Genomic DNA, 115,343 nt, shown 5'->3' with positions numbered 1-115,343 from the left:
TTTTAAAAGATAGATTAATCCTGATTGTAACAGATAACGGCAAAGGATTTAATCCGGCAGAAAAGAGCGATAATTCTTTTGGATTAATAGGAATGAGAGAACGTGTTGAGATGCTTGACGGCGATCTGAAGATCATTACAGGAAAAGGAAAGGGAACAACAGTTACAATAAATGTTCCATATTCTTTAACTTAAGTATATAATAAAAAATAGATATTGTAGAAAAAAGGCGCTTTTTGTATAAAAATAGTAGAGAAATTAAAAAATTACAAAATATAAAAATTCTTTATAACATCATTCTACCTTCATGTATTCTTTTAAACTCATACTTTAAAACGGAAAGCGCCTTGGCATTTTCATAACGATGTTCTCATCTGTAAAAAAACGAAGCTGTTAAAAATAAATAGATTTGAGCTGAAATGAGACAATAGCAATGATATGTACTACAATAGACTTACTTTAAATTTAAAAAAAACTATGCTATCTATCTATTAATGATTAAAAAAACGTTCAATTAGTGTCATTAAGTAGAAAAGGAGATTTATATATGGATGAAGTACAAAAAGAAGTAAGTATTGTATTAATTGACGATCATAAATTATTTCGGGAAGGTGTTAAACGGATTTTAGAGTTTGAATCTGCTTTTAAAGTAGTTGCAGAGGGAGATGACGGCTCTGAGGCAGCTAATCTTGTGAGAGATAATAATCCGGATGTCGTACTGATGGACATTAATATGCCTAAAATCAATGGTGTACAGGCAACTGCCGATTTAATTAGACAATTCCCAAACACAAAAATAATTATTTTATCTATCCATGACGATGAAAACTATGTTACACACGCATTAAAAACAGGGGCGCAAGGTTATTTATTAAAAGAGATGGATGCAGAAGCACTTGTAGAGGCAATTAAAGTCGTGAGCAGCGGAGGTTCTTATTTACATCCGCGTATTACACATAATTTAGTAAAAGAATATCGCCGATTAGCAAGAGAAAATACATCCAGTCTGGCAAACAGGAATGTGGAGCATCGTAAACCGCTTCATTTATTAACAAGAAGAGAATGTCAGGTGCTTCAGCTGTTAGCGGAAGGAAAGAGTAACCGTGCAGTGGCTGAATCACTTTATATCAGTGAAAAAACAGTTAAAAATCATGTAAGTAATATTCTTCAAAAGATGAATGTTAATGATCGTACGCAAGCAGTAGTTTGTGCGATTCGAAAAGGCTGGGTAGAAGTTATTTAATCGTAAAAAAGAAAAGCGTCCTGATTTTTATTGTCAGGACGCTTTTTATATCGGAAATATAAAAACTGCTATCTGGAAATAATAAGCGATTGCTATGTTCCCGTTAAGAAACTGATAAAGCATTCGATTTTTACAGAATTATCGTGTAGAATAATGTCAAGTAAACAGATTTCACATACAGGTATAAAGAAACAGCACATCATGAAAAGTGGAAACATCCTATCATTTTTGTGCTGTTATTTTACTGTAATGACCGAAAAGAAAAGGAGTAAATGTCTATGAAGATTGCTGTCATGTCAGATAGCACAGCGTATATTGCGCCGGAAGACCGTGAAAAATACAGGATTCATATGGTACCGCTGAGTGTAACTTTTCAAGATGGTTCCTATCGTGAAGAATTAGATATTACAGCGGAAGAATTTTATCAAAAGCTTGCAGATTCCAAAGAATTGCCAAGTACATCGCAGCCGTCCATCGGTGAAATTACTAAAAAACTCGAGGAATTAGCAGAAGACTATGATGCGGTCATTTCTATCCATTTATCAAGCGGTATCAGCGGTACATACCAGACAATGGTAAGTGCAGGAGAAATGGTTGAAGGAATTGATGTTTATGCCTATGATTCTGAAATCAGCTGTATGATACAAGGATTCTATGCGTTGGAAGCAGCAGCTATGGCTCAGGCTGGAAAATCTGCAGATGCTATTTTAGCAAGAATGGATGAAATGAAAAAAACGGTCCGTGCCTATTTTATGGTTGATGATTTAACCAACCTCCAAAGAGGAGGAAGGTTATCAAACGCACAAGCGATATTAGGCAGTCTTTTACAAATAAAACCTATCCTTCATTTTGAAAATAAGCTGATTGTCCCGTTTGAAAAAATCCGCACGAAGAAAAAAGCAATATCCCGCATTCTTGGATTACTAGAAGAAGAGGTTGCTGCAGGCAAAAATCTCCGGGTTGTATTTATTCATGGGAATGACCTTCCTTATGCGGAAAAATTAGAAGCAGATTTTAAAGACAAGCATCCAGAGATAGAAACGTCCATCAGTTATTTCGGCCCTGTTATCGGTACCCACCTGGGACAAGGCGCTATTGGTGTTGCCTGGTATGAAAAATAAAATATAACTTCATTCAGCATTGCAAAAGCTCACTGAATGAAGTCCCCCCTATACTTGAGCAATTGTTATACAATAATCCGCATTTATGGAGGTATCAAATTGAATATGGATAAACTGATTTCATGTTCCCCCCGGCTCCTCGCTGAATCTTTATCCGGTAAACGATTATTAGAAGAAGAAATCTCTCTCCCCGAGAAATGTTTTCATGTTCTCCTCTCTACAAAACAGTTAATCCCAATTCCTGCAATAGAAAATCAAAAAGGCTCTGCAAGATGTATCCGGTGCGGTAATACATCAACACACTATTTTTCAGAATATCCCTGCGGCATCTGTCAGCGAAAACATCTGTATTGCCGTAACTGTATTCAAATGGGAAGAATAAGTGAATGTAAGCCGCTCTATATATGGGGTGGGGCAGAGGCATATTGGCCCGCGCATTCCAATCCTTTAACCTGGGAAGGAAAATTAACACCTGCCCAAAGCAATGCAGCAGCACAGCTGGAAAAGGCTGTTAATGAAAAACTGCCAGCCTGCTTGTGCTGGGCAGTATGCGGAGCAGGAAAATCTGAAATGCTGTTCCCTGCAATTACCGCCGCCTTAAAGCAGGGGAAACGAATCGCATTAGCCTCTCCGCGTGTAGATGTTATCCGGGAATTATTTCCCCGGCTGGAACAGGCTTTTCAGGGTGTGACCATCGAAGCACTTTATGGAGGAAGTGAGCATAAAGCCGGTAAGTCACAATTGATTTTGGCAACCACACATCAATTAATGCGCTACTATCAAGCATTTGATGTATTGATTATTGATGAAGTCGATGCTTTTCCATTTTATCTGGATAAAAGCTTAATGTATGCTGCAAAACAGGCAGCTAAGAAACAATCTACGACTTTATACCTCACCGCCACCCCGCGTAAAAATTTCAGACTCCAGATGAAACTGGGAAAGCTCCCGCATGTTTTTGTGCCTTTGCGTTATCACGGACATCTTCTCCCTGTTCCTAAATTGAAGTTATCCTTTTATCTCTCCAGCCAGCTTGCAAATAAAAAACTTCCTGATTCTTTTCGGAAATGGCTTATAAACAGACAGAATCCTCAGCGACAGTTACTGATTTTTGTGCCGAAAATTTCTATGATAAAGGAACTGAAAGAAGTAATTACATTATTATTACTTAAAACAGGTGCTATTTCTGCTTCAGAGGACTTACAAGCTGTTTATGCGGCCGATAAGGATAGAGAAACGAAAATAAAACAATTTCGAAACCGGGAATTACATGCTTTAATCACGACAACTATATTGGAAAGAGGGGTTACCTTTCCTTCTGTAGATGTTGCTGTACTGGATGCAGGTCATGAAGTGTTTAATGAAGCTGCACTGGTTCAGATTGCCGGGCGTGCAGGAAGAAGTGCAGATGACCCTGATGGTGAGGTGATTTTCTTTCATGACGGAAAAACAGATGCGATGGAAAAGGCGAGACAGATGATTTTAGATATGAATGAGAGGGGGAAAAAGCTTTGAATTCTTGTGTGTATTGTCATGAACAAATTGAACAGCCATTGACATGGTCTACCTGGCTGACAGTGAAAAAGAATAGTGTTCTGTGCGCATTTTGTACCGGTAAACTGGAGATAATTTCTGGGAAACGATGTAAGGTATGCAGCCGGGCCTGGGGCTCGTCGATTTGTTTAGATTGTCAGCAGTGGAGAGAGCTGGGCGATAATATTGAAAGGAATTATTCTATTTTTCATTATAATGACACGATCCGTGAAATGATTACACAATGGAAATTCCGGGGAGATTATTTACTGAGAGAAATTTTTCGAAATGAACTGAAAAGTGCTTTTGAAAAGCAGTTTGCAGATAATAATGCTCCCCTGGCGATTGTTCCAATACCATTAAGTGAAAGCAGAATGCAGGAGAGGGGATTTAATCAGTCCCTGGCTCTGGCAGAGATGCTGGATGCTCCTGTAAAGCAAGTATTGCGCAGGAAGAGCGGCGAAAAACAGGCAAAGAAGAACCGGAAAGCCCGTTTGAAAAGAGATAATCCTTTCTTTATAGCAGAACCATTGAAACAAGCTGCCTTGATCGTTGACGATATTTACACAACAGGTACAACAGTCCGGCAGGCAGCACAGCAATTAAAGCTTCATGGCTGTCCCGCAGTGTATTCATTAACGATAGCGAGAAGTTAAAAAGGATAAAAAACAGAAGTATCCCCCAAATAGATAAGCATTTTGTTATAATAAAGATAAATAATTAACGATTAATTTCCCATTGCCTATTAACAATTACAGTAATGCTGACGATGATATAAATAAGCAAAAAACATTTCGTGAAAATAAATCATTATAAATATAAAAATTAATAAATGAAAAAGTTCCTTCCCGGCAGGAAAGTACAGCAGAGAGGAGAAACAAGAATGGGAGAATTGGCAAACTGCGAACGATGCGATCGTGTGTTTGTGAAGCAACTTAGAGATATATGTAATGACTGTTATAAAAAAGAAGAAGAAGATTTTAGAAGCGTGTATAACTTTTTAAGAAAACGGGAAAACAGAACTGCTACAATTGGGCAGATTGTAGAAGCAACTGACGTTGATGAAACTCTCATTCAGAAGTTTATCCGGGAAAAAAGGCTCCAGCCATCCCATTTTCCGAATTTATCTTATCCATGTGAAAGATGTCAACGGCCGATTACGGAAGGCACTATATGCGATTCCTGTCAAAATGAATTGAAAGAAGATCTGGTAAGGTATGATGCAGTGAAATCGGCAGAAGAAAAAGCATTAGATGCTGAAAGAGAAACCACGTATTACGCAAAAGGTGAATGGAAGAACGAATAATATATGCGATTGGACAAAATAAAAAGTAATGCAGTTTCCAGATAAATTACTCATTACTGGTAAGGGGTGCAGAAAATGAAAATCAATGGACCGAATCCAACAAATTTTAATCCATATAAGCAAGCACTTAAGGATAGACAGACAATTAAGTCAGAATCATATAAAAAAGACAGTATTGAAATATCACAGGAAGCGAAAAAATTGCAGAAGCAGGAGCAGCCAGATGAAAAGCGTGCAGAGTATGTCAACGAAATAAAGCAGAAAATTGACAGCAATCAGTACAAAATAAATTATGAGAAACTCGCTCAAAAAATGCAGGATTTTTGGACTGGCAAGTAAGCTTTACTGGTCAAAGGAGGAAAGTTTGTGAGCATTCAGCTGATTCATGCAATGAATGATTTAACAGCAACACATAAGGATTTGCTGGAATTATCTAAACGGAAAACAGAGGCATTGACGAATAATAAGCTTGATGAATTTCAGGCACTGCTTTTAGAAGAGCAGAAACTTATCCGTCAGCTGGAGAAGCAGGAGCAGAAAAGGCAGGAAGCTGCAGAAGCATGGAAGGATGAACAGCATCATCCGGCGGAAACGCTGACCATTACAGAGATTTTGGGCAGATTGGATGTCGAAGAGCAGAAAATGGCAGAGGATGCTGCAGTTGCATTAACAGATACAATTAGAGAGTTAAAAAGACAGGAACATTTAAATAAAGCATTACTGGAAGAATCAATGAAGTTTGTACAGCTTTCGATGGAATTAGTTAACCCGTCCATCCAATCGATGAATTACGGAACAGCATCTTCGGATAAGATGTCCGGCCGTTCTCTATTTGATTCGAAAGCATGAAAAAAGGAGAGAAGATTTGATGAGCACGTTTCGAGGATTAGAAATGTCACGTCAGGCACTGAGTACACAGCAGAGTGCCTTATATACAACCGGGCATAATATTTCCAATGCCAATACACCCGGATATACCAGACAACGCGTCAACATGCAGGCAATGAATGGTTATCCGACCCCGGGTATGAACAGCCCGCATATGCCAGGACAATTAGGGACAGGAGTCGAAGTCGGTTCCGTACAGCGTATCCGCAATCAATTTTTAGATACGCAATTCCGGGCAGAAAATGCCTCTGTAGGCTACTGGTCTGAACGGACAGCAGCACTTTCTAGAATGGAAAATCTATTAAATGAGCCAAGCGATTCAGGTATTGAAGCTGCAATGAGTGATTTTTGGAGCGCTCTACAGGAAGCGGGGGCCAACCCGACAAATAATGGGGCGCGTGCAGTTGTATTGAAAAGAGGCGAATCATTGGCGGATACTTTTAACCATCTGTCAAAATCTATGAATACGATTCGTAAAGATTTACAAACGGAGACAGAGAATACGATAGATAAAGCAAATGCTATGATTGATCAGCTTGACTCCCTTAATAGTCAGATTAAGAAACTGGAAATCCACGGCTATAATGCGAATGATTTATATGATAAACGCGACAATATTCTGGACGAGTTATCGGAAATTGTGAATATTGAAGTGAAGTATGATAGTAGTCATATACCGAGTGGTAAGCAAGGGGATGGGGTAGCGACTGTAAATATAATTCTTGGCAATGGTAATTCGGTGGAATTGGTAAATGGTACAGATGGAACGACAAAGAAAATTGATAAGCCGGTTTATACAGAAATTGATGGAGTGGAAGTAATCGAAAGCATTAATGTAGGTGGAATAGATATTAAAACTTCTAAAGGGATCATTCAAAGCCATGTACATGCTTTTGGATATGTGGAAGGTGACGATACAGAAGTAAAAGGAGATTATCCAGAAATGCTGGGAAAGCTTGACGAACTTGCCTATACAATTGTCAATAGCTTAAATGAGGTGTATAAGGAAGGTAATCCTGACGCTTCATTCTTTGAAGAATTATCCGATTCAAAAGGAGCTGCTGGAAAAATGACAGTTGCTTTGGAAGATTATAAAGATATTATTGTTTCAACGGATGAAAATGCCAAAAATGGTGATCTTGCAAAAAAAATGGCAGATATTTTTACAAGCCCAAATGAAGGGCTGGGCGGCGTTTCTGTAAACGGCTATCTGGAATCAATTATTGGTGATGTCGGTGTTGATACCAGCCATGCCATAACGATGTTAGACAGTACCGCCACATTACAGCATCAGGTAAGTAATCAGCGTCAATCTATCAGCGCTGTTTCATTAGACGAAGAAATGACCAACATGATTAAATTCCAGCATGCTTATAATGCAGCTGCCCGTGGAATGACGGCAATGGATGAATTAATAGATACAGTTATTAACCGAATGGGATTAGTAGGAAGGTAGGTTAGAAAAATGCGAGTTACTCAAAGTATGCTTTCCAATAATATGTTACGTAACTTAACACATAGTAGTACGCAAATGAATAAATATATGGAGCAGCTATACACCGGGAAAAAGATAGCAAAGCCTTCTGATGATCCGATGATTGCGATGAAGGGCGTTTCTTACCGTTCAGAATTGGCAAGAATTAACCAATTTGAACGAAATACTTCAGAGGTGAACAGCTGGCTGGATAATACAGATGCTGCCATGGACCAGACAAACCAAGCAATGCAGCGGTTGAAGGAACTGGCTGTCAAGGCGAGTAATGGGACAAACAGCGATGACGAATATCAGAGTATTGTTGAAGAAGCAAAGCAGCTAAAAGAGCATCTGGTGGATATTGCTAATACGAATGTGAATGGAAGATATATTTTTAATGGTACTAATTCAGATACACCACCAGTAGAGGTAGATGAAAATGGAGTAATTACACCGAACTTTGACCCTGGTGATGTGCTTATTGAAGTTTCAAGCGGCATTACGGTAAAAGCAAATACAGATGGATCTACTGTTTTTGGTAAAGGTGAAGAAGATTTGTTTACCACTGTAGATAAATTTATTGATCGTCTTGAAACTGGAGAAGACATTGAAGACAGTATTGGAGAATTAGATGCCTCCATAGGAGGTATTCTTGATTCACGTGCAGAAATTGGTGCGCGTATGAATAGAGTGGAGCTGGTGGAAAATCGCCTGGCTGATCAAAAGATCGTAACGACAAAGACTTTATCAGATAATGAGGATGTCGACTTTGCAGAGGCAATTACGAATCTGATTACACAGGAGAGTTTACATCGGGCAGCACTTTCAGCAGGTTCCCGGATTATTCAGCCTTCTTTAGTTGACTTTTTACGTTAATTATAAAAGGATAACTGTCTTATCTTATAACGACCGGTAATATCTTTGGTCTAAGTATTCGTACACGTGATAGCTATATTTTCTTACAGATGATAAAACACCCTGCCCATTATTTTGTCTGGAGCAGGGTGTTTTTAGAAAATAAGATGGAGAGGGAACGGATATGGAGATTCCACAGATTAGAATGCATTCACAGCAGGCTAAAATTCAAATAAATACAGAACCTGCACAAGTACATATATCTCAGCCATCAGGGGATTTGACTATTAGACAGCCGGCAGCAGAAATCTCTATGCGTACAAAGCCGGGAAGGTTAAATATTGATCAAAGCCAGGCTTGGGAGGATATGAATTTATTAAGCCCGAAAAAGAGTATTGCCAAAAATGCACAGGCTGGCCAACAGGCGGCACAGCAAGGGGCTGCCAGAAGAGCACGTCAAGGCAATGCGCTCATGCGAATTGAAAATAATTCAGATCCAATCAAAACACAGGCGCTGGAAAATGGATTTACTCAGCAAAAAAGATTAGGGCTCGCATTTATCCCGTCTACCTTTGCGGTGAAAACTTCCTATGAACCGGCTGAATTAGATATTCAGGTTCGAACAAATAAGCCGATTATTGAAGGAAGAGTAAATAAACCAATCATGCAATATACAGCTGGAAGAATAGAAACCTCCCTTGCCCAGCGTGCTGAACTGACAATAGAAGTAGTCAATACGAAAATATAAGGAGTGTGCACCATGAAGATGACATCTACTTATTTAGGAGAAATTGAAGTTGATGAGTCAAAAATAATTAAATTTCCATCAGGAATACCCGGGTTTTCAGAGGCTAAGCAGTTTGTATTGCTGGAACTGCCGGATAACCCAATCTTTCATATCTTGCAATCGGCAGATGATGCCAATTTAGCTTTTATTATTACGGATCCCTATTATTTATATAAAGACTATACGTTTGAACTGGAAACTTCGACCTTGGAATTCTTAAATATAAAAGATCGCAATGATATTGCTATCTATACAATTGTTACAGTAAATAAACCTTTTGAAAAAAGCACGATTAATTTGAAAGCACCAATTGTGATTCATATGAAGGAAAATATTGCGAAACAGGTCGTTCTTCAAATGGAAGATTATTCTTCCAGGGCACCAATCAGTCAGCCTCTTCATGAAAAGGAGGAGAACTAATGCTTGTACTTTCCAGAAAAAGAAATGAAGCCATTCAAATTGGGGACGATATTGAAATAGAAGTAATTGCAATTGAAGGAGATCAGGTGAAGCTGGGGATTCGTGCTCCTAAGTCAGTAGATATATATCGTCAGGAAATCTACGTAGACATCAAAAATCAAAATAACCAGGCAGCACAATTAGATCAGAATCTTTTGGGTTTTTTAAAAGGAGAGAAATGGTAGTTTATATTTCACTTTTTGATTGAACAGTATTTATTCTTCCTTACAAGTCCTGATAAACTTAGCAGTAATGTCTGAAAAGATTGTATTTAACCCTTTACAATTTATAAAAGAAGCCGATATAAAAGATAAACAGTAAGGAGTGTAACATAAAATGGTTGTAAATAAAATTGGAGTTCAGGATACTTCATTTATCCCTCATTCCATTAAAGCTGTTACATCACCCGCTGCTTTACAATCTGATTCAAAAGAAAACGAAACAGCTTTGAAAGAGAATAAAGTAGTGAGTAAAGAGCAAGTAGAGCAGGTAGTTGATAAAATGAACGATTTCTTGGAGCCTGTCAGAAGAAATGTAAAGTTTGTCATGCATGAAAAACTGGAAAAGTATTATGTTACTGTCGTAGATGCAGACAAAGATGAAATCATACGGGAAATACCTCCAAAGAAGATGTTGGATATGTATGCGGAAATGGCTGATTTTATGGGGCTGTTAATCAATAAAAAGGTATAGAGGTGAGTAAAAATGCGAATTGGCGGATTAGCAAGCGGAATCGATACAGAAACGATGATAAAAGATTTAATGAATGCAGAAAGAATACCGCTTGATAAATTACATCAGGACCGGACAAAACTGGAATGGAAACGCGATGCTTTCCGGGATGTTAATAAAATGCTGGCTGATTTTGACCAGAATTTGATTTTTAATATGAAATTGAGTAATACCTTTAATACAAAAATTATTTCCTCGACACAGGAAAGTGCGGTTCGTGCGACAGGGAATGCTGGTGCGAATAGCGGGACGTATCGGATTAATGTAACGCAGTTGGCTGCTTCTGCGATTAATGTAGGAGAAAATGGGGTAGATTTTGATACAAAGCAGACTCTAAAAGATGCAGGAATTACTGGCTCAATTACATTTAAAACGTATGGGAAAGATAGTTCATATGGTGAAGACGGCGTAAAGGAACATAGTTATGAGATTCGGGATGGAGAAAAACTTTCAGATGTTATCAAGAGAATTAATGATGATGTAGATAGTCCTGTTCGTATGACGTATGATGAAAATTCGAATAAAGTTATTTTAGAAGCCACACGAACAGGCGTGTATAATGAAGGTGGAAATGAGATTGACTTTAGTTCTGATAGTAGCAATTTCTTTAATAAATTAGGCTTGGAACAGGGGAATGAAAAAGGCGCACAAAACGCAAAATTCACCTATAATGGTGCTTATGAAGTAGAAACTCAGGACAACCACTACCAGCTAAACGGTGTCACCTTCCAATTTCTAAATAAAACAGACGGCGAAGCAACTTTAAATGTAACCAATGATATTGATCATACCGTCGATAAAATCAAAGAATTTGTTGAAGCTTACAATGAAATTGTTGATAAAATAAATGAGTCGCAGCGTGAACAGGTTTATCGTGATTTCCCGCCGTTAACGGATGAACAGAAATCAGATATGACGGAGCGTGAAATTGAGCTTTGGGAAGAAAAAGCAAAAAGCGGGATGCTTAAAGGCGAAGTGGCTCTATCCAGCGGTCTGACCAGCATGCGTTCAAGCTGGTACAGTACAGTTAAAAATGACGGAGCATTTTCTTCATTAACAGAACTTGGTATTGAAACGACAGCTGACTACATGGATGGCGGGAAGTTAGTTATTAAAGATGAAGCAAAACTGCGGGAGGCACTTGCTGACGATCCTGAAAGCGTACAAAAGCTCTTCTCCAACAATGCAGAAGGGGAAGGAAGAGGACTGATCAACCGCCTTGAGGATGCTGTCGAAGGCACTATCAGCCAAATTAATCAACGTGCAGGGAAGGCAACAAGTGTGTCCCTGGATGGTTATGCGCTAGGGAAGCGTATGGAGGACATTAATAGTCGCATTGAAAATTTTGAACGCCGTTTGGAAAAAGTAGAATCACGTTACTGGAAGCAATTCTCAGAGATGGAACGTGCAATCTCTATGATGAACCAGCAATCCGATATGCTGATGTCAAACTTCTATCCGGCACAAGGATAACAATAAAGAGGGGATGACCCGATATGAGTAGTAATAAAGCGTATCAAACTTATCAAAATAACGCTGTAAATACAGCATCTGGCGGAGAGCTGACATTGATGCTCTATAACGGCTGTATTAAATTTATAAAACAGGCAATGAAAGATGTGGATAATAAAGATTTTGCTGCGAAGAATACGAATATCCAAAAGGCACAGAAAATCGTAAATGAACTGATGGTGACTCTGGATATGAAAATGGATATTTCCCATCAAATTCTGCCATTGTATGACTACATGTATAATCTTTTAACAGAAGCGAATATAAAGAATGATATAGAAAAATTAAAAGAGGCACTCAGCTACGCAGAAGAATTTCGTGATGTATGGAAGCAGGTTATTCTCAAGGACCGTCAGCAGAAATTTAAACAAGGTGCTTCCGTCTGATGAACCGGATCGTGCCTATCTACCAAATTACAGAAAGTATGCAGCAGCTATTATTACAAGACATTGATTCCCATAATCGGGAAGAGGTAATTGGTATATTTCAGAAAAAATTGGAAGAGAGAGGACAGCTGCTGGAAGCAATTGCACCTCCATATACAGAGGATGAAGAAAAACTGGGTCAGACAGTTGTGCAGATGAATAAAGAGATCGAGCAGAAAATGAAATATTTATTTTTTGCATTAAAGAACGAGATGAAACAGGTGCAGCAGCAAAAGAAATCGACAACAAGCTATTCTAATCCATATAAAAATGTACAAAGCATGGACGGAATGTTCTTAGATCAAAAAAAATAGAAAGTTCAGCTGTTCTAAAAGAAGAGATAATTGGTATTCATTAAACTGGTTATCTCTTTTTTGTACATTAGAAATCAATACTTTCCAAAAAAACAAAAGTTATTATTCATCTGATTAGTATTTTGTCAAAAAATCTTTAGGCTTTTTAATACTTGTATATAAAGGGCTGGAAGTGATTTGATAGAAAGCGTTTACTAAAAAATAGAGGTTTAGAGAAGAGAAGTTTGTGAAATAGTGCTATAATATATTTATAAAAGTATAGAAGGAGGACACTTACATGAAATTTAATATCAGAGGCGAAAATATTGAGGTTACAAGCGCTATTCGAGAGTATGTTGAGAAAAAGATCAGCAAACTGGAAAGATATTTTGATTCCGCTCCGATTAGCGACGTGCATGTAAATTTAAGTGTCTATAATGATGAACAGCGAATTGAAGTTACCATTCCGATGACAAATCTATTACTGCGTGCGGAAGTACAGCATATTGATTTATATGCTGCTGTAGACTTAGCGGTAGACAAATTAGAGAGACAAATTCGCAAATATAAAACTAAAATTAATCGTAAATTTAAACAAAATGGTTCACCAAAACATGCTTTTGCAGAGTTGGAAAAAGAAGCTAGATTAGCGACAGAAGAAAATAATGAAAGTGATATTGAAATCGTACGTACAAAACGTTTCAACTTAAAACCAATGGATTCCGAAGAAGCAATTTTACAAATGGATATGCTTGGACATGCTTTCTTCGTATTTACAAACGATCAATCGGGTGATACAAATGTTGTTTATAAACGCCGTGATGGAAAATACGGTCTGATTGAACCGCATGTTTAAATAAAAATATAATATACATTGATAAAAAGCAGTGCGCCTTTCAAATAAAGGTGCACTGCTTTTTATATTGGCTTTAAAAAGGAAACGTCATCTTTACATGCGTTTTTTTGCTAATCTAATCGTAGAAAAGCAGCCCAATAAATTAGAAACGGGATCCATTCACACAAATTTGTCGAAAAAAACATCAAATTTACAGTTTGAAGCTATTTTTGAGAAAAATAGTCGTTATTTGCCTTCAAAAAACCAATTCCCCCTGAGCAAATTGTCATTTTGTGTGACTGAAAACGTGATTTTGCTGATTCGCAGGGAACGAAAGGATATGGTATAACCAAATTAGAAAGAAAAGGAGGCAGTTTAATGCAGTATATCAACCAGCGGTTATTGAATGAACTGGAACAGCGTGTCAGCCAGCAGGAACATACTATTCAGCAGCTATTACGTATTGTAGCTAACCTCAACAAAAATGTTATACAACTATCCTCTGAACAAAAAGAAAAAATATAAAAGTAGTAATTTACGTACTGCTCTACGCAATGCTCCCACGTAAGATCGCCTCATCCAGGACTGAAATAATCGTTTCAGTTCTTTTTTTTACACTTAAAGTCCGAAAAATCATTTGGAAGGCTGCCATCGTGATAGAATTTCATTATGGGGAATAAGACGGTGTATGTAAGTTGTCATAACGGTTTAGGAAATGTTATGATATTAATGTTGACTATTGCCTAAAAGGAATGGTAAATTAATTAGCTATTGATATCATTAACTTTACACAATGGTATATTATATATTTTACCCATACTACAGATGATAAACCAAATCGTGTTTATAAGAAATAAAAAGTTTCAATTAACTGAGGAGCGTTCATTATGGCAGGAATTTTAACAAAGATTTTTGGTGACGGAAATCAAAAACAAGTGAAGCGTATCGAAAAACAGGTGGATCAAATTGAAGCATTAGAGCCTGAGATGGAGAAGCTTTCAGATAATGATTTACAAATGAAAACTAATGAGTTTAAAGAACGGGTTGCAGATGGGGAAGAATTGGACAACCTTCTGGCAGAAGCATTTGCTGTTGTCCGGGAAGCTTCCAAACGGGTGCTCGGGATGCGACCGTTCCGTACACAATTAATTGGTGCAGTAGCCCTGCATAACGGAAATATAGCTGAAATGAAAACAGGGGAAGGGAAAACGTTGGCTTCAACAATGCCAGCGTATCTTAATGCACTTTCTGGTGAAGGCGTGCATATTATTACAGTCAACGATTACTTGGCTGATCGGGATGCTAAGGTGAATGGAGAATTGTTTGGCTTTTTAGGATTAACAGTCGGCTTAAATCATAATGGCCTCCCTAAGGAAGACAAGCGTGCAGCATATCAGGCCGATATAACCTACGGAACAAATAATGAATTTGGTTTTGATTATTTAAGAGATAATATGGTGCTGTACAAAGAACAAATGGTGCAGCGTTCCTTAAACTATGCGATTATTGATGAGGTCGACTCGATTTTAATTGATGAAGCCCGTACACCATTGATAATTTCCGGATCAGCAAAAAAATCTGCATCTCTTTATCAACAGGCAGACCGGTTTGTGAGTACGCTGCAAATAGAAGCAGATTATACGTATGACGTGAAAACAAAGGCAGTACAGCTGACAGAGCAGGGGATTGATAAAGCAGAAAAGTTCTTTACTATTGAAAACTTATTTGATTTATCACATGTTTCCTTGACACATCATATTAATCAGGCTTTAAAAGCGCATGTTGCGATGCACAAAGACACGGATTATATGGTAGAGGAAGGCGAAGTCATCATTATTGACCAGTTTACCGGACGTAAAATGAAGGGTCGCCGCTACAGTGATGGTCTGCATCAGGCTATTGAAGCAAAGGAAAATTTACAGATTCAAAATGAAAGCATGACACTGGCTTCCATTACATTCCAGAACTATTTCCGGATGTATAAAAAGTTGGCCGGGATGACTGGTACAGCGAAAACAGAGGAAGAAGAATTCCGAAGCATCTATAATATGGACGTTATTGCTATCCCAACGAATCAGCCGGTTGAAAGAGATGATCGGGCAGATCAGATTTATAAAACCATGGAAGGTAAATTTAAAGCTGTTGTAAATAATATAAAAGAGCGGCATGAAAAGGGTCAGCCAGTGCTGGTCGGTACAGTAGCAGTAGAAACTTCGGAATTAATCTCGCAAATGCTGAAACGTGCCGGCGTAAAGCATGAAGTATTGAATGCGAAAAATCACTTTCGTGAGGCTGAAATTATTGAAAATGCCGGTCAAAAAAGTGCTGTAACTATTGCAACTAATATGGCCGGGCGCGGAACAGATATTAAACTGGGTGATGGTGTCAAAGAGCTTGGCGGTCTGGCGGTAATTGGTACAGAACGTCATGAGTCACGCCGGATTGATAATCAGCTGCGCGGTCGTTCAGGTCGTCAGGGAGACCCGGGTATATCGCAATTCTTCTTATCTATGGAAGATGAGCTGATGCGCCGTTTTGGGTCAGATAATCTGAAGGCAATGATGGAAAGACTTGGTATGGATGATGACCAGCCAATTGAAAGCAGAATGGTATCCCGAGCTGTAGAATCCGCCCAAAAGCGGGTTGAAGGGAATAACTACGATGCACGTAAAACTGTCCTTTCCTATGATGATGTGCTTCGCGAGCAGCGTGAGATTATTTATAAGCAGCGCTTTGAAGTAATTGATTCTGATGCTGACCTTCGTGAAATCATTATAAATATGATTCAATCTACGGTAGAGAGAATTGTCGGTACACATACGCAGGATAATGATGAAGATAATTGGAATCTGGATGCAGTTGTCGAGTATGTGGAAGGTAACTTGTTAGAGCAGGGTGATATTACAGCAGCTGAACTGAAGGATAAAGAAGCAGCAGAAATAACAGGCATTATAATGGAAAAAGTTAACCGCCGCTATGATGCAAAAGAGGAAGAGCTTACACCAGAGCAGTTTGCAGAATTTGAAAAAGTTATTTTACTGCGCACAGTTGATACGAAATGGATGGATCATATCGACCAGATGGATCAGCTGCGCCAGGGTATTCATTTACGTGCATATGGACAGAACGATCCATTGCGTGAATATCAAATGGAAGGCTTCACCATGTTTGAAGAAATGATTGCAAGTATTGAAGAAGAAGTCTCCAGATATGTCATGAAGGCACAAATTCAAGAAAATCTGCAGCGGCAGGAAGTAGTAAAAAATACACAAGCTATTTCCGGCGGTGGAGAAGGCCAGAAGAAGAAATCAAGAAAGCCAATTGTAAAAAATAATACAATTGGCCGAAATGATCCTTGTCCTTGCGGCAGTGGGAAAAAATATAAAAATTGTCATGGCAAGCAATAATATGGCATAGATAATGAAAAGCTGTAAATGATGTTAGAAGAATGAACAACTGGATGAAGGTTTACTTCAAGACAATTACTTTTCATAAAGCGAAACGTCATTCTCTGTTTTAAGAGAAGGAGTTCGGACGGATATCCGTGATTAAATGGAAAAGGAATCTGGATTGCAGCCTTTATCCAGTTGTTTTGATTAGAAGTTGTAATTTTAGGTTTTACTAGGAGGAGTCAGTATATGGAATTAAATGAAATTAAACAAGAGCTGGAAAAAATAACTTCACGAGTTGAAGAGTTCAGGGGGTCTCTTTGACCTCGAACAAAAGAAAGCACGAATTGCCGAATTAGAAGCACTTATGTCTGATCCGTCATTTTGGGATGACCAGAATCAGGCACAGACTGTTATTCAAGAATCTAATGGCTTAAAAGGTTATGTTGATTCCTTTGAAGAGATTCAAGAAACCTTAGAAAATCTGGAAGTTTCCTATGAACTGGTTAAAGAGGAAAATGACCAGGAGTTATTTGAAGACCTGCAGTCAGAGCTTCAGGAATTTAAAGAGCAGGTAAATAAATTTGAATTACAGCTCTTATTAAGTGAACCGTATGATGCAAATAATGCAATTTTAGAACTGCATCCGGGAGCGGGCGGTACAGAATCACAGGACTGGGCGAGTATGCTATTGCGTATGTATCAACGCTGGGCGGAGAGTCATTCTTTTTCCGTAGAAACGATTGACTATCTTCCGGGAGAAGAAGCAGGCGTGAAGAGCGTTACGCTATTAATTAAAGGACATAATGCCTACGGGTATTTAAAAGCAGAAAAAGGGGTTCACCGCCTTGTTCGAATTTCGCCGTTTGATTCATCCGGCAGACGTCATACATCCTTTGTATCCTGTGATGTTACTCCAGAAATGAGTGATGATGTGGACATCGAAATAAAATCAGAGGATATAAAAGTGGATACGTATCGTGCAAGCGGTGCTGGCGGACAGCATGTCAATACAACAGACTCTGCTGTACGAATTTCACACCTTGCAACAAATATCATTGTTACCTGTCAAAATGAACGTTCACAGATAAAAAACAGGGAACAGGCTCTGAAAATGTTGAAATCAAAGCTTTATCAATTAGAAATTGAGAAGCAGAAGCAGGAACTGGCTGAAATTCGCGGAGAGCAGATGGAAATCGGCTGGGGAAGCCAAATACGTTCCTATGTTTTCCATCCGTATTCTATGGTGAAAGATCATAGGACTGATGTAGAGACAGGGAATACGCAGGCTGTTATGGATGGCGACATAGATATGTTTATTGACGGATATCTCCGTTCGCAAATGTAATCAAGTCAAATTGTTCTTTTTTGTACAAAATGATCCCTTCAGGGTAAGACATAAAGAAGATATACTAAAAGTAACAAACCAGCAGGGAGGGATAAAGAAGTGAAAAAAGGAATCACTGTACTGTTTTTAAGCATGCTTATTGTTCTTGGAGCCTGCGGTAATGCGGATGATATCCGTAATGCTGATGAAGATTTGGAGGCCGGAGAACAAGTATACCGTAATAATTGTGCTTCTTGTCATGGAGCTGATCTTTCAGGGAATGCCGGTCCATCACTGGTTGATGTCGGCTCGAAATATTCCCAGGAACAAATTGCAGACATAGTTCAAGAAGGTATTGGCGGTATGCAGCCGCAGCAGCATGTAGAAGGAGAAGACCTGGAAGAGTTAACGTCGTGGTTATCCGAACAATAATATTTGACAGACATTTGCTTTGCTGCAGGTGTCTGTCAGCATTTTAGCATTTTTAGCTGAGTCTTTTTCGGGCAGCAGGATGTTACAAGATGTTATAAGAACATAAGCTGTTTTGGTTATTAGCCGGATAATCTGTTTTTATTGTTTCTTCCTCTTATTGTCATCCTGTTAAACTACTATCGATTTGATGACATATACTTCGTTTTTCTCCTGGTTATTAAGTAATTGTAATAATCATCTACTAAAATTTTCATCTTATCTATCATAAAAATAATCTAACGCTTGCCTTTTTTTAGTTAAAGATTTTGAAATTTGGCGGAGAGAGTATTTTGCAGCAGTAAAATTTTTGAATATGCCAGGGATAAGATAAACTCTGGATTAAAAAAAGAGCCTCAGCCAAATTCCCTCTATTTCGTGATTAATTTGAATTGATATAAGCGATACAGTTTTAACAGATTGAGTAAACGCAGGGCTATGCTCGATATAAAGATAAACTCTGCCCCTTTCCGGATTGGGGTTGCCAAGTTTTCTTTGTCTGTTTATTACAAGGATTGTCGAATTGAAATGAAAATGTAATACGATTTTTTCATCATAAAATACGAAGAGATGTTATAATTACTTTTGTTCGTTTAATTCTATTTAGATGAATTTAATTAATATGAAAAAGACAGAGACTAGTAGCAGTATTAAAAATATATCGAAGTTTATAAATAGATGCGGCGAAATATGTCTTTTTTTGTGTTTTAAGAAAAAGACATAAATCAGAGCAGGTTATGTCATGGACTGAAATAATAAATTAAATTGGGTGGTCATGAAATGATAACAATGGAGAATGTATCCAAAACATATAGCAATGGTGTAACAGCACTGAACGATATTAGTATACATATCGATCGTGGTGAATTTGTTTATATTGTTGGTCCGAGTGGAGCGGGTAAATCATCATTTATCCGGTTGATTTACCGCGAAGCGAAGCCGACAAAGGGAAAAATAATTGTAAGTGATCGGGATTTAAGTAAATTAAAGGAAAGACATATTCCTTATTTACGCCGGGATATAGGTGTGGTCTTTCAGGATTTTAAGCTTCTGCAAAAACTGACAGTCTATGAAAATGTGGCGTTTGCTTTAGAAGTAATAGAAACATCGCCAAGAAGCATAAAACGCAGAGTGCAGGAAGTTTTGAAGCTGGTAGGATTGGAAGCGAAAGAAAAAATGATTCCGAGCGAATTATCAGGTGGAGAGCAGCAGCGGGTAGCAATTGCACGGGCGATTGTAAATAATCCTAAGGTTGTTATAGCGGATGAACCGACAGGAAACCTGGATCCAGATACTTCATGGGAAATTATGAAGGTGCTGGAGGATATTAACTCGAAAGGTACAACCATAATCATGGCAACTCACAGTAAACATATTGTTAATACAATTAAACGTCGAGTCATTGCAATTGAAGATGGAGTTATTGTACGAGATCAACAGCGGGGTGACTACGGCTATGAAATTTAGAACATTGTTAAGACATATACGTGAAGGTACCAAGAATATATTCCGAAATGGCTGGATGACATTTGCTTCCATCGCAGCAGTAACAACAACTTTAATTCTGGTTGCAGTCTTTTTAGCTTTAGTCTTGAATCTTGATCAAATGGCCAGAAATATCGAGCAGGATGTTCAAATCAGTACTTTAATTGATGTGACTGCAGATGAAGATCAAATTGTCCAGCTTGGTGAGGAAATTGAACAGATAGATGGCGTTGCTGAGGTACAGTTCTCTTCCAATGATAATGAGTTGAGTAAATTAATTGAGAGCATGGGAGACGAAGGACAAGCATGGTCTATGTTTGAGCAGGATAACCCGTTAAACCATGTGTACATTGTAGAAGCCGGCGTTCCAGAAGAAACTGAGGTTATCGCTAATCAAATAGAAGAGTTAGACAATGTTGAGAATGTATTATATGGAAAAGAAGTTGTCGAACAGCTCTTCCAATTTAATAATTATGCGAGAGCGATTGGACTGGCATTAATTATAGGCCTGGTATTTACAGCTATCTTCTTAATTTCTAATACAATTAAGATAACGATTATAGCAAGAAGTACAGAAATTGGGATTCAAAAGCTGGTAGGAGCAACAAATTCATTCATCCGCTGGCCATTCTTTGTTGAAGGGGCTCTGTTGGGGATTCTCGGGTCTCTGGCTCCGGTAGCAGTTATACTTGGAGGCTACTACTATATTTATAATAATTTTGCGAATGTAATTAATTTCCGATTTGTAGAACTTTTACCGTTCGACCCATTTGCTTGGCAATTATCAGGTATGGTTCTTGTGATTGGTGCAGTAATAGGTGTTTGGGGAAGTGTGATGAGCGTACGGAAGTTCCTGAAAGTATAAGATTGATAGATAGAGAAGGTCTATTACCGTGAATCATCCGTAAATTTTCTGATTCAGGCTAAACGGACTTTTGCACACAAGAGTTAGATATATATTTGTAGTTTCATTCAGTGAAAGCAGTGTAAAAAATTTCACTGAATGAAACTTCATTTTATTTTACATAAGTATAAAAGGAAAAATTGGCAGTAAAGCGCTTAAAGCAGTCATTTTCCAAAAAGCAGAAACAAAATGGAGAGGGGAACAACATATGAGAAGCTTGAGAGCATTAGCATCAGTCAGTCTAGTAACTTTGCTCGCAGTGACAACACCATTACATTCTGTTTCAGCAGAGTCTGTAAAAGAAGTGGAAGATGAAATTAATGAATTAGAAAAAGAAAAGTCTAATCTAGAAACTGAAAAAGAAAAGGCGAAGAAAAAGCAAGAGGATTCTGAGGAAAAGCTGGAATCCAATCAACAAGATCAGAGTGAGGTTGAGGGTGAAATTTCATCAATAGATGAAGAATTAAATCAGACGCAATCTGACATTACTGCAAAAGAGAGTGAGATTGAGGAAACAAATCAGGAAATTGAGAGCCTCACTAATGAAATTGAAGAACTGTCCAACCGTATAGAAGAATTAGGGGATGAAATAGAAGACTTAGAAGAGCGAATTGAAACCAGAGATGAGCTCATCAAAGACCGTCTCCGTAATATTCAGCAGAATGGCGGGGAAATTCAATACTTAGAAGTGATATTTGGAGCACAGAATTTTAGTGAATTTGTATCCCGAAGTACTGCAGTTAATACAATAATGGATCAGGACAGAACTATTTTAGAAGAGCAGGCTAATGATAAGGCTCAATTAGAAGAAAACAAAGAAGAAGTGGAAGCAAGCAAAGTAACAGTTGAGGAAAATAAAGTAGCCGTTGAAGAAAATAAGTCGGCACTTGAGGGCCAGCATGAAGAGCTGCTTGCATTAGAAGAACAGTTAGATGAACAAATTTCCGATAAAGAAACTTTATTAGCTGACTTAGAAATTGAATATAATGATATCGAAGAAGAAAAAGTAACAGCTGAAGAAGAACAGCAGCTGATTGATGCTCAAACAGAAGCAAAACGAGCGGCTTTAGATTCTGCACAGAGTAAGAAAACAGAAATAGAGCAGAAGGAAGCTGAAGAAGCGGAACGTGCGCGGGCAGAAGCAGAAGCTGAAGAGCAGCGTAAGGCGGAAGAGGAGCATAAAGCTGAAGAAGAACAGCAGGAAGACAGTGGAGAACGGACAGAGAGTAATTCAAGTGAGTCTGAAAGCAGTGAATCTTCCGATGAAAAAGAAAGTGAAAATGAAGTAGAGGTAGCCAGCGGTTATACAGCTGAAGCAGAGAAAGCAAGTGAATCTGCACCAAGCAACAGTTCCGGCTTTATTCGCCCTACTACCGGGCCGCAAACCTCTCCATTTGATCCTAATCGGGTACATCCAATACATGGAGATGTCCGGCCGCATAATGGAATGGATTTCGGACAAACTGGAGAAGCAGATAAAGTAATCCGTGCTGCTGCAGATGGAGTTGTTGCTTTCACTGGTCAAATGAGCGGCTATGGAAACACTGTTATGGTAACTCATAATGTGAATGGTCAGGACTATACTACTTTATACGCCCATCTATCAAGCTTTACCGTATCTAATGGACAGACAGTAAGCCAGGGAGATCAGATTGCTGTTATGGGTAATACGGGGGGATCTACAGGTGTCCATCTCCATTTTGAAATTCACCCTGGAGGATACAAGAACCCTGTTGATCCATCAGGCTATATAAATTAATTTATTGCGTAATTAATTAATTAATATCTCAACTTTCTCACTTTAAAAAGTAACTTCCTATCCATAGAAACAGGGGTTGAACATTTCTTCCATATATCTGTTGACAAAGATAGAAGGTAAAGTGTAAAGCGACCGCTACGGCGGACCGTTTTGCTTTCCTAGGGGCACGCTCTTCAGCTAACTTTTGCCAAGAAGAGCACTTGGCAAAAGTGGATCTTCAGATGGTGCTAATCCCTCAGGAGTCAAAACGGTCCGCCTCCGCTAGCAGGATATTCTATACTGAAATAATTGAACAAATAAAAGGCAGATCTGACAGAACGAATTTTCGTGTTGCGTGGTTAAGGTAAACATGCTCGGCAATCCTTATTTTTTGTGTATGAAAGCTATTCTCGATATGAATTATCCATGCTGTGATGATTTGAACTGCTAAAAAACCATTTGAAACACCAGCATGATTGTTTATTTAGGCTAAAAAACGATGATTTCATCTAACTTCATCAGGCTATTATTTCTTCTATGCGCTGTAGAATCCTATTAGAGCGCAGGCCAACCACGTAGACTCCTATGGGAACAGGGCGAGCTGAAGATCCACTTGAAAAGCGGGTTTCTTTTCAAGTTAGCTGAAGCCGTCCCCATGGAAAGCGGAGTGGTTGGCCGGAGCGGAAGCTATACACAATAACCTGTTCAAAAAATAAAAAGATGAGTTAACTAAAAGCAAGCATGTTAATTGAGAACATGTACATCCTGGAACAGCAAGGTTTATATGTTTATTCTTAAGTGCGAAAGTTGAGTTAATATAAAGAAATTTATCAAATGAAAAATCCGAACTAGTATTCAAAATTTCTTTCTGGGAATTTGAATTAGTTCGGATTTCTTGTTATCCGATAAATGATCGTCAGCTTTCTCCTGCTGGGCTGGGTCAGCAGATTAAATTCCGGATAAAAAGAGCAGGGATTTCAAATAAAGTGTTTCTTGATGATGTTTGTTTAAAATCATAGTCATTCGCTTCATAACATGATATGCTTTTCTTATTAGAAAATAAAAAATACCATTTTTTATCATAGATAACCGTCCGTAAAGCTCCCGTTTCGGATTAAAATGGTTTTGTTAAGTAAGCGGAATCCATTTCCATGGAAAGAAAATAAAAACTTCCACGGGAGGAAGTTTTATCCTGGCATGGATTTTTTCTTTTAAGATAACAGGTATAATAGAATAAATAAAACCATTTACTTCTTCATATTACCTGCTATATTTTTATATATTAATAATTTAACTTCAAGGGCGGATGGAAGCTTTTGAAGCAGTAAAGAGATAAAGAGGTGTAGAAAGAGATGAAGCTTAATCAATCTAAGATTATACTGATATTAATAGGCGCCTTGCTTATTGGGCTTTTAGGCGGTTACGGCGGAGTAAAGTTAGCCCAAAATCAAGGTGACAGCTCTTCTTCAGGGATAACTGATACAGACACATCCGGCAGCGGGGATACAGATGATGATCTGCCGGCAGATTTACACAAAATTTCGCAAACCTTTGATTTGATTAAATCAAATTATATTGAGGATGTTGAAGATAATGAGCTGGTAGAGGGCGCTATAGAAGGAATGCTTTCTAAACTCGAAGATCCACATACTTCTTACTTAGACAGTGAAATGATGCAGCAATTTAACGAACAGATTGAATCATCCTTTGAAGGGATCGGAGCAGAAGTCAGTGAGGTAGATGGTTATATTACGATTATCTCACCAATGAAAGATTCTCCGGCGGAAAAAGCTGGATTGCGTCCAAATGATCAAGTTTTAAGCGTGGATGGAGAAAGCGTTGAAGGATTAAATGTGAACGAAGCTGTTGCTAAAATTCGCGGAGAAAAAGGGACGGATGTTGTTTTAGAAATACAGCGTTCGGGTGTTTCAGATCCATTTGAAGTAACCATTCAACGTGATACGATTCCTGTTGAAACGGTATATAGTGAAATAAACAGTGAAGATGGCAAAGATACAGGCGTTATTCAAATTACCAACTTCTCAGAACATACAAATGAAGAGTTTACAGAGCAGCTGGCTGATTTAGAGGATCAGGGGATTGATGGTCTTGTTATTGATGTCCGCGGGAACCCTGGAGGTTTGTTGGATGTTGCGGAAGATATCCTGAAGCAGTTTGTTCCTAAAGATATGCCGTATCTGCAAATCGAGGATTCTGATGGCAACAAAGAAGAGTTTGCATCAGATTTAGATGAGGAGAAGGGTTATCCAATCAGCGTTTTAATTGATGAAGGCAGTGCTTCTGCTTCAGAAATTGTGGCTGTAGCAATGAAAGAGCTCGGATATGATATTGTCGGGGACACCAGCTATGGAAAAGGTACTGTACAGCAGGCTATTCCATTAGGTGATGACAGCTCTATTAAAATGACAACCTACAAATGGTTATCTCCAAATGGTGTTTGGATTGATGGTGACGGCGTTGAACCGACCATCGAACAAAAACAGGATGATTATTACTATTCCATTCCAATTCAAGTAACCGATGATGAGCCGCTCACCTATGATCATACAAGTGAAGCTGTGGCTAATATGCAGGTCATGTTATCCGGACTGGGATATGAAACTGACAGGACAGATGGCTACTTTAGTGAAGAAACAGAAAGTGCTGTAGAAGAATTCCAGAAAGATAATGATCTGGATGTAACCGGAGAAGTAAATGAAGAAACCGGCGGCTTGATTGAAACACAAACTATTGAAAAGATCCGCTCCGGCGAGGACGACAAGCAGCTGGAACGGTCTTTAGAAGAACTTTATCAATAAAAATGAAATGAGGCAGAGGACAAGCGTGGGAAAGAGAAGTATAATTCCGAAGCGGATACTCGCATAATCTATATGATTTTACGAGTTAGAGTGCTTCTGTCCCTGCCTCATTTTAACGTATAAAATGTATTCGCAAAGAAGGTGAAGAATATTGGTGGAAGAATGGCTTATTGAACTGGCAAAGGGTATAGGTAAGTTTTTTCTGAATCCGGCATTATACTGGTTCTTATTTATATTAACCATGGCAAGTTATTTCCGGATTAAGCGGGAGCGATATGACTTCGGAATAAAATTATACCCGAAATTTATTGAATGGCATCGGACATGGCTTGTTTCATTAATTAGCGGCATACTTATATCTGCTGTAATTATTGGAGTCGGTATGGTGTTCTCCTATGAAACCATTTTCGTATTAGCGCTCAGTTTTATCGTGTTAAGTATCAGTACCCGCTTTACACTGTTGTCTCCAAGCTATACGCTGGGACTGACATTTTTGGTTTTATTTTTTGCACCTTATGTTCTTGATATGCAAAATTGGATTGATTACTCTCTGCTTTATGAACGCAGTCTTCCTGCTCTAGCAGTCTTGGCCGGATTATTGCTTTTTGTAGAGTCTCTATTAATTAAACGTGTTGAAAAACAAGATTTATTTCCGAGAATTCAGCTGAGCGACCGGGGTGTCTGGGTTGGAGTACAGCAAATTAAACGATTAACGGTTGTACCGCTGCTTATGCTTGTTCCAGAAGGGTTAATTACATCTTTTGCACCATGGTGGCCATATTTATCCATAGGGGAGTCCTCGTTAGGTCTGGTACTCATTCCTTTCTTAATCGGCTTTAACTATAAAGCAAAAGGCCATTTTCACCAGGACGCCATTTACAAGCTGGCAAAGGCGAATACATTTTTGGCAATAGGCATTTTCCTTATTGCTGTCGGAGGGGTATTTATTCCATATCTTTCTTTGACCGCTATAATCCTTGCAATTATAGGAAAAGAATATTTGAACTACCGGTATAGAGAAGGTGACCGCTTACGCCGCCCGCATTATCAGCCGCATCCAAAAGGCCTGCGGGTTGTGGGGATTCTTCCGGGAAGTCCGGCAGACAGACTGGAGATAGAACCTGGGGAGTCTATCTACAGAGTGCATGGAAAAAATGTACAGACAAGCCAGGCTTTTTATGAAGCTTTACAACGAAGCGGGGCTTATATTAAAATGGAAGTCTTTAATCATGATAATGAGATCCGCTTCGTACAATGCTCCTTATATGAGGGGGAGCATCACTCCCTGGGCTTTCAATTTGCTGAAGAGCCCTATAAAGCAAGAAGAGATAAAAAAAATAATAATGCGTCTTAAAATAAGAATGCTTGAAACGGTGATCACAGCCGGATTCAAGCATTCTTATTTCATTATTAAATTTAAATCAGGATTGAAAGATTGACAGAAAGGCTATAATGAAAATAGAGGGGATTAACCCGATTTTCTATAACTCCTGATTGAATTCTATAGACGATAAATCTGATGTCATTTTAATATAAAAAGATGGAACATGATGAAGTGATTAATTTAAGAGCCCTGCATGTAATATTGATTTTTTGCAGAGGTATTCCAGTATTTCTAATCGTCTTAAGCTATAAATAATTAAAAACAAATATAAATTCTTAAAAACAGAGTCGAATACTTGTTCGTTTTTTAAGAAAAGGATATAATAGATATTAGCTATTGTAAGGAACGGAGGAAACAGGATGAAAGAGCATTTTGAATTAGTTTCTGCTTATGAGCCGGCGGGAGATCAGCCGGCGGCAATTAAAGAAATTATAGAAAAAATACTTGCCGGGCAGCATCATCAGACTTTACTAGGTGCTACCGGGACGGGAAAGACATTTACCATGTCCAATGTTGTAAAAGAAATTAACCGTCCGACACTTGTTATTGCGCATAATAAGACACTGGCAGGACAGCTTTACAGCGAATTTAAAGAATTCTTTCCAAATAATGCTGTAGAGTATTTTGTAAGCTACTATGATTATTATCAGCCGGAAGCTTATGTACCTTCTACGGATACTTTTATTGAGAAGGATGCAAGTATAAATGATGAAATTGATAAATTGCGTCACTCTGCTACATCAGCACTATTTGAAAGAAATGACGTATTGATTGTAGCAAGTGTATCGTGTATTTATGGCTTAGGTAACCCGGAAGAATATAAAAGCCAGGTGCTTTCTTTACGGCTTGGCATGGAAAAGGAAAGAGACCAGCTCCTGCGGGAATTAGTAGATATCCAATATGCAAGAAATGATATTAATTTTCAGCGTGGTACATTCCGTGTGCGTGGAGATTCGGTGGAAATTATTCCTGCTTCTCATGAAGAGCATTGTATCCGGGTAGAATTTTTTGGAGATGAGATTGACCGGATTCGGGAAGTGGATGCTTTAACCGGAGAAATTATCGGTGACCGTGAGCATGTAGCTATTTTCCCGGCATCCCACTTTGTTACCCGTGAAGAAAAGATGAAAATTGCGATTAAAAATATTGAAAAAGAATTAGAAGAACGGCTGAAGGAATTAAATGATGCAGGAAAACTGCTGGAAGCCCAGCGTCTGGAACAGCGCACAAATTATGATTTAGAAATGATGAGGGAAATGGGATTTTGTTCCGGTATTGAAAACTATTCACGTCCTTTAACATTACGTGAGGCAGGTGCAACACCATATACATTACTGGATTTCTTTCCGGATGACTTTTTAGTAATTATTGATGAATCCCATGTGACATTGCCCCAGATTCGTGGTATGTATAACGGTGACCAGGCCCGGAAGCAGGTTCTCGTTGACCATGGGTTCAGATTGCCTTCAGCAATGGATAACCGTCCGCTGCGCTTTGAAGAATTTGAAGAAAAGACCAATCAGCTGGTCTATGTTTCCGCGACACCGGGTCCATATGAATTAGAGCATTCACCGGAAATGACAGAACAGATTATCCGTCCGACAGGTTTATTGGATCCAGAGGTGGAAGTCCGTCCTATTGATGGGCAGATTGATGATTTGATTAGTGAAATTAACAAGCGGACAGAGAAAAATGAACGTGTATTAATCACGACCTTAACGAAGAAGATGTCGGAGGACTTAACAGATTACTTGAAGGAAATCGGGATGAAGGTTGCTTATCTGCATTCAGAAATTAAAACTTTGGAGCGGATCGAAGTTATTCGTGATCTGCGCGTTGGAAAATATGATGTTCTTGTCGGAATTAACCTTCTTAGGGAAGGGCTGGATATTCCGGAAGTATCTCTGGTTTCCATCCTGGATGCCGATAAAGAAGGCTTCCTCCGTTCAGAGCGGTCCTTAATCCAGACTATGGGACGTGCTGCAAGAAATGAAAATGGTAAAGTTATTATGTATGCTGATAAAATAACGGACTCCATGCAAAAAGCGATTGATGAAACAGAGCGCCGCCGCACTGTACAGCAGGAATACAATGAAAAGCATGGTATTACCCCACAAACCATTCGTAAGGAAGTCCGTGATGTTATTCAGGCAACAGTTGCTGCAGAAGCACCGGAAGCATATGATTCTGAAGCAAAACAAGTGAAGAAGATGACGAAGAAAGAAAAACAGAAGGTTATCGAAAATATGGAAAAAGAAATGAAACAGGCAGCCAAAAATCTAGACTTCGAGAAAGCAGCAGAATTAAGGGATGTTCTCTTGGAGCTAAAAGCGGAAGGATGAATTTTTTATGCCAAGCAAGTCTATAAAAATCCAAGGTGCCAGAGCGCATAACTTAAAAAATATAGATGTCGATATTCCCAAAAATAAATTAGTTGTTCTTACAGGGCTTTCTGGTTCCGGGAAATCATCCCTCGCCTTTGATACGATATATGCAGAGGGACAGCGCCGATATGTAGAATCTCTGTCTGCATATGCAAGACAGTTTTTAGGACAGATGGATAAGCCGGATGTTGATGTGATTGAAGGTTTATCACCGGCAATCTCTATTGATCAGAAAACAACCAGTAAAAACCCAAGATCAACGGTCGGAACGGTTACAGAGATTTATGATTATTTACGTTTACTTTATGCACGCGTAGGAAAACCGACCTGCCCGAAGCATGGTATCGAAATCAGCTCACAGACAGTGCAGCAGATGGTCGATAGAGTATTGGAATATCCGGAAAGAACGAAAATGCAGATTTTAGCCCCTGTGATCTCAGGCAGAAAGGGAGAGCATGTTAAAGTTTTAGAAGACTTGAAAAAACAAGGTTATGTGCGTGTCCGGATTGATGGAGACATGATGGAAGTAACGGACGATATTAACCTGGAGAAAAATAAAAAGCACTCTATTGAGGTTGTTATTGACCGTATTGTTATTAAAGAGGGAATAGAAACCCGTTTAAGTGATTCCCTGGAAGCAGCGCTTAGATTAGGAGAGGGCAATGCGATTGTTGATGTCATTGGCGATGAGGAGCTCATGTTCAGTGAAAATCATGCCTGTCCAATCTGTGGTTTCTCTATCGGTAAATTAGAACCGCGCTTATTCTCGTTTAACAGTCCTTTTGGTGCCTGTCCGAGCTGTGATGGATTAGGAACAAAACTTGAGGTGGATGTTGAATTAGTTATTCCAGATTGGGATAAAACATTAAATGAACATGCTATTGCACCTTGGGAGCCTATCAGTTCCCAATATTATCCGCAGCTCTTAAAGAGTGTCTGCGATCATTATAATATTCCGATGGATGTTCCTGTGAAGGATATTCCTGAGGAACAAATGGATAAAATTTTATATGGAAGCGGAAAAGAAAAGATTCATTTTCATTATGAGAATGATTTTGGAAGTGCACGTACCAAAGATATTGCTTTTGAAGGTGTTTTAAAGAATGTTGAACGCAGGTACAAAGAAACTTCATCTGATTTTATCCGTGAGACATTAGAAAAATACATGGCACAGAAAAATTGTCCCACATGTAAGGGACATCGTCTGAATAAAGAGGCGCTTGCTGTATTAATTGACGGGAAGCATATCAGTCAGGTAACAGACTTTTCTATCCTGGAATCTATGGACTTTTTCAAGCAGCTTGAATTGAGTGATAAAGACCGTCAGATTGCCCGTTTAATTTTGAAAGAAATTGATAACCGACTGGCATTTTTAAATAATGTCGGCTTAGATTATTTAACGTTATCACGTGCAGCAGGAACACTTTCTGGCGGAGAAGCACAGCGAATCCGTCTTGCGACTCAGATCGGCTCGGCATTGACAGGCGTGCTTTATGTACTTGATGAGCCTTCCATAGGATTGCATCAGCGTGACAATGACCGACTTATTGAAACGCTTAAACAGATGCGTGATTTAGACAATACGCTGATTGTTGTCGAGCATGATGAAGATACAATGCTTGCAGCAGACTGGCTGATTGATATTGGACCGGGTGCCGGCGAGCACGGCGGTGAAATTGTAGCAAGCGGTACACCGGAAAATGTAATGGCTGACGAGAATTCATTAACCGGCCGTTATTTATCCGGTAAAGAATTTATCCCTGTTCCATCTAAACGGAAGAAAGCCGATAAACGTAAAATTAAAGTTACCGGTGCGTCGGAGAATAATTTGAAAAATGTATCGGCTGAAATTCCGATCGGCTTGATGACAGTCGTCACTGGTGTTTCAGGTTCCGGGAAAAGTACACTTGTTAATGAGATTATCTACAAATCTTTAGCAAAAGAATTATACAGAGGCAAAGTGAAGCCTGGGAAGTACCGGAGCATAAAAGGAATCGAACATATTGAAAAAGTTATTGATATTGACCAGTCTCCAATTGGAAGAACACCACGTTCCAATCCGGCGACGTATACAGGTGTATTTGACGATATTCGTGATGTATTTGCACAAACGAATGAAGCAAAGGTAAGAGGATATAAAAAAGGCCGCTTCAGCTTTAATGTGAAAGGCGGACGCTGTGAAGCCTGCCGCGGGGATGGAATCATCAAGATTGAAATGCACTTCCTGCCGGATGTTTATGTCCCTTGTGAGGTTTGTGAAGGGGCACGTTATAATCGGGAAACACTGGAAGTGAAATACAAAGGCAAAAATATATCAGAGGTATTGGATATGCGTATCGAGGAAGCGTTAGAGTTCTTCGCCGCAATTCCAAAAATTAAACGGAAGCTGCAGACTATTTATGATGTCGGATTAGGATATATCAAATTGGGGCAGCCGGCAACGACCTTATCGGGCGGGGAAGCTCAGCGCGTTAAATTAGCAAGTGAATTGCATAAACGCTCCAATGGAAAGACGTTTTATATATTGGATGAGCCGACAACGGGACTTCATTCTGCTGATATACGCCGTTTGCTGGATGTCCTGCAACGACTCGTAGATAATGGGGATTCTGTCTTAATTATTGAACACAATTTAGATGTGATTAAAAGTGCGGATCATATCATTGATTTAGGTCCGGAAGGCGGAGACCGGGGCGGTCAGATTATTGCTAAGGGAACGCCGGAAAAAATCGCAGAGCAGGCAGATATTTCTTATACAGGGAAGTACCTTGGACCTGTATTAGAAAGAGATAAAGAACGGATGAATGAAATGGTGAAAGAGAAAGTCAGCAGTAAATAGAGGGAAACTGGTCCATCTTTAGAGTGCGATTTTGCTCTTCAGATGGACCTTGTTTTATTACAGAGTGATGGAATATGAATCCAGGCTAACTTTTTTGAGTAAATCTCATATCTGTTCTACAAAAAATAGTTTATTTTATTAGACAATTGTAATCCAATCAGAATACTATGCTATAATAAAATATAAATATACAACGAATGTAATGTAAGTATATTTTCAGAACAAAATTCTGTTGCGGATGAAGGCAAAGTTTTCATTTGAGTAAGCTATCTGATTGACGCTTGGTCTGCATTTCGATAGAGTATAAGAATAGAATTGGAGGTTGAAACATGAAACCGATAGAAATAGAAAAAGTCCAGCAGGCATTGGACAGTTATTCGAACAAAGAAGTATATATACATTTAGAAACAACAAATGGTGCTTACGCCAATCACTTAGACGCCAACGCATATACTGTTGGAGCATATATCCGGAATGCAAAGGTAACATATAAACAGGCAAAGATTATAGGAGATGGAAATTCATATCGCGTTGGTTTGAAAATGGAGCTTGGCTGGATTTATGCAGAAGGGTTAACCGATTGGACCATTTATCAGGAAAACCAATTATTGTTGGCCGGTCATGATAGAGAAGGCAGGCTAATGGTAGCTTTAGAGGTTAGTGAAACACCTTTTCAACAGTAAAGTACAAAGTAAACATACGCTATTAGGAAGATTCTAGTTAGAAGGATAGGTGAAGATAATGGAAAAACACGTGGTTGTTATTTTTCCGCACCCGGATGATGAAGCATTTGGAGCGGCCGGCTCTGTTGCAAAATTCCGTGCTGAAGGTGTGCCGGTAACATATTTATGTGGAACATTAGGACAAATGGGAAGAAATATGGGAAATCCAACATTTGCGAATAGAGAATCCCTGCCGGAAATTCGTAAAAAAGAGTTAAAGCGTGCCTGTGAGACATTAGATATGGAATTGAAGATGCTCGGATATCGGGATAAAACAATTGAATTTGAAGATAAACAGGAGGTTGCTGATCATTTAAGAGGATATTTAGAAGAAATAAAACCTTCTCTTGTGATTACGCATTATCCCGGTTATGCTGTACACCCGGATCATAACTCCTTAGGAGCTGCTGCAATTCAGGCAGTAGAGGATATGAATCGGGAGGAAAGACCAAAAGTATGGGCCCAGGCTTTTTCGAATAATCATCTGGAGGATCTAGGAAACCCTGATATTACCAATAATGTTATTGATTATTTCGATAAAAAATTGCAAACGATTCTGTCACATGACTCGCAGGTAGCGGGTATGTTTGGATGGTATAAACAGTTGGATGATTTAGATGAAGAAGTGAAAAAGGAACTGATTGAAAACCAGGCGACAGAACGTTTTTATGTTTGGGATTTTGAAAAGGACAGCTCAAAATAATTGTTTTGTTTAAAAAGAATGGGTAGCGGGAAAATAGAAATGAAACTTTTTCATTTCTATTTTCGTATGAAAGGGTAGAATAACACATATCCATAATTAAATAGACAACAAAACAGTTATCTGAGGAGGTACTTCCATGAAAAGATTATATCGTTCGGAATCAAATAAATTTCTTGCCGGTGTACTTGGTGGTTTAGGAGAGTATTTAAATGTGGATGCGACACTGCTCCGGATTATTTTCTTAATCCTGCTTATCCCGAGTTTTTCCACATTGGCAATTGTTTATGTGATTGCCGCATTTATTATGCCTAAAGGAGACGTGTATTAATGCTGCTTCGGGGGATTATTTCATTAGTATTAAATGCTGTTGCGCTGATAGCAGTTGCCCAGATTTTTGATTCTTTTCAGCTTGATGGATTTGGTACAGCGCTGTTAGCAAGTGTTATTTTAGCCATCCTGAATATGTTTGTGAAGCCGATTTTGGTTATTTTGACATTACCGATTACAGTGATTACATTTGGATTGTTTTTAATTGTTGTCAATGCAATTATATTGATGATTACGCAGGCGCTTATCGGACCTTCCTTTGTTATTGACGGGTTTGGTACGGCGTTTATTGCATCGATTGTGATTTCATTAATTTCAATGATTTTAAATAGTGTTGTTCGGGATATAAGGTAATAAGAAAAGATCAGGTGTTTGCCTGATCTTTTTCTAATGAGCAAAATTTGAAAGATGAGCCCGCTGTTGTCAAAGAGGAAGGAGAAAAAAGTGCTTAAATCGATAAATTTAATCAAAGAATTACTTTCTGATACAGATTATGAAATAACAAATATATTGAAAGAGCCGCAAAATATGGAATATGAGGGAACTACTTTTACTATTAATGATACTAAATATAGAAGCCGTTTAGCTAAACAAACACCAAAGAAAGATGGCTATTTTGTTGTTTTTTGGGAAAAAGATGTAAATCAACGAAATGAGGCATATGCGTATAGTGAAAGCCCGGATAAAATAATGATTTCGATTATAGATAAGGATTTGAAAGGTCAGTTTATTTTTCCAAAATCCCTTCTTTTAGAAAAAGGGATATTAAGAACTGTTGATAACAAAGGGAAAATGGCAATAAGAGTGTATCCTTCCTGGGAAAAATCGTTAAATACCTCTGCTAAAAAAACACAGGCATGGCAAGCACCATACTTTATGAATGTTTCCAATAAAATAGATAGGGGAAGACTAACAGAATTATATTTCTCTTAAAAAGTACATATAAGAAATGGAATGAAAAAGTCCGGACGATTTTAATCTGTTCTATATAGGATAAAGCTACAGACTTTTCATTCCATTATTTTTCTCCGTCCTCTTTATACTGCTGTTCCATCGCTTTAGCTATTTCCTCCATGTAGGCTTCTTCCTCTTTTGACCAGAAAGTCGGAGCTGCGAAATCATCCACTTCAGCAGATTCCAATTGTTCTTCCCATTTATCCATGTTCTCTACAATAACATCTTCAGGTACAATTTTCAGGAACAGTTCACTAAAATTTACTAGCACCTGTTGTGCTTCTTTGGCATGCGGAGGAGTATTCTCTCTCATCAGCTTTTTTACATCAGCCAGGATAGAAAGTAATTCTCTATCTAATTTTTTACGATCTTCCTTTGGTATATCCGTGAAAAGTGATGCAAAATCGTCTGGAAAATGCTCCTTCATCAACGCTTTTTGCTCTTCTTCAAATTCCATCCCGTAAAGCAGCGAAGTGAGGACAGTCCAATCTAATGGGAAGTTATCATCCAAAAGCTCTTGTACATGATCGATTGCTGCAACTGCCCGGTCTAATTCTTCACGCTTATGCACCAAAACTTTTCTTTGACCAGGGAGAGTGTCAGCGAAATTTTCTAACGTGATTTCTTCTTTATCCAGCATTTCTTTAATCTCCTGGAGTGAATATCCAATAAACTTTAATGATTGAATACGCTGCAAGGTAGCAAGTTCTTCCAATCCGTATAAACGATGACCACTTTCATTTCTTTTGCCTGGATAAAGAATCCCCAGCTCTTCGTAAAAACGCAGTGTCCGTGTTGAAAATCCGGTTTTTGCTCCAAATTCACCAATGGTGTACATTCTATCTCAACTCCTTTACAGATAAGTATAATGCTTTCCGTTACGTGAAGTGCAAGGGTTTTTTAACGGGTGAGGTAAAAATCAGAATCGAGGGTTTGATTGTTCGCGCTACTATTTTTTTAGCAGGTCTGTTTATTTCCAGCAGACCTGCGTTTACTTTGAAAGCTTAAGAATTATGAAATAAAAAGAAAGAATCAAATAGAAATCAGGGATTTAGTTAAACAATTTCCCTTTATTTATACATTTAAACTTAAAGTAACAATTCCCTGATAATAGAGATATCAATGATTTTATCAGGGAATACACAGGATAAACGTTTTTTAAAGAGAGGAACAAAACCGATATAATGATTATTTGTGGTATTATCTGGGTTCAAAAAAGATGTAAAGTATAGAACAATAGTCTGACTATAATATAAAGCTCTTTCTTTGTGAAACCTGACTAAAATCCAATAATTAAGCCCTATATTTTTTAGATTTAATAAGGAGCTGTCACAAAATACCTGCTACGTATCTGATGACAGCTCCGCTGGAAAATAGCCAGTCTGGTTACTTAAAGCTTCTCAGGAGCTTTAACACCCAGCAGCCTCAGTCCTTCCTTCAACACAATCGCAACAGATTTTACCAACGCCAGTCTGCTGTTTTGCTCTTTATCATCAGTTAATATTTTGACCTGACCATAATATTTATTAAAATCCTGACTTAATTTTAGAACATATTTTGCAATGACGGATGGCTCTGCCTGCTGAAAGCTTTTCTCGATGATATTTGGAAAATCCATTAAGGTTTTGATGACGGTCCAGCTGTGTGAATCGGTCAGCCCGCTGACTGGAAAGTTATTTTCACTGGAAGCTTTCCAGAGAATAGAACAGGCACGGGCATGCGTATATTGTACATAAAGCCCTGTGGAACCCTCAAATTTCAGCATCTCATCCAGATTGAATTCTATATTGTTTTGGCGTTCATTCTTTAAATCATGAAAAATAATCGCTCCGACACCGACCATTTTTGCTACTTCCTCTTTGTTTTCTAATGCAGGGTTTTTAACTTTAATATTTTGGTAAGCCAGGTCAATGGCTTCTTTAATAACGTCCTCCAATAGCACAACTTTTCCTTTTCTGGTCGACATTTTCTTTCCGTCTTTTAAAATAAAACCGAATGGAACATGCTTTAAGGAAGCTGCCCAGCCATAGCCCATTTTTTGAAGCACGAGAAATAGCTGTTCGAAATGAAGGCGCTGCTCCTGGCCGACGATATAAAAGGATTTTTCAAAATGATAGGTTCTGCTCCGATAAACAGCTGCAGCCAAATCTCTGGTGGCATACAATGTTGCGCCGTCTTTCTTTTTGATTAAGCATGGCGGCATATCCTCAGCTGCTAAATCAACCACCTCAGCTCCATCTGAAAGAGACAGGAGACTCTTGGCTTTCAATTCTTGGACAATCCCGTCCATTTTATCATTATAGAATGCTTCGCCATCATAAGAATCAAATGCAATATCCAGCAGCTCATAAATTTTTGCGAATTCCTTCATTGATTCTTCTCTGAACCATTTCCACAGCTTATTTGCTTCTTCGTCTCCAGATTCTAATTGTTTAAACCAGAAACGGGCTTCATCCTCTAATTGAGGGTGTTTTTCTGCTTGTTCGTGAAACATAACATATAAATGAAAGAGCTCTTTAATTGGATTCTCTCGTATTTTTTCCTCTGAACCCCACTGTTTATAAGCAGTAATCAGCTTGCCGAATTGCGTACCCCAGTCGCCAAGATGATTTATTCGAATGGCTTCATAACCATATTTTTCTGAGATATTAGCAAGTGCATTGCCAATAACAGTAGAACGTAAATGGCCCATCGAGAAAGGCTTGGCGATATTTGGGGAGGAGAAATCCAGAGTAATCTTCTTCCCAGTACCAACAGAAGAAGAGCCGTAGCTTTCTTTCTCCATATTAATGCGTTGAATCGCCTGTTTACTTACGATTGCTTTGTTTAAAAATCCATTTAAATAAGGTCCTGCTGCTGCTGTCTTTTCTAAAAAGGGTGCTTTTACTTTTAGGGACAGCTCTTCGGCTATCTGCTGTGGAGCTTTTTTCATTTTTTTTGCTAACGTAAAGCAAGGGAATGCTAAATCGCCATGTGTATTATATTTTGGCTCCTCAATTAATGAAATAATTTCATCCACATCTGATATTTCTTGTAAATGGGCATAAATCTCTTCTGCAAATTGTTGGCGATAATTCATGGTCCACTCCTCCAATACGATAAAATATGATATATAAAACATAAAAAAACCCGTCTCCATGATGTAACATAGAGACGAGTTTATTCGCGGTACCACCCTAATTGTTCTCGATTTTCCTTATAAAGCTTTATGCTTTAATCAGAAATAAATAAGAACCTTCTTATATTATTTTTAACGGAATAACCCGGCATATCCTACTGATCGTTCAGACAGCACCTCTGAAGTGCGCTTCATTATATTCTGTACTGTCAGGCTTCCACCGGCTCCCGACTCGCTGCTGCACATGATATATAACTACTCTCTTCATCAACGGTAATGTATTAATGCTTCATTATACAGAGATTCTCTAAAATAACAAGTACTCCTTTACAAATATTTGGCAAAGAGCTTTATTAAAAAACTTCTCCTCTACGTTTTTTGAACGGATTATGCTAAAATGTATATCAGTTAGCTTTGTTGAAGAGAGGAGCTTCAAAATGGTATCGACCGTCTGTACAAAGGATTTATTAGATCGGTTTAATTTGCAATTAGTAGCAGGAGAAGAAGGAGTTCACCGTGAAATTATAACAAGCGACATTTCACGCCCGGGATTAGAAATGACGGGCTTTTTTGACTATTACCCCCGGGAGCGTCTACAATTAATTGGTAAGACAGAATTGGCTTACTTTCTGGGGTTAAATGCAGCAGAAAGAAAGCAGCGTGCTGAAAATCTGTGTACGGATGTAACTCCGGGAATTATCATTTCCCGTGGCATGGATGTACCTGAAGAATTTTTTGAAGCATCGAAGCATTCCGGAGTACCTATCATACAATCACCGCGGACAACAACGCGGGTATTGAGCCGTTTAACCAATTACTTAGAATCTAAATTTGCACCGTTTACGGCGGTGCATGGTGTTTTAATAGATATTTATGGCGTCGGTGTCTTAATTATCGGACAGAGTGGTGTTGGTAAAAGTGAGACAGCATTGGAATTAGTCAAACGTGGACATCGTCTTGTAGCAGATGATAATGTTGAAATACGGCAGGAGGACTATGAGAGTCTGATTGGTAATGCACCTGCCCTTATTGAACATTTACTGGAAATACGGGGCTTGGGTATTATTAATGTCATGACGTTATTTGGAGCAAGCTCGATCCGCAGCCAAAAACGAATATCTATGGTTATACAATTGGAAAATTGGGATAATAAAAAACAGTATGACCGTCTGGGATTAGATGAAGATACGATGAAGATTATGGATGTTCATTTGCCGAAAGCAACAATACCTGTTAGACCAGGAAGAAACCTGGCTGTTATTATTGAAGTAGCTGCCATGAATTTCCGGTTGAAACGGATGGGTGTGAATACTGCAGAAGAGTTTTCAGACCGTTTAACAAAAATGATTGAACAAGGTGATTTAGAATCACAATAGGAGGTAGGATATAGATGATTGGGACAAGTGCTCCTATTGATCGCGTATTTTTAGAAATTGGTCCATTAACAATTTATTGGTATGGAATCATTATTGCTGTTGGAGCCGCGTTGGCAGTTTATTTAGCTATGAGGGAAGCGGAAAGAGTCGGGCTGGGTAAAGATACCATTATGGATTTCATTATTTTTGCTGTACCGATTGCGATTATCTCCGCAAGAATTTATTATGTAATCTTTGAGTTTGACCAATATGCAAATGGTCCTTTTTGGAAAATATTTGCCACCTGGGAGGGTGGAATCGCTATTCATGGAGCGGTAATTGGCGGCGTACTTACAGCCATTGTTTTCACAAAAGTAAAGAAAATTTCATTTTGGCGTCTGGCTGATGTCATTGCCCCCAGCTTAATATTGGGACAGGCGATTGGACGCTGGGGAAATTTCGTGAATCAGGAAGCACATGGCGGCCCGATTTCTGAGGCTGCGTATGAAAGCTTCCATCAGTATTTGCCGGACTTTATTATGAATCAGATGGTCATCGATGGTGTGATGTATCATCCGACATTTTTATATGAATCTGCCTGGAATTTCCTAATATTTTTTGGACTGTTACTTTTCCGCAGAACAAATCCAAAACGTGGAATGGTATTCTTAATGTATGCTGTCACGTATTCAATCGGCCGTTTTTTCATCGAAGGGCTGCGGACAGACAGTTTATATATCATTGGTGATCTCAGGACGGCACAGGTTGTATCTATCTTAGCTGTCGCAGTTGGACTTATCCTCATGCTATACAGACTCAAGGCAACAGAAACGCGTTATCTTGATGTACCTGTGAAAATGAGACAGTCAAATAAAAGTAAAAAGAAAAAGAAGAAAAGGAAATGAAGCAAGCGTGTTAAGCTGAAATGAGGTAAGAAAATGAAAGGAATGCTTTACAGGGGATTAATTCAAGGATTAAAGACTACATTAAAGCTCGGAAAAGTTATTTTTCCAATCACATTAATTATAACAATATTGCAATTTACACCTGTTTTCCCCTGGTTTATGAATATTATCTCTCCGCTCATGGGGATATTCGGTTTGTCAGGAGAAGCTGCTGTTCCGCTAGTGTTAGGAAACACCTTAAATTTATACGCAGGGATTGCAGCGATTATTTCTTTTGATTTTACCGTTAAGGAAGTATTTATTATGGCAGTTATGCTGTCTTTCTCCCATAATCTATTTATTGAATCTGCTGTAGCAACTAGTGTGGGAGTGAAATGGTGGACGATTGTCGGTATACGGGTTGGGCTTGCTGTGATATCCGGGTTTTTAATCAATTTATTTTGGTCTGGAGGCGCAGATCTTGCTCAATACGGTTTTATTTCCAGCAATGAAGTGATCTTAAATAACTGGTGGGAGATTGCGCTTCATGGTGCACAGGCTGCTGCCATAGCTATTGTTCAATTAGCCTGTATTGTTATCCCGTTAATGATTATCATGCAAATTATGCGGGAGCTTGGCTGGATGAATGCCATGTCTAATAAATTAGCTCCATTTATGAAACTGCTGGGAATAGATAAACGTGCTTCCATGACAATGGTTGCCGGACTCACTATCGGACTTGCCTATGGCGCCGGACTCATGATGCAGGCGGTGAAAGAAGATAATGTGCCAAAGAAGGATATGTACTTAGCATTAATTTTTCTTGTATCCTGCCACGCGGTTGTAGAGGATACACTTGTCTTTATTCCGCTTGGTATTCCGGTTTGGCCATTATTAATTATCCGATTATCTGTAGCGATTATTTTGACGATGATTATTGCTTATTTTTGGAAGAAGGAAGAAAGGAAAGTGCAACATGAGCATTCGTACCATTCTGTTTGATTTGGACGGAACATTATTAAATACAAATGAGCTTATACGTGCTTCATTTGAACATACATTTGAAAAATTTAATATGCAGTTTACCCCGGAAGAAATAAAACATCTTAATGGTCCGCCGTTAAATGAAACCTTTCATGAAATAAACCCGGAGCTGTCTGAACGAATGACAGCCGCATACCGGGAGTATAATATGAGAGAGCATGACCGGTATGTAGAAGCTTTTCCATATGTTTATGAAACAATCAAACAGCTGTATGATAAAGGCATTACGTTGGGAATTGTAAGCACGAAAATTAAAAAAACAGTTATGATGGGATTGGATTTAACCAGTCTGACAGACTTCTTCTCTGTGATTATTACTTATGATGATGTGACACTTAAAAAACCTGATCCTGAACCGGTAGAAAAAGCAATGAAACTGGTACATGCGAATCCTGAGACAACCTTAATGGTAGGAGATAATTTTCATGATATTGTTTCAGGACAGCGTGCCGGGACACAGACGGCGGCGGTAAGCTGGTCTGAAAAAACAGAAGCCTTTTTAAAAAGCTATCAGCCAACATATTATTTGGATACAATGAAGGATTTATTAACAGTGGCAGGTGAATAGTCATGCGCAGAACAGAAAGGTATAAAGTCCATCATAAAGCTAATTCATTATGGCAGATGTACAGTACGGTATCTTTTTTTAAAATAGTAAAAAATTTTATTGTGATTCAGATCGCGCGTTATACTCCTTTTTTAAGAATGAAAAATTGGATGTACCGGCATTTTTTGCGTATGAAGATAGGCGACCGTACATCATTTGCTTTAATGGCAATGCCTGATTCCATGTTTCCGGAAAAAATTAACGTTGGAAATAACAGTATTATTGGTTATAATACAACGATTTTAGCGCATGAATATTTAATAACAGAATATCGTTTGGGTGAGGTGCATATCGGTAACGAGGTAATGATAGGTGCCAACTCGACAATATTACCGGGAGTGCATATCGGTGATGGAGCAATTGTTTCAGCCGCAACACTTGTCCATAAAGATGTTCCTGCCGGAGCTTTTGCCGGAGGAAATCCGATGCGGATTATTTATACAAAAGAAGAAATGGAATCACGCAAGATTTCCGATAATGACTGAGAGGAGCAAGCTTTGATGCAATTACCTGCTGGTGTACTGCCTGCTGTAAGGCGTATGAAGGATTTTGAGAAGGTATTAGAAAGTAACCATGAATACATTATTATTTTAGAATCAAGATTAGTCCAGCTGAAGAGTATGATTGATTACAGTCACCGGGCAAATAAAAAGGTATTTATCCATTTTGATTTAATTCAGGGGCTGAAAGCAGATGAATATGGTATGGAATTCCTGTATCGGGAAATAAAACCTGATGGTATATTAACGACACGCGGTAATGTGGTGACAGCTGCAAAAAAATATAAACTCCTGGCCATTCAGCGTGTTTTCATACTAGACAGTGCTGCATTAGAGCAGAGTATAAAGCTTATCCATCGATTTGAACCGGATTACGTGGAGATTCTGCCGGGGCTCGTGCCGGAAGTAATTGAAGAGATTACCGGTGAAACGGATATTCCTATTATTGCCGGCGGGTTAATTAAAGAGGAAGATCAAGTCACCCAGGCGCTGGATGCTGGAGCAGTAGCTGTATCTACATCAAGCCGCAAGCTTTGGAATCTTTCATAATTAAAAGGAACAGCACCGGTCCCAAGGTGCTGTTGATTCAATGGATTGACAACGTTTTCAATTTGTTTTATTCTAAACTTAAACTAATCGTGATGGAGACAAGGAGCCCGCGCAAACGTGTACCAGGATAAGAATGGTGCTATTTGTTGCGGGCTTTTCTCCTTATCATTTTCCTCCTTGATGTAAAAGTCACAAGTTTTATCTTTTTCTAAACTTATTCTGACATGGTATGATTATTTGGTTGTAGAAATAGAGGATAAGCCTTGTGGAATATCCTTATATGTTTAAAAAAGCACAATGGAGGAATAGGGTATGAAAGAACAATATATATTGTCAATTGACCAGGGAACAACAAGCTCCCGGGCTATTTTATTTAATAAAGGAGGGGAGATTGTTGCCACAGCTCAAAAAGAATTTGAACAGCTTTTTCTAAAGCCGGGCTGGGTAGAGCATGATCCGAATGAAATTTGGACTTCTGTACTTGGCTGTATTTCTGAAGTATTGAATAATACAGGTATAGAAGCAAATCAGGTTGCCGGGATCGGGATTACAAATCAGCGTGAGACAGCTGTTGTATGGGATAAGCAAACTGGAAGACCAATCTATAAAGCAATCGTTTGGCAATCTCGTCAAACAGAAGAGATTTGCCGTGATTTAAAACAGCAAGGCTATGAAGATACAATTCGCAGCAAAACGGGTCTTTTAATTGATCCATATTTTTCAGGAACAAAGGTAAAATGGATTTTAGATAATGTGAAAGGTGCGAGAGAGAAGGCAGATGCGGGAGACCTTTTATTTGGAACGATTGATACATGGTTAATCTATAAATTTTCGGGTGGGAAGACTCATGTAACCGACTATTCGAATGCTTCCCGTACCCTAATGTTCAATATTTATGATTTAAAGTGGGATAAGGAGCTTTTAGAAATTCTTGGTGTACCGCAATCGATGCTTCCAGAGGTACGGCCATCTTCTGAAGTTTATACAAAAACAGTATCGTATCATTTCTCTGGTGAAGAAATACCGATTGCCGGAATTGCAGGAGACCAGCAGGCAGCCTTATTTGGTCAGGCATGCTTTGAAAAAGGAATGGCAAAAAACACATATGGGACAGGTTGTTTCCTGCTAATGAACACTGGAGAAGAACCAGTAGCATCGAAACAAGGATTGTTAACCACGATTGCATGGGGCCTGGATGGAAAAGTAAATTATGCACTGGAAGGAAGTATATTTGTCGCAGGTTCGGCTATCCAATGGCTGCGCGATGGATTACAGATGATCGCGTCAAGTCCGGAGAGCGAAGCATTTGCATCTGAAGTGGATACAACAGAAGGTGTTTATATGATTCCTGCTTTTGTCGGGTTAGGTACTCCCTATTGGGATAGTGATGCCCGTGGTGCGGTTTTTGGTTTGACAAGAGGGACGAAGAAAGAGCATTTTATCCGTGCTACATTAGAATCCCTGGCTTATCAGACAAAGGATGTGATGCAGGCAATGTCTGTGGATGCAGATATTGATTTAAAAACGCTCCGTGTTGATGGCGGAGCAGTAAAAAATGATTTATTAATGCAATTCCAAAGTGATATCTTAGAAGCATCTGTGGAACGTCCGGTGATCCAGGAAACGACAGCATTAGGAGCGGCTTATTTAGCAGGAATTGCTGTCGGGTACTGGAAGGATCAGGACGAGATAGCAACACAGTGGCTAAATGAAAAAACATTTGAACCGAAAATGGATAAAACAGAGAGTGACCGTCTATATAACGGCTGGCAAAAAGCTGTTAAAGCCACACGTGCATTTAAAACAGAATAGTACCTGGTAAAATTAGATGAAGGTGTTTTGGGAAGCTATATATATTGTTAAGAAGTCGAAGCTAATTTAGGAATCAATTTGAATTTTTAACATAGATACTGGATTGATTCATTTCATTAAAAATCTGGAGGGATAGAAATGAAAAAGATAATCAATAATCCAAGCAATGTAATTCAAGACATGGTAAAAGGAATGACTCTGGCAAACGAAGAACAATGGTTGCAGGTAGAAGGCACAAACGTTATCCGCCGTAAGGAGCTGTCACAGGGGAAGGTCGGCCTGGTCAGCGGCGGCGGAAGCGGACATGAACCAGCCCATGCCGGCTATGTTGGCAAAGGGATGTTAGATGCAGCAGTTGTTGGAGAGGTTTTCACCTCACCGACACCAGATCAGATTTTTGAAGCTATTAAAGCAGTTGACCAAGGAAATGGTGTCCTGTTAATCGTAAAAAATTATACCGGTGATGTTTTAAACTTTGAAATGGCTGGTGAATTAGCAGAGGCGGAAGGAATCCGGGTGGAGCAGGTAATTGTAAATGATGATATTGCTGTGAAGGACAGCGATTTTACCATTGGCCGCCGCGGGATTGCCGGCACTATATTTGTTCATAAAGCAGCAGGAGCAAAGGCAGAACAGGGAGCTTCGTTAGATGAGGTAAAAGCAGCCGCAGAAAAGATAATTGAGCAGGTACGTTCTATGGGGATGGCTCTGACTCCATGCACGGTCCCTGACGCTGGAAAACCAAGCTTTCATTTAGATGAAGATGAAATGGAGTTAGGGATCGGTATTCATGGAGAAGCAGGGACGGAACGGAAAAAGATTGCTTCTGCGAAAGAAATAGCTGATGAATTAACAAGTAATATTATTGAAGATGCAGGCCTGACAGCTGGTGACGAGGTAGCTGTTATAATTAACGGCATGGGTTCTACGCCAGAAATGGAGTTATTTATTGTAAATGGTCATGTTAATGACATGCTGAAGGAAAAACAGATTTCTATTCATCGGACATATGTCGGCGAATATATGACATCTCTTGAAATGGCTGGCTTTTCTATCACGCTGTTAAAAGTTGACGAGGAAATAAAAGAGCTGTTAGCAGAGCCGAGTGAAGCTGTCGCTTTTAAAGCATAATTTCAGGAAGGAGTTTTTAAATATGCTAACAATACAATCAGTTCAGGACTGGATGGTAAAAGCAAATGAGTACATGCAGGAGAATAAAGCTTATCTGACAGAGCTTGATCAGGCAATTGGAGACAGTGATCATGGTATTAATATGTCAAGAGGCTTTCAGGAGGTTGTAAAAAAACTTGAACAATCCTCGTACGATGATGTTTCAGCTATGCTAAAGGATGTTGCAATGACACTGATGTCAAAAGTAGGAGGAGCATCAGGCCCGTTATACGGTACTGCTTTTCTAAAATTGTCGATGGCAGTGAAAGGGAAGGAAACTGTAGACAAGGATGATATTGCAGCAGGCCTGGATGCTGCAGCACAAGGTGTTCAGCAGCGGGGGAAATCAACCACTGGAGAAAAAACAATGGTAGATGTGTGGGCACCGATTGTTACCTGGTGGAAAGAACAGGATGAAATTGATGCAGCAGATTTAGAAAAGAAAGCAAAAGAAGCTATGGAATCCACAAAACCGATGAAAGCAACAAAAGGCAGAGCTTCTTACTTGAAGGAAAAATCTGTCGGTCATATTGATCCGGGAGCTGCTTCCAGTTACTATATTTTCAAATCGCTGGCAGAAATTTTAGCATAACTCACAGCATACTCAAGCCGTATTTCCAATTACTTTTACACCATTATATCTGATACCTGAAAATGAAAAAGCCCGGATAAAAGCAAAAGGCTATACAGCATGTATAATATATGTTAGTATGAATTTAAGTTAATAAATACGGACGGAGAAGCTATGGAGAGACCGCGGGAAGGCTGATATTATTATATCAGTATTCTTGTGGTCTTTTTTTATTTATCCGGAGTATTCAGATTGTGATTGGCAATATAAAAGAAAAGCTGTAGAAGAACGAACTGCTTTTTCTTATGCTTTTGGATGAATAACCGTCTTTAAATAGGGAATAAGAAACTATAGATGATTATAGGAGTGGAGTTTATGAGCGAATTTTCAGGGAAAAGACGTAAAGAAGTATTAGAATCACTAGAAAAAGAACAACTTGATTTACTAGTTGTCGGTGGAGGTATTACCGGTTCAGGAATTTCATTAGATGCCGCTACAAGAGGCTTGCGAACCGGACTTATTGAAATGCAGGATTTTGCAGCTGGTACATCAAGCCGCTCAACAAAATTAGTACATGGCGGTCTGCGCTACTTACAGCAATTTGAAGTGAAAATGGTTGCAGAGGTAGGGAAAGAACGTGCTGTCGTTTATGAAAATGGTCCGCATGTTACCACACCAGAGTGGATGCTTTTACCATTCCATAAAGGAAGTAATTTAGGACCGTTTACATCTAATATCGGCTTGCGTGTATATGACTTTTTGGCAGGCGTTAAAAAATCAGAACGCCGTGAAATGCTGAAGCCGGCTGAAGTATTAGAACGTGAGCCACTCGTTAAAAAAGAGGAGCTTCGTGGCGGCGGGTATTATGTAGAGTATAAAACAGATGATGCACGCTTAACGATTGAAGTGCTTAAAAAAGCAGTTGAAAATGGTGTCAAAGCAGTCAACTATATAAAAGCAGTGGAATTCATTTATGAAGATGGTAAAGTAGTCGGTGTAGTAGCAGAAAATCAAATCAGTAAAGAAAAGCATAAAATCTATGCGAAAAAAATTATTAATGCCGGCGGTCCTTGGGTGGATGATGTTCGTGAATTAGATGGATCCAAAAAAGGGAAGACACTTCATTTAACAAAAGGTGTTCACCTTGTCTTCGATGAATCTGTATTCCCGCTTAAACAGGCAGTGTACTTCGATACACCGGACGGACGGATGGTTTTTGCTATTCCGCGTGATGGTAAAACGTACGTAGGTACAACGGATACGGACTATAAAGGAAATATTGCACATCCGACAATGACAGAGAAAGATCGCGATTATATCTTAGATGCGATTAATTATATGTTCCCTTCTGTTGGAATCAGTGCAGACAAAGTTGAATCCAGCTGGGCTGGAATACGTCCTTTAATTGCTGAAGAGGGTGCAAGCAGCCCAAGTGAAATCTCCCGTAAAGATGAAATTTTCCAATCTGATTCCGGCTTACTTTCCATGGCAGGAGGAAAATTAACAGGCTACCGTAAAATGGGTGAACATGTTGTTAATATGGTAGTGAAACAATTAAAAGAAGAAGAAGGCATTTTATATACAGATAGCCAAACGAAGCATTTGCCAATTTCCGGCGGTGAAGTTGGCGGATCAAAAGGCTTCAAGAATTTCAAAGCAGAAAAGGTTAAAGAAGGTGTGAGCCTTGGTTTAACAGAGAAAGAAGCAGCAGAACTGACCCAGCGTTACGGTGCAAATGTAGAAAAAGTATTCACACTTTATACAGATAATAAAGAAGCGGCTAAAAATGAAAATATTGAACCGGCAGTATTTGCACAGGTACTATATGCAATTAATGAAGAAATGGCTTATAAAGCAGTTGACTTCTTTATCCGCCGTTCAGGCGCGTTATTCTTTAACCGCCCATGGGTAGAAATGCACATGGATACTGTACTTCCATTTATGGAAAAAGAACTCGGCTGGACAAAAGACGAAGCAGCAGCATATAAAAAAGAATTGGAACAATTATTATACGAAACAACACATCCAGATAAATAAGAATATAATAATAAGAATAAGATGCATGCTTTGGCATGTGTCTTATTTTTTCGGTTTTGTCGATTCTGTCCACTCCTATCTTCAGCATTTTTATCTATTAGAAAAGCTCCGGATAACATGGACATCCGCTGCTCAGCCTTTCAAATACAGACCTTTGCCAAGAGCAGTAAACAGAAGTAAAAGTTTCACTATTTAACATGACAAATATGGGAATCTGCTATATTCTATGGTATACTTTTCTCGACTTGTCTTTAAGAACGGGGGAGATTCATGTTAAAAGGAAATAGAAATAAAACAAAAAAGAAAACAAATAACGTAACCCCATTCATTCCTGAAGGCGACTTTTACTATACAAAGGGTGTAGAGGCATTTAAAAAAAGGAAATTTGATATTGCAATTAAATGGATTCAAAAAGCAATAGAAGACAAACCCTATTTTCCTCTGTATAAATGTCAGTTATCTATTATTTATACAGAAACAGGTGCTTATCATAAAGCAAATCAACTGCTGACAGAGGTTTTGCGGACTGGAGAATATGTTGATTGCTACTATTTAGCTGCAAATAATTATGCGCATCTTGGATTGCTGCAGGATGCTAAAAAATATGCACAAATGTATTTAGATAAAAAGCCAGAAGGAGATTTTAGTGATGATGCTGCCCAGCTCCTTGATTATATAGAAATTGGCGATGAAGACGAGGATGACATCTTTTCTCTGGAGGATGAGGATGAACTGATCATTTTACAGGAGACAGCCTTTTACCATATAGAAAATGATGACTGGGAAAAAGCGATTCCTTTTATTGAGGAGATAATGGAAATTTTTCCGGAACAGAAGTTAGCTGTTCATGATTATGCACAAGCACTGTTCTATACAGGAAAAAAAGAAGAGGCTATGCATATTGAAGAAGATCTTCTGGAGGATTACCCGAATAATTTGCAAAGTCATTTAAATTTAGCGCTGTTTTATTATGAAACAGGAGATTCAAATTATTTGGAGCATATTCAAATCATAGATAATATTTACCCAATTCATGAGGAGCAAAAGCTGCGGATTGCGGAAGTCTTTGCAAAAACAGAAAATTATTCTTTAGCATATGAACGGTATCAAAATGTTTCCTGGGAGCAAGCTAAAAGAAGAGCATCTTATTATAAGTGGTATAGTGTTACAGCTTATCATTCAGGATATCCCAGTAAAGCGCTGCGATTATGGGAAGAGGGTTTGAGACGGCACCCTAAGTTATCAAAGGAAGAAGGGCCCTGGGCTTTTAAAGATTGAAAAAGGGTTCAGTATCCTGTCGCTGTTCAGGAATTATGAACTTGAGCAAAAAGATAGACGTTATATCTTAATTTCATTACACTATACGTTGGAATAAGAATATTATAAAGATAAAGGGGCGGTATTGAATGTCCGAAGAAAAAATATATGATGTGATTATTGCCGGAGCTGGACCAGCAGGGATGACTGCTGCAGTTTATGCTTCACGGGCAAATTTAGATACATTGATGCTGGAACGCGGTATTCCCGGCGGCCAAATGGCAAATACAGAGGATGTAGAAAACTATCCTGGATTTGATCATATTTTAGGGCCGGATTTATCGAATAAAATGTTCGATCATGCTAAAAAATTTGGTGCGGAATACGCATACGGTGATATTAAATCCATTGAAGATCATGGTAATTATAAAACCATTCATGCAGGAAAGAAAGAGTATCATACGAAGGCTTTAATTATTGCAACAGGAGCACAATATAAAAAGCTTGGCATCCCCGGTGAAGAAGAGCTTGGCGGACGCGGTGTATCTTATTGTGCCGTTTGTGATGGTGCTTTCTTTAAAGAAAAGGAACTGATTGTTGTCGGCGGCGGGGACTCTGCCGTGGAAGAAGGCGTATATTTAACAAGATTCGCAAGCAAAGTAACCATTGTCCATCGCCGTGATGAACTGCGTGCACAGCGCATTCTTCAGGATCGTGCCTTTGGTAATGATAAAATTGAATTTATTTGGGATACAGTGCCTGAGAAAATTAATGGTACAGACGGAAAAGTCAGCAGTATCACTTTAAAAAATAGAAAAACGAACGAAGTATATGATTTCGATACAAACGGTGTATTTGTTTATATCGGTATGCTTCCATTAAATGATCCGTTTACAGACTTAGGAATTACTGACGCAGAAGGATATATCCCTACATCTGAAAACATGGAAACAAAAATACCTGGAATTTTTGCAGCTGGGGATATCCGTGCAAAAGATCTCAGACAAATTGTTACTGCTACTGGCGATGGAAGTATCGCAGCTGAAACAGCAATTAAATATGTAGAGACATTAGAAGATTAAACAAGATAATTGTCGTATTTTAGGTGATAAGTAATTCTAAAGTTATTGAGAATTGTCGAATCTATAGGAGCTATCGATCTTAAGGTATAATTTGTATAAAAAAATTAATCTCCGGTAACTGCTTCTTAACCTTGTTGTAACACGTATGAAACAATGAAGAGTTAAGATAGGGTTAACTAATTGACCCCCTTTTAATAGATAGATTAGTTTTGGGACAGGTGACTCACCTGTCCATTTTTTTGGATTAAAATAAAGAGTATTTTTTTGTTTGTATAAACACAAGCAGCATTCAACCGAATTCTTGGCGAATACCAGGTTTTCTAATATAATGAAGTAAGATACAATAGGTATAGTAATAAGATTGGCCGGTTAAGAGCTTAAATGTCCAGGATTTGGGGCCGGGGCCGGGACTACTCGTCCCAACAGAAACATCTGCGATTATCCGTCCCACCGGAAACATAAGTGGTGTCGGAAGAGGTTTGAAAGGGGAGAGTTCAGTGAATCAAGAAAAAGAAACAAAGCTCGTTATTATTACTGGAATGTCAGGAGCCGGAAAAACAGTTGCGGTACAAAGCTTTGAGGATTTAGGTTATTATTGTGTAGATAATTTACCTCCTGCACTTCTTCCAAAGTTTTTAGAATTGATGAAGGATGCTTCTAATACAATTCAGAAAGTGGCCCTTGTCATGGATTTAAGGGGAAGAGAATTTTTTGATTCCTTATACAAGGCACTAGACGCAATTAGCCATACACCATGGATTCAAAGTCATATTCTATTTTTAGATGCAGCTGATGAAACTTTAGTTACAAGATATAAAGAGACAAGACGCTCTCATCCATTAGCTGTCGGCGGGCTCCCTTTAAACGGAATTCATCAGGAGAGGATAATTATTGATGAATTACGGGGACGTTCTCAAAGAATTATTGATACATCGAATCTGAAGCCGAGAGATTTACGCGAAAAGATTGTTCAATTATATAAGGAAGAAAAGCAGGAAGTATTTTCTGTTCATTTCGTATCTTTTGGATTTAAATATGGAATTCCAATTGATGCGGATTTAGTTTTTGATGTACGTTTTTTGCCGAATCCACATTACGTGTCTGCGCTTCAGCCTTTAACAGGATTAAATCAGGAAGTTTCTTCTTACGTATTTAAATGGACAGATACGCAGCTATTTACGGATAAATTAAATGATTTATTCCGTTTTATGTTTCCACAATATAAAAAAGAAGGAAAATCACAATTAGTCATTGCCATTGGATGCACTGGCGGACAGCATCGCTCCGTAGCTTTAGCTGAGTATTTCTCAAAACAATTCAATGATGATTATATTACACATGTCAGCCATCGGGATATTGAAAAGAGAAAGGCTAAATCATCATGAGCAATGTTCCCAAAATAACGGCTATTGGCGGAGGAACAGGGATGCCGGTTTTACTGCGTGGATTGAAGGATTTACCGGTGGAGCTTACTGCAGTTGTGACTGTAGCAGATGATGGCGGCAGTACAGGGAGAATCCGTTCAGAGATGGAAATACCTGCGCCGGGGGATATCCGGAACGTTATTGCTGCTCTATCTGATGCAGAACCTATGCTTTTAGAGCTTTTTCAACACCGGTTTCAACAAGGGAACGGATTGACTGGTCATTCATTAGGAAATTTATTATTAGCTGCCATGACATCGATGACCGGTAATTTTAATCAGGGGATAAAAGAAATTTCCCGGGTTCTTAATGTAAAAGGAAAGATATATCCGATTTCAAATGATAATATGTCTTTGCATGCAATTATGGAGGACGGTGAAGTTATTCATGGCGAATCAAATATTCCTCTGTCCGGGAAACGGATTAAACGTATTTTCTTAGAACCGCAGCCGCTGCATCCATTGCCCAATGCTGTTGAATCCATTGAAAAAGCTGATTTGATTGTTATATCTCCAGGCAGCCTATATACTTCCATCATGCCGAATTTAATTGTTCCAGAGGTGAAGGAAGCATTACACAACGCGAAAGCAAAAAAAGTCTATGTTTGTAATATCATGACACAATATGGAGAAACAACGGGATATTCTGCGGCAGATCATGTTCAGGCTATTCATGACCATGTTGGTGACGCTTGTGTCGATTATGTTATTGTTCATAATCAGCCAATAGATGCACAAACACAGGAGATTTATAAAGAAGAGAGAGCATTCCCGGTAGAAGCGGATATTGACCGTTTAAAAGCCATGAATGTTCAGGTTGTTGCAGGAAATATTGTTGTAAAGCATAAAGATGGAACACTTCGTCATAATAATGATAAAATTGCTGAAATGCTTTATAAATTTTTATAATTTTATCACGGAATGAAGTTTCACTCTATGTACGTGTCAAAAGGGAAGGAGTGTGATACTATGTCCTTCGCATCAGATATTAAGAAAGAACTAACCGCGATTCAATCGGACTCCTGCTGTCAGTTAGCTGAGTTAGCTGCATTAGTTCGAATGAATGGCGTTATTTCTATATCAAAGCAAAGTTATGCACTGGATGTGCAGACAGAGAATGCAGCAATTGCAAGGCGTATTTACACATTAATTAAGCAAAATTATACATTACCGCTAGAACTGCTTGTCCGTAAAAAAATGAAGCTGAAAAAAAATAATGTTTATATTGTACGTATGAGAAATGGTGTGCAGTCTTTATTAGAGGATTTGGATTTAATCGAAAATCAATATCAAATTATCCGGACTATTTCAGATAAATACTTAGATAAAGAGTGCTGCCGCAAATCATATTTACGTGGAGCATTTCTGGCCGGCGGCTCGATGAATAATCCGGAAACGTCTTCTTACCATCTGGAAATTTTCAATTATTATGAGGAACATGCAGAAGAGTTAAAAACATTATTGAATGGATACGACTTGCATGCAAGAACATTGGAACGCAAAAACGGGTATATCGTATATATGAAAGAAGCAGAGAAGATCACTGCTTTTTTAAGTATTATCGGAGCGCATCAGGCATTATTGAAATTTGAAGATGTTCGTATTATCCGTGATATGCGGAACTCCGTGAACAGGTTAGTAAATTGTGAAACAGCAAACTTAAATAAAACCATTGGTGCAGCATTCCGTCAAATTGAAAATATTAAATTGATAGAACAGACAGTCGGACTGGAACAATTACCAGAGAAATTACAAGAGATAGCTAAGCTGCGGGTCCAGTATGAAGAAGTTTCGTTAAAGGAATTAGGCGAGCTTGTTTCCAGCGGAACAATCTCGAAATCAGGCGTGAATCACCGCCTGAAAAAGATTGATGAATTTGCCGAAAAAATTAAACGCGGAGAATTACAGCTTGGTAATTAATGCTAGTATCCGGAGAATATGATATAATGCAATAAATATCATGGAACATCGCCAAAAAATAGATGCAGAGCTTTCTCTGCATTGCAAAAAAATGGAGGCGTTTACTTAAGACAGGAGAGTGGATTTGTTGATTGAGAAAACGGTGAAGATTGAATTAGATTCAGGACTGCAGGCAAGACCAGCTGCTTATTTTGTGCAAGAGGCCAATCGATTTGATTCACACATATTTTTAGAGAATGATGATAAAAAAGTGAATGCGAAAAGCATTATGGGATTGATGAGCTTAGCTTTGACAAAAGGAGAAAAAATTAAGCTAATTATTGAAGGTGAAGACGAAGAAGAGGCGATGGAATATTTAACAAGCCTCGTTCGTGAGAAAGTATAATTGAGTTAATATAAAGCTTTAAATAAACAGTAAGTATCAAATCTTTACCTATGAAAAAACTCCCTCTTAAGGACGGGTAATCTTTACTCAAACTTAAGAGGGAGTTATCATTGCATTACAGTTTTTTAGTAGCGCGCCCAGAGGGATTCGAACCCCCGGCAAACCTGGTACCGGAAACCAGTGCTCTATCCAGCTGAGCTATGGGCGCATATTGTTTTATTAAAAACACAACCTTTATTATACATACGAAATCCTCTGGAGACAAGTCCTTTTTCTTTATTTGACAAAATTTCTTAGGTTTAACAAACATAAAATCGGGAAAACTGGTTAAAGTAGAAATTTGGAGAATCTTTTTGTTTGACCTTTATTGACCAATGAGCTATCATATAAACTATAGTAATTAAATTATCAGCCATGTTAACTGGCTATTCAAGGAGGATTTTTAATGAATTTAGTACCTACAGTTATTGAACAAACAAACCGTGGTGAACGCGCATACGATATTTATTCCCGATTATTGAAGGACCGGATTATTTTACTTGGCAGTGGTATTGATGACAATGTTGCCAATTCTATTGTAGCCCAGTTGCTATTTTTAGAAGCAGAAGACCCAGGAAAAGATATCTCTTTATACATTAATTCTCCTGGCGGCTCTATTACAGCCGGTATGGCAATTTTCGATACAATGAATTTTATTAAGTCAGATGTATCTACTATCTGCATAGGTATGGCAGCTTCTATGGGAGCCTTCTTACTTAACGCCGGTGCAAAAGGCAAACGTTTTGCATTGCCAAACAGTGAAATTATGATTCATCAGCCTTTAGGCGGTACACAGGGACAGGCAACAGATATTGAAATTCATGCAAGAAGAATTATTGAAATCAAAAAACGTATGAACCGCATCATGTCTGAAAATACCGGACAGCCATTAGAAGTTATTGAACATGATACAGAGCGAGATAACTTTATGACTGCAGAACAGTCTAAAGAATATGGCTTAATTGATGACATCTTCGAACGCAAACAATAATAAATGAAGTGTGAAACGTAAAACAGACTCAGGTTTTAGCGCCTGGTCTGTTTTTTTATGCTGTTCTTTATGTGATATATTTTAAATTGTGCTTGTTATAAATGATTTATTTATAAGATAATTTAACAACAATACATTTTCATTATAAAATGAAAAATCATATTTATCATAAAGCTGAAATATCTTGTAAATACTGTGAAATTAACCGTTTTGTCATTCCTGCACAGTATAGTTTATGGTAAAATAAACACAAGAAAGAGTTTCAAAAATAATGTAAAAATTCTAAGTTGAATTATCCTGTACATGTTATCCCACATTTCATTAGTCTTAGGCATCTTTGACGGGATGAGAAGTTTCCTTTTATAATCCCCTGCAAGCGAATTTCTTGTAGAATATAGCCAGCCGTATTCCCTATCTGCAGAAATATCGTTCCTCAAGACGGAAGTATCACTTTAAAGCTGTTTCTCCATGAAATGTTGTCTTTTGTATAAACTTTTACTACCCAAAAGCTGTCAAGACATAAGGGCTTTAAAAACTATCTTTTTAGGTAGATTAATTTAGAATCTGTTATTGGAAAATATTTCAAGGAGGATGTAAATGGAAAAAATAGTGAACATTGTAGAATCACAAGTTATTGCTTCTGTGAAGTCACCGGAACATTTAGATTTGGCTGCGGCTTCAAATTCAAATGTTGTATTTTTATTAACGGGAGATTTACTGACAACATCTGATTATTTGGATGTACTTAAAAAGGCTGGAAAGCAAACTTTCTTACATATAGATTTTATTGAAGGTCTTTCTAATTCAAGAAATGCACTAAAATATATTGCAAAGGTATGGCAGCCTAAAGGAATTATTACAACAAGAAACAGCCTGATTAAATATGCAAAAGAAGAAGGATTAATGACAGTTCAAAGAATATTTTTAATTGATAAAAATGCCATGAAAAAAGGAATTGAGATGGCAGATCAATTTCAGCCGGATGCTATTGAAATATTACCTGGACTTATGCCAACCGTCATAGATGAATTAACAGGGACAACAAAACTCCCTATTATAGCTGGAGGGCTGATCAGCAAAGAAAAAGAGATTATGGAAGGATTAGAAGCAGGAGCTTTAGCTATCTCCTCAAGTGATCCTAAACTATGGAATATTGATATTTGATATAAACCAATTAAAAGGCTCTATGGATTTATCTATCCATAGAGTTTTTTAGCTGGAAAAGAGAATAATCCTGCTGTTTCCTGCAGTACTGAATTGGTTTTGTAAATATTTGTTCATAAAATTGTGATTTTTTCTTTACAATTATGAAAGCGTTTGCTATACTTGTGACAATAATTAAATAACTCTATATAGAAATAGGAGAAGATAGAGTTGGATAATTACCTTTCGGAGGAGAGGTATGTCCAATTTCTTATCTTCTCCTATTTTTTTGGGTTATTTTCAATAAAAAAAGGAGGAGAAAGGTATGAAAGGTAAAAAAGGGCAGTTAGTTATAGGGGTATTATTTATTGTTTTGATTAGTTTACTTGCGGCTTGTGCTGGTGACGATGCAGGAGGGGACGGTAATTCTGGCAGCGGAGGGGCAGTTACCCTGTATTCCCCTGAAACACCCGATTTAACGAAAGAATTAGCTGCTAAATTTGAGGAAGTACATGGCACACCGGTAAACGTAAATTATGCAGGAACGAATGTACTTGTGAATCAAATGATTGCTGAGAAAGGTAATCCACAGGCTGATGTCTGGTACGGCGGTGGAGGTATTCTGCCTTTTGAAACAGCTGTAGATAAGGATATTATCACGCAATATATTCCAGAAGCAGCAGAGGATTGGGAAGTGACTGAAAATGGAATCAAAATGAAGCATCAGGATGATTACTATGTAGGTACAGAGATTTTTGTACTTGGTTTTGCTTACAATACAGAATTGGTTTCTGAAGAAGAAGCGCCAAAAACATGGGAAGATTTATTAGATCCTAAATGGGAAGGTAAAATTCAATTTCCAAATCCCGCCGCTTCTGGTACATCTACTTTGATGGTACTAAGCTACATGATGCAGCATGGCGAGGAAGAAGGCTGGGAGTATTTCCAAAAGCTGACGGATTACGCAAATTCTATTCCTGATTCAGGCTCCAGTCCGACCAAAGGGGTTGCTATGGGAGAAGCTGAAATAGCAATTGGCTTCGATTTTATGGCATATGAACTAAAGGAAAACGGAGAAGATGTTGATTTTATCGTTCCCGAAGAAACGCCAGTATTAGTAAACCCGGTTACATTGGTTAAAGATGGTCCTAACCCGGATGGCGGTGAGTTATTTATGGACTTTATGCTGAGTGATGAAGCGCAGGAAATTTTAGCTTCGTGGAATCATATCCCGATTAATCCAGATGTTGAATCACAAACACCGATTTCTTTAGAAACTGTACAGGAGCATGCTATTGATCTGGACATTGATTGGGTAAACGAAAACTATGACCGAATCAGAAATGATTGGAATACGAATATAGAGTAAAGGAATGGTTTTATGGGTTCTGTTGTTGTAAATCAGCTTACAAAGAATTTTTCTGGAACAGATGTGCTTAAGAATATTGAATTAGATATCCAAGAGGGCGAATTTTTTGCTCTTCTTGGTCCATCCGGATGCGGAAAGACAACAACCATGCGTTGTATTGCCGGATTTGAAACACCAACAAGCGGAGAAATAAAAATTGGTGAAAAGATAGTAAATAAAATTTCTCCCCATCAAAGAAACTGCGGAATGGTATTCCAAAGCTATGCGTTATTTCCGCATATGAATGTCTTTGATAATATAGCATACAGTTTAAATATCAAGCGTTTAAGAGAAAGTAATATGTTTAAAAAAATCGGAGTATATATCCGGATGCTGAATAGTAAAATAGTCAAATATCCAAAAGATATTGAGGAAAAAGTAAATAGTATTTTAGAGTATGTAGAGCTGCAGGATCATGCTAAAAAGCTGACAGGTGAGCTTTCGGGCGGACAGCAGCAGCGGGTTGCGTTAGCCAGAGCGCTTGTAATGGAGCCGCAGGTATTATTGATGGATGAGCCTTTATCCAATCTGGACCAGAAGTTAAGGCATACGATGAGAAATACAATTAGAAGAATTCAACAGGAACTGAAGATTACAACGATTTTCGTGACACATGATCAGGAGGAAGCAATGAGTATGGCAGATCGTGTTGCTGTTATGAATGACGGAGAAATTCTGCAAATTGGAACACCAACAGATTTATATAGTAATCCGAAAACGCCTTTTATTGCAGATTTTGTCGGTACCTCAAATATATTACCTGGGAAGGTGACCAAAAAAGAAAATAATCTGGTTTATGTACAGGTGGGAGATTACGAAATTCAATCTACTATGAATACAGATCTTGAAGATGTCCAGCTTGTGATCAGACCAGAGAATTTAATAGTAAAAGATAAAAGTGAAAGTACAATCGACAATTATTTTGAAGGCATCGTGGAAGTATCTACTTATTTGGGCTCAACAGTAAGGTATGATATTAAAGTCGGTGAACATAATTTGCTGGTGGACACGGTTTTTGAATCAGGAGATAAGATTTTTTCAAAAGGGTCAGAAATCAAAGTTATTGTAGATCCTGAAAGGGTTTTGCTGTTATGAAGAAATTAAAAGATAATTTTAACGGTCTTGGGATATTAAAAATACTTGTCTATGCTTTCTTTCTGTTATTCTTACTTATTCCTTTGCTATCTATCTTCCTGGTGAGCTTTACAAATGAGCCTATCAATATATTTGGCTCGTTAATAAGCATGGACACACTGCAGACGACCATCAATCAGTTTAAAAATGCTACTTTAGATAACTTTACTGCTATTTTTCAAAATACAACTTATTTTACTTCCCTGAAAAATAGCTTGTATTTGGCAATAACGGTATCACTTGTCGTTATGGTAATTTGTATTCCAATTGCTTATGGGATTGCAAGAACGAAGATGCCTTTTAAGAAAACAATCAGCGCATTATGCACCATTCCGCTAGTAGTGCCGACGTTTATTTCCGGATATTCTTTTATTATTATGTTCGGAAGGTCTGGATGGGTTACACAAATCTATCAATATTTAGGTGGAGAAGGACTCTTTATTGATCCATACTCGATGACAGGTATAGCAATTGTACAAATATTTTTCTTTTTCCCATATGCGTTATGGCCTATGGTAGCAGCATTTAAAGTAAGTGATATATCGCTTGAAGAAGCGTCCAGAAATATGGGAGCAAAGAGCTGGCTTACTTTTTCAACAGTAACAATGCCGTTGGTCATACCAGGGATGCTATCTACAGCATTGGTTATCTTTGCGGTCAGTTTTTCCGATTTTGGAACACCAATAATTTTAGCACCAAGTGATTTAAATCTGATTGTCGTGGAGGCATATAGAGAAATTTCCGGATTCTTTAACTGGGGCGGTGCCGCTATTTTGACTGTTGTCATGATTGCTATTGCGGGACTTGCCTACTGGCTGCAAAATTATTTCACGAAAAATATGAATTACGGTTCTGTATCTGGAAAACCAAAACAAGTTAAACTCAGCGATAATAAAATGCTGACCGTTCCTTTATTTATATTTTCAGCTTTCGTTATTATCGTTCCGTTATTGTCGGTACTTACTGTATTTTTGCAGTCGATTGCAACTACCTGGGGAAAGGATCTTCTGCCAAGTGGTTACACGTTATCTCATTACCAGACTATTTTCACATCCTCTCTCGGGAACATCCAAAACAGTATTGTACTGGCGCTGGGAGCCTTGGTAATAAGTGTTGTCGTATCAGCGGCAGTAGCTTACTTTGTTGTAAGACATAAATCAACAGCACTGGATTTTGTAACGACAGTACCATTGATTGTTCCCGGAATTGCTGTCGGTATTGCATTGATTCAAACATTTAATACAGCACCGTTACAGCTTACAGGAACAGCGTTTATTCTCATCGTCGCGTATGCAATGCGGAGATTACCGTATATGGTCCGGTCTACGATGAGTACGATGAAATCTATTAAAGCAGATATCGAAGAAGCGGCTATTAACTTAGGAGCCTCTACTTTTACAGCTTTATTGACAGTTGTAGGACCATTAATGCTGCCAGGTATTGCGGCGGGATCCATACTCGTTTTTGTAACTGTCATTAAAGAGACAAGTATATCAATTCTGATGGCACCGGCAAACTGGGCACCAATGAGTCTGGCAATCTTTCAAAATGTTATGCGGGCAGAATACTATTCTGCGGCAGCGATGTCAATCGTTCTTGTTGTTATTGTAGTTATATTCCAGATGATTGCTGAAAAACTTACAAATAGAAGTGAGAAAAAAAGCTAAGGCTTAAATATCCTGTCCGGGATTTTGTTCTTTAGAAAACAAAATCCCGGGCATAAAAACAAAATAGATTCTAAAAAACTTTATTGATGGTTGTCATGGGTAAATTTTTATAGAAAAAGGACATCAAATTGCTTTTATTTAACAGAATATTCAGTTAGTTATTTGTTTAACCGTTTATAAGTCAAAAGAGAATAATAGTCATGTACTGATTACAGAAGAAGTTCTCTCTTGGTTTTTCTTACAGATTAACCGAGAGTAATAAATACACAAAGCAATTATAAAACAACAAGGAGGACATCAGGGTGAAGCGGGGATATATTTTTGATTTAGATGGTACGATTTATTTAGAGGAGAAAATTATTGAAGGGGCAAGTGAGACCATTAAGGCATTACGCGACAGAGGGGATGAGGTTGTTTTTCTGACAAATAAATCAATTGAAACAACAGAGACCTATGTAAATAAATTAAATAAGCTTGGGGTAGAGGTAACAAATGAAAATGTCATTAATTCCAATATACTGACAGCCCGATATTTAAAATCTCAATTACATCAAACAGAAAAGGTCATGGTCATTGGAGAAGCGCCATTAATTAATGAAATAAAAAAGCGGGGTATTGAAGTATCTGATAATCCGGGAGAAGTAAAATATGTTGTGTTAGGCTGGGATAGAAAATTCAGCTATGATAAATTAAATCGCGCTTTTCAGGCATGGAGAAACGGAGCAGTCGTGGTAGCTACTAATCCGGATCGCACTTGTCCGATGCGCGGTGGGCAGATACCGGATTGCGGTGCAATGATTGGAGCAATGGAAGGGGCAACCGGAGAAAAAATAGAAATTATACTTGGCAAGCCGTCCTTATTAGCTGCTAAATTTATTGTAGAAGATATTTTAAAATTGCCATCAGAAAGATGCTTCATGGTAGGGGACAGATTGGAAACAGATGTGAAAATGGGAAATGATTATGGCATGAATTCTATTTTGGTTCTGACCGGGATAACAGATAAAAGCATGGTGGAAACGACACCATATAAGCCTCATTACACTTTAAACAGCGTGAAGGATATCTTAAATATGAAAACAGATGCAGTTGTCTGATTAAAGCAGAAAAAGCATATCTATCCAGGTTAATTACTTACCTCTGGATGGATATGCTTTTTCTTAATTTTTCAATCAGTCAGGCATAAAGCTCCCAGGCTAATTTTAAAGAACCTACGATATAATCAGCGACTTCTTCTACTTCCTGATCATCTGTTACTACACGTGAATGATGCTGTTCATAAATTGGCTGCCGATCATCAAAGAGCTGTTTAATTTCATCCATATTTTTACCTTGTAAAACAGGGCGGCTGTCTATCAGTAAGCCAATCCGGTCCTTCCATTTGTCCCAGGTTAAGTCGAGGAAGAAAATAGTAGTGGCTGCCAGGCAGATATCCTGAATTTCCTTTTGCAGAAAAGCGCCTCCACCTAAGGAAATGACCTTTAATTTTTTATGGCACATTTCAGAAATAATCTCTTTTTCGTGCTGCCGAAAGACGGCTTCCCCATATTTAGCAAAAATATCTTTTGGAGGCATCTGGAATCTGCGTTCGATTTCTTCATCAATATCGATAAAATCACGATATAATTTTTTTGCAACCGCTTGGCCGATGGTAGTTTTCCCAACCCCCATAAAACCAATCAATACTATACTTTGTTCCTTTAACTGTATTTTATTCATTTCTATTTTCCTCCTGTACCCTGTATATAAACGTTATTGCTGATAGATTGCTGTTCTTGCCAATTGATCTGCTTTGCTGTTTTCTTTTTCAGGTATCCATTTAATAAATAGAAAAGGAAATTCTGCTGCTTCAGACTGGATAATTTCAAGTAAAGGAAGAAATTGTCTGTTCTTTGTCCGGCCATTATCAATCACTTCTGCTGCAACTTTAGAGTCTGTCCGAAAAGATAAGATCTCTCCTGGAAAATTTGCTTTACAGATTTTTAATGCTTCTATAATTGCATGGAATTCCGCTTCATGATTTGTCATATAAGGTAAAGGAACTGCATATTCCAGTTTCTTTTCTCCTGACTTTATATAAATACCGGCGCCGCTTTTTTCAGTGCTCATGTTTGTGGCTCCATCAGTATACACTTGAATCAAAGCATATCACCTCGTTTAAGCTTCCATTTCTACGTACATAGTATAACGAATTTTAAACCAAAAAGGAATATATGTCAGCCTATGTCTGTTTAAAAAACTGTTTTATTCATCATCATTGTCATGTTCGTGGTGCTCATCATGTTCATCATCATGATGATGCTCGTGGTCCATTTCGTCATGAGCTTCTTCCTCAGATGGCTCTGCATCGCCGGCAATAACCGTTTCTAAAGGCATGACATGCTGTTCTTTTGCTGTTGTATGTGCATACATTTCATAGACAGCTTCCTCCTCGAAGGTAAAGCTTGCAGTATATGTACCATTCTCCTGATGGACACCTTCTAATTCAACACTGTCATCAGAATTGCCCTGAGTCCAGACCTCAAATAAAACCTCATGTGCATCTTCAACAGGCTCACCCTCAAAGCTGACGTGCGCTGTTAAATCAATTGTTTCCCCTACTTCGACATGCTCTGGAACATCAAAATCTACTTCCAGTACGGATAATTCCGGTAAATCCTCCTCTGTTGTATCCGCTTCACTATTGGAGCAGGCAGCTAATACAGCGATAAGTGCAATCAGGATAAAAAATATTTTTTTCTTCATTAATATATCTCCCTTCATCGTCATTTTAGTATAATCAACAACTAGTATAGCATGACTAATAAGTCGGTTGATTGAATAAATTATGACATATTTTATTTTCCTTCCAAATGTAACTCTATTATAATGAAAGAAAGGGAGGAATGCATATGAAATTAGTAGCTTATCGGAAAGAGCAAGATGAAAAATATCGCACAGGTGTTTTAATAGATTCTGAATCAATCGCAGATGTGGAAGCGTTATCCAAACAATTTGGAGAAGAAAAGCTTCCGGCTGACCCGGTTGGTTTTTATGCGTGTGCGGAAGAGCATGTGGAAGAGCTGCAGAAAATTTTAAAGGAAGCAGCAGAGTATGAAACGATTTCACTGCAGGATGTCCATTTGGGTATGCCGCTTGGAAAAGCGAAAAAAGTAATTTGTGTCGGTAAAAATTATCAGGAGCATGTTCAAGAAATGAAATCAGATATTCCGGAATTCCCGGTTCTGTTTGCTAAATTTGATAATGCCATTATTGGTCCCGAGGATGATATTCATTATCCGTCGATTACTGAAAAATTAGATTATGAAGTAGAATTAACACTGGTTATCGGAAAAACAGCTTCAAAGGTAAAAAAAGAAGATGCTTTTGATTATATTGCCGGATACACCATTGCAAATGATACATCTGCACGTGATTTACAAAAAAGGACACCGCAATGGCTGCAGGGAAAATCACTTGACCATACAACGCCTGTAGGCCCATGGGTTGTGACGAAGGATGAGGTGAGTAACCCCCACGCATTAAATGTCCGTTCCTTTGTTAATGGGGAGGAACGTCAATCATCGAATACGGAGCACCTAATATTTGATATCCCTTTTTTAATTAACTTTATTTCCGAAATCATGACACTTGAACCTGGAGATATTATTTTAACTGGAACTCCGCATGGTGTCGGTTTAGCCATGGAGCCGTCTGGATTGCTTCAGGGGGGAGATCATGTGAAATTAGAGGTTGAAGGAATAGGTGTGATGGAAAATCAGGTGAAAAAAGTATAATACTCAATTTTCGCACCTTAAAAAATAACTTGCTTATCATAGTGATAGATGTTGATCGCTCCTTCCATCTATCTCTTGACAAAGCAAAAACTCTATTTAGAAAGAAGGTAACGTGTAAAGCCACCGCTACGGCGGACCGTTTTGCTTTCGACGTACAACTCTTTTCGATGGGGTGAGTAATCTTAGGCCCCAGGACGTTGCGACCTTAGCCTGCCTAGGGGCATGCTCTTCAGCTAACTTTTGTCAAGAAGAGCACTTGGCAAAAGTGGATCTTCAGAAGGTGCTATTCCCTCAGGAGTCAAAACGGTCCGCCTCCGCTAGCAGGGTATTCTATACAGGTTGAAACAGCTGACTAAATAGAAGTTAGATCAGATAAAACATGTTTCCTGGTTTATGGTAAAATATTCTGCCACGATTACTTTCTGTTCATAAAAGCTATTCCCGATATTTACTATCTATGATGTATCATCATTTAAATTGCCAAATCAACCGTTTGAAACAGTAAAATGATCTTATCATCAAGCTTCATCAGGCTATGATTTCTTTCGTTCGCTGTAGAAGCCTAACTGAGCGCAGACCAACCACGAAGACTCCTATGGGAACAGGGCGAGCTGAAGCCGTCCACATGGAAAGCGTAGTGGTTGGTCGGAGCGGAGCTATACACAATCTCCATTCCAATAGAAGGATGATTTAACAACATGCAGGCAGGATAATGAAGAACATATTCATCATGGAATAGGAAGGTATAGATGCTTATTAACAGGTGCGAAAGTTGAGTATAATATTATATAAGTTGAACTAAATTATTTCCTAAGAACCGCACGGAGGTCAAAGCATGCAGCAGAGTTTAGTGTTAAAGCAGGCATTATCCTGGAAAATGAATCAATCACTTCATCAATCCATTGAGATTCTGCAGCTTTCCGGTATTGAATTATATGATTATGTACAGAAGATTGCTGAAGAAAATCCTTTGATTGAGGATATCCGTCCCATTGATCAACAGGTGCTCACGCAGTTTCATGGTGATTCGAATGCTTTTGAAAATATGAATGCCTCGAAAAAAAATATGTACGAGCAATTAAAAGAGAACGTGTATATGCTGTCCATTTCAGAGGAATCAATAAAAGAAGCTGTTCTATTTGGCATTGATTCTCTAAATGAGAATGGCTACTTAGATATAACGCTGGAGGATTGGGCAGCACAGTGCCAATTATCTATGGAAGAAATACAACAGGCGCTTTCTTATCTGCAATCGCTTGACCCGCCGGGAATCGGAGCGAGAACTTTACAAGAGTGTATCCATTTGCAGCTGAAAGAAATGGATTGTGATTATCCTTTTTTGGAGGATCTTTTTGAAAATAATCTTGTTCTGATTGCGGAGGAAGATATTCAAGACTTAGCTAAAACATACGCTATCACAGATGATGAGGCAGGCAGATTAATTACTAACATGAAGCTTTGTCATCCCAATCCGGGTAAATTATTAGAAGATGAAGAAACAGAGTATATCATTCCGGAAGCGGTTGTTTTTAAGGAAGAGGATGAATGGCGCTTGTCTTTTTTTCACTGGTCAAGCCCGCAAATTCAAATTCGCGAGGATATAGTGCTGGATGATATGCCAAAGGACGGGGCTGATTTTTTAAAGGAAAAGAAAAAAGAACTGGAGATGCTGGATCAGGCTATTCAATACCGCGGTAAAACTCTGGAACAGGTTTTGCGAATTATTGTAAATAAACAATTATCTTTTTTTGAAGAAGGTATAACAGCTTTAAAACCTTTGACTCTCCAGGAAATTGCAGATGTTTTGGATCTCCATGTCTCGACTATCAGCCGGACTATCAGTCATAAATATTTACAGACTGATTTTGGCATTCTGCGGGTAAAGTATTTATTACAGCGTGAAGCCCGAAAAGGAGAGGGGATCGCCCGCGTGGTAGTGAAGCAGTATGTACAAAAGATTATAGCTGATGAAGATCAGACCCGTCCGCTTTCTGATGAGAAAATCCGCAGAAAGCTGGAAGAGCTGTATCAAGTATATGTAGCAAGAAGAACGGTGATGAAGTACAGGGAAGAATTGGGCATCCAGTCTTCCTCAAAGCGGAAAAGGAGAACAGACTGAAAAAATGATTCGATTCTATACAAAAAATAATTGTCCTCTGTGTGAAGAGGCGAAAGCGTTGTTAGATGCCTTGAATACAAATAAGATTTCAATAGAAGAAATAGATATTTATCAATCGGATACATTATTAGAAAAATATCAATTAACTATTCCGGTGATAGCATACAAGGAAAAAGAAGTATATGGAAATGAAATAAATATAGAAAATATCAGTGCACTGCTGTCGGAATAAGGAAGGCATTCTCTAAAAAGAGCAAATCGATTTTTAGAGAATGCTTTTCTATTTCATAAAAAATAGCTTTAAAACAAGTTTCTGTGTTTAACTTCACATGCAATGGGAATAGATAAAGTGTATGTATTTTTATGAATAAATTCGGAGGTATAACAAGCTGCTTGATTTTAGATAAAATAGCGGCTGTTATAAGAGTTTTTCTTTGCAATTGATAGGATGTATGTTATAATACAATTGATTCGGGACGTAGAACTACCACCTGGGACGCTTTTAATCCCGAATAGAGGAGAATGGTTAAAATGGATTCCATCATGGCCCTGCAGAGAAAAATCGTACCTGAATTGGTTAGCCTGATGCAGGAAAGATATACATTATTACAACATGTACATTTGCATCAGCCAATTGGCAGACGAGCATTAGCAGAGAGTACAAATTTAACAGAGCGGCATGTTCGCGGAGAAATTGATTTTCTTCATGGGCAGGGACTAGTCGAGATCACTTCCAAGGGTATGTTTATTACCAATGAGGGAAAAGTAGTTCTGGATCAGTTAGCAGCTTTAATTGGAGATTTGTCCCGGTTAGAAAATCTGGAGGATCAGTTAAAACGTACTTTATCCATTGATAATGTGATTGTAGTTCCTGGTGACAGTGACCATAATCCTCAAATAAAAGCGGAGATGGGAAAAGCAAGTGTTGCCTATCTGCAATCTGTCTTACAAAAAAACAATACGGTTGCTGTGACAGGCGGAAGCACGATTGCCGCTGTAGCCGATGCAATGAAGCCATTACCCGAAGGAACAGATGTATTATTTGTCCCTGCAAGAGGCGGTATTGGAGAAAAGGTTGAGAACCAGGCATCGCGTATTGTTTCAGAAATGGCCAGAAGGTCAAATAGTCAATACAGAATGCTTTATGTACCAGATCCGATTAGTGATTCCACCTACGAACTGATTATTCAGGAACCCCATGTGATTGATGCTTTGGCTGTTATTAAAGCTTCTAACATTGTTTTGCATGGAATTGGAGATGCTTTACGTATGGCGGAACGAAGGAAGTCTTCCCAAAAAGTATTGGACTTATTAAAGTCGGAAAATGCAGTTTCAGAAGCCTTTGGTTATTACTTTAATGTCGATGGCGACATTGTTTATAAAGTAAAAACAGTAGGGCTGCAGCTGGAGGATATGGATGAATCAAAGCATATTATTACAGTTGCCGGAGGAGCCTCGAAGGGAAATGCAATTAACTCTTACTTTAAACAAGGGAAGAGCAATATGTTAATCACCGATCAAGGTGCTGCAGAAAAGATATTAAGAGGATAACCTCTTTATATAAATAAAAATTTCAAGATATTCTTAGGAGGAATTTAATATGGCTGTAAAAGTTGGTATTAATGGCTTTGGAAGAATTGGACGTAACGTATTTCGTCAATCTTTAAAAAATGATGAAGTGGAAATTGTAGCAATCAACGATTTAACAGATGCTAACATGCTTGCACACTTATTGAAATATGACTCAGTTCATGGAAAACTGGAAGAAGAAATCAGTGTAAATGGTTCTAACCTTGTTGTTGACGGGAAAGAAATCACAGTACTTTCTGAACGTGATCCAGCTAACCTTGGATGGGGAGATCTTGGTGTAGAAATCGTTATCGAATCTACTGGTATCTTCACTAAAAAAGCAGATGCTGAAAAACACATTCAAGCAGGAGCTAAAAAAGTAATCATCTCTGCACCAGCTAACGGCGAAGATTTAACAATCGTTATGGGTGTTAATGATGATAAATACGATCCAGCTCAGCATAATGTTGTATCTAATGCTTCTTGTACAACAAACTGCTTAGCACCATTTGCTAAAGTATTAAACGATAACTTTGGCATTAAACGTGGATTAATGACTACAATCCACTCTTATACAAACGATCAGCAAATCCTTGATTTACCGCACAAAGATTATCGTCGTGCACGTGCAGCTGCTCAAAACATCATTCCTACTTCTACTGGGGCTGCTAAAGCAGTTGGGCTGGTATTACCAGAACTTAACGGTAAATTAAACGGTAACGCAGTACGCGTTCCAACTCCAGACGGTTCATTAACTGACTTAGTTGCTGAACTTGATAAAGAAGTAACTGTTGAAGATGTTAACAATGCAATGAAAGAAGCTGCACAAGGACCATTAAAAGGAATCCTTGAGTATACGGAAGATCCAATCGTTTCTTCTGATATCGTAGGAAACAATCACTCTTCTATTTTCGATTCTTTATCTACAATCGTAATGGAAGGCAACCTTGTAAAAGTTGTTTCTTGGTATGATAACGAAATGGGCTACTCTTCCCGTTGTGTAGACTTAGCTGTATTCATGGCTAAAAAAGGACTATAAGATAATAAACGACGTTCGTTGTAAGGTAAGCCTCTCCGAACGGTATAAGTAGAGGAGGGAGCAGTTTTCCTCCTCTACTTTCTTTTTAGAAGATGTTCAAAAAGCCCATTAAAAATGACGCATCGGGAAAAGGACCTTCTACTAAAAGCGCCCACGTCGTGTGGGCAACGTAGAAGTCACCGCATCCTGCGGAAGTTCGTTAGCTTGCTTCTACGTTGAGGCCTGCGATTACTCGGCCTATTAAAACCGTTGCTCATGTATTTAAAAACATACATTCCGCTACTCGAAGCTGCGCTGCCTTGAACTTCTCGGTCCTTTTAACGGACTTTTTGAACACTTATTTTCACTAGAATTAGTAGTAAAGCAAGATAAAATGGTATAATAACGAGAGTTACATATACCTAATTAGGAGGGATTCCGTTGAACAAAAAAACCATTGCTGATTTACAAGTAGAAGGTAAACGTGTATTTTGCCGGGTAGATTTTAACGTGCCTTTAAAAGACGGTGAAATTACTGACGATACACGTATTCGTGCTGCATTGCCGACAATCCGTGAGCTGACGGATAAGGGAGCAAAGCTTATCTTGGCGAGTCACCTGGGACGTCCTAAAGGGACTGTTGTAGAGGAACTTCGCTTAGATCCGGTAGCAAAACGTTTGAGCGATTTATTAAACAAAGAAGTTATGAAGACGGATGAAGTCTACGGTGAAGAAGTGGATAAAGCTATCGGCCAATTAAACAATGGCGATATTTTATTAATTGAAAATGTTCGTTTTGAAGCTGGTGAAGAGAAGAATGATCCAGCATTAGTTGATGCATTTGCTAAAATGGCTGATGTATATGTAAATGATGCCTTTGGAGCAGCACACCGTGCACACGCTTCAACAACAGGTATTGCTACAAAGCTTCCAGCTGCAGCAGGACTATTAATGGAAAAAGAAATCGAAGTTCTCGGGAAAGCATTGGAAGATCCGGCACGTCCATTTACAGCAATTATCGGTGGAGCAAAAGTAAAAGATAAAATCAATGTGATTGATAATCTGCTCGACAAAGTTGATAATCTGCTCATTGGCGGGGGATTAGCTTATACATTTATTAAAGCACAAGGGCATGAAATTGGTAAATCTCTATTAGAGGAAGACAAAATAGATCTAGCAAAAGAGTTTATGCAAAAAGCAGAAGACAAAGGCGTTAATTTTGTTTTACCAGTGGATGCAGTTGTAGCAGATGATTTTTCAGAAGATGCGAATACGAAAATTGTTGATATCGATCAAATTCCTGCTGATTGGGAAGCACTGGATATCGGAACTAAAACTCGTGAAGCATTCGCTTCGATCATAAAAGAATCTAAATTAGTTATTTGGAATGGACCAATGGGTGTATTTGAATTAAATGCCTTTGCCGGCGGTACAAAAGCAGTTGCGGATGCTGTAGCTGAAACAGAAGGTTTCTCTGTTATCGGTGGAGGAGATTCTGCAGCAGCAGTAGAAAAATTCGGTCTGGCAAGTGAAATGAACCATGTATCTACAGGCGGGGGAGCTTCCTTAGAATTTATGGAAGGTAAAGTTCTGCCGGGGGTAGAGGCGTTAAACGATAAATAATTAAGAATGGATGAGGTGAGCGCATGCGAAAAGTAGTTATTGCGGGAAACTGGAAAATGAATAAAACTTTGGCAGAAGCATCTGATTTTATGGATGCCGTTATTCCTAAAGCGCCAGGCGGGAATACAGAAGCAATTGTTTGTGCACCTTTCGTACATTTACCTGCTCTTGTTGAAAAAGCAAAGGGCTCAAATGTGAAAGTTGCTGCTCAAAACATGCACTTTGAAGAATCTGGAGCTTACACTGGGGAAGTCAGCCCGGTTATGTTAACAGACATAGGTGTAACACATGTTGTTATCGGACACTCTGAACGCCGTGAGTACTTTGCGGAAACAGATGAGTCTGTTAATCAAAAAACAAAAGCTGCCTTTGCACATGGCTTAACTCCAATCGTTTGTGTCGGTGAAACGTTAGAACAACGTGAAGCAAACGAAACAATGGATGTTGTCGGCAATCAGGTTAAAAAAGCATTGGCAGGATTATCTGATGAACAGGTAACACAAACAATTGTTGCGTATGAACCAATCTGGGCAATCGGAACAGGAAAAACAGCTTCCAGTGAAGATGCCAATGAAGTTTGCGCAAAAACACGTAAAGTAATTGCAGAAATTACTTCTCAAGGTATAGCTGACCAGGTAGTTATCCAATATGGCGGCAGCGTAAAGCCTGCTAATATTGATGAACTTCTTGCCCAATCTGATATTGATGGAGCACTCGTCGGCGGTGCAAGCTTAGAACCGGAATCCTTTGTTCAACTAGTGGAGGCAGGTACAAAATGAGTCAAGATAAATTAGCTGCATTAATTATTCTGGATGGCTTTGCTATCCGTGATGAAGTAAAAGGAAATGCAGTCAAACAGGCAAAAACACCAAACTTTGACCGCTATTGGAATGCTTATGCACATAATCAGCTGACTGCTTCCGGAAAGTCAGTTGGATTGCCAGACGGTCAAATGGGTAACTCAGAGGTCGGTCACTTAAACATTGGCGCAGGCCGTATTGTTTATCAAAGTTTGACACGTGTTAATCTATCTATTGAGGAAGGCGACTTTTTCGAGGTAGATGCACTTGTTGATGCTGTAAAGCATGCAAAAGAAAAAGATAAAGCATTACATCTTTTCGGGCTTTTATCTGATGGCGGTGTGCATAGTCATATCAATCATCTATTCGCCTTATTGGAACTGGCAAAACAGCATGGATTAGAGAAAGTATATGTTCATGCTTTCCTTGACGGCCGTGATGTAGGTCCACAAACAGCTGGTGAATATCTGAAGCAGACGGAAGAAAAAATGAAGGAATTAGGCGTCGGTCAAATTGCGACCGTTTCTGGACGCTACTATTCCATGGACCGCGATAAACGCTGGGATCGTGTGAAAAAAGCATATGATGCTATGGTTTATGGAGAAGGCCCTTCTTATCACAGTGCTGCTGAAGTGGTAGAAGACAGTTATAAAAACGAAATCTACGATGAATTTGTGATTCCTTCTGTTATTACAGATGAGAATGATAAACCTGTTGCAACTATTGAAGATGAAGATGCTATTATCTTCTATAACTTCCGTCCTGACCGTGCAATTCAGGTCTCCAGAACATTTGCAAACGATGATTTCAGAGACTTTGACCGCGGAGAGAAAGCTCCAAAAAATCTTGAGTTTGTTATGATGACAAACTTCAGTGAAACTGTGGATGGATATGTTGCATATAAACCAATTAACCTGGATAATACGATTGGCGAAGTTTTAGCACAGAATAACCTGAACCAATTACGTATTGCAGAAACAGAAAAATATCCACATGTCACCTTCTTTATGAGCGGTGGCCGTGAAAAAGAATTTGATGGTGAAAAACGTATTCTTATTGATTCACCAAAAGTAGCAACCTATGATCTGCAACCGGAAATGAGTGCTTATGAAGTAACGGACGCGTTATTAAAAGAACTTGACGGCGGAGAGCAAAATGCGATTCTTTTAAACTTTGCCAACCCGGATATGGTGGGTCATTCAGGAATGCTGCAGCCGACAATTGATGCGATTGAAGCAGTCGATGAATGCCTTGGTAAAATTGTTGATAAGATTACGGAGTTAGGTGGACATGCTATTATTACAGCTGACCACGGAAACTCTGATGAGGTTGTTACATTGGAAGATAAACCGATGACTGCCCACACAACCAACCCTGTTCCTGTTATCGTTACGAAAGATGACATAACATTACGGGACGGCGGTATTCTTGCTGACTTAGCACCAACATTATTAGATTTACTTGATGTAGAGAAACCGGAAGAAATGACTGGTTCATCCTTGATTAATAAATAAAAATTTAAAATGAATGTTCAAAAAGATTGATGAAAATGACTAAGAAATTCGAAGTGTCATTTTTGACGAACTTTTTGAATTACATTAAAGGAGAGAAAATAATGCCATATATTACTGACGTATACGCAAGAGAAGTATTAGACTCAAGAGGTAACCCGACTGTTGAGGTAGAAATTTTCACTGAATCCGGAGCTTTTGGCTCTGCAATCGTACCAAGCGGTGCTTCTACAGGTGAATATGAAGCTGTAGAATTACGTGATGGCGATAAAAACCGTTACCTTGGTAAAGGTGTTGAAAAAGCGGTAGAAAACGTAAATGAAATCATTGCTCCTGAACTAATCGGTTTAGATGCAACTCGTCAAAATATTATTGATGCTTTAATGATTGATTTAGATGGTACAGAAAACAAAGGAAAATTAGGCGCTAATGCTATCTTAGGCGTATCTATGGCAGCAGCTCGTGCAGCAGCTAACCACCTGGAAGTTCCTTTATACAACTATCTTGGCGGATTCAATGCAAAAACTCTTCCAACACCAATGATGAACATCTTAAATGGTGGAGAGCATGCAGATAACAACGTAGATATTCAAGAATTCATGATTATGCCTGTAGGCGCAGATTCTTTCAAAGAAGCATTACGCACAGGTGCTGAAATCTTCCACTCCCTGAAAAAAGTATTAGGCTCAAAAGGCTACAATACTGCTGTTGGAGACGAAGGCGGATTTGCTCCAAACCTTAGTTCCAATGAAGAAGCTCTTCAAACAATTGTTGAAGCAATCGAAGCAGCCGGTTACAAGCCTGGTGAAGAAGTAAAACTTGCTATGGACGTAGCTGCTTCTGAAATTTACAGCGACGGAAAATACAACCTTAAAGGTGAAGGCGTTGTACGTACTTCTGAAGAAATGGTTGACTGGTATGAGGAAATGATTTCTAAATACCCAATCATCTCTATTGAAGATGGTTTGGATGAAAACGACTGGGACGGCTTCAAATTATTAACAGAACGTCTTGGCGATAAAGTGCAGCTTGTAGGTGATGACCTATTTGTTACAAACACTGCAAAACTTTCCAGAGGTATCGAGCAGGGAATCGGTAACTCCATCCTTGTTAAAGTGAACCAAATCGGTACACTGACTGAAACTTTTGAAGCAATCGAAATGGCTAAACGCGCTGGCTATACTGCTGTTATCTCTCACCGTTCTGGTGAAACAGAAGATACAACGATTGCTGATATCGCAGTTGCTACAAACGCTGGTCAAATCAAAACAGGTGCTCCATCTCGTACAGACCGCGTTGCAAAATACAACCAGTTACTTCGCATTGAAGATGAATTAGCTGGCATGGGCGAGTATGGCGGATTAACTTCTTTCTATAACTTAGCTGATAAGTAATATATAATAAAAATGGAGAAACCTCTGTCTATGATGAATCATTCATCATAGACAGAGGTTTTTTTTAATCAGATGCTTTTCTTGTTTTTTATCACAAAAGTATTTCAATGTAGTGAAATTTGAGGTGCGGGTAAGGTGATGGATTTCAAAAAAATGTATATTGTAAGGGCAAAAGTATATCGGAAGAACGTAAAATTTGAGCCTACCAAAAGATGGATAAGTATGATATGTTTGTTATGCAGATAGGGTAAATTGTAATTTTTGTTATTTGATAAATAAGAAGATTCGGACGGGTCGGACAATTTATGAATGAGGGGCAGATAACACTATACGGGAGGGGAAATATGTCAGCGCTAAGCGGTTTTATTAAGGTTTTTTACGATTTTGGAAATTGGTTATCTAAAATGATTTATTTACAGATACTCTGGCTTATGTTTACTATATTAGGACTTGGTCTTTTTGGGGTTATTCCAGCAACTGCTGCGGTGACTACAGTTATAAGTAAATGGTTCCAGGAAGGATACGATGCGCCTATTTTTCAGGTTTTTCTTCATACATATAAGAAACAATTTTTAAGATCGAATGGACTGGGAATTGTTCTTCTGGTTGTAGGTGCCTTTCTATATATGGATTTGAACATCTCTAAACAAGTAATCCAATCTGCGTTTATCCATTCTTTATTATTACTTATCGTTTTGCTATATATCGTGGTTCTCTTATATTTCTTTCCTGTATTTTCACGTTATAAATTAAAATACTTTCAATATTTCAAGCAATCTTTCTTCGTTGCATTTGCCCGCCCTTTTGAAACAATTGCTATGCTGTTATGCATTTTATTGCTGTATTATTTATTTATATATCTTCCGGTGCTGACTTTTTTTGTGGGGGCGTCATTGACTATTTTTCCTATTACATGGTTTGCTCATAGAGCTTTTATTCAACTGGAAGAGAAAAAGTTAAATTAACTCAACTTTCGCACCTTAAAAAATAACTTGCCTATCATAGAGACAGGTGTTGATTGTTCCTTCCATCTATTTCTTGACAAAGCATAAACTCAACACACAGAAAGAAGGTAAGGTGTAAAGCGACCGCTGCGGCGAACCGTTTTGCTTTCCTAGGGGCACGCTCTTCAGCTAACTTTTGCCAAGAAGAGCACTTGGCAAAAGTGGATCTTCAGATGGTGCTTAATCCCTCAGGAGTCAAAACGGTCCACCTCCGCTAGCAAGGTATTCTATATTGTTTATTACAACTAAGCAAATAGAAATTAGACCAGCAAAGAATATCTTTTACGTGGTGCATATAAAAATGTCCCGTCACGATTACTTTTTGTTCATAAAAGCTATTCCCGATATTTACTATCCCATGCTGTGTCGTCATTTAAATTGCCAAATCAAGCATTTGAAAAGCGGTTTTCCTTTCAATTTAGCTGAAGCCATCCCCTTGGAAAACTAAGATCTCAGGCGTCCTGGGACTGGGACTGCGATTACTCGTCCCACCGAAGAGCTTTTGCGATTACTCGTCCCACCGAAGAGCTTTTGCGATTACTCGCCCCATCGGAAACATTTGTGCATCGCAGGGCGAGCTGAAGCCGTCCCCATGGCAGACTAAGATCTCAGGCGTCCTGGGGTTGCGATTACTCACCCCACCGGAAACATTTGTTGCAACGTCTGCACTAGTACGTCCTGGGACTGCGATTACTCGTCCCATCGAAAAGAGTTGTACGTCGGAAAGCGGAGTGGTTGGCCGGAGCGGAAGCTATACACAATAACTTGTTCAAAAAATAAAAAGATGAGTAAATTAAAAATAAAAGGAGGCCAGGGAGTTGTCTAAATTTAAATGGTTAAAATCCCGCTTATTATACAAATATATTGTCTCCTATCTATTAATATTTCTAATTCCATTTTCTGTTTTAAGCTTTATCGTATACAAGAATTCGGTTTCCAGTTTACGTGAAGAAATTGAACAGGCCAATATCAGTAAACTGGAACAAGTAAAACAATTGACTGATGGAAGAATGAATGAATTGAAAACGCTTGCTGCAAGGATATCTTATGATCCCCGTTTAACTCCCTATATGGTGAGTGATGATTATTACGGTGGTGAGGCCATCGATGAGTTGAAAAAATATAAAGCAAACAGTTCCATTATAGAAGAATTATTTGTTTATTATCATTCAAAAGATATTTTGTATTCCACCAATGGTTCTTACCCGCTTAATGTGCTCTTAGAAAGAAAATACCAGTTTGAGGATTGGGAAAAAGAACAGTTTATAGAAGAATTACATACGAATTTACCAATGATTAAATCTGCTGAAAATATCATTACAAATGAAGGAAATAAGGAACGTGTTGTCGCTTATTTGTTCCCAATTGCACCAAATAATCCGACGCCTTATGGAACAGTGATGTTTTTTATTAAGGAATCTATGATGAATGACCAGATGGAAACCATACTGGGCGATTTTGAAGGAAATGCATATATTTTGAATGAAAATAATGAAGAGGTTGCAGCTGCAATACATGATGAAGATATTGCACAGTCAGATTGGGATAAGATTATTGGAAACAAGCAGGGGATCGATAATTTAGACATTAATGGGAATGAATATTCACGTTCAACTGTTAAATCAGATGACAGCGGTTGGACGTTTGTAACGATTCTGGATACGGAACAGTTTTTTGAAAGATTGCAGCATACAAAGCAATTAATCCTCTTGATTATAACAGGGATTTTTGTGTTGGGTATTGTGCTTGCAGTTTATTTGGGCAGAAACCAGTACAAGCCAATAAAAAAATTGTTTGAACTGACAAATGGCGGCCTTAATAATGAAAATAAAAATGAGTTAGAAACCATTCAACATCGTATTTCTCATATTTATCATGATTATCAGATGATTAATGAAACGGTCGATTTACAACAGCCTTTTGCAAGGGAACAACTGTTGGTCCGTTTGCTAAGAGGAGATATAAATGATGAGAAAGAAATAGAGAAGATGCTGGATACATTGCATATTCCAATAAAAGCTGAAGCCTACTTTGTTTCCATAATCTTTTTTGAGGAAAAAAATGTTAAAGTAAATGAGGTAGAAACAAGGGAGAAAGTATTAAAGGATTTTTCGGAACTTGCACTGACGAATGCCGTTGGTCAGGCTGTCAATTTACTTTATAATGACACATTCGCATTGATTATCGGCTTAGAGAAAAGACAGGGAAATCCTGGAGAAGACAGGGGAAAGGTTATTGGAGAAGTACAGTATTATATGAGAGAGACACTTTCTTCGGAGCCTACAATTAGTGTGGGAGGAATTTGTAATGAAAAGAAATCAATAAATCGTTCCTACATCGAAGCATTGGCAGCAATGGATTATAAATTTATGTATCCAGCAGGAAGCATTATTAACTTTGAAGATATCAGTTTAGAACAGGAACAGGTCTTCGGTTACCCTAGAGAAGAACAAATAAAACTGGTGCAAAGTTTAAAACAGGGTGATGTGGCAGTAGCAAAGGAAACGTTAACTGACATTTTTTCACTACATACAAAGAAAGGACTCCCACTGCATGCTGTGAAGTTGATATACTACGATATTATTAATACGGTTATTAAAACAATATCGGATCTTGGACTCAGGAACCATATACAAAATATTGACAAACTTGCAGAATTTAGTTCGTCTGAACAGCTGCATAGAGATTTGCTGACAATGATTCAGGAGGTCTGCAAGGAAGTTGCAAAAGATAAAGAAAGCCATAATGATCAGTTACGAAAAAATATACTAAACTATATACAGCTCCATTTTGACCAGTACGACCTGTCACTGGGGAAAATTGCAGTTGAATTCCAACTATCGGCATCTTATGTCAGCCGCTTTATTAAAGATCAAACCGGTGTAAATTTCTCTGAATATGTACAAGAGCTAAGAATGAATTATGTTAAACAGCAATTGGTAAAAAGCAATGATTCAATCAAGCAGATTGTTTTGAATGTCGGATATAAGGATGTTGCTAATTTTACCAGGAAATTCAAAAAGAATGTTGGTATCACACCAGGACAATATCGCAGGTTTAATCGGTAACAAAAATGAGGGGAACCAAGAGGTTCTCCTCGTTTTTGTAATAATCAGCATAGTTGGACAAGTTTTACATATCACAGAAAGTATAAAGTCTTTATAAACAAGTGCTGCCTAATAACAGTGACAATTCATACACAAATATACATATTGAAAACGGTTTCAAAAGGAACTAACATGTAAGCATTACAAAAAAAGGAGGTACTGTAAATTCTGCAGAAATCTATCAACTCACTATAAAAGAGTAAGAAAGGAGATTATGGATGGGGAATAGAGTGATGATGTCAGTTGTTACAATCGTTGCAGCGTGTTTTATATCAGCTTGTTCATCGGGGGCTGAGGAGGATAAACAACATGCCGTTGATGTAGAAGTAAGAAAAGAAGGTTTTCCAATTGTTGATGAGGAAATTACAATGACGATGATGGGGCCGAATGCACAAGGTACAGAATGGAAGGATATGCCCTTTTTTCAAGATTATGCAGAAGAAACCAATATACATTTTGAATTTAATACTCCACCGGCCAGTGATTTTGGCACAAACTTAAATCTTGCTCTATCCAGCGGTGATTTAGACGATATTATTTATGGACCAATTGATTTGACTTCAGGTATGGAAGGAGAATACGGGGAGCAGGGTCTATTTTTACCTTTAGAGGATTTAATCGAGGAGTATGGACCAAACATGAAAAAAGTGCTGGAGGAAAGACCGGATATCAAAAAATCGATTACTTCAGCAGACGGTCATATTTATGCTTTGCCGCATATTAATACGGATCACAGAGGAAAATGGGTGAACCCAGTGTGGTATAACGGAAAATGGCTGGATTCTTTAGGGGTAGAGGAGCTGCCTGAATCAACAGATGAACTTTATGATTTATTAATTCAATTCCGGGATGAAGATCCAAATGAAAATGGGGAAGCCGATGAAATTCCAATCAGCAGTGAAGGAATGGATCCCATCAGAATGTTATTTCTGAACGCTTTCGGTTTGAAAAGCCAAGGTATAGAAGAAATAGATGGCGAAGTTCGCTATGCACCAATAACCGAAAATTATAAAGAATATTTAATATATATGAACAGGTTATATGAGGAGAACTTGCTGGATCCCGAGACATTTTCTCAATCTGAAGATCAAGTAAACGCAAAAGGACAGGAAAATAAAATTGGTCTGCTGGGAGGCTACTATTCTTACTTTTTAACTGGTGAGGCAAATGATGAAGCAGTAAATAATCCAATGACTGTTCCATTAACAAGTCCGGTGTCCGATGAATTAATTGTTACTGCTTCGCAAGGTTTTAGCCGTGGCGCTTTTATTTTAACGGAAAAAAATCCTTATCCGGAGGCATCTATCAGATGGGCAGATTATTTTTATACCGAGGAGGGCGGAGTTTATCTCGATCAGGGACCTGAAGGGTATAGATGGGAATGGGCTGATGAAGAAAAAAATAAAAGAAACCAGCTTCCCTTGCCTGAAGGATATGACAATACAGAAGATTACCGCAAGACGTTAACACCGTCATATGGAATTGCAGCACCATTTTTAAATCCTCCTCTTGAGGTAAAAGAAGAGCCTGATAATTTTGCTCTTTTTACAATTGATGAAACAGAAGAAAAAAGAGAACCATATTACCAGGTTGCTATTCCTGAAGTAAGTATAAAAAGAGAAGAACAAAAAGAAATAAATACGATTGAAGTAGATTTGGAGTCATATGTGGAACAGATGGAAGCAAAATTTATCACCGGTGTGGAACCAATTTCAAATTGGGATAAATATGTAGAAACAATAAAGGGGATGGGTATTGACAGATATGTTGAAATTCATCAGGAGGCCTATAACAACTGGAAGAGTAACTAGATTCCCTGCTTGTTTTCACTAATATGTATACCCTAAAATTCCCTAGATCCGGGCAGTGTTCTTAAAAAATAAGTTTTTGTCCGGCAATCTTTCTATATAGAGAAATAGTGAAAAATTCTATTGTAGTACTATCTCAATGATTGCTGGACTTATGGAGCGATTTTAAATAAAAAAGTTAATAAATTACTATATTGGGGGATTAAAATGAGGGAGATTTGGAAATTATTTATAGCTGTTACCTTATTGATGTCTATATTGACAGCATGTGCTACAACGGAGAAGGAGGATGATGAAGAAAATAAAAAAATGGAACATGCTGCAAGTGTAGATGTAAATAAAGAAGGTTTTCCTATCGTAGATGAAGAGATAGAGTTGAACCTGATGGCGCCAGGTGCCGGTATGGAGGAATGGAGCAATATGGAAACTTTAATTGCCTATTCAGATATGACAAATGTCAAATTTAAATACACCACCCCTCCAATGAATGATTTTCAAACGAAGCTTAATTTAGCCTTTGCAAGTGAAGATATAGGAGATATTATCTACGCTGCCGGGTCTGATGATTTAACCCCCGCGATGGAAGTAGATTACGGAGAACAAGGGTTATTAATTCCTTTAGAAGAATTAATTGAAGAGTATGCTCCAAATATCAAAAAAATGTTAGAAGAAAATCCAGACGTAAAAAGATCTATCACTACTGTGGACGGACATATTTATTCCTTGCCGAGAGTGTCTGTCGGTTCAACCTCAATCTGGTACAAAGGACCAATCTGGTATAACGGAAAATGGCTGGAAGCGCTTGATGTAAAAGAATTACCCGAAACAACAGATGAATTTTATGAACTTCTGGTTCGTTTTAGAGATGAAGACCCTAATGGAAATGGGGAAGCCGATGAGATTCCGATGATTGATGTGAACATGGATAGCACACGTCATTGGATGTTAGGTGCTTTTGGGATGAAGGAGTGGGGGATTGAAGAACAGAATGGAAAAGTCCGATATACTCCAATTACAGAGGAGTATAAATCATATTTAACATATATGAATAAACTTTATAACGAAAAATTATTGGACCCGGAGACATTTTCACAAGCAGATGAACAAAAGAAGGCAAAAGGACAGAATAACAGAGTAGGAGCTTTTCCAGATTACTTTTCATTTTTTACCACTGGAGAAGGAGAAGACGAATCGATGAACAATCCGATGTTCCAGCCTTTGACAAGCCCTGTTTCAGAGGAGCCAATTGTACCGAGAAATCCTGCAATTGAGCGAGGAACCTTCTCTATTACAAATAAAAATCCTAATCCGGAAGCATCGATTAGATGGATTGATTATTTTTATTCGCAGGAAGGCTATGAATTTTTAAACATGGGACCGGAAGGAGAGCTTTGGGAGTGGAAAGGAGAAAAGAGAAAATTACTCGATGTCCCTCAAGGCTATGATTCCAGGGAAGATTTCCGAGCCACTATTTCTCCGGATTACGGGATTCCGACACCAACAAAGAGTGGTCCAATCCGTGGATTAGAAGAATCAGATTTCGATAAATTTATTGCCGCGGAAACAAAAGAAAAAATCAAACCTTATGCAGAAGTACCTTTTCCTTTAGTCTATTTAACAACAGACGAGCAAAAGAAAGTTAATACGATCGAAGTAGATTTAAAATCCTATGTCCAGCAAATGGAAGCAAAGTTTATTACAGGCGTAGAACCATTATCCAATTGGGATAGTTATGTAGAAACAGTTCAGAAAATGAATACAGAAGAATATGTGGAAATCTATCAGCAAGCTTATGATCGATGGAAAGAAAGTGATTAATAGAAGTTGAATCTAACTATAAAACTAAGAAATATATATAATTAAATTAATTCATTCGCTAAGTAGAAATGTAAATAGGGAAAAGAAGCCTGATAACTTGTTTTTTAAACGAGTATATATCAGGCTTCTTTATAGATTTCTCATATGTCTTGAAAATGAGGATGTCACTTACTTCTACTGTGATGATACTATCCGGTTGATAAGAAAATTACGGGAACGGTCATACTTGGTTAATCAAGTATATTCAATATGTCTCGAATTCTTTTATCGGCTTTTTATTTGCTTTTTGCGGAGGGCTGATTCTCCTTTTGCGTTATACGCAGAAGGGGGAGCAAACCAGTAGATGGTTTGATTACTGCATAATTTGTAAACGGTGCCATTACAGCGTTTATCATGGTTTCAACGTATTTGACATAGATGAACAAATTTAACATATCTTAAATATTTAAGTTTATTGGTGGGCGGGCGGTAAAGCGATTCTTCCAGGGAATGTCGACAAGTTTTAACCAAATATACATATTGAATCTCTATTCAGAAAAATCTAGAATGAAAGCAGTTACATGAGAGGAGGAAAGGATATGGATTCAAATACGGCAACGGTGTTAACCGAGGAAGAAAAGCAGCAAACACCAAAAAGCAGGAAAGTTCCGACAAAACTGCCGAAGCCAAAAAAGAAGAATAAAAAAATATTACAGAATTGGCAGCTGTACATATTTATTTTACCTGCCTTTTTATATTTTTTTATTTTTCATTATATTCCAATGTACGGCATTCAAATTGCTTTTAAAGATTTTATTCCTTCGAGCGGGATTTGGGGAAGCGAATGGGTAGGGCTGGAACATTTTAAACGATTTTTTGATTCATATTATTTCTGGGATCTTATAAAGAATACGCTGGGACTCAGCGTGTATGAATTAATCATCGGATTTCCACTGCCTATTATTTTGGCGCTGGCTTTAAACGAAGCAAAGGACGGGCTATATAAAAGAACGGTACAAACAGTCACTTATGCACCCCATTTTATATCAGTTGTAGTAATGGCCGGTATGATTATTGCTTTTCTTTCTCCTGCAACGGGGATTATAAACCACGGGCTTACATTATTGGGATTCGATCCAATTCCTTTTATGAGTGATCCGAAATGGTTTAAGACAGTATATGTTTTTTCCGGCGTATGGCAAAGCACTGGCTGGGGAACGATTATTTATTTGGCGGCGCTTTCCGGAGTGGATCCACAGCATCATGAAGCAGCAATTGTAGATGGAGCAACCAGACTACAGCGGATTTGGCATATCAACGTTCCCGCTCTCGTACCGACGATGATTATACTGTTAATTATGAACCTGGGAAATATCATGGCAATGGGGTTCGAGAAAATCTTGCTTTTACAAAATCCGCTTAACTTGGAATCGTCTAATGTTATCGCAACATTTGTTTATCAGGCTGGATTGTTGGACGCACAGTACAGTTTTGCAGCTGCCGTCGGTCTATTTAACTCAGTAATTAACGCAATTCTGCTTATTACTGTTAACCAAATTGCAAAAAAACGATCAGAAACAAGTTTATGGTAAAAAGGGAGGGTTTTGATGAATTCAGCTATCAGTGAAACAATGACCGATAAGATTATAAAAATTCTGATTTACGTTTTCCTGGGTTTTGCTACGTTAATTGTACTGTATCCTCTGGTATATATAATCAGTGCATCTATTAGTGACCCTGCCGATGTGAATTCGGGAAAAATGTGGCTTTTTCCTAAAGGAATAACGTTTGAAGGGTATCGCATTATTTTTGAAAATGGTGCAATCTGGAAAGGGTATTTAAATACCGTATTCTATACAGTATTAGGGACAACAATTAATCTTGCCGTAACTATACCTGCAGCATATGCCTTGTCGAGGAAGGATTTTGCGGGCAGAAATTTATTCATGGCAATGTTCGTAATTACTATGTTTTTCAGTGGCGGGTTGATCCCTACTTATCTGGTTGTAAAAAGTCTTGGGTTAATCGACACCATTTGGGCAATGGTTCTGCCAAATGCAGCGGCTGTCTGGAATATTGTTATTGCCAGGGTATTTTTCCAGTCAACGATCCCGAAAGAACTGGAGGAAGCGGCAATTATTGACGGAGCATCTAACTTTAAAATGTTTTTCAAAATCATATTGCCGCTGTCTATGCCTATTATCGCAGTAATGGGACTATTCTATGGTGTAGGACACTGGAACGGCTACTTTAATGCATTAATTTATTTATCAGACAAAGAACTGTTTCCGCTTCAGCTCGTTTTGAGAGAAATACTTGTTTTACAAGAAATGGCTTCACAGAATACGGATGTAACAGGAAGTATGGCAGAAGCAATGCACAGTAAGCAACAACTTGCAGCAGTTATCAAATATGGTGTAATGATTGTTTCCACCTTGCCGATTATTATTATATATCCATTTTTACAACGCTTCTTCGTAAAGGGTGTTATGATCGGCTCGCTAAAAGGTTAGAGATGAATAATGTGAAATTTATGGATTATTTGTAAAATGGAAAGGAGAATAACAGTGAAACAAACTTGGAGGTTGCTAGTAACTTTAATGCTATTCATTACCATAATGGCAGCATGCGGTTCAGATGAAGAAACGAAAAAAAGAGATGCAAATGCACAAAAAGCAGCAGAAGCGGAGGTCAACAAAGAGGGATTGCCTATTGTGGATGAAGAAATACAATTAACAATGATGGCTCCGGGAAACGGAATCGAAGAGTGGGAAAACATGGAGCTGCTGAAGGACTATACAGAGAAGACCAACATTCAATTCAAATACGTTACGCCTCCGGTCAGTGATTTTCAGACAAAGCTGAACCTTGCCTTTACCAGCGGGGATATAGGGGACATTATTTACGGTGCAGGCACAGATAATTTGACACCTGGGATGGAGGTCGATTATGGAGAGCAGGGTGTACTTATCCCATTGGAAGAATTGATTGAAGAATATGCACCAAATTTGAAAAAACTGCTGGAAGAAAGACCGGATATTAAAAAGTCGATTACAACTGTTGATGGCCACATCTATTCCTTGCCGATGGTCAGTGATGAAACAACTGCTCAATGGTATACAGGGCCATTATGGTATAACGGGAAATGGCTGGAAGAACTAGGAGTTGAGGAATTACCCAAAACTACAGATGAATTCTATGAATTATTGAAACGGTTTAAAGAAGAAGATCCAAACGGAAATGGACAAGCTGATGAAATTCCGTTATTGGATGTAAAAATGGAAAGCTCCCGTCCATGGCTGCTTGCAGCATTTGGTATCAAGGAATGGGGAATTGAAGAAAATAATGGAAAAGTGCGTTATGCCCCAATGGAAGAAGCATATAAAGAGTATTTGACGTATATGCATAAACTTTATGAAGAAGGGTTATTGGATTCGGAAACATTTTCTCAGTCTGATGAACAGAAAAAGGCCAAAGGTCAAGACAGCCGCATTGGTGTTTTCCCGGATTGGTACTCTTTCTTTACTACTGGAGAACCGGAAGAAGAAGCTGTCGGGAATCCAATGTTTTATCCTTTGACGAATGACAATTCCAGAGAGCCTGTAATTCCTCTTGGTCACGGGATGTCCAGAGGCGCCTTCTCTATTTCAGAAAGTAATCCGAATCCGGCAGCATCGATTCGCTGGATTGATTATTTCTACTCCAGCGAAGGATTTGAATATTTGAATATGGGACCAGAAGGGCATCTATGGGAGTGGGAAGATGAAGAAGAAGGAACGAAGCAGAAGCTTGATACACCGGAAGGATATGAGTCTTCAGAGGATTATCGGGGTTCGCTTACTCCCGACTATGGTATTACAACACCGTCATTAAGAAATGATCTGGATAGTCTGGGAGAAGATACTCTATTTGAACAATTTATTAAGGAAGAAACAGCGGAAAAGATTGAACCGTTTGGCGAAATCGGATATCCTCTTGTTTATTTGACAAAAGAGGAGCAAAAAGAAGTAAACAATATTGAAGTGGACTTGAATTCTTATGTAGAACAAATGGAGGCGAAATTTATTACAGGTGTGGAGCCATTATCCAACTGGGATAATTATGTTGATACCATTGAAAAGATGAATATCAAACGTTACGTGGAGATTTATCAGGATGCTTATAATCGCTGGAAAGAAAATGATTAACAACGAAAGGATGATGTGAAAAAACATGTCGATAGGTTAAAATAGTTGAGTAGTAAATGCATATAGAATGATGTAATCGCTTTCGACTTACCGCCAGAAAAAAGTATGTTTGAATACTTTGAAATGAATTTGCGGCAAATAGCAGAAAGAAGGTCGTCAAACTTATGAAAGAGCCAGGATATAACAGCCATTTAATATTGGAATGTGAAGAAATAGAGGATTGCGTGGAGACATACAGGGCAAGCGCGGATCATACCATCGTTTTCCTGGGAAGGCACAGTCCCTTCAGACATGAAAATTTTAAACACACTAGATATATGAAAAGGAAACAAATAACTGCTGGAGGTGTTCGAAAATGAAGCTTGGGATAAGTTCTTATAGTTTAGTGAAGGCGCTGAATGACGGAGAAATGACCATTTTGGATGTTATTGATTTGACAGCAGCTCAGGGAGGAAAGCATATTGAATTGGTGCCAATGGGATATACATTGACCGATAATCCGGGTTTAATTAAAAAAATTAAAGAAAGAGTAAAAGAGGTTGGAATTGAAATTTCTAATTATGCTATTGGTGCAGATTTTCTGCCGGCTGCAGCAGAAGCATATGAACAGGAGGTGGAGCGTGTCAAAAAAGAAGTAGATGTCGCTGACGCATTAGGAGTTAAGCGGATGCGGCATGATGTTTCATTTAAACCGATCCAGGAAACGTCGATTCAACAGTTTGAAAAAGACCTGCCGCGGCTGGTGGAAGCCTGTCAACGGATAGCTGACTACGCAAAGAAATACGATATTGTCACCAGCATTGAAAATCATGGTTTTTATGTTCAGGCAAGCGACCGAATTCAGCGTTTACTTAGCAGTGTGGATCGGGAAAATTTTAAAACGACTTTGGATGTCGGAAATTTCCTCTGTGTGGATGAAGACCCTGTTGCTGCCGTGAAGAAAAATATAAAAGATGCATCTATGATTCATATCAAGGATTTCTATTATCGTCCAGCATCTGCGCATTATCTTGGTGAAGGCTGGTTTCAAACAGCTTCAGGTAATTATTTGCGTGGAGCAATCAGTGGACATGGAGATACCAACTTGTACGATATCATCCATGTCATCAAGCAATCCGGCTATGATGGATACATTTCAATTGAATTCGAAGGAATGGAAGAATGCAGACAAGCTACTAAAATTAGTTTGAACAATGTTCAGAACATCTGGAATGAAATCTGAAATAAGAAAAGGGGCCGTACAGTGGAGGGAATTAAAGCTGGTATTATTGGAGCCTGCTCCATTTTTGAAAATACATTTTGAATCTTTAATTGATGAACAAGGTAAAAACTTTTTTGAAAAAACAGGAGGAATTTGAATATGACGAAAAAATTAAATGTGGCTATTATCGGGTGCGGAGGAATTGCTAATGGAAAACACCTTCCAAGCCTATCAAAAATAAAAGAAGTAGCATTAACAGCATTCTGTGATATTGAGAAAGAAAAAGCATTAAAAGCGGCTCAGGCATATGGAACAGAAGACGCGACAGTATATGAAGATTACCAAAAATTATTGAAGGATCAGACGATTGATGTGGTGCATGTTCTGACTCCGAACATCTCTCATGCAGAAATCTCGATTGCTGCACTGGAAGCCGGGAAGCATGTAATGTGTGAGAAACCAATGGCCAAAACCTCAGAGGAAGCAAAACAAATGGTAGAAGCAGCATACCGGACTGGGAAGAAATTGACGATTGGCTACAACAACCGCTTTAGACCAGACAGCCAGCATCTGCATCAGGTAACTGAACGTGGAGATTTAGGGGAGGTGTATTTCGCGAAGGCACACGCGATTCGACGTCGGGCTGTACCAACATGGGGTGTATTTTTGGATGAAGAAAAACAGGGCGGTGGACCATTAATTGATATTGGAACACATGCGCTTGATCTTACCTTATGGATGATGGACAATTATAAACCAAAGTCTGTCATGGGAAACACGTATCATAAATTAGGCAAAAAGAAAGATGCCGCGAATGCATGGGGGCCTTGGGATCCGGAAAAATTTACGGTAGAAGATTCCGCATTCGGTTTTATTACAATGGAGAATGGGGCAACGATTACTCTGGAAGCGAGCTGGGCATTGAATTCATTAGATGTGGATGAAGCAAAGTGTACGCTCAGTGGTACCGAGGGCGGCGCAGATATGAAAAACGGCTTGCGAATTAATGGGGAGGACTTTGGAAAACTATATACCAATGAGATTGATCTCTCAACCAGCGGTGTGGCCTTTTATGAAGGAAAAGCGGAAAATGATGCCGATTTGGAAGCGAGGTTGTGGATAGAAAGTATTATCAACGATACAGAACCAACGGTAAAACCAGAAGAAGCACTTGTTGTTACGCAAATTTTGGAGGCGATCTATGAATCTGCGAAAACAGGGAAAGCAGTTTATTTTTAATTGGAGTATTTTCTAAAAAAATATTTAACAAATAATATGTTTCCTTAACAGAGGAGGAAAAAAATGATAAATGTAGCATTACTTAGCAGATGGCATGTACATGCAGATGATTATGCAAGAGAAGTGAAAGAAAACGAACACCTTTCTGTCCAGCTTGTCTGGGATGAAGAGGAAGAGCGGGGAAAGAAATGGGCAGACGAACTGGGAGTTCCTTTTGAAGTGAACTTCCAAACCGTCCTGGACAATCCGGAAATAGATGCTGTTGTTGTTACGACACCGACAAGTTTGCATAAAGATATCATTATCGCCGCAGCAAAACATAAAAAGCATATATTTACGGAAAAGATATTGGCATTTACGGTTGAAGAATGTGAAGAAATCTATAAAACTGTGAAAGCAAATCAGGTACAACTGATAGTTTCCATGCCGAGACTGACAGCGAATTATTATGTGTACGCACAAAAGGCAGTAGACAAAGGATGGCTTGGAGATTTAACCACAATTCGCTGCCGGTTTGCGCATAATGGTGCGGTTGCTGCTGGAGATGGGAATTACGGTTGGCTGCCGGAACGTTTTTTTGATGCGGCACAGAGTGGGGGAGGGGCGCTCATTGATCTTGGGGCGCATCCGTTCTATTTGACTAACCGGCTCGCTGGTCCTGCGAAAGCATTGCAAGCATCACTCCATTCTATAAGAAATCTTGGTGCCGATGATAATGCTGTTGTTATTGTGGAATATGAATCAGGCAGCTTGGGCATTATTGAAACAAGCTTTTTATCAAATGGAAGCCCTTTTCAATTAGAACTTTATGGAACAGAAGGGACACTGCTTATTGAAGATGAACAGATTCGTTTAAGAAGCAGTCAATTCGAGGGGAATGGATGGATACAGCCAGAAGATGCACAGGAGTCTCTCCCAATTCCAATGGAACAGTGGGCTGCAGCAATACATGGCAAATCGAAACCAACTATCACAGAAGAAGACGTTATTCAATTAACCCGTCTGAACGAAGCGGCAGCTTTATCACAAGAAGAAAATCGCCGGATTGAACTAATTGAATTGCTGGGGGAATAGTAATGGAAAAGGTGTTACGTGTCGGTATTATAGGAGCGGGAGGCATTGCGGCAACGGTGCATATCCCCAATTATCTAAAGCAAAAGAACAAGGTGGAAATTGTTGCTATCACAGATGTGGCCAAAGAGAATGCGAAGGCTGTTGCCAAAACATTTAATATTGATCAAGTTTTTACAGATCACCAGGAAATGTTGAAGGAAGTAGAGCTCGATGCCGTAAGTGTTTGTACACCTAATAAGTTTCATGCTGAGGTGACAATTGCAGCGCTTCAGGCAGGCTGTCATGTTATTTGTGAGAAACCTCCCGCAATGACTCTGGAGGAGGCTCAAAAAATGGCTGAAACGGCAAAGCAGTATGGGAAAATATTGACTTACGGGCTGAGTTTTCGACATACACAGGAAGTAGATACTTTAAAGCGGTTTATTGATGCAAATGAACTTGGTGAAATTTATGCTGCGAGAGTACATGCAATCCGACGCCGTGGAATCCCGGGCTGGGGTGTTTTTACGAACAAGGAACTCCAGGGGGGAGGCCCGCTTATTGATATTGGTGTACACATGCTGGATGCTGCCCTTTACTTGATGGGATACCCGGAACCTGATACTGTTTTTGGTGTTACTTATCAGAAACTCGGCAATAAACCGGGTGTCGGCTTAGCAGGACATTGGGACTGGGAGAACTTCTCGATAGAAGATATGGCACGGGGAATGGTGACGTTTAAAAATGGAGCGTCGATTATTTTGGAATCGGCGTTTGCTGCAAATACAGAGAAACATGATGAAATGTCTGTTTCTCTGATGGGTGCAAGCGGAGGTGCAGATGTTTTTCCTTTAAAAATTTACCAGGAAAAACATCAAACATTAATAGATACCACACCATCTTTTCTACCGGTGAAAGATAATTACGAATTGCAAATGGAACGATTCATAGATTGCTGTTTGAATGAGGACCAGCCAATCAGTACGGCAGAACAGGGAGTAATTCTTCAAAAAATTATTAATGGACTTTATGAATCTGCCGACAAAGGAGAACCGGTTAAATTTTTCGCTGAATAAGCTGATTTATAAATGGTATTTCTATCAAATCAATCGGATGAAAGTGATTATATAAAGAAATTACAAACAGATGGGAGATGGAATTATGGGTGAATTTGGGTTGCAGCTTTATTCTGTTCGTGATACAGCAGAGGATAATTTATTAGAGACTATCAGTCTTGCAGCAGATATGGGCTATCAGGGAGTTCAGTTTGCAGGATTCTTTCAGACACCTGCAAAGAATTTGAAAAGATTAATGGATGATAAACAGATTGATGCAGCTGGCAGCCATACAGGGCTTGATGAATTGACCGGGGATAAGCTGAAAGAGACGATTGCTTATAATCAGGAAATCGGGAACAGCCTGCTGATTTGTCCCTGGCTGTCTGAAACAGACCGAAAGACCAGATCAGATTATCAACGGACAGCTCAAAAATTAAATGAAATTGGACAAATATGCAAGGACAACGGGATGATATTTGCCTATCATAATCATCATTTTGAATTTGAGATGTTTGATGGCGAAACAGGCTTTGATCTTTTATTCGGTCAGACAGAACCGGAGCTTGTACAGATTGAACTGGACTGTTACTGGGCAACGTATGCCGGTTATGAACCGACTGATATTATCAGTAAATATGGGAGGCGGATTATATCTCTCCATATAAAAGATATGAAAGAAGAGAACGGAAAAAAAAGAAGTGTAGAAATAGGAGCGGGTATGCTTGATATATCAACATTGCTCCGTGTTGGAAAAGAGAATGGGGTTAACTGGTTTATAGTGGAACAGGAGGATTTTGACGGTGATCCGCTGGAAAGTGCTAGATCCAATATGAATAATTTAAATAAGATTTTTTTATAGAGGATGTTCAAAAAGTCTAATAAGGATGACACGGCGAATTTCTGCGTTGACGAGCTTTTTACGATGGGACTGCGATTACTCGCCCCACCAAAAGCGTTACTCACGTATTATAAAGCATACGCTCTGTTCGTAAAAAGCTCGTCGCCTTGAACTTCTTGGTCCTACTTATCGGCCTTTTTGAACACGCACTTATAGGAAGAATCCTGTTAACAAGGAGTTAAAGGAAAGAGCTCTCGATTTAAATAAGAGAGGGCTCTTTCTAATATACATAGGCGGGATCTGATTATTTTGGATATGGCGACATTTTATTTTATACGGTTGGTGCCGGCTATATAATCGATGATGAAGGAGCTCCTTATAAAGTTTTAGAGGATGAGACTGCGCTATACAGAAAAGTAATAGCATTGTTCGATTAATAAAAGAGCGGAAATTAGTAAAGATATCTTTACTTTTTTTCGTTTTTTTATTATACTATATGTAAAGATATCTTTACGTTGTTTTAGACTTGATATACCGCTTTTTTAGGAGGTGTCTGTTATAGCAGTCATTAATCATATCCGTGAAATTCGACGAAAAAAAGGGATAACACAAATAAAAATGGCAGAGGATCTGCAGGTCACACGCCAGACGATGAACGCTATTGAAAAAAATAAATATAATCCAAGTCTGGAGCTGGCTTTAAAAATAATTGCCTATTTTGAAATGCCGATTGAGCAGGTATTTATTTTAGAAGAGGAGGATGACGAATGAGTATGAAAGATACTGATAAAAAGAAAAGAAGTGCAAAAAAATCGACATTGACTTTAAGATTGATTAGTTCTCTCATAGGAATTCTGTTAGGCACAATACTTGTTTTCTTCTTTCAAGGAGAATATCCGTACGAAGTACTTTTAGGAGGGTTAACAGGAGCAGTTATTATAGCAGTGTTTGCATGGATAATAAAAAAACGGAAAAAAGATAACACTCCAGAAGCTGATGAAAGAGTAAAGCAAAATATATTCCGCTTTTCTGCATACGCATCTCATATTTCCTTAGCTGTATTATTTATGGGAATATTTATATCCAGTCTTTTGGGAGTTGAATCAGTATCAATGATGTATTTATGGATCTTTTTTGTGGCTTATATCTGGATTACCGGAATTGGTACTGTGATAGCGAGAAGAAGATAGCCGCCATTATGTGCTTTCCTTGAAAAGTGCAAACCAATATATTCGGATATGTTCGTGTGCACAGCTGAAAGGTCACAAAACTTTTCTCGACAGGTACGTTATAAGACAATTTGAATTCGTATAGCCAATGAAGGCTTACCTTAAGTTTTGTTGATTCAGATAAGGGGAAAATAATAGTATCTGGAGGTGATTAAAATGAAGCGAATGATAGTACCGTTTGCCGGTATATTGCTTGTTTCGTTGATACTTGCCGCTTGCAATGATACGAACGGTAATGAAACTGAAGCAGATCAGGATACAAATATAGCAAATAATAATGAACAAGATAATAGTACCGGTGAACAAGAAGGCAACAGTTCAAATGCGGATACAAGCAATGGAGAAGCGGATAGTACGAATGATGAGATGAAACAAAAATTAGATAATCTTAACTATTCGGAAATCGAAGTTGAAATTGATTATGGTAAAGATAAAGAATATGAAGCGGAAATTGAACAAGACAACGGAATAATTGAAGCGGAGTTAGAGGATGAATTAAATGGAGAGAATCTAACAGGAAAAGAAGCATTTGATAAAATTTATCCGAGTGTTGAAAAGCTGACCATTCAACAGGATACGGATAAAAATGATGCAATAAATCAAACTTTAGATGCTCTTAATCTGGATTCAGATTATATCAAGTTTGAATTAGAGCTTACACTACAGGACGGTACTAAAATAGAGTTTGAAGACAAAAAATAAATAAGCAAAAAACAGACAATCTAATAAAATTAGGATCTGTCTGTTTTTTGCTGAATAAAGCTCTTCATGGATAATGTTTACCAACGCACTATTTTACTGCTTTAAACAATGTCCATCTATCTTTTTCCACAATATCTTTCATATCACCGATAGAGTGATTAATATAGTTAATTAAAGATGCCAATTCAGCATTAGATAGCTCATGGAGAATACTGCGCCCGGCTCTGGATTGAATATCATCTAAGAGAGCCTGTTTGTTTTGATACGTTTTCCTTATTTCCCACAGGCGATGCTCTTCAACTTTTTTAAAGCCAGCTTGCTGAAGAGCCGATTTTATAGTATAGCCGGAGTGTCTTCGCTTCTTTTCAAATTCCTTTAGTTTTGGGGAAGCTTCAAAAAAGTAGCCGCGGATGTGTTCGTTGCTTCCTTCCAGTAAACAGTCATCCAATGTGCGATCCTGGATAAGATAACTAGCGTCGCTTTTCAATACTCTGTATGTCTCAGCGAATACAGAACCTAAGTCTTTTATATGGTGGATTAATGCTCTGGATAAAATTAAATCAGCACTATCTGGATCTAAACCAGTATTATCTGCATAACCATGCTGAAAGGAAATATTGGAATAATTACTGCAGTTTTCCCTGGCTCCGTCTAAAATAGATTTGGAATAGTCAATACCTAATACAGATGGGATCCCGATATCAGCCAATGCTTTGGAATAAATACCGCCTCCACAGCCTATATCTACGGTCCGGTGAATAGAATGAATGTCAACCAGCTCGTTAATTTTCTCTTTCCAAGCAGCATCGGCTTCACGGTTCGTATAGCTGTACATATTATCTTTACTATGGAAATCCACAATGTTCCCTCCTCCATAATTCCTGTCGTTATCATTAATTATAGCTTTGCATGCTATTGAAGTATAATATTGGTTTTTAATAGGATCAGATAAGAAAATATTATATGAAACTTATCAGAGATATGTTGAAATGATAAAATAAAAAACAAATAAATAAAAAGGATGGAAGATAAATGAATGAGCGTTATCAAATCAAGTACAAAACACCGAGTATCGAAGCATTTAACCAACTCCGCGTTGAGGCAGGATTAAGTCATAAGGAAAAAGAAGCGATTAAAATCGGGCTTCCCAATACGTTGTTTGCTGTAACAATTTATGATGCTGATACGTTGATTGGGATGGGTAGAGTAGTAGGCGACGGGGCAATTGTTTTCCATGTAGTAGACATTGTGGTTAAACCAATTTATCAAGGACAAGGTCTTGGGAAACATGTTATGCAAGAAATTATGAACTACTTAGATAATCATACATACAAAGGTTCCTACGTCAGTTTGATCGCAGATATTCCTGCTGATAAATTGTATAAACAATTTGGATTTCGTTATACTGCTCCTGATTCGCAAGGAATGTACCGGATGTATTAAAATAAAATGCCTGATTTAATTGGATTTTTATTAAATTTTTACGGGAAAATGAAAATGTATATTAAATAAACCTTGCAATAAACATTGAAGTGTTATAATATAACCTTAAATATTTTATAATTTTTAGAAAATGAGAAAGGGGATGATGTAAAAATGCAAACAATTGATCGAGCTATGCAAATATTACATCTACTAATGAAAGAAGAAAAGCCCCGAAATTTATCAATTTCTGAAATTTCTAAGTTAACTGCTCTTCCTTTAAGTACGACACATCGAATTATCAGCTCTTTAGTTCAACATGGGCTACTTACTCAGACATCTGAAACGAAACAATATAGCATAGGACCCCGATGGGTAGAATATGGATTAAAAGTGTTAGAGGATAGTAGTTTAAGGACAGTGGCATTACCGGTAATGAAGGACATGTCAAAAAAATTAAAAGAAAGTATCTATCTAAGTGTTCCCAATGGATTATATGCTATCCTCATAGAACGGGTAGATAGCCCATCTGCTGTCCGCGTTGTCGATCATTTGGGGGCAAGAAATTCTATGCATCTTGGAGCACCGAACAAGATAATGTTAGCAAACTATAATCCTTCAGAGGCACTAAATATTATAAAGCAATTAATTTCTGAAAAAGAGGTTTCGAAGTTAATGGACTTGCTGCCACAATTAAGAGAACAAGGATACGCTATAAGTAGAGGTGATATACATGAAGGAACGATAGCTGTAGCTTCACCAATTATAGGCCTCGATCAACAAGTTCTTGGAGCATTGTGTATTAATTTATTAGAATATCAAACGACAAATGAAAGAATTATAGAATTAACAAAAGAAGTAATAAAAGGTGCACGGCAAATATCTAGTCTTGTTGGAGCGAAAAGTTATTGATGTGCCCACTATACGGAAAGAAATTCCGTATAGTGGAAACTGATTTGGTTATATGTGTGTTTAGACCTTCTTGAAATAAGACATTTAAATTGTTAGTCAAATTAATAATAATTTACACAAATAATATGAATACGAATCCTTAAGCAGCTGGACATCGTATAATTTTATTTTCCCGTATAGTGGAAAGGTATTCTACATATCGGAAAAATTTGATAATAAAATTCTAAATATTTCGTTAAAACTGATGAAAAGAGGGTGCCAAATGGCTAATTACATTCAAAAACGAATTATTACAGGTATTTTAATTATTGTAGTATCTATTGTATTAAATTTTACACTGATAAAACTTTCTCCTGGAGACCCAATTCGTGTTTTATCAGGGCAAGATAGCCCTTCACCCCAGATGCAAGCTGAATTAACAGCAAAATATGGGCTTGATCAATCTGTATTTATGCAGTTTATAAACTACGTTGGAAACTTGGCAAAAGGTGATCTTGGAGTATCTATTCTGAGTAATCAACCAGTCCTAAAGATGATTATGGAGCGCATTGGTCCAACATTACTACTTGCTTTGACGACGGCAATCATTGCTTTAATTATTGGAACAGCATTAGGTATTTACTGCGCTCGTTATCGTGGCTCCCGATTCGATAATATCGTTTCAGGAAGCTCATATATTTTTGATTCAATGCCTAATTTCTGGCTAGGTATGATGTTGATAATGATTTTTTCTTCTTCCTTAGGATGGCTACCTACATCGGGAATGGTTGATCTTCGCACAAACTATACTGGTTTTAACTACTATTTGGATGTATTTAAGCATTGGCTGTTACCCGCTACAACGATTGTTTTAGTAACTGTTCCATATTACTTTCGGATTGCACGTTCTTCCATTATTCAGGTGATGTCTGAGGATTTTATTACTACATTACGAGCAACAGGTATGAGTGAAAGTAGAATCTTTAATAAATATGTTTTTAAAAATGCAATCTTACCGACGATTACAGTGTTTGGTATTAACCTAGCATACATTGTTACTGGGGTGGCTATTGTTGAAATTGTTTTCTCTTGGCCGGGAATGGGAAGTTTTATGCTAGATGCTATCCATAGAAGAGATTACCCTCTTCTTATGGGAATTTATTTGCTGCTTTCTATTTCTGTTGCAATCATGATGATTATAGTAGATGTAATCTACGCCTATTTAGATCCAAGAATTTTATATAAGGAGCGGTAAAATGAGCCAACCAATAACCGAACAAGCGTTACCTCAAACGCCAAAAGAAAAAAATGTACTGCAAAGAATTTATACTATCATTAATCAAAATAATCAATTGAAAATCGGGAGTATTTTATTGTTATTTCTTGTCCTCATTGGAGTATTTGCCCCATTACTTGCCCTGTATAGCCCGACTGCTCTTGGGGATGGATTATTAGTACCGCCAAGTGCAGAACATTGGTTGGGAACTGATAAGCTGGGCCGGGACTTATACAGCATGATTCTATATGGAACAAGAACTTCATTAATGGTAGGATTTGTATCGGCTATAATTTCTGGAATTATTGGAACTATCATTGGCGCCTATGCGGGTTTTTATGGCGGAAAAGTAGAACGGTTATTAACAGAAATTAATAATATATTTCTTATGATGCCAACTTTTTTTCTTATTTTATTAGTAGCAGCTCTGTTTGGAAATAGTTTGATTATTGTAATGGTTATTATTGGATTAACAGGATGGGCAAGTAATGCAAGATTAATGCGGGCTCAGGCTCTTTCGATTCGTGAAAGAACATTTATAAAAAGCAGTATTGCAATTGGAGAGAAAAAAAGCTTCATTATTTTTAAACATATTATTCCAAATGGTATCTTTCCTATTATTGCGAGTACAACTATGAATATTTCCGGTGCCATCCTTATTGAGTCTAGTTTAAGTTTTATAGGATTGGGTGATCCAAACATAATTAGCTGGGGGCAAATTGTATTTGATGGGCGATCTTATATGACATCTGGTTGGTGGGTGTCTACTTTTTCGGGATTTATGATTGTGATTACAGTGCTTTCTTTTTACCTGATTGGAGATGGTCTTAATAAGGTAATTAATCCCAAACTCAAATAAAATGAATAATAAGAGAGGATGTTTGTATGGTATTTCTAAATGTGAAAAAACTCAATGTTGAATATTATACGAAAAATAACAGTGTTCATGCAGTTCAGGATATCTCATTTCAATTAGACCAACGGGATACAATAGGAATAGTTGGTGAATCAGGGTCTGGTAAATCAACGCTTGCGATGGCTATATTGCAGTTGATTCCTAAAAATACTGGAAAAGTAACTGGGAAAATCGAAATGAAAAGTAAGCGCTTACTTGATTTGACTCCATCAGAAATACGAGAAGTAAGGTGGGTAGATATTGCAGCAGTGTTTCAAAAGTCTATGAATGCATTAAGTCCAGTTCATCGTGTTGGAAATCAACTTTCAGATATCTATCGACTACATGAAAAAAATATTCCACATAAAATGTTGAAACAAAGAATTTTTCAACTATTAGATATGGTGAATTTACCATCACATGTATATAAAGCTTACCCTCACGAACTTTCTGGGGGGATGATGCAGCGAGTATCTATTGCACTTGGTTTAATGCATAATCCAAAACTCTTAATACTAGATGAAGCAACAACTGCGCTCGATGTTGTGACGCAAACCCAAATATTAAAAGAACTTATGGAATTAGAAGAAAAAATGGGTTTAACACGGATTATGATTACGCACGATTTATCTATCGTTGCCTCTTCTTGTAAAAAAGTGGCAGTCATGTATTCAGGGCAAATCGTGGAGTCTGGCTTCGTCAAGGATGTCCTGTACAACCCGCTTCATCCATATACAAAAAGTTTAATTAAATCTGTTCCTTCACTTAAGGGAGAAAATAGAAAAATTACGGCTATCAAGGGTTCTATTCCAGATTTGAGTAAACCTATAGAAGGGTGTGTTTTTGCTGCTAGGTGTCCGTATGCAAAAGAGGTATGCTTTCAATCAGCTCCTGAAAATAGTGAATTGGAAAATAACCGAGCAGTTAAATGCCATTTCGTGAAGGGAGGTGAATTTGTATGGGAGGAGGGGAAACAGACAATTGTGTAATAGAGGTAAATAATGTGAAGAAATACTATATTCGAAAAACACGAAAGACAACTAAAAGGTGGAGCTTGATCAATAAGGAAAAAGTAAAATCAGTTGACGGTGTGAGCTTTACTATGAATGAAGGAGAAATTTTAGGGGTTGTTGGAGAAAGCGGCTGTGGAAAGTCAACATTAGGTAAAGTATTAGTGAATCTGGAAAGTCTAAGCGAAGGATCTGTGAATATAAGAGGGCTTAATTCGAATCTATCATTGAAAAATAATCAACTCGCTTTTAGAAAAAAGGTTCAAATTATTTTTCAAAATCCCTTTGATACATTTGATCCAAGATACACAATAGAGAAAATTTTATTGAATGTGATGAAACTACACGATGTGGGAAGCAATACAGATGAAAGAAGGATGAAATGCATAGAAATCTTAGAAAATGCTGGATTAACACCAGCAAAAGATATTTTGAAGCGTTATCCTTATGAGCTGTCAGGTGGTCAGCTGCAGCGGATTTCTATTGTGCGCTCAATGCTTTTAAAGCCAGATTTCTTAGTTGCCGATGAGCCTGTTTCAATGTTAGATGTATCCGTAAGGGCAGATATCATGAATATGCTCAAGCAGGTTTGTAAAATACAAAAGACTGCTATGGTATTTATAAGCCATGATTTAGCCGCTACTAGATATATAGCTGATCGGATTGCAGTTATGTATCTTGGGCGTATTATTGAGATTGGTTCTACCGAAGAAATAATACAAAATCCTCAGCATCCATATACCAAAGCGCTTATATCTAACTCTATGGACTTGGATGAGGATATACAGAATAAAAGCATTATTTATCTAAAAGGGGAGCCACCAACACCTGTAAACGCAGGACCAGGGTGTTTTTTTGAACCGAGATGTCCGATTAGTCGAGCTTCATGTTCGATGCAATACCCCGATGTAAGAGCTGTTAGTAATCATCACGAAGTGTATTGTCCATATGGTACAGATGAATTAGATAATTAATCTGATTAATTAAGGAGTGGTGGCAGTTGAAGAAGTTAATACTAGGTATTTTTATTATATGTAATACGCTGTTATTTGCATGTTCTAATGGAGAAGCAGAATCTAATAGTGGGGATACGCTAGTGGTTGGCGCTGTTGGGGACCCTCAAACATATAATCCCGATGCTAGACCTGACGACAATTTCTACCCGATGGCACAAAATATCTATAGTCGTTTAATTAAATTAAATAATAATCAAGAGATTATACCAGATTTAGCGAAAGACTGGGAAGTTTCTGAGGATGGCACGGAGATAACTTTCAATTTACATGAAAATATAACCTGGCATGATGGCGAGCCTTTTACATCAAGCGACGCTAAATTTACATTAGATATGATTATAGAGCAGAATGGTGCTGCTGTAGATAATTTAAACAGTATGGAAAAGGTTGAAGCACCTGATGATAATACGGTCGTTATTACATTGAGCCAACCAGATGCCAGTTTTTTAGGATATTTAGCTTGGTATGCCACATTTATTGTTCCAGAGCATATTTATGATGAAGATAATTGGGACTCAGGTACAAGTGTTGAACCAATTGGTACTGGTCCATTTAAATTTGTAAGTCATGAGACAGGAGTAAACGTAGAGTTAGAACATAACAGTGATTACTTTGGTGACACACCTAAAGTAGATCGGTTAATCTTCTCTATTAACTCTGATCAAGACACGCAAATTCAAGCCTTTTATAATGGTGAAATTGATATTTTAGGTGGTGCTCCTCCTATAGCTGAAGTAGAAAATATAGTGAATAGCGATGAATATAAAATAACTCCAACTGTTTGGCCATCACGTCAGTATTTAGCTTTTAATGTTGCAGAGGAGCCTTTTAATGATCCTAATATTCGACAGGCAATTGCATATGCGCTTGATAATGAAGATATTACAATGAGAACTGATGGTGAGATTGGAGAAGCAGCAACGCATTTTCTTTCTCCATCGTATGAATGGGTATTAGATGATGATTACCTTATCCCTGAAAGCAATCAAGAGTTGGCTAAAGCGAAACTTGAAGAAACAGGTCTTGAACCAGATGAAAACGGGAACTATTTATCGACAAGTATTGATATGTTTGAATCTGGTAATTTTAGCGACATAGCTACAGTAGTTAAAGAACAACTAAGCCAGGTTGGAATTGAACTAACCATTAATTCGTCTGAGTATGCAGCTTGGCAAGAAAAAGTTGTAGACAATCAAAATTTCCAAATAACCTTACTTGGAGGCTATCAAGGACCAGATGTTGGAGCTATCACGTCAAGGGTATCGACAACTGGAGATAGTAATTTCATGGGCTACAGTAATCAAGAATTAGATGAGCTGCTTGATACTGCAGGGGCTATTTTTGAGGAGGAAGAACGTGCAAGTTATTACAGTGAAGTTCAACGGATCCTTTTAGAGGATATGATTATCTATCCAATCTCAGAATGGGTGGGGTCTGATCCTGTTCATGCTTATATAGAAGGCGACCCTTTTTCAGAAGAAGCTATCGGGAAAACGGGGTTTGCAGAATATACGTATGTAGAATTGACTGAATAGTCATTGTATTGTTGGAAAGGGAGTGACAATTTTAATGAATTTAGAGCAGATTATTTCAAATGTCCCCGATTACAAACGTTTTATGACGGTTGATGAAATGGATGAGAGTACTAAACGCTTAGCAGAAAAGTATCCAGATACAGTGGAAGTTTTAAAAGTCGGAAACTCACGGAATGGGCACCCTATCTTATGTATGAAGATAGGGAAGGGTTCTAAAAATGCCTTATGCTTTGCTTTACCCCACCCCAACGAACCTATAGGGGCGATGACAATGGAGTATTTATCAGAAGTATTGGCATCCAGCACAGATATATGTGAGGACTTAGGATTTACTTGGTATATTATTAAATGCATTGATCCTGATGGAACTCGTTTAAACGAGGGATGGTTTAAAGGACCGTTTGATTTATTTACGTATAGCAGGAACTTCTACAGACCAGTGGGTAACCAACAAGTAGAATGGACATTTCCATTCGATTATAAGGAAATGAAGTTTAAAAATCCGATTCCAGAGACTCAGGCACTGATGCGTTTAATAGATGAATATAAACCAGATTTTATTTATTCTCTTCACAATGCAGGTTTTGGAGGGGCGTATTGGTACATCACTCACGATATGCCAGCACTGTATAACTCTTTGCGGAAATCTGCTACAAAGCAAGGTATTCCCTTAAACAGAGGCGAGCCAGAAGCGCCATTTCTGAAAGAATTTTCTCCGGCTATCTTTCAAATGATGAGTTCTTCTGCTGAATATGAGTATACATTAAAGCATACTGGGGAGCCCCCAAAACATAATATAGGTACGTGTAGCGGAGACTATGCTCTGAGTCGTAATAAGGATTGTGTTACCTTACTTACCGAGCTGCCATATTTTTATGATAATCGCGTAGCAGATGAAAGTGTAGGAGAGATTAGTAGAAAAGAGGCTGTCGCTGAAAATGTTCGTCTGACAAATGCACATTATCGTGAGATAAGTCAATTATTAGAACCAATTAGGACATTTATTTCGGAGGATAACGTATTTATTCAACTAGTTGCTGAGATTATAAAGCATGAAGAAAAGAATGGCATTGCAAAATTAAACTGGGCATCATCTAATCCAGATTTCGAAAAAAAAGCTAGTATTTCACAAATATTTGATAATCTCTATACCGCCCAATTTTATAATAACTTATTTTTAGGAATGACTGTTCGGGCAATTGAATTTGAAATAGATAGGTTAAAATTAGCGTCAAATACAATGAGTAGTGAAAACATACAATTATTAAAGAATGCCCGCAATCAATCATTGGAAATGTTGGTGAGAGCATGCAACCAATTAGAATCAGATTTGAATTTTGAAGTTATTCCTATTCAAACACTAGTACGTATTCAAATTGAAAGCGGGTTAAAGGTTGTGCAGCATTTAGCGAAAACAGAAAAAGTGTAATCGATATTAGAAAGAAAGTGGGTTGACTGTAATTGTTGAACGATAAAATAAAAGAACACTTAACAAATAATTCTTCACCAATTAACTGGGAAAGCGTTCACTCCGCCCGTGAAAGTTTTCTGAAATACCGAAAAAATTTAAAAGAAATTCAGGTAGAAGTTGCTTTTATAGAGAACCGCATAGTCACCTATAATAATTTAACTATCCCAATGAGAATTTATACACCTGAAGGGATTGGTCCTCATCCTTTGGTCGTGTATTTTCATGGTGGAGGATTTGTGTTAGGTGATTTGAGTTCTGTGGATAATCTATGTCGTTATATTTGCAAATATTCAGAGCGAATTGTTATCTCTGTAGATTATCGTTTAGCTCCTGAGAACCCTTACCCGGCAGCTTTAGAGGACGCTTTGGCTTCTATACAATGGGCCTGCAATTATGCGGGCGAAATCAATGCAGAAAGTACAAATATAGCAATTGCAGGAGACAGCGCCGGTGGTAATTTAGCTGCTCAAGCAGCAATTTTACTCCGGGATTCTAAAGAAGTGTCAATCAATAGTCAGTGGCTTTTTTATCCATGGTTAGATTTTAAATTAAATTCCAAAACTCACAAATTATATGGTGAAGGTTATAATTTAACGACTGAGGAATTAGAGTGGTATACATCCTTTTACTTGCCTCATCATGTTGATAGGGATTTACCTAATATTTCGCCTTTACTTCAAAAGAATCTTAACGCACTTCCAGATTCAATTATTCTTACTGCGCAGTATGATCCGCTTCAAAACGATGGGCTAGTGTATGCAAAAGCATTATTAGATGCAGGAAATTCTGTCGATTACACCTGTTGTAAATCTCTCACCCATAGTTTTTTGAATATGACAGGTGAAATAGACGAGGCCAGGGAGATACTAGATCAAATTGTAGCTAAAATGAAAGGAAGAAATAATAAGGCAACTCTTGAAAGATATTAATATAGTGGGAGGAGTAGAATGTATATACCTAAGTATTATAGAATGGACGACATCGAGACAAAGATACATTTTATTGAGGAGAATAGTTTTGGTATTCTTGTGTCAAATGGTGAAGATATGCTTCATGGCACTCATTTGCCTTTTTTAGTCGAAAAAAATACAGACGGTAGTATTAAATTGATAGGTCATATGTCTAAAGGAAATCCACAATGGCGTGAGATAAAAGGTGATGTTTTGGTTGTTTTTTCAGGACCACATGCTTACGTATCACCAACTTGGTATGAAGAGGAAGGTTATGTTCCGACCTGGGATTATCAAGCAGTTCATGTCTATGGTAAGTATATTCCAAAGAATTCCCCTGAGGATTTAAAGGAAATAATGGATAAAACGATTGCGTACTATGAGAAAGATCAGCTTAAACCTTGGAACGGTAATATTCCAAATCATGTATATCATCGTCTTATTAACGGAGTTGAGGGGTTCAATATAGAAGTAAATGATATTCAAGGACAATGGAAATTACATCAAGATCATTCAGAGGTTAGAAAAAAGAGGGTGGCAAGTGCCTTAGGTCTAAAAGAAGATCAAGATGCAATTAAAATAGCGAAACAAATAATGAATAATTTTAAATAGTATTCAAGTATTTAATAAAGTAATGAAAAAAGTGTACTCTTCTTAATGAAAAATATAAAAATTTTTTAACTGTATAAATTTATTCTGCCAATTAAAAAACTAAACTGTGAAGTAAGATATGTTCTGACTACACAGTTTAGTTTACGTTCCTGTTCCTGAGTCTTGTTAAAACGATACAATCCTCGAGGATTTACTTTTATTTATTAATTGTCTTTGCAGCTAATGCAACAACTTCATCTGCTGTGCTTAGAGAAAGGAATTCATCTTTAAGTGCTGCAAGTTCTTTTTTATTAAGCCCGAGAATCTGCGTTCTTGCTGGTAAGATGGACGTTGCGCTCATGCTGAATTCATCCAGTCCTAGTGCAAGAAGTAGTGGAATAGCAGTACTATCTCCCGCCATTTCTCCACACATGCCTGCCCATTTGCCTTCTGCGTGAGCTGCTTCAATAACATTGTTTACCAGGTTCAGGATTGCTGGATGGTATGGCTGATACAGATAGGATACCTGTTCATTCATGCGGTCGGCAGCCATCGTGTATTGAATCAGGTCATTTGTTCCGATACTGAAGAAGTCAACTTCTTTTGCAAATTGTTTTGCAAGAACTGCAGTAGCAGGAATTTCTACCATGATTCCAACCTCGATATTTTCAGAAACCTCAACACCATCTTTTTGAAGATTATCTTTTTCTTCCAGCAGTAATGCTTTTGCCTGACGGAATTCTTCTAATGTAGCAATCATCGGGAACATAATTTTTAGATTACCGTATGCACTTGCACGCAATAAAGCGCGGAGCTGTGGACGGAATACATGTTCATTTTCCAGACAGAAACGGATTGCACGGAATCCTAAGAACGGATTCATTTCATGCGGCATATCTAAGTAACTGATTTCCTTATCGCCGCCGACATCAAGTGTTCTTACAACGACAGGCTTGTCCCCCATTTTTTCCAACACGGTTTTATATGCTTCAAATTGAATATCCTCAGAAGGCAATTCTGAGTTACCCATGTATAAGAATTCTGTACGGTAAAGACCAACAGCTTCGCCGCCATTATTAAGAACACCATCTACATCTTCTGGTGTACCGATATTCCCTCCAAGCTCTACCTGTTCGCCGTCAGCGGAGAAAGTAGGCTCGTCTTTTAATTTTGCCCATTCTGCCTGCTGCTTAGCAAAGGCAGCCTGCTTCTCTTCGTAAACTTTAATTTCTTCTTCTGAAGGGTTAATAATAACCTTGCCTTCAATTCCGTCAACAATAATTTGATCATCTTTTTTCACAGCGCCGGTAACTTCTTTGGTACCGACAACTGCTGGAATTTCTAAAGAACGGGCCATGATAGCAGAATGAGAAGTTCTGCCGCCGATATCGGTTGCAAACCCTTTTACAAATTCGCGGTTTAATTGTGCCGTATCAGAAGGGGTTAAATCTCTGGCTATGACAATTACCTGTTCGTCAATTAAGGCTGGATTAGGAAAAGTAACCTGCAGTAAATGAGACATCACACGTTTGGTTACATCCTGGATATCAGCTGCACGTTCACGCATATACTCATTATCCATTCCTTTAAACATACCGACAAACATGGTAGCAACTTCATCCAGTGCTGCTTCTGCATTTACTTTATCATCATTGATTTTATCTTTGATCGGGTTAATAAGCTCTGGATCTCCTAAGACAAGCAGATGTGCAGAAAAGATTTCTGCATGCTCTTCCCCAAGTTCTTTTAATGTATGTTCTTTGATTTTTTCCAGTTCTTTTCTGGAAACTTCCAGTGCGTTATCAAGACGCTCAATCTCTTTTCCTGGATCATCAATCGAAGACTTTTCAAAATTTAATTCTGGCTCCTTTAGCTCATATACTTTAGCAATGGCAATTCCACTAGATGCAGCAATTCCATTCATTTTTTTCATCATGAGAGCATCCTTTCTTTAGTAAAGCTTTAAACATAATTATAACACATCTATACTAAATTAGTGCAGGTCATTGTGCAAGTAATAAATGCCAGCAGGAAGCGTTTTTCTGTATTTGAAAGAAGTGTTAATTATTGGTATTGCTCAGCGATTTCAGCCAGTTTCCTATAAATAAAAATACCTCTTCCCGGCATGTATCATTTAACAGCTCATGCCTCCCTCCCTCAAAAATGAGGGCGGTAATATTTGTCATACCGTTTTTTTGAAAAAGAGCAGCAGTTTTCCAGATACCTTTTCCGTATTGACCAATCGGGTCCTCGTCTCCACTGACAAGGAGAAGAGGAAGTCTCTTACATATATTTTGATTAAGGCTTTGATTTCTTGTTTGATAGATACCTTCTAATAAATCATAGAAAAAACGGGCTGTTGGAATAAAGCCGGTATATGAATCTTCTTCATAGGAAGCTGCAAATGCTTTATCTCTGGTCAGCCATTCATGCTTATAGTGTTTATTCCGCTTTTTACTGCTCCCTAACACAAGCTTATTCATCAAAGGTGAGGGGCTCCGGGGCGGTAAAAAGGAAGCCGTGCTTTTGCCTATTGCTGTAACGATTCTGGAATAGTGTCCTGTTCCTGTTAATATTAACCCATCTATTTCTGCACTATAATGCTGAATAAAATTCCGCATTAAGAAGGAGCCCATACTATGTCCAAGAAAATAGTATGGGAGGTGCGGAAAGGATTTTTTCCCAAATTGCATGATTTCATAAAGATCTGTAACAACACGCTGGAATCCATTTTCTTCTGTAAAATATCCCTGTATTCCATTATCCCCTGTTTTGCCATGACCGCGGTGGTCACTGCCGATAACAATGTACCCTAAGGAAGTACAATAAGAAGCAAAATCATGATAACGTTCAATATGCTCCACCATTCCATGTGCGATCTGAAGGATGCCGGCCGCTTGTTTATCAGGCAGCCATTGTTTTATATAAATACTGGTACCATCAGAGGCTTCCAGCCAATCTTCTTTCATCTGCATTTAGTCTCCCCCTTTATTATCCCTATCATTCTTCATTTGCTTTTGTATAAAATGCGGTTATTTTTATTATACTTTGAAGACATGTTTTCAAACAAATACTATCTGTTTGAAATGCTGATTGATTTTAATACTTTTTCATTTTGATAAAATATTGATTTTTCCCCGGTAATTCACTAATCTGCCTTGCACAATAAATTAAAAGTATGATAAAGTAAAGAATAGGGATTGTCGGAACATAGGAGGAGTATGGAGACATGTTTTTAACTGTGGTTAATGTTTTATTAGTAATTGACGTTATTGTTATGATTGCACTTGTGTTACTGCAGTCTGGAAAAAGTGCCGGTTTATCCGGAGCTATTTCTGGTGGTGCAGAGCAGTTATTTGGAAAACAGAAAGCACGAGGAATTGATTTAGTGCTTCATCGTTTAACAATTGTTACAGGTGTGCTGTTCTTTTTATTAGCTTTCTTGGCAGCGTACGTATTACAATAAATATTATTCCTTATCACAGTTTTGTGGTAAGGTTTTTTTATTTCCACGTTCAAAAAGTCTGTTTTATCAGCCTTTTTGAACACACTTCTATAACGATACAGGGTATACTAGAAATGAATTTGGCAAAAATGATTTAGAGAAGATGAAGGGAATGGATGATTGTGAAAATAAAGCTGCCGCAGCCATTTACATTTGAAGCTGGAGAGCGTGCTGTCTTATTATTACACGGATTTACAGGTCATTCTGCAGATGTCCGTATGCTTGGACGGTTTTTGGAAAAGAAAGGCTATACAAGCCATGCACCAATTTACCGCGGGCATGGACTGCCTCCAGAGGAATTAATTAAAAGTAATCCAGAACAGTGGTGGGCAGATGTAAAAGCTGCGTATAACTATTTGAAGGATTTAGGCTATAAGGAAATTGCTGTAGCAGGTCTTTCTCTTGGAGGCGTATTAGGTTTAAAACTTGCTTATTCTGAGCAAATTAAAGGTATGGTTTCCATGTGTGCACCGATGTTTTTCGATAATGAAGAACAGCTGACGAAGGGTTTTCGGGAGTTCTCCAGTGAGTTTAAACAGCTGGAGCAAAAGGATGAAGCTGCTATTGAAGAAGAAGTAGACACATTAATGGAAAATTCCAAAGACCTCTTTAAAGGCGTAGGAGCGACCATTAAAGAAGTAAAATCAAATATTGATATGATTTATACACCAACCTTTGTTGTTCAGGCAGAAAAGGATGAAATGATCAATACAGACAGCGCTAATTATATTTATAATAACGTAGAATCTACACAAAAAGAGATTAAGTGGTACCCCAATTCAGGACATGTTATTACGATGGATAAAGAAAAGGAACAGCTTCACGAAGATATCTATATGTTTTTAGAGAGTCTGGATTGGGAAGTATAGAGTATAGAGCAGGAAAGATAAAGAGAAAGAAGGTGAGACAATGAAAGAACGAATTATAGATTATATTAAAGAAAATAGTACTAAGCCTTTGTCTGTACAGGAATTAGAAGAGGCTCTGGGTTTAGAAGAGGCAACCGAATTTAAAGAGCTGGTCATTGCTCTGAATGAATTGGAATTAGAGGGAGAGCTTGTCCGGACAAGAAAAAACAGATTTGGACTTCCTGATAAAATGAACCTCGTTAAGGGAACTATTCAGATGCATGCAAAGGGTTTTGCCTTTCTTATTCCGGAAGATGAAAATGAAACGGATGTTTACATCCATGCAAATGATATGGGCTCTGCAATGAATAAGGATAAAGTACTTGTCCGTCTGGAAAAGAAAGATTCAGAGGGCTCCCGCCCGGAAGGAAAGGTTATCCGGATTTTAGAGCGTGCAGTTGTGACTGTTGTCGGCACATTTGAGGATAATCGTTCCTTTGGGTTTGTTATTGCTGATGACAAACGGATTCCGAATGATATTTTTATTTCTAAAGGACATACACATGGGGCTATCGATGGTCACAAAGTACTTGCACGTATTACAAAATATCCAGAGGGAAGAAAAAGTGCAGAAGGAGAAATTATTCAGATTCTGGGTCATAAAAATGACCCGGGAATTGATATTCTTTCGATTATTTACAAGCATGGAATTCCGATAGATTTTCCGGAAGAGGTAATAGAGCAGGCAAATGGAGTTCCCGAAGAAATTAATCCGGCTGATATACATGGAAGAAAGGACCTGCGGGACGAGGTTGTCGTTACGATTGACGGTGCTGATGCCAAGGACCTTGATGATGCGGTCAGCGTCAAACGTCTCGATAATGGAAATTACCAGCTTGGGGTTTATATTGCGGACGTCAGCCATTATGTTGAAGAAGGCACCCCGCTGGATAAAGAAGCATTTGAGCGGGGAACGAGTGTGTATTTAGTCGACCGCGTGATTCCGATGATTCCTCATCGCTTATCAAATGGTATCTGTTCCCTTAATCCTCAGGTAGACCGTTTAACACTGGGATGTAAAATGGAGATTAATTCAAGTGGACAGGTCGTTCATCATGAAATTTTCCAAAGTGTTATCAATTCGAATGAACGAATGACTTATACCGATGTGAATAAGATTTTAGTAGACAAAGATGAAGAACTGCGCAAAAAATATGAGCCGCTTGTTCCAATGTTTGAGAACATGGAAAAGCTCGCAGATATTTTACGCGGGAAACGTTTTGGACGCGGCGCAATTGACTTTGATTTTAAAGAAGCGAAAGTGCTTGTCGATGAAAAAGGTCATCCGACTGATGTAGTCATTCGCGAACGCTCCGTCGGGGAGAAACTAATTGAAGAATTTATGCTGGCAGCGAATGAAACAATTGCCGAGCATTTCCATTGGATGGATGTACCATTTATCCATCGTATTCATGAGGATCCGGATGAAGGGAAGCTTGAGAAATTCTATGAATTCTTAGCCGGACTTGGCATTTCAGTAAAAGGTACAGCTAACGAAATCCATCCGCAGCAGCTTCAAAAAGTGCTGGAATCCATTAAAGATGAACCGGAGGAAATGATTGTATCCAAATTAATGCTGCGTTCCATGCAGCAGGCAAAATATTCGCCGAATAGCGTTGGCCACTTTGGCTTGGCAACAGATTTTTATACGCATTTCACGTCGCCAATCCGCCGTTATCCGGATTTAATCGTACACCGCCTGATCCGCACTTATTTAATTGAAAATAAGATGGATAAGAAAACAATGAAGCATTGGAAGGACCGGATGCCGGAAATCGCCCGTCATACTTCAGAAATGGAACGCCGGGCAGTGGATGCCGAACGTGACACCGATAATATGAAAAAAGCGGAATTTATGAAGGATAAAATTGGTGAAGAATTTACCGGCATTATCAGCTCCGTAACGAATTTCGGTATGTTTGTCGAGTTGGAAAATACGGTAGAGGGGCTTGTCCATGTCAGCTATTTGACAGATGACTATTACCATTTTGATGAACGCAGTCAGGCGATGATTGGTGAACGGACAGCCAAAGTATTCCGTGTCGGAGATGAAGTGGATATTAAGGTTGCTGATGTAAATCTGGAGGAATATACCGTTGATTTTGAATTGACATCCTTAGGTTCACCGCGCAGGAAGGAAAGAAAGGAAAAGCCTTCCAGACGGGTTATCCAGTCTTCACCAAAAACGAAAGAAAAATCAAAAGCAAGGCCAAAAGGGAAGGGAAAAGGTAAAGCAAACCCGAACCCTAAAAACAAGAAAAAGAATAAACCAAAAAGATAAAATCTCTGCTTAGGAGATTTTATCTTTTTTTCACACAGAGAGCAGAAGTTCATCAAATATATGAAAGCTTTGAGATAAGACAGGATTTTTGGTAAAATATACAGAGGGTTCATACGAGGAGAGAGAGCTTGATTTCTTTCCATGTGAACAAGAACTTTTAAAAGTTCGATGGAAGAGGATGATTTTAGATGCCAAAAGGAAATGGAAAAACCATTGCACAAAATAAAAAAGCTTCCCACGATTATTTTATTGAAGAAACGTATGAGGCGGGTATTGTTCTGCAGGGAACGGAAATCAAGTCTATTCGTAACGGCAGAGTGAATATTAAGGATGCCCATGCGCGGATTGACAGAAGAGGGGAAGTGCAGTTAATTAATCTGCATATCGCTGAATATGAGCAGGGAAACCGTTATAATCACGACCCGACCCGTTCAAGAAAGCTGTTGCTTCATCGCAAGGAAATTGATAAATTGATCGGTTTGACCCAGCAGCAGGGCTATGCATTAGTCCCATTAAAAATTTATATTAAAAACGGCTATGCAAAAGTGTTAATTGGACTTGGAAAAGGGAAGAAGAAATACGATAAGCGTGAAGACTTAAAACGTAAGCAAATGAAGCGTGATGTAGATCGTGCTATTAAAGACCATATGCGTTAATCTGAAGCATATTTGACAATTCAGCATGATTTGTTATAATGGAAGGTACCCTGTTCATGGTATGCTGTTTATGGAACAGTTATTACTATAGGAATAAGGGTCAACTGAATAATTAAAAAGTGCTTAATTATTCCCTGTGATTTTTTTATACGGGGACGTTACGGATTCGACAGGGGTAGATTGAGCTCAAGTTGCACGTCGAGGTTACGGCTCGTAAAACGTTACGCCTAAATATAATTGGCAAAGAAAACAATCAACCTGTTTTAGCAGCTGCGTAAGTAGCCTAAAACGATCCTTCCTGCCATCGCCCGTGTGGCAGATTGAAGGGTCTCAAATGAAGCGGGCTATACTGCTATCCACCGTCTGAGGATGGGCAGAAGAACTTAATCAGACTAGTTCCATGAAAGCCTGTCAGCAGGCTGACATGAGAGCGAATGATAATATACTGACTAAGCGTGTAGATACTTGAGTGCCGATATCCTTGGACGAGGGTTCGACTCCCTCCGTCTCCATAAAAAGACCTGTAAGCGTTGGTGTTATTGAGGTTACAAAATAGTGATACGATTTGTGATACTGTAAGTTATTTGTAGTCACTTATGTTCACCACGCTTGCTGGTTTAAAATCGTTCTCCATTTTTTCGATTGCTTCATCTTCAGCATTCGGGTAAAGGTGGCTATAAATGTCATACGTTGTTGACGTGTTAGCATGCCCTAAGCGTTTGCTAATAATTTGAATGTCATTACCTAGATTGATTAAATACGATGCGTGAGAATGCCTTAAATCGTGTATTCTAATACGTTTTACTTTTGATTGCTTTATATACTCTTCGAATCGCCTATCAATAGTAGTGTGGGATACATGGTTATAATATTCACCAAAAACAACATAATCAATTTTGTTTTTATTTTGAAGCTTCAACTCACCTAATAATTTCATGGTGTGTTGAGGCATTTTTATTTTACGATTAGATGATTCATTTTTGGGAGATGTAACACGATTGTGATAAACAGTTTTATTAATATCGATTGTGTTGTTATCAAAATCAATATCTTTCCAGGTCAATGCCAATGCCTCTCCTTTTCTTAAACCGCCATAAAACAAAACCATAAACAACGTACGAAACAGTAGCTCATCAGCCTCTTGTATGAATTGTTTAAATTCATCTATTGTCCAAAAATCTAATCTTTTCGGCTCTTTCATTTCAATATTTCCAACTTCTCGTGCTACATTTACTTTTAAATATTCCAGCCTAATAGCATAGTTTAATGTAGCTGATAAAACGGTATGCACTTTTTTAGCACTTGCAACACCCAAGTTGTCAAGCAAGTGATCATGGAATCGAATGACGTCTCTTTTGGATATATCTTTAATTTTCTTGTGTTCAAATCGTGGTTTTAAATGGATTCGTACTACGCTCTCTATTTTCATGTAAGAAGATTCTTTTCTTCTCTTTTTATACCAATCAAGATACATATCAGCTATTTTCCCAAAGGATAAGTTTTCCTCGTCCTCCACATCAAAATTGTAAAGGAAATCAATTTCAGCATCCTTTGCTTCTTTTTTTGATTTAAATCCTCTCTTCATAAAGCGTTTCTTTTCTCCATTTGGTAAATCTACATAAACGCTATAATAATAAGTGTTTCTTTTTTTGTCTTTATAAACTGCCACTCTTAGTCCTCCTTTTTACATAAATAGGCAGGTAGCTAGCCTGCCTGTGTTAAATTATTGACGTCAGTAATTTAATCTAATTCCACAATATAAACAACAACTTTGCCATGTATGACTAAATCGTCATTATTTATTGATGTAACATAATCATAAAATGACATATCGTGCGAATCTGGTCTAAATATAATATTGTCTTCATCTTGATAAAATCGTTTAACTGAATAATCTCCTCCGTCACTATATACAACAATATCTCCATCTTTTAACTGATGTAGTTCTACTGGTTTAACAGCTATTAAAGATTTATCGGGGATAATTTTATTCATCGAATCTCCATTAACTTTTGTAATAAACAAGTCATCACAACCAGCCCATTTACCAAGCGCTGAATCCGGTAAAGATATTTCTTCTACAGTATTTTCCGTTATACCGTCTACATGTAATGGTAATCCTGCACTTATAGCTGTGGGATAGAAGTTGTAAGGCTCGGCTGGTTCTTTGATTATTTCGTTCTCGTTATCTTCCCATCCCATTAAAAATGCTGGTGTCACCCTCAATGCTGCCGCTAATGGTTTTATAATGTCTATAGGCATATTTTCAATTTCACTACTTTCATACCTATATATAGTTGCTCTGTTTTTACCCAACTTTTTAGCCAATTCATCTACAGATAATTTAAGTTGTTTCCTTCTGCTTTTAATACGATCTCCTATTTTCATTATTATCACCTCACTTTCTAATTATATAATAACACAAAAATCGCATATATGCAACATATATAAAATAATAATAGATATTTTTTTCGTAAAATGCGATTATTATGTTGACATTTAAGAATATTTGGTTTATTATTTGGTTAATCGCACGACATGCGACATAATAAAGGAGGTGTTAAAGCATGAATGTTAGTAAGCTAAGAGGGAAAGTTGTAGAAAAAGGGATGAGTATTACAACATTGGCAAAATTAGTTGGGATAGATAGAAGTTCGTTATATAGAAAATTAAGAAATCAAGGTGAAACTTTAACCATTAAAGAAGCAAACAGGATTGTAGAAATCCTACAATTATCAAAAGAAGAATCGATGGCAATTTTTTTTAATTCTTTTGTCGCGTGTGATGCGAACGAAGGATTTGAAGAGGTGAATTGAAGTGAAAAAAATACATTTAACCGATGGACAACCATCTGATATCAGGTTAAACGAACAGTCAGTTGAGTTGAAAGAATTAGTTGACT

106 protein-coding genes, 1 tRNA gene, 1 other RNA gene and 1 other annotated feature (1 of these 109 running past the window's edge) are annotated in these 115,343 nt (G+C 38.2%); of the genes, 97 read left to right on the top strand and 11 right to left on the bottom strand.

Annotated features, from left to right (window positions below; translation table 11 throughout):
* The 34 genes from IEX29_RS00535 to IEX29_RS00370 all read left to right on the top strand — a co-directional run.
* A protein-coding gene (locus tag IEX29_RS00535; protein ID WP_308423609.1) for a sensor histidine kinase crosses the window boundary here: on the top strand, positions 1-194 show its final stretch. The gene continues 946 nt to the left of window position 1, outside the view; only the last 194 of its 1,140 coding nucleotides appear in the window; its start codon lies off the left edge, out of view; it ends in the stop codon at positions 192-194.
* 352 nt (positions 195-546) lie between these two features.
* Positions 547-1,242, top strand: a complete 696-nt coding sequence (locus IEX29_RS00530) for a response regulator (RefSeq protein WP_188732574.1) — start codon at positions 547-549, stop codon at positions 1,240-1,242.
* Positions 1,243-1,520: 278 nt separating this feature from the next.
* A complete protein-coding gene (fakB, locus tag IEX29_RS00525) occupies positions 1,521-2,363 on the top strand; it encodes a DegV family protein (protein WP_188732573.1) in 843 nt (280 codons plus the stop codon).
* Positions 2,364-2,468: 105 nt separating this feature from the next.
* A complete protein-coding gene (locus tag IEX29_RS00520; protein WP_188733026.1) occupies positions 2,469-3,878 on the top strand; it encodes an ATP-dependent helicase ComFA in 1,410 nt (469 codons plus the stop codon).
* Positions 3,875-4,552: a ComFC family protein gene (locus tag IEX29_RS00515; RefSeq protein ID WP_188732572.1), complete on the top strand. Its 678-nt coding sequence runs from the start codon at positions 3,875-3,877 to the stop codon at positions 4,550-4,552. Before IEX29_RS00520 ends, IEX29_RS00515 begins: the two co-directional genes overlap by 4 nt.
* A gap of 176 nt (positions 4,553-4,728) precedes the next feature.
* Positions 4,729-5,202, top strand: coding sequence for a TIGR03826 family flagellar region protein (locus tag IEX29_RS00510; RefSeq protein ID WP_229720031.1), 474 nt, complete (start codon positions 4,729-4,731; stop codon positions 5,200-5,202).
* 75 nt (positions 5,203-5,277) lie between these two features.
* Positions 5,278-5,541 (top strand): flagellar biosynthesis anti-sigma factor FlgM, encoded by a 264-nt coding sequence (gene flgM, locus IEX29_RS00505; RefSeq protein WP_188732570.1) that lies wholly within the window; start codon positions 5,278-5,280, stop codon positions 5,539-5,541.
* A gap of 27 nt (positions 5,542-5,568) precedes the next feature.
* Complete coding sequence (locus tag IEX29_RS00500; protein ID WP_188732569.1) at positions 5,569-6,051, top strand: flagellar protein FlgN; 483 nt, start codon at positions 5,569-5,571, stop codon at positions 6,049-6,051.
* 19 nt (positions 6,052-6,070) lie between these two features.
* Positions 6,071-7,546, top strand: coding sequence for a flagellar hook-associated protein FlgK (flgK, locus tag IEX29_RS00495; RefSeq protein ID WP_188732568.1), 1,476 nt, complete (start codon positions 6,071-6,073; stop codon positions 7,544-7,546).
* A 9-nt stretch (positions 7,547-7,555) separates the two neighbouring features.
* On the top strand, positions 7,556-8,440 hold the full coding sequence (flgL, locus tag IEX29_RS00490) for a flagellar hook-associated protein FlgL (RefSeq protein WP_188732567.1): 885 nt from the start codon (positions 7,556-7,558) through the stop codon (positions 8,438-8,440).
* Between the two features lie 163 nt (positions 8,441-8,603).
* Entirely contained in the window at positions 8,604-9,167 is a 564-nt protein-coding gene (locus tag IEX29_RS00485) for a DUF6470 family protein (protein ID WP_188732566.1), read from the top strand.
* Between the two features lie 12 nt (positions 9,168-9,179).
* Complete coding sequence (gene fliW, locus IEX29_RS00480; RefSeq protein ID WP_188732565.1) at positions 9,180-9,626, top strand: flagellar assembly protein FliW; 447 nt, start codon at positions 9,180-9,182, stop codon at positions 9,624-9,626.
* Positions 9,626-9,850, top strand: a complete 225-nt coding sequence (gene csrA / locus IEX29_RS00475; RefSeq protein WP_188732564.1) for a carbon storage regulator CsrA — start codon at positions 9,626-9,628, stop codon at positions 9,848-9,850. Before fliW ends, csrA begins: the two co-directional genes overlap by 1 nt.
* A 151-nt stretch (positions 9,851-10,001) precedes the next feature.
* The gene (gene flaG, locus IEX29_RS00470; RefSeq protein ID WP_188732563.1) at positions 10,002-10,358 is read left to right on the top strand and encodes a flagellar protein FlaG; all 357 of its coding nucleotides are present in this window, start codon (positions 10,002-10,004) and stop codon (positions 10,356-10,358) included.
* A 12-nt stretch (positions 10,359-10,370) separates the two neighbouring features.
* Positions 10,371-11,870: a flagellar filament capping protein FliD gene (fliD, locus tag IEX29_RS00465; RefSeq protein WP_188732562.1), complete on the top strand. Its 1,500-nt coding sequence runs from the start codon at positions 10,371-10,373 to the stop codon at positions 11,868-11,870.
* A gap of 23 nt (positions 11,871-11,893) precedes the next feature.
* Positions 11,894-12,295, top strand: a complete 402-nt coding sequence (gene fliS, locus IEX29_RS00460; RefSeq protein WP_188732561.1) for a flagellar export chaperone FliS — start codon at positions 11,894-11,896, stop codon at positions 12,293-12,295.
* The gene (gene fliT, locus IEX29_RS00455; RefSeq protein ID WP_188732560.1) at positions 12,295-12,648 is read left to right on the top strand and encodes a flagellar protein FliT; all 354 of its coding nucleotides are present in this window, start codon (positions 12,295-12,297) and stop codon (positions 12,646-12,648) included. Before fliS ends, fliT begins: the two co-directional genes overlap by 1 nt.
* Positions 12,649-12,925: 277 nt before the next feature.
* Positions 12,926-13,483 carry a ribosome hibernation-promoting factor, HPF/YfiA family gene (hpf, locus tag IEX29_RS00450; protein ID WP_188732559.1) on the top strand — a complete coding sequence of 186 codons (558 nt, stop codon included), beginning with the start codon at positions 12,926-12,928 and terminating at the stop codon, positions 13,481-13,483.
* A gap of 357 nt (positions 13,484-13,840) precedes the next feature.
* Positions 13,841-13,987 carry a hypothetical protein gene (locus IEX29_RS00445; protein WP_188732558.1) on the top strand — a complete coding sequence of 49 codons (147 nt, stop codon included), beginning with the start codon at positions 13,841-13,843 and terminating at the stop codon, positions 13,985-13,987.
* 362 nt (positions 13,988-14,349) lie between these two features.
* Entirely contained in the window at positions 14,350-16,869 is a 2,520-nt protein-coding gene (gene secA / locus IEX29_RS00440; RefSeq protein ID WP_188732557.1) for a preprotein translocase subunit SecA, read from the top strand.
* Between the two features lie 231 nt (positions 16,870-17,100).
* A protein-coding gene (gene prfB, locus IEX29_RS00435) for a peptide chain release factor 2 (RefSeq protein WP_188732556.1) occupies positions 17,101-18,199 on the top strand; the annotation gives its coding sequence in 2 pieces (ribosomal slippage) (positions 17,101-17,163 and positions 17,165-18,199; 1,098 coding nt in all).
* Positions 18,200-18,298: 99 nt separating this feature from the next.
* Positions 18,299-18,610 (top strand): c-type cytochrome, encoded by a 312-nt coding sequence (locus IEX29_RS00430; protein WP_188732555.1) that lies wholly within the window; start codon positions 18,299-18,301, stop codon positions 18,608-18,610.
* An 816-nt stretch (positions 18,611-19,426) separates the two neighbouring features.
* The gene (ftsE, locus tag IEX29_RS00425; RefSeq protein ID WP_188732554.1) at positions 19,427-20,113 is read left to right on the top strand and encodes a cell division ATP-binding protein FtsE; all 687 of its coding nucleotides are present in this window, start codon (positions 19,427-19,429) and stop codon (positions 20,111-20,113) included.
* On the top strand, positions 20,103-20,996 hold the full coding sequence (ftsX, locus tag IEX29_RS00420) for a permease-like cell division protein FtsX (protein ID WP_188732553.1): 894 nt from the start codon (positions 20,103-20,105) through the stop codon (positions 20,994-20,996). Before ftsE ends, ftsX begins: the two co-directional genes overlap by 11 nt.
* 247 nt (positions 20,997-21,243) lie before the next feature.
* Positions 21,244-22,794 carry a murein hydrolase activator EnvC family protein gene (locus IEX29_RS00415; protein ID WP_188732552.1) on the top strand — a complete coding sequence of 517 codons (1,551 nt, stop codon included), beginning with the start codon at positions 21,244-21,246 and terminating at the stop codon, positions 22,792-22,794.
* A 1,331-nt stretch (positions 22,795-24,125) separates the two neighbouring features.
* Positions 24,126-25,592, top strand: coding sequence for a S41 family peptidase (locus IEX29_RS00410; RefSeq protein WP_188732551.1), 1,467 nt, complete (start codon positions 24,126-24,128; stop codon positions 25,590-25,592).
* A gap of 154 nt (positions 25,593-25,746) precedes the next feature.
* Complete coding sequence (locus IEX29_RS00405; protein WP_229720030.1) at positions 25,747-26,946, top strand: PDZ domain-containing protein; 1,200 nt, start codon at positions 25,747-25,749, stop codon at positions 26,944-26,946.
* 389 nt (positions 26,947-27,335) lie between these two features.
* A complete protein-coding gene (gene uvrB / locus IEX29_RS00400) occupies positions 27,336-29,318 on the top strand; it encodes an excinuclease ABC subunit UvrB (protein ID WP_188732549.1) in 1,983 nt (660 codons plus the stop codon).
* A gap of 7 nt (positions 29,319-29,325) precedes the next feature.
* Positions 29,326-32,199 (top strand): excinuclease ABC subunit UvrA, encoded by a 2,874-nt coding sequence (gene uvrA / locus IEX29_RS00395; protein WP_188732548.1) that lies wholly within the window; start codon positions 29,326-29,328, stop codon positions 32,197-32,199.
* Between the two features lie 329 nt (positions 32,200-32,528).
* Positions 32,529-32,882: a YojF family protein gene (locus IEX29_RS00390; protein WP_188732547.1), complete on the top strand. Its 354-nt coding sequence runs from the start codon at positions 32,529-32,531 to the stop codon at positions 32,880-32,882.
* A gap of 58 nt (positions 32,883-32,940) precedes the next feature.
* The gene (gene bshB2 / locus IEX29_RS00385; RefSeq protein WP_188732546.1) at positions 32,941-33,624 is read left to right on the top strand and encodes a bacillithiol biosynthesis deacetylase BshB2; all 684 of its coding nucleotides are present in this window, start codon (positions 32,941-32,943) and stop codon (positions 33,622-33,624) included.
* A 136-nt stretch (positions 33,625-33,760) separates the two neighbouring features.
* Positions 33,761-33,952, top strand: coding sequence for a PspC domain-containing protein (locus tag IEX29_RS00380; RefSeq protein WP_188732545.1), 192 nt, complete (start codon positions 33,761-33,763; stop codon positions 33,950-33,952).
* Entirely contained in the window at positions 33,952-34,305 is a 354-nt protein-coding gene (locus IEX29_RS00375; protein WP_077601948.1) for a phage holin family protein, read from the top strand. The genes IEX29_RS00380 and IEX29_RS00375 overlap by 1 nt, the downstream gene beginning before the upstream one ends.
* A gap of 174 nt (positions 34,306-34,479) precedes the next feature.
* The gene (locus tag IEX29_RS00370) at positions 34,480-34,884 is read left to right on the top strand and encodes a MepB family protein (RefSeq protein WP_229720029.1); all 405 of its coding nucleotides are present in this window, start codon (positions 34,480-34,482) and stop codon (positions 34,882-34,884) included.
* A gap of 85 nt (positions 34,885-34,969) precedes the next feature.
* Here IEX29_RS00370 and IEX29_RS00365 read toward each other — a convergent pair whose 3' ends face one another.
* Together IEX29_RS00365 and argS are read right to left on the bottom strand one after the other, a co-directional pair.
* Positions 34,970-35,743: a MerR family transcriptional regulator gene (locus IEX29_RS00365; protein ID WP_188732543.1), complete on the bottom strand. Its 774-nt coding sequence runs from the start codon at positions 35,741-35,743 to the stop codon at positions 34,970-34,972.
* Positions 35,744-36,295: 552 nt separating this feature from the next.
* Entirely contained in the window at positions 36,296-37,984 is a 1,689-nt protein-coding gene (argS, locus tag IEX29_RS00360; protein ID WP_188732542.1) for an arginine--tRNA ligase, read from the bottom strand.
* 67 nt (positions 37,985-38,051) lie between these two features.
* Positions 38,052-38,303 (bottom strand) — a binding site (T-box leader).
* 157 nt (positions 38,304-38,460) lie between these two features.
* On the opposite strand from argS, the gene hprK reads away from it, so the two are divergent.
* The 16 genes from hprK (at position 38,461) to IEX29_RS00280 (ending at position 54,619) form a co-directional block, all read left to right on the top strand.
* Complete coding sequence (gene hprK, locus IEX29_RS00355) at positions 38,461-39,399, top strand: HPr(Ser) kinase/phosphatase (protein ID WP_077601956.1); 939 nt, start codon at positions 38,461-38,463, stop codon at positions 39,397-39,399.
* 14 nt (positions 39,400-39,413) lie between these two features.
* On the top strand, positions 39,414-40,283 hold the full coding sequence (lgt, locus tag IEX29_RS00350) for a prolipoprotein diacylglyceryl transferase (RefSeq protein ID WP_188732541.1): 870 nt from the start codon (positions 39,414-39,416) through the stop codon (positions 40,281-40,283).
* Between the two features lie 33 nt (positions 40,284-40,316).
* Entirely contained in the window at positions 40,317-41,264 is a 948-nt protein-coding gene (locus IEX29_RS00345) for a nucleoside recognition domain-containing protein (protein WP_188732540.1), read from the top strand.
* On the top strand, positions 41,239-41,874 hold the full coding sequence (ppaX, locus tag IEX29_RS00340; RefSeq protein ID WP_188732539.1) for a pyrophosphatase PpaX: 636 nt from the start codon (positions 41,239-41,241) through the stop codon (positions 41,872-41,874). Before IEX29_RS00345 ends, ppaX begins: the two co-directional genes overlap by 26 nt.
* Before the next feature lie 2 nt (positions 41,875-41,876).
* Complete coding sequence (locus IEX29_RS00335) at positions 41,877-42,398, top strand: acyltransferase (RefSeq protein ID WP_188732538.1); 522 nt, start codon at positions 41,877-41,879, stop codon at positions 42,396-42,398.
* 15 nt (positions 42,399-42,413) lie between these two features.
* Positions 42,414-42,962, top strand: coding sequence for a glycerol-3-phosphate responsive antiterminator (locus IEX29_RS00330; protein ID WP_188732537.1), 549 nt, complete (start codon positions 42,414-42,416; stop codon positions 42,960-42,962).
* Between the two features lie 312 nt (positions 42,963-43,274).
* Entirely contained in the window at positions 43,275-44,774 is a 1,500-nt protein-coding gene (gene glpK / locus IEX29_RS00325) for a glycerol kinase GlpK (protein ID WP_188732536.1), read from the top strand.
* A gap of 138 nt (positions 44,775-44,912) precedes the next feature.
* The gene (gene dhaK, locus IEX29_RS00320) at positions 44,913-45,905 is read left to right on the top strand and encodes a dihydroxyacetone kinase subunit DhaK (RefSeq protein WP_188732535.1); all 993 of its coding nucleotides are present in this window, start codon (positions 44,913-44,915) and stop codon (positions 45,903-45,905) included.
* 22 nt (positions 45,906-45,927) lie between these two features.
* Positions 45,928-46,536: a dihydroxyacetone kinase subunit DhaL gene (dhaL, locus tag IEX29_RS00315; protein ID WP_188732534.1), complete on the top strand. Its 609-nt coding sequence runs from the start codon at positions 45,928-45,930 to the stop codon at positions 46,534-46,536.
* A gap of 354 nt (positions 46,537-46,890) precedes the next feature.
* Positions 46,891-48,552: a glycerol-3-phosphate dehydrogenase/oxidase gene (locus tag IEX29_RS00310; RefSeq protein ID WP_188732533.1), complete on the top strand. Its 1,662-nt coding sequence runs from the start codon at positions 46,891-46,893 to the stop codon at positions 48,550-48,552.
* Between the two features lie 270 nt (positions 48,553-48,822).
* Positions 48,823-49,830, top strand: a complete 1,008-nt coding sequence (locus IEX29_RS00305; protein ID WP_188732532.1) for a tetratricopeptide repeat protein — start codon at positions 48,823-48,825, stop codon at positions 49,828-49,830.
* A 128-nt stretch (positions 49,831-49,958) separates the two neighbouring features.
* Positions 49,959-50,891 carry a thioredoxin-disulfide reductase gene (gene trxB / locus IEX29_RS00300; protein WP_188732531.1) on the top strand — a complete coding sequence of 311 codons (933 nt, stop codon included), beginning with the start codon at positions 49,959-49,961 and terminating at the stop codon, positions 50,889-50,891.
* A gap of 497 nt (positions 50,892-51,388) precedes the next feature.
* The gene (rapZ, locus tag IEX29_RS00295; RefSeq protein WP_188732530.1) at positions 51,389-52,276 is read left to right on the top strand and encodes an RNase adapter RapZ; all 888 of its coding nucleotides are present in this window, start codon (positions 51,389-51,391) and stop codon (positions 52,274-52,276) included.
* Complete coding sequence (mgfK, locus tag IEX29_RS00290) at positions 52,273-53,223, top strand: gluconeogenesis morphogenetic factor MgfK (protein ID WP_188732529.1); 951 nt, start codon at positions 52,273-52,275, stop codon at positions 53,221-53,223. The genes rapZ and mgfK overlap by 4 nt, the downstream gene beginning before the upstream one ends.
* A gap of 60 nt (positions 53,224-53,283) precedes the next feature.
* On the top strand, positions 53,284-54,234 hold the full coding sequence (whiA, locus tag IEX29_RS00285) for a DNA-binding protein WhiA (RefSeq protein WP_188732528.1): 951 nt from the start codon (positions 53,284-53,286) through the stop codon (positions 54,232-54,234).
* Between the two features lie 127 nt (positions 54,235-54,361).
* Positions 54,362-54,619: an HPr family phosphocarrier protein gene (locus IEX29_RS00280; RefSeq protein WP_188732527.1), complete on the top strand. Its 258-nt coding sequence runs from the start codon at positions 54,362-54,364 to the stop codon at positions 54,617-54,619.
* 132 nt (positions 54,620-54,751) lie between these two features.
* On the opposite strand, the gene IEX29_RS00275 is transcribed toward IEX29_RS00280, so the two are convergent.
* Positions 54,752-54,827 (bottom strand) — tRNA-Arg (locus IEX29_RS00275).
* A gap of 237 nt (positions 54,828-55,064) precedes the next feature.
* On the opposite strand from IEX29_RS00275, the gene clpP reads away from it, so the two are divergent.
* The 6 genes from clpP to IEX29_RS00245 all read left to right on the top strand — a co-directional run bounded on the left by clpP (position 55,065) and on the right by IEX29_RS00245 (position 62,098).
* Positions 55,065-55,649, top strand: a complete 585-nt coding sequence (gene clpP / locus IEX29_RS00270; protein ID WP_188732526.1) for an ATP-dependent Clp endopeptidase proteolytic subunit ClpP — start codon at positions 55,065-55,067, stop codon at positions 55,647-55,649.
* Positions 55,650-56,246: 597 nt separating this feature from the next.
* A complete protein-coding gene (locus tag IEX29_RS00265; RefSeq protein ID WP_188732525.1) occupies positions 56,247-56,813 on the top strand; it encodes a glycerol-3-phosphate responsive antiterminator in 567 nt (188 codons plus the stop codon).
* Between the two features lie 304 nt (positions 56,814-57,117).
* A complete protein-coding gene (locus IEX29_RS00260; protein ID WP_188732524.1) occupies positions 57,118-58,161 on the top strand; it encodes an ABC transporter substrate-binding protein in 1,044 nt (347 codons plus the stop codon).
* A gap of 12 nt (positions 58,162-58,173) precedes the next feature.
* Entirely contained in the window at positions 58,174-59,295 is a 1,122-nt protein-coding gene (locus IEX29_RS00255) for an ABC transporter ATP-binding protein (RefSeq protein ID WP_188732523.1), read from the top strand.
* A complete protein-coding gene (locus tag IEX29_RS00250; protein ID WP_188732522.1) occupies positions 59,292-61,001 on the top strand; it encodes an ABC transporter permease in 1,710 nt (569 codons plus the stop codon). The genes IEX29_RS00255 and IEX29_RS00250 overlap by 4 nt, the downstream gene beginning before the upstream one ends.
* 302 nt (positions 61,002-61,303) lie before the next feature.
* Complete coding sequence (locus tag IEX29_RS00245) at positions 61,304-62,098, top strand: HAD-IIA family hydrolase (protein ID WP_188732521.1); 795 nt, start codon at positions 61,304-61,306, stop codon at positions 62,096-62,098.
* Between the two features lie 79 nt (positions 62,099-62,177).
* Here IEX29_RS00245 and IEX29_RS00240 read toward each other — a convergent pair whose 3' ends face one another.
* The 3 genes from IEX29_RS00240 to IEX29_RS00230 form a co-directional block, all read right to left on the bottom strand.
* On the bottom strand, positions 62,178-62,720 hold the full coding sequence (locus IEX29_RS00240) for a shikimate kinase (RefSeq protein WP_188732520.1): 543 nt from the start codon (positions 62,718-62,720) through the stop codon (positions 62,178-62,180).
* Between the two features lie 33 nt (positions 62,721-62,753).
* The gene (locus IEX29_RS00235; protein ID WP_308423616.1) at positions 62,754-63,134 is read right to left on the bottom strand and encodes a ribonuclease HI family protein; all 381 of its coding nucleotides are present in this window, start codon (positions 63,132-63,134) and stop codon (positions 62,754-62,756) included.
* Positions 63,135-63,245: 111 nt separating this feature from the next.
* On the bottom strand, positions 63,246-63,746 hold the full coding sequence (locus tag IEX29_RS00230) for a FixH family protein (protein WP_188732518.1): 501 nt from the start codon (positions 63,744-63,746) through the stop codon (positions 63,246-63,248).
* A gap of 146 nt (positions 63,747-63,892) precedes the next feature.
* On the opposite strand from IEX29_RS00230, the gene IEX29_RS00225 reads away from it, so the two are divergent.
* The 25 genes from IEX29_RS00225 to IEX29_RS00110 all read left to right on the top strand — a co-directional run bounded on the left by IEX29_RS00225 (position 63,893) and on the right by IEX29_RS00110 (position 94,034).
* The gene (locus IEX29_RS00225; protein WP_188732517.1) at positions 63,893-64,777 is read left to right on the top strand and encodes a fumarylacetoacetate hydrolase family protein; all 885 of its coding nucleotides are present in this window, start codon (positions 63,893-63,895) and stop codon (positions 64,775-64,777) included.
* 835 nt (positions 64,778-65,612) lie between these two features.
* Positions 65,613-66,896 (top strand): RNA polymerase factor sigma-54, encoded by a 1,284-nt coding sequence (gene rpoN, locus IEX29_RS00220; RefSeq protein WP_188732516.1) that lies wholly within the window; start codon positions 65,613-65,615, stop codon positions 66,894-66,896.
* Between the two features lie 4 nt (positions 66,897-66,900).
* Positions 66,901-67,128, top strand: coding sequence for a glutaredoxin family protein (locus IEX29_RS00215; protein ID WP_188732515.1), 228 nt, complete (start codon positions 66,901-66,903; stop codon positions 67,126-67,128).
* Between the two features lie 299 nt (positions 67,129-67,427).
* Complete coding sequence (locus tag IEX29_RS00210; protein WP_188732514.1) at positions 67,428-68,447, top strand: sugar-binding transcriptional regulator; 1,020 nt, start codon at positions 67,428-67,430, stop codon at positions 68,445-68,447.
* Positions 68,448-68,496: 49 nt separating this feature from the next.
* The gene (gene gap / locus IEX29_RS00205) at positions 68,497-69,504 is read left to right on the top strand and encodes a type I glyceraldehyde-3-phosphate dehydrogenase (protein ID WP_147210269.1); all 1,008 of its coding nucleotides are present in this window, start codon (positions 68,497-68,499) and stop codon (positions 69,502-69,504) included.
* A 420-nt stretch (positions 69,505-69,924) separates the two neighbouring features.
* Entirely contained in the window at positions 69,925-71,106 is a 1,182-nt protein-coding gene (locus tag IEX29_RS00200; protein WP_188732513.1) for a phosphoglycerate kinase, read from the top strand.
* A gap of 23 nt (positions 71,107-71,129) precedes the next feature.
* A complete protein-coding gene (tpiA, locus tag IEX29_RS00195; protein ID WP_188732512.1) occupies positions 71,130-71,885 on the top strand; it encodes a triose-phosphate isomerase in 756 nt (251 codons plus the stop codon).
* Entirely contained in the window at positions 71,882-73,420 is a 1,539-nt protein-coding gene (gene gpmI / locus IEX29_RS00190) for a 2,3-bisphosphoglycerate-independent phosphoglycerate mutase (RefSeq protein ID WP_188732511.1), read from the top strand. Before tpiA ends, gpmI begins: the two co-directional genes overlap by 4 nt.
* A gap of 101 nt (positions 73,421-73,521) precedes the next feature.
* A complete protein-coding gene (eno, locus tag IEX29_RS00185; RefSeq protein WP_188732510.1) occupies positions 73,522-74,811 on the top strand; it encodes a phosphopyruvate hydratase in 1,290 nt (429 codons plus the stop codon).
* A 344-nt stretch (positions 74,812-75,155) separates the two neighbouring features.
* Positions 75,156-75,776: a YesL family protein gene (locus tag IEX29_RS00180; protein ID WP_188732509.1), complete on the top strand. Its 621-nt coding sequence runs from the start codon at positions 75,156-75,158 to the stop codon at positions 75,774-75,776.
* Positions 75,777-76,633: 857 nt separating this feature from the next.
* Complete coding sequence (locus IEX29_RS00175; protein WP_188732508.1) at positions 76,634-78,883, top strand: AraC family transcriptional regulator; 2,250 nt, start codon at positions 76,634-76,636, stop codon at positions 78,881-78,883.
* A gap of 257 nt (positions 78,884-79,140) precedes the next feature.
* Complete coding sequence (locus tag IEX29_RS00170) at positions 79,141-80,733, top strand: extracellular solute-binding protein (protein ID WP_188732507.1); 1,593 nt, start codon at positions 79,141-79,143, stop codon at positions 80,731-80,733.
* A 204-nt stretch (positions 80,734-80,937) separates the two neighbouring features.
* Entirely contained in the window at positions 80,938-82,548 is a 1,611-nt protein-coding gene (locus IEX29_RS00165) for an extracellular solute-binding protein (protein ID WP_188732506.1), read from the top strand.
* A 578-nt stretch (positions 82,549-83,126) separates the two neighbouring features.
* Positions 83,127-84,119, top strand: a complete 993-nt coding sequence (locus tag IEX29_RS00160; protein WP_188732505.1) for an ABC transporter permease — start codon at positions 83,127-83,129, stop codon at positions 84,117-84,119.
* Between the two features lie 15 nt (positions 84,120-84,134).
* Positions 84,135-85,040 carry a carbohydrate ABC transporter permease gene (locus IEX29_RS00155; protein ID WP_188732504.1) on the top strand — a complete coding sequence of 302 codons (906 nt, stop codon included), beginning with the start codon at positions 84,135-84,137 and terminating at the stop codon, positions 85,038-85,040.
* 54 nt (positions 85,041-85,094) lie between these two features.
* The gene (locus IEX29_RS00150; protein WP_229720027.1) at positions 85,095-86,714 is read left to right on the top strand and encodes an extracellular solute-binding protein; all 1,620 of its coding nucleotides are present in this window, start codon (positions 85,095-85,097) and stop codon (positions 86,712-86,714) included.
* A 355-nt stretch (positions 86,715-87,069) separates the two neighbouring features.
* Complete coding sequence (locus IEX29_RS00145) at positions 87,070-87,936, top strand: sugar phosphate isomerase/epimerase family protein (protein WP_188732502.1); 867 nt, start codon at positions 87,070-87,072, stop codon at positions 87,934-87,936.
* Positions 87,926-88,072 carry a hypothetical protein gene (locus IEX29_RS26475; protein ID WP_229720026.1) on the top strand — a complete coding sequence of 49 codons (147 nt, stop codon included), beginning with the start codon at positions 87,926-87,928 and terminating at the stop codon, positions 88,070-88,072. Before IEX29_RS00145 ends, IEX29_RS26475 begins: the two co-directional genes overlap by 11 nt.
* Positions 88,073-88,074: 2 nt before the next feature.
* A complete protein-coding gene (locus IEX29_RS00140) occupies positions 88,075-89,154 on the top strand; it encodes a Gfo/Idh/MocA family protein (RefSeq protein WP_188732501.1) in 1,080 nt (359 codons plus the stop codon).
* Positions 89,155-89,217: 63 nt separating this feature from the next.
* Positions 89,218-90,228 carry a Gfo/Idh/MocA family protein gene (locus IEX29_RS00135; protein ID WP_188732500.1) on the top strand — a complete coding sequence of 337 codons (1,011 nt, stop codon included), beginning with the start codon at positions 89,218-89,220 and terminating at the stop codon, positions 90,226-90,228.
* 2 nt (positions 90,229-90,230) lie between these two features.
* Positions 90,231-91,283, top strand: a complete 1,053-nt coding sequence (locus tag IEX29_RS00130; RefSeq protein WP_188732499.1) for a Gfo/Idh/MocA family protein — start codon at positions 90,231-90,233, stop codon at positions 91,281-91,283.
* Between the two features lie 85 nt (positions 91,284-91,368).
* Positions 91,369-92,124, top strand: coding sequence for a sugar phosphate isomerase/epimerase family protein (locus tag IEX29_RS00125; protein ID WP_188732498.1), 756 nt, complete (start codon positions 91,369-91,371; stop codon positions 92,122-92,124).
* A 537-nt stretch (positions 92,125-92,661) separates the two neighbouring features.
* Positions 92,662-92,874, top strand: coding sequence for a helix-turn-helix transcriptional regulator (locus tag IEX29_RS00120; RefSeq protein WP_188733025.1), 213 nt, complete (start codon positions 92,662-92,664; stop codon positions 92,872-92,874).
* On the top strand, positions 92,871-93,293 hold the full coding sequence (locus tag IEX29_RS00115) for an ATP synthase subunit I (protein ID WP_188732497.1): 423 nt from the start codon (positions 92,871-92,873) through the stop codon (positions 93,291-93,293). The genes IEX29_RS00120 and IEX29_RS00115 overlap by 4 nt, the downstream gene beginning before the upstream one ends.
* A 195-nt stretch (positions 93,294-93,488) precedes the next feature.
* Entirely contained in the window at positions 93,489-94,034 is a 546-nt protein-coding gene (locus tag IEX29_RS00110) for a YusW family protein (protein ID WP_188732496.1), read from the top strand.
* Positions 94,035-94,122: 88 nt separating this feature from the next.
* Here IEX29_RS00110 and IEX29_RS00105 read toward each other — a convergent pair whose 3' ends face one another.
* Positions 94,123-94,893, bottom strand: coding sequence for a class I SAM-dependent methyltransferase (locus tag IEX29_RS00105; RefSeq protein WP_308423606.1), 771 nt, complete (start codon positions 94,891-94,893; stop codon positions 94,123-94,125).
* A 173-nt stretch (positions 94,894-95,066) separates the two neighbouring features.
* On the opposite strand from IEX29_RS00105, the gene IEX29_RS00100 reads away from it, so the two are divergent.
* From IEX29_RS00100 to IEX29_RS00055, 10 genes are all read left to right on the top strand, one after another.
* Positions 95,067-95,477, top strand: coding sequence for a GNAT family N-acetyltransferase (locus IEX29_RS00100; RefSeq protein WP_188732495.1), 411 nt, complete (start codon positions 95,067-95,069; stop codon positions 95,475-95,477).
* Between the two features lie 153 nt (positions 95,478-95,630).
* Positions 95,631-96,368 carry an IclR family transcriptional regulator gene (locus IEX29_RS00095; protein ID WP_188732494.1) on the top strand — a complete coding sequence of 246 codons (738 nt, stop codon included), beginning with the start codon at positions 95,631-95,633 and terminating at the stop codon, positions 96,366-96,368.
* Positions 96,369-96,630: 262 nt separating this feature from the next.
* Positions 96,631-97,602: an ABC transporter permease gene (locus IEX29_RS00090; protein ID WP_188732493.1), complete on the top strand. Its 972-nt coding sequence runs from the start codon at positions 96,631-96,633 to the stop codon at positions 97,600-97,602.
* Position 97,603: 1 nt separating this feature from the next.
* A complete protein-coding gene (locus IEX29_RS00085; protein WP_188732492.1) occupies positions 97,604-98,482 on the top strand; it encodes an ABC transporter permease in 879 nt (292 codons plus the stop codon).
* A 26-nt stretch (positions 98,483-98,508) separates the two neighbouring features.
* A complete protein-coding gene (locus IEX29_RS00080) occupies positions 98,509-99,507 on the top strand; it encodes an ABC transporter ATP-binding protein (RefSeq protein ID WP_188732491.1) in 999 nt (332 codons plus the stop codon).
* Positions 99,477-100,502 carry an ABC transporter ATP-binding protein gene (locus IEX29_RS00075; RefSeq protein ID WP_188732490.1) on the top strand — a complete coding sequence of 342 codons (1,026 nt, stop codon included), beginning with the start codon at positions 99,477-99,479 and terminating at the stop codon, positions 100,500-100,502. Before IEX29_RS00080 ends, IEX29_RS00075 begins: the two co-directional genes overlap by 31 nt.
* A gap of 26 nt (positions 100,503-100,528) precedes the next feature.
* Positions 100,529-102,079 carry an ABC transporter substrate-binding protein gene (locus IEX29_RS00070; protein ID WP_188732489.1) on the top strand — a complete coding sequence of 517 codons (1,551 nt, stop codon included), beginning with the start codon at positions 100,529-100,531 and terminating at the stop codon, positions 102,077-102,079.
* 34 nt (positions 102,080-102,113) lie between these two features.
* Positions 102,114-103,508, top strand: a complete 1,395-nt coding sequence (locus IEX29_RS00065; protein WP_188732488.1) for a M14 family zinc carboxypeptidase — start codon at positions 102,114-102,116, stop codon at positions 103,506-103,508.
* A gap of 35 nt (positions 103,509-103,543) precedes the next feature.
* Positions 103,544-104,479 (top strand): alpha/beta hydrolase, encoded by a 936-nt coding sequence (locus IEX29_RS00060; RefSeq protein ID WP_229720025.1) that lies wholly within the window; start codon positions 103,544-103,546, stop codon positions 104,477-104,479.
* Positions 104,480-104,497: 18 nt separating this feature from the next.
* The gene (locus IEX29_RS00055; protein ID WP_188732486.1) at positions 104,498-105,112 is read left to right on the top strand and encodes an FMN-binding negative transcriptional regulator; all 615 of its coding nucleotides are present in this window, start codon (positions 104,498-104,500) and stop codon (positions 105,110-105,112) included.
* Between the two features lie 196 nt (positions 105,113-105,308).
* Here the strand turns inward: IEX29_RS00055 and ptsP are convergent, their stop codons facing one another.
* On the bottom strand, positions 105,309-107,024 hold the full coding sequence (gene ptsP / locus IEX29_RS00050; RefSeq protein ID WP_188733023.1) for a phosphoenolpyruvate--protein phosphotransferase: 1,716 nt from the start codon (positions 107,022-107,024) through the stop codon (positions 105,309-105,311).
* A gap of 127 nt (positions 107,025-107,151) precedes the next feature.
* Positions 107,152-108,066 (bottom strand): alpha/beta fold hydrolase, encoded by a 915-nt coding sequence (locus IEX29_RS00045; RefSeq protein ID WP_229720024.1) that lies wholly within the window; start codon positions 108,064-108,066, stop codon positions 107,152-107,154.
* Between the two features lie 254 nt (positions 108,067-108,320).
* On the opposite strand from IEX29_RS00045, the gene secG reads away from it, so the two are divergent.
* From secG to ssrA, 5 genes are all read left to right on the top strand, one after another.
* Positions 108,321-108,557: a preprotein translocase subunit SecG gene (gene secG, locus IEX29_RS00040; protein ID WP_188732485.1), complete on the top strand. Its 237-nt coding sequence runs from the start codon at positions 108,321-108,323 to the stop codon at positions 108,555-108,557.
* A 161-nt stretch (positions 108,558-108,718) separates the two neighbouring features.
* Complete coding sequence (locus IEX29_RS00035) at positions 108,719-109,465, top strand: alpha/beta hydrolase (protein ID WP_188733021.1); 747 nt, start codon at positions 108,719-108,721, stop codon at positions 109,463-109,465.
* A 40-nt stretch (positions 109,466-109,505) separates the two neighbouring features.
* On the top strand, positions 109,506-111,785 hold the full coding sequence (gene rnr / locus IEX29_RS00030) for a ribonuclease R (protein ID WP_188732484.1): 2,280 nt from the start codon (positions 109,506-109,508) through the stop codon (positions 111,783-111,785).
* Between the two features lie 188 nt (positions 111,786-111,973).
* Positions 111,974-112,441 carry an SsrA-binding protein SmpB gene (gene smpB / locus IEX29_RS00025; RefSeq protein ID WP_188732483.1) on the top strand — a complete coding sequence of 156 codons (468 nt, stop codon included), beginning with the start codon at positions 111,974-111,976 and terminating at the stop codon, positions 112,439-112,441.
* 151 nt (positions 112,442-112,592) lie between these two features.
* Positions 112,593-112,956: a transfer-messenger RNA gene (gene ssrA / locus IEX29_RS00020) on the top strand.
* Between the two features lie 65 nt (positions 112,957-113,021).
* Here the strand turns inward: ssrA and IEX29_RS00015 are convergent.
* Entirely contained in the window at positions 113,022-114,110 is a 1,089-nt protein-coding gene (locus IEX29_RS00015) for a site-specific integrase (protein ID WP_188732482.1), read from the bottom strand.
* A 71-nt stretch (positions 114,111-114,181) separates the two neighbouring features.
* A complete protein-coding gene (locus tag IEX29_RS00010) occupies positions 114,182-114,829 on the bottom strand; it encodes a LexA family protein (RefSeq protein WP_188732481.1) in 648 nt (215 codons plus the stop codon).
* A 179-nt stretch (positions 114,830-115,008) separates the two neighbouring features.
* Between IEX29_RS00010 and IEX29_RS00005 the strand changes: the two genes are divergently transcribed.
* On the top strand, positions 115,009-115,257 hold the full coding sequence (locus IEX29_RS00005; RefSeq protein WP_188732480.1) for a helix-turn-helix domain-containing protein: 249 nt from the start codon (positions 115,009-115,011) through the stop codon (positions 115,255-115,257).
* Positions 115,258-115,343: the final 86 nt, after the last annotated feature.

The sequence above is a fragment of the Oceanobacillus neutriphilus genome, assembly GCF_014645515.1.
In the GTDB taxonomy this organism is placed as follows: domain Bacteria; phylum Bacillota; class Bacilli; order Bacillales; family Amphibacillaceae; genus Oceanobacillus; species Oceanobacillus neutriphilus.
Note: the sequence above shows the minus strand (reverse complement) of the source record. Positions and strands in the feature narration are given on the sequence as shown.

Bases quoted from the DNA above. Each gene is read 5' to 3' on its own strand.
- IEX29_RS00010 (WP_188732481.1), bottom strand. From the start codon at position 114,829: ATGAAAATAGGAGATCGTATTAAAAGCAGAAGGAAACAACTTAAATTA.
- flaG (WP_188732563.1), top strand. From the start codon at position 10,002: ATGGTTGTAAATAAAATTGGAGTTCAGGATACTTCATTTATCCCTCAT.
- dhaL (WP_188732534.1), top strand. From the start codon at position 45,928: ATGCTAACAATACAATCAGTTCAGGACTGGATGGTAAAAGCAAATGAG.
- uvrA (WP_188732548.1), top strand. From the start codon at position 29,326: ATGCCAAGCAAGTCTATAAAAATCCAAGGTGCCAGAGCGCATAACTTA.
- IEX29_RS00170 (WP_188732507.1), top strand. From the start codon at position 79,141: ATGGGGAATAGAGTGATGATGTCAGTTGTTACAATCGTTGCAGCGTGT.
- rpoN (WP_188732516.1), top strand. From the start codon at position 65,613: ATGCAGCAGAGTTTAGTGTTAAAGCAGGCATTATCCTGGAAAATGAAT.
- flgK (WP_188732568.1), top strand. From the start codon at position 6,071: ATGAGCACGTTTCGAGGATTAGAAATGTCACGTCAGGCACTGAGTACA.
- IEX29_RS00415 (WP_188732552.1), top strand. From the start codon at position 21,244: ATGAGAAGCTTGAGAGCATTAGCATCAGTCAGTCTAGTAACTTTGCTC.
- IEX29_RS00265 (WP_188732525.1), top strand. From the start codon at position 56,247: ATGGAAAAAATAGTGAACATTGTAGAATCACAAGTTATTGCTTCTGTG.
- fliS (WP_188732561.1), top strand. From the start codon at position 11,894: ATGAGTAGTAATAAAGCGTATCAAACTTATCAAAATAACGCTGTAAAT.
- IEX29_RS00065 (WP_188732488.1), top strand. From the start codon at position 102,114: ATGAATTTAGAGCAGATTATTTCAAATGTCCCCGATTACAAACGTTTT.
- IEX29_RS00090 (WP_188732493.1), top strand. From the start codon at position 96,631: ATGGCTAATTACATTCAAAAACGAATTATTACAGGTATTTTAATTATT.
- IEX29_RS00240 (WP_188732520.1), bottom strand. From the start codon at position 62,720: ATGAATAAAATACAGTTAAAGGAACAAAGTATAGTATTGATTGGTTTT.
- argS (WP_188732542.1), bottom strand. From the start codon at position 37,984: ATGAATTATCGCCAACAATTTGCAGAAGAGATTTATGCCCATTTACAA.
- IEX29_RS00345 (WP_188732540.1), top strand. From the start codon at position 40,317: ATGAAAGGAATGCTTTACAGGGGATTAATTCAAGGATTAAAGACTACA.
- IEX29_RS00210 (WP_188732514.1), top strand. From the start codon at position 67,428: ATGGATTCCATCATGGCCCTGCAGAGAAAAATCGTACCTGAATTGGTT.
- fliT (WP_188732560.1), top strand. From the start codon at position 12,295: ATGAACCGGATCGTGCCTATCTACCAAATTACAGAAAGTATGCAGCAG.
- fakB (WP_188732573.1), top strand. From the start codon at position 1,521: ATGAAGATTGCTGTCATGTCAGATAGCACAGCGTATATTGCGCCGGAA.
- IEX29_RS00365 (WP_188732543.1), bottom strand. From the start codon at position 35,743: ATGTACACCATTGGTGAATTTGGAGCAAAAACCGGATTTTCAACACGG.
- IEX29_RS00055 (WP_188732486.1), top strand. From the start codon at position 104,498: ATGTATATACCTAAGTATTATAGAATGGACGACATCGAGACAAAGATA.
- IEX29_RS00380 (WP_188732545.1), top strand. From the start codon at position 33,761: ATGAAAAGATTATATCGTTCGGAATCAAATAAATTTCTTGCCGGTGTA.
- fliW (WP_188732565.1), top strand. From the start codon at position 9,180: ATGAAGATGACATCTACTTATTTAGGAGAAATTGAAGTTGATGAGTCA.
- trxB (WP_188732531.1), top strand. From the start codon at position 49,959: ATGTCCGAAGAAAAAATATATGATGTGATTATTGCCGGAGCTGGACCA.
- IEX29_RS00335 (WP_188732538.1), top strand. From the start codon at position 41,877: ATGCGCAGAACAGAAAGGTATAAAGTCCATCATAAAGCTAATTCATTA.
- gpmI (WP_188732511.1), top strand. From the start codon at position 71,882: ATGAGTCAAGATAAATTAGCTGCATTAATTATTCTGGATGGCTTTGCT.
- tpiA (WP_188732512.1), top strand. From the start codon at position 71,130: ATGCGAAAAGTAGTTATTGCGGGAAACTGGAAAATGAATAAAACTTTG.
- ptsP (WP_188733023.1), bottom strand. From the start codon at position 107,024: ATGAAAAAAATGAATGGAATTGCTGCATCTAGTGGAATTGCCATTGCT.
- IEX29_RS00260 (WP_188732524.1), top strand. From the start codon at position 57,118: ATGAAAGGTAAAAAAGGGCAGTTAGTTATAGGGGTATTATTTATTGTT.
- IEX29_RS00225 (WP_188732517.1), top strand. From the start codon at position 63,893: ATGAAATTAGTAGCTTATCGGAAAGAGCAAGATGAAAAATATCGCACA.
- rnr (WP_188732484.1), top strand. From the start codon at position 109,506: ATGAAAGAACGAATTATAGATTATATTAAAGAAAATAGTACTAAGCCT.
- IEX29_RS00080 (WP_188732491.1), top strand. From the start codon at position 98,509: ATGGTATTTCTAAATGTGAAAAAACTCAATGTTGAATATTATACGAAA.
- fliD (WP_188732562.1), top strand. From the start codon at position 10,371: ATGCGAATTGGCGGATTAGCAAGCGGAATCGATACAGAAACGATGATA.
- IEX29_RS00160 (WP_188732505.1), top strand. From the start codon at position 83,127: ATGGATTCAAATACGGCAACGGTGTTAACCGAGGAAGAAAAGCAGCAA.
- IEX29_RS00375 (WP_077601948.1), top strand. From the start codon at position 33,952: ATGCTGCTTCGGGGGATTATTTCATTAGTATTAAATGCTGTTGCGCTG.
- IEX29_RS00125 (WP_188732498.1), top strand. From the start codon at position 91,369: ATGGGTGAATTTGGGTTGCAGCTTTATTCTGTTCGTGATACAGCAGAG.
- flgL (WP_188732567.1), top strand. From the start codon at position 7,556: ATGCGAGTTACTCAAAGTATGCTTTCCAATAATATGTTACGTAACTTA.
- lgt (WP_188732541.1), top strand. From the start codon at position 39,414: ATGATTGGGACAAGTGCTCCTATTGATCGCGTATTTTTAGAAATTGGT.
- IEX29_RS00305 (WP_188732532.1), top strand. From the start codon at position 48,823: ATGTTAAAAGGAAATAGAAATAAAACAAAAAAGAAAACAAATAACGTA.
- hprK (WP_077601956.1), top strand. From the start codon at position 38,461: ATGGTATCGACCGTCTGTACAAAGGATTTATTAGATCGGTTTAATTTG.
- eno (WP_188732510.1), top strand. From the start codon at position 73,522: ATGCCATATATTACTGACGTATACGCAAGAGAAGTATTAGACTCAAGA.
- uvrB (WP_188732549.1), top strand. From the start codon at position 27,336: ATGAAAGAGCATTTTGAATTAGTTTCTGCTTATGAGCCGGCGGGAGAT.
- bshB2 (WP_188732546.1), top strand. From the start codon at position 32,941: ATGGAAAAACACGTGGTTGTTATTTTTCCGCACCCGGATGATGAAGCA.
- ppaX (WP_188732539.1), top strand. From the start codon at position 41,239: ATGAGCATTCGTACCATTCTGTTTGATTTGGACGGAACATTATTAAAT.
- IEX29_RS00390 (WP_188732547.1), top strand. From the start codon at position 32,529: ATGAAACCGATAGAAATAGAAAAAGTCCAGCAGGCATTGGACAGTTAT.
- IEX29_RS00255 (WP_188732523.1), top strand. From the start codon at position 58,174: ATGGGTTCTGTTGTTGTAAATCAGCTTACAAAGAATTTTTCTGGAACA.
- IEX29_RS26475 (WP_229720026.1), top strand. From the start codon at position 87,926: ATGAAATCTGAAATAAGAAAAGGGGCCGTACAGTGGAGGGAATTAAAG.
- IEX29_RS00410 (WP_188732551.1), top strand. From the start codon at position 24,126: ATGAAGCTTAATCAATCTAAGATTATACTGATATTAATAGGCGCCTTG.
- flgM (WP_188732570.1), top strand. From the start codon at position 5,278: ATGAAAATCAATGGACCGAATCCAACAAATTTTAATCCATATAAGCAA.
- IEX29_RS00485 (WP_188732566.1), top strand. From the start codon at position 8,604: ATGGAGATTCCACAGATTAGAATGCATTCACAGCAGGCTAAAATTCAA.
- IEX29_RS00370 (WP_229720029.1), top strand. From the start codon at position 34,480: ATGGAATATGAGGGAACTACTTTTACTATTAATGATACTAAATATAGA.
- IEX29_RS00075 (WP_188732490.1), top strand. From the start codon at position 99,477: ATGGGAGGAGGGGAAACAGACAATTGTGTAATAGAGGTAAATAATGTG.
- whiA (WP_188732528.1), top strand. From the start codon at position 53,284: ATGTCCTTCGCATCAGATATTAAGAAAGAACTAACCGCGATTCAATCG.
- IEX29_RS00110 (WP_188732496.1), top strand. From the start codon at position 93,489: ATGAAGCGAATGATAGTACCGTTTGCCGGTATATTGCTTGTTTCGTTG.
- IEX29_RS00330 (WP_188732537.1), top strand. From the start codon at position 42,414: ATGCAATTACCTGCTGGTGTACTGCCTGCTGTAAGGCGTATGAAGGAT.
- IEX29_RS00530 (WP_188732574.1), top strand. From the start codon at position 547: ATGGATGAAGTACAAAAAGAAGTAAGTATTGTATTAATTGACGATCAT.
- IEX29_RS00230 (WP_188732518.1), bottom strand. From the start codon at position 63,746: ATGAAGAAAAAAATATTTTTTATCCTGATTGCACTTATCGCTGTATTA.
- IEX29_RS00095 (WP_188732494.1), top strand. From the start codon at position 95,631: ATGCAAACAATTGATCGAGCTATGCAAATATTACATCTACTAATGAAA.
- IEX29_RS00165 (WP_188732506.1), top strand. From the start codon at position 80,938: ATGAGGGAGATTTGGAAATTATTTATAGCTGTTACCTTATTGATGTCT.
- IEX29_RS00445 (WP_188732558.1), top strand. From the start codon at position 13,841: ATGCAGTATATCAACCAGCGGTTATTGAATGAACTGGAACAGCGTGTC.
- smpB (WP_188732483.1), top strand. From the start codon at position 111,974: ATGCCAAAAGGAAATGGAAAAACCATTGCACAAAATAAAAAAGCTTCC.
- ftsE (WP_188732554.1), top strand. From the start codon at position 19,427: ATGATAACAATGGAGAATGTATCCAAAACATATAGCAATGGTGTAACA.
- IEX29_RS00520 (WP_188733026.1), top strand. From the start codon at position 2,469: ATGGATAAACTGATTTCATGTTCCCCCCGGCTCCTCGCTGAATCTTTA.
- glpK (WP_188732536.1), top strand. From the start codon at position 43,275: ATGAAAGAACAATATATATTGTCAATTGACCAGGGAACAACAAGCTCC.
- clpP (WP_188732526.1), top strand. From the start codon at position 55,065: ATGAATTTAGTACCTACAGTTATTGAACAAACAAACCGTGGTGAACGC.
- IEX29_RS00100 (WP_188732495.1), top strand. From the start codon at position 95,067: ATGAATGAGCGTTATCAAATCAAGTACAAAACACCGAGTATCGAAGCA.
- IEX29_RS00215 (WP_188732515.1), top strand. From the start codon at position 66,901: ATGATTCGATTCTATACAAAAAATAATTGTCCTCTGTGTGAAGAGGCG.
- IEX29_RS00510 (WP_229720031.1), top strand. From the start codon at position 4,729: ATGAAAAAGTTCCTTCCCGGCAGGAAAGTACAGCAGAGAGGAGAAACA.
- IEX29_RS00005 (WP_188732480.1), top strand. From the start codon at position 115,009: ATGAATGTTAGTAAGCTAAGAGGGAAAGTTGTAGAAAAAGGGATGAGT.
- hpf (WP_188732559.1), top strand. From the start codon at position 12,926: ATGAAATTTAATATCAGAGGCGAAAATATTGAGGTTACAAGCGCTATT.
- gap (WP_147210269.1), top strand. From the start codon at position 68,497: ATGGCTGTAAAAGTTGGTATTAATGGCTTTGGAAGAATTGGACGTAAC.
- IEX29_RS00180 (WP_188732509.1), top strand. From the start codon at position 75,156: ATGTCAGCGCTAAGCGGTTTTATTAAGGTTTTTTACGATTTTGGAAAT.
- mgfK (WP_188732529.1), top strand. From the start codon at position 52,273: ATGAGCAATGTTCCCAAAATAACGGCTATTGGCGGAGGAACAGGGATG.
- csrA (WP_188732564.1), top strand. From the start codon at position 9,626: ATGCTTGTACTTTCCAGAAAAAGAAATGAAGCCATTCAAATTGGGGAC.
- IEX29_RS00250 (WP_188732522.1), top strand. From the start codon at position 59,292: ATGAAGAAATTAAAAGATAATTTTAACGGTCTTGGGATATTAAAAATA.
- IEX29_RS00145 (WP_188732502.1), top strand. From the start codon at position 87,070: ATGAAGCTTGGGATAAGTTCTTATAGTTTAGTGAAGGCGCTGAATGAC.
- ftsX (WP_188732553.1), top strand. From the start codon at position 20,103: ATGAAATTTAGAACATTGTTAAGACATATACGTGAAGGTACCAAGAAT.
- IEX29_RS00310 (WP_188732533.1), top strand. From the start codon at position 46,891: ATGAGCGAATTTTCAGGGAAAAGACGTAAAGAAGTATTAGAATCACTA.
- IEX29_RS00140 (WP_188732501.1), top strand. From the start codon at position 88,075: ATGACGAAAAAATTAAATGTGGCTATTATCGGGTGCGGAGGAATTGCT.
- IEX29_RS00130 (WP_188732499.1), top strand. From the start codon at position 90,231: ATGGAAAAGGTGTTACGTGTCGGTATTATAGGAGCGGGAGGCATTGCG.
- IEX29_RS00135 (WP_188732500.1), top strand. From the start codon at position 89,218: ATGATAAATGTAGCATTACTTAGCAGATGGCATGTACATGCAGATGAT.
- IEX29_RS00115 (WP_188732497.1), top strand. From the start codon at position 92,871: ATGAGTATGAAAGATACTGATAAAAAGAAAAGAAGTGCAAAAAAATCG.
- IEX29_RS00085 (WP_188732492.1), top strand. From the start codon at position 97,604: ATGAGCCAACCAATAACCGAACAAGCGTTACCTCAAACGCCAAAAGAA.
- secG (WP_188732485.1), top strand. From the start codon at position 108,321: ATGTTTTTAACTGTGGTTAATGTTTTATTAGTAATTGACGTTATTGTT.
- dhaK (WP_188732535.1), top strand. From the start codon at position 44,913: ATGAAAAAGATAATCAATAATCCAAGCAATGTAATTCAAGACATGGTA.
- IEX29_RS00155 (WP_188732504.1), top strand. From the start codon at position 84,135: ATGAATTCAGCTATCAGTGAAACAATGACCGATAAGATTATAAAAATT.
- IEX29_RS00045 (WP_229720024.1), bottom strand. From the start codon at position 108,066: ATGCAGATGAAAGAAGATTGGCTGGAAGCCTCTGATGGTACCAGTATT.
- secA (WP_188732557.1), top strand. From the start codon at position 14,350: ATGGCAGGAATTTTAACAAAGATTTTTGGTGACGGAAATCAAAAACAA.